This is a genomic window from Blautia sp. OF09-25XD, assembly GCF_003482095.1.
In the GTDB taxonomy this organism is placed as follows: Bacteria; Bacillota; Clostridia; order Lachnospirales; family Lachnospiraceae; genus Fusicatenibacter; species Fusicatenibacter saccharivorans.
Genome location: NZ_QUMG01000004.1, coordinates 1 through 115,343, shown reverse-complemented (window position 1 = coordinate 115,343; position 115,343 = coordinate 1). Strand labels below are relative to the sequence as shown.

The following is a 115,343-nucleotide window of genomic DNA, read 5'->3' as shown; positions in this document are numbered from 1 at the left end:
TGATAATAACTGGTATTACCTGCAGAGCTGGGGCGGCATGTATAAGAGCCAGTGGGTAACGATCAAAGGCGCAACGTATTACTTCCGGAGCTGGGGCGGTATTTACAAGAACGGCTGGCAGGAAGTGGACGGAAAAACGTATTACTTCCGAAGCTGGGGCGGCATCTATAAGGATACCTACATCGACGGCTATTACGTTGATAAAAACGGTGTCCGCCGGAACAGCAAAAATATCTGCGTGGCAATCGACGCAGGACACCAGAGAAGAGGAAACAGCGAGAAAGAGCCGATCGGACCGGGATCATCGACCTATAAGGCGAAGGTTGCTTCCGGAACATGCGGTGTGGCAACCGGCATCAATGAGTATGAGCTGAACCTTGCGGTATCTTTAAAGGTACGCGATATCCTTGAGGAGCGCGGCTACGATGTTTACATGATCCGCGAGACGCACGACGTCAATATCAGCAACTCCGAGCGTGCAAAACTTGCCGCGCAGAACGGAGCAGACATTCTCGTGCGTGTACACGCGAACGGAGATTCGAACCAGTCGGTTTACGGAGCACTCACGATGGCACCGAGCAGCAGAAATACGTATCTTTCCGGTGATGTGGTCAGCAAGAGCCAGAAGCTCTCCCAGAAGATGATCGCAGCATTCTGCAAAGACACCGGTGCGAAGAACCGCGATGTGATTTACACCGATTCCATGAGCGGCATCAACTGGAGTACCATTCCGGTCACGATCATTGAGCTTGGCTTCATGAGCAATCCTTCCGAGGACCGTTTGATGGCAACCGAGGATTACCGAAACAAGATGGCACAGGGAATTGCGGACGGAATCGACGCATATTACGAATAAACAAAGGGACCTGCCTGAAATGGGCGGGTCCTTTTTGCATGCAAAAAAAGAAAGCGGAGCGAGTCCGCTTTCTTTTGGGAATCCATAGGATCAGATCTTATTTGTTGTTGTTTTTCTCCAGCTCCTGCATTTTCATCGCACGAACCTTCAGCGGCAGACCGAACAGTGTGATGAATCCGTCTGCATCGTGGTGATCGTAGAGATCGCCGGTGGTGAAGGAAGCAAGAGACTCATTGTACAGGCTGTACGGAGAAGACTCGCCGGCTTTGATGATGTTGCCTTTGAACAGTTTGAATTTTACTTCGCCTGTTACGTATTTCTGGGTTACATCAACGAATGCCTGGATTGCCTCGCGCAGAGGAGTGTACCATTTTCCTTCGTAAACAACCTCAGCAAGCAGGTTTCCGAGATCTTTCTTTGTTTTCAGGGTCTCACGGTCGAGAATCAGCTCCTCTAACTGCTCATGTGCAGCCATCAGGATGGTTCCGCCAGGAGTCTCATAAACACCGCGGGATTTCATGCCGACAACACGGTTCTCAACGATATCAACAATACCGATGCCGTGTTTTCCGCCCAGCTTGTTCAGCTCGGTGATGATTTCAGAAACTTTCATTTCTTTTCCGTTTAAGGTCTTCGGAACGCCGGCCTCAAAGGTCATGGTTACGTACTCGCCTTCGTCCGGAGCTTTTTCCGGAGGAGTGGTCAGTACGAGAAGATCGTCGTAGTTCGGCTCGTTGGACGGATCCTCAAGCTCAAGTCCCTCATGGCTGATGTGCCACAGGTTACGGTCACGGCTGTAGCTGTGGTTTGCATCAAACGGAAGGTCGATGCCGTGTGCTTTACAGTAAGCCAGCTCGTCTTCACGGGACTGCATGGTCCATACATCGGTCATTCTCCAAGGAGCGATTACTTTGATATCCGGAGCAAGGGCTTTGATGCCGAGCTCGAAACGGATCTGGTCATTTCCTTTACCGGTAGCGCCGTGGCAGATGGCAACAGCACCTTCTTTTCTTGCGATCTCAACGAGTTTCTTTGCGATAACCGGACGTGCCATGGAAGTACCGAGCAGGTATTTGTTCTCATAAACAGCGCCTGCTTTTACGCACGGCATGATGAAGTCTTCACTGAACTCGTCGATAACGTTTTCGATATATAATTTGGAAGCGCCGGAAAGTTTTGCTCTCTCATCGAGGCCAACCAGCTCGTTTCCCTGGCCGCAGTCGATGCAGCAGCAGATTACTTCGTAGTCAAAGGTCTCTTTCAGCCACGGAATAATGGCAGTAGTATCAAGTCCGCCGGAATAGGCAAGTACAACTTTTTCTTTCATAATGTAAGATCCTCCTTGGATTTCTCGTGCACCTATATGCGCGGTGCATCGTCAATGACTAAAATATACATCATACGACAGGATTATGCAAGCTTTTTTTCAGAAATTCAAAAAAAACTTGCATAATATACATTTGAGGTGTATACTTATGCAGTCGACGGTATATGACAGCAGAAAACAAAGATTTTTCATTGAAAAAAGAAAATAATTGAGCTATCATAAAGAGAAAAGAAAAAATGTCCGGCAAGACAAGAAAACGGGCGAAAGAAAAAAGGAGAAAAAGGTATGATCAGAGCAGGAATTATCGGTTCTACAGGATATGCAGGAGGCGAGCTGGTGCGTATTCTCCTGGGACACAAAGATGTGGAGATTAAATGGTATGGTTCCAGAAGCTATATCGATAAGAAATATGCGTCGGTTTACCAGAATATGTTTCAGTTAGTAGACGATGTCTGCAAGGACGACAACATGGAGCAGCTTGCAAAGGAAGTAGACGTCATTTTTACAGCAACTCCGCAGGGCCTCTGTGCTTCCCTGGTAAATGATGAAATTCTTTCGAAAGTAAAGGTCATCGACCTGAGCGCCGATTTCCGTATTAAAGATGTAAAAACGTATGAAGAGTGGTACAAGATCGAGCATAAATCCCCGCAGTATATCGACGAGGCGGTTTACGGACTGTGCGAGATCAACCGTGAGAAAGTAAAACAAGCGCGCATCGTGGCAAACCCGGGATGCTATCCGACCTGCTCAACTCTTTCGATTTATCCTTTATTAAAGGAAGATCTGATTGATGGAAACACCATCATTATTGATGCAAAATCAGGAACTTCCGGAGCAGGAAGAGGAGCGAAAGTGGACAACCTCTACTGCGAGGTTAATGAAAACATCAAGGCATACGGCGTTGCCGGCCACCGCCACACACCGGAGATCGAGGAGCAGCTTTCCTATGCAGCTGGCTACCCGATCACCCTGAACTTCACCCCGCATCTTGTTCCGATGAACCGCGGCATTCTCGTAACGGCATATGCATCCCTGAAAAAAGATGTGACTTACGAAGAGGTTAAAGCCGTTTATGATAAGTATTATGCCAACGAGCAGTTTGTACGTGTTCTCGATAAGGATGTCTGCCCGCAGACGAAATGGGTCGAGGGAAGCAACTATGTGGATGTCAACTTCAAGATTGATCCGAGAACGAAACGAATCATCATGATGGGTGCGATGGACAACCTGGTCAAAGGCGCAGCAGGACAGGCGGTACAGAATATGAACCTGATGTTCGGCCTGCCGGAAAACGAAGGCCTGTGCATGCCGCCGATGTTCCCGTAAAAAAGACAGAAGCAGACAACAGACGGAATTTACGAAAAGTGAGGATAAAAGAATGAAAAAGATTGAAGGAGGCATCACTGCTGCAAAAGGTTTTCAGGCAGCAGGCGGCGCAGCAGGAATTAAAAAACAGGGCGTAAAGGATATGGCACTTGTCTACAGCGAGGTACCGTGCGTAGCAGCAGGAACCTTTACTACAAACATCGTAAAAGCAGCTCCGGTCAAATGGGACCAGGAGATTGTATACAACCATCCAACCGCACAGGCAATCGTCTGCAACAGCGGAATCGCCAATGCATGCACCGGCGAGGAGGGCTATGGCTACTGCAGAAAAACCGCAGAGGCAGCATCGGCTGCACTTTCCATTCCAGAGGACTCCGTTCTCGTTGCATCGACCGGTGTTATCGGAAAACAGATTCCGATCGATAAGATCGCAGCCGGCGTGGAAATGCTGAAACCGCAGCTTGCAGCTACAAGAGAAGCCGCAGCTACAGCAGCACAGGCGATCATGACAACCGACACCGAGCCGAAGGAAGTTGCTGTTCAGATCGAAATCGGCGGAAAAACCGTAACGATCGGCAGCATGTGCAAGGGCTCCGGCATGATCCATCCGAATATGTGCACCATGCTGAGCTTTGTGGCAACCGATGCCAATATTTCGAAAGAGATGCTGCAGAAAGCACTGAGCGAAGTCGTACCGGACACCTACAACATGGTTTCCGTAGACGGTGATACTTCCACAAACGATACCGTTCTCCTTCTGGCAAACGGTCTTGCCGGAAACCCGGAAATTACGGAAGAAAACGAGGATTACAAGATTTTCAAAGAAGCACTCTTTGAAGTCAATAAAACACAGGCGATGCACATCGCAGGCGACGGCGAGGGCGCAACCGCACTGTTCGAAGTGACGATTCAGGGAGCCGAGAGCAAAGAGCAGGCCGTGACACTGGCAAAATCCGTCATCACATCGAGTCTGACGAAAGCGGCAATCTTCGGCCATGACGCCAACTGGGGAAGAATCCTCTGCGCGATGGGTTACTCCGGAGCAAAATTCGATCCGGAAAATGTAGATCTCTACTTTGAGAGCGCAGCCGGAAAACTGCAGATTATCACGAAAGGTGTTGCCGTTGACTACAGCGAGGAGGAGGCAACGGAGATCCTCTCCGAGCCGAAAGTAACTGCGATCGCCGACATCCACATGGGAGAGGCGGCAGCAACGGCATGGGGCTGCGACCTGACCTATGACTATGTAAAAATTAATGCGGATTACCGTTCTTAAAAAACATTCGGATGAAATTCTGAGGGAATACAACGAAAACGTGCCGGGAAATCGTGTTTCCGGTACAGCAGAACCAGGAATCAAAAGAGGAGAGCGAGGAAAAAATCATGGTAAATCAGATGTATCTGGACAAAGCAAATGTGCTGATCGAGGCACTTCCTTATATTCAGCGGTTCAACCGCAAAATCATTGTCATCAAATACGGCGGAAGCGCGATGGTGGATGAAGAGCTGAAGAGAAACGTCATTCAGGACGTTGTTCTTCTGAAGCTGGTTGGATTCAAACCAATCATCGTACACGGCGGCGGAAAGGAAATCAGCCGCTGGGTCGGAAAGGTCGGCATGGAACCGAAGTTTGTCAACGGCCTTCGTGTAACGGATGCGGATACGATGGAAGTGGCAGAGATGGTGCTGAATAAGGTCAACAAAGAGCTTGTCACCATGATTCAGTCGCTCGGTGTCAACGCAGTCGGCATCAGCGGAAAAGACGGCGGTCTCTTAAACGTAGAGAAAAAGCTGTCCAAGGGAGAGGACATCGGCTTCGTTGGAAATATCAAAAATGTAAATCCGAAGGTGCTGTACGATCTTCTGGACAACGACTTCCTGCCGGTTGTCTGCCCGGTTGGCATGGACGATGATTTCAACACCTACAACATTAACGCAGACGACGCAGCCTGCGCGATCGCAGAGGCGTTAAATGCAGAAAAACTGGCATTCCTGACCGATATCGAGGGTGTATACAAAGATCCGAAGGACCCGGAGAGCCTGATTTCCGAGCTCCACGTACAGGAAGCAAGAGATCTCATCACCAACGGAAATGTCGGTGGCGGTATGATTCCAAAGCTCCAGGGCTGTATCGACGCGATTGAGAACGGTGTTTCAAGAGTCCACATCATGGACGGAAGAATCCAGCACTGCCTGCTGCTTGAGATCTTTACGAACAAAGGAATTGGTACGGCGATTTTAGGGGAAAACAAGGAGAAATTCAATCATGAAGACGAATGAGTATATGGAACAGACCGAGCAGTACGTGCTCCACACCTATAACCGGTTCCCGCTCGTGATCGACCACGGCGAGGGCGTTCATCTGTATGACACCGACGGAAAAGCATATCTGGACTTTGCAGCAGGTATCGCGGTATATGCGCTCGGCTACAGCAATGACGATTATAAAAAAGCAGTGAAAGACCAGGTGGACAAAGTCATCCATGTTTCCAACCTGTTCTACAATGTGCCGATGGGCTCCGCGGCAGAAAAGCTGGCGAAGGCATCCGGCATGGATAAAGTATTCTTTACGAACAGCGGTACGGAGTCGATCGAGGGAGCCATCAAAGTAGCGAGAAAATACGCTTACTTAAAAGACGGCAGCAACGATCACGAGATCATCGCGATGAACCATTCTTTCCATGGAAGAAGCCTTGGAGCGCTTTCTGTAACAGGAAATACGCATTATCAGGATCCGTTCAAACCGCTGATCGGCGGCATTAAATTTGCGGATTTTAATGATCTGGAGAGCGTAAAGGCACAGATTACCGACAAGACATGTGCGATCATCATGGAGACTGTACAGGGCGAGGGCGGTATCTATCCGGCAACGAAAGAATTTTTACAGGGCGTGCGCGATCTGTGTGACGAGCACGACATTCTGCTGATCCTCGATGAGATCCAGTGCGGCATGGGAAGAACAGGAAAGCTGTTCGCATGGCAGGATTACGGCGTACAGCCGGATGTCATGACGTGTGCAAAAGCACTTGGCTGCGGCGTTCCGGTCGGCGCCTTCGTGCTGAATAAAAAGACGGCAGAGCATTCGCTCATTCCGGGAGACCACGGAACGACATACGGCGGAAACCCGCTGGCCTGCGCGGCTGTCAATGCTGTATTTGAATGCTATGAGAAACAGCATGTCGTAGAGCATGTAGCAGAGACGGCTCCGTATCTGGAGAAAAAGCTGGACGAGCTGGTGGAAAAATATGACTGCCTCGCAGCACGCCGTGGAAAAGGCTTTATGCAGGGCCTTGTCGTAACGGGACGTCCGGTCGGAGAAGTCATCAACCGCGCGATTGAGAACGGACTTCTTGTGATTTCCGCCGGAAGCGACGTTCTTCGTATGGTACCGCCGCTTGTGATTACGAAAGATGACATCGATGAGATGATTGAAAAACTGGAGAAAGCATTACAGTAATGTGAAATAGACAGCCGTCTGGTTTCCTAGGCAGGAGACCGGTCGGCTGTTTTCCTGCTGTCCCTGAGTTCTGTATAAAAACGGGGAAAAAAGGAATAGTATAAAATGTACTCTCGGAGCCTTTCTGCACTTGCTTTTACGGCCGATTTTCCGCCAGCTGCACCCAAATTTCATCAACGTACGCACCGCGTACGCCTCAGAAATTTGGGCACAACTGACAAAAAATCTTCTCGTAAAATCAAGCGCAGAAAGACTCCGAGAGTACATAAAAAAACAGCAGGAGGAAAAATCAATGGCGGGAATTTTAACAGCGCTGCTCTCCGGAGCGCTGATGAGTATTCAGGGTGTATTCAACACGGAGGTGACGAAACAGACGAGTACATGGCTGGCGGCCGGCTGGGTGCAGATCAGTGCGTTTGTCGTCTGTCTTGCGGCATGGTGCATTACCGGGAGGGAGCCGATCGGGGATCTGTTCCGCGTAAAGCCGTGGTATCTGCTGCTCGGCGGTGCAATTGGCGCGTTTATCACGATCACGGTTATCTGGAGTATGGCAGGGCTCGGCCCGGCGAAGGCGGCGATGCTGATCGTCATTTCCCAGCTCGCAGCGGCGTGGCTGATTGAACTGTTCGGCCTTTTCGGTATGGAAAAAACGGATTTCACCGTGCGCAAGCTGCTCGGCATGGCAGTGGCAGTTGTGGGAATTGTAGTGTTTCAGTGGGAATAACGATTAAGATTTCTACTTGTATTTTTATGGTTTCTTCGATACAATAGAAACGTAGTTATGCGTACACAAGGGACCCTTGCGCGTCAGATGCGAAGCGGAAGGGAGTACACAGCATGAAATTGAAAAAACAGCAGGACAGAGGCAGAAAACATGCAAAAATACTGGCGGCGATGCTGGTTTTTTTGCTCTGCGGATGCAACCACAGGGATACAGAATACAAACTGTCAGATAGCACAGGCGGGAGCACGGCGGAAAACGTTTTCGGGAATCAGAAGGAAGTGGATGAGGAGCAGACGGTTTCCGAAAAAAGCGCCGGAGAAACCACAGGCATTCCGGAAAAACGTGAGGCACAGGAGGCAGCACCGGAAGAAACGGTGCAGGTTTATATCTGCGGTGCGGTCGCTTCCCCCGGTGTCTACACGCTGCCGGGCGGAAGCCGCGTAGTGCAGGCTGTGGAAGCGGCAGGCGGATTTCTGCCGGATGCTGAAGAAAAAATCCTCAATCTTGCACGGAAAATCGAAGACGGAGAGCAGATCACCGTCTGGACGCGCGAGGAGGCAGAAAACATGGAAATCACGGAAACGCCGCAGCAGAATACGGGCGGCACGGAGCAGGCTTCCGGTTCCGGCAAAGTCAACCTGAACACGGCCGGAAAAGAAGAACTGATGACACTCTCCGGCATCGGAGAGAGCCGTGCGGATGCCATCATCGCCTACCGCGAAGCAAACGGCCCGTTTGGTTCGATTGAGGAGATTATGAACATTGAGGGCATCAAGGGAAAGATGTTTGAAAAGATAAGGGGTTCTATCGAGGTTTAGAACAAGAAGGAGAAGAAATGGCAAAGAAAGTTCTTGTAGTTGATGATGAAAAACTGATCGTAAAAGGAATCCGCTTCAGCCTGGAGCAGGACGGCATGGAGGTTGACTGCGCATACGACGGCGAGGAAGCACTCTCCATGGCAAAAGAAAAAGAATACGATATGATCCTTCTGGATCTGATGCTGCCAAAGCTGGACGGATTGTCCGTCTGCCAGCAGATCCGTGAATTTTCCAACGTTCCGATCGTCATGCTGACCGCAAAGGGCGAGGACATGGACAAAATCCTGGGACTGGAATACGGCGCAGATGATTACATCACAAAGCCGTTCAACATTCTGGAAGTAAAAGCACGCATCAAGCCATCATGCGCCGTGCGGCCCGCCAGGAGCCAAAAGAAGAGAAAGCAAAAGTCGTACAGGTGAAAGACCTGCGGATCGACTGCGAGAGCAGAAGAGTCTTCATCGGAGACCGCGAGATCAATCTGACTGCGAAGGAGTTCGATGTGCTCGAGCTTCTCGTCTTCAATCCGAACAAGGTGTACAGCAGAGAGAACCTGCTGAACATTGTCTGGGGCTATGAGTACCCGGGCGACGTGCGCACCGTAGATGTACATATCCGCCGTCTGCGCGAAAAGATTGAGAAAAATCCAAGTGAACCGAAGTACGTTCACACAAAGTGGGGAGTTGGTTACTATTTCCAGGCTTAAAAACAAAGAAAAATGGAAGTTTCTGCGGAGTCTGCGCTTCCGCATCACGGTGATTCTTGTGATCATCGGCATTGTACCGTGTGTGATCCTTGAGAAGAGCATCGTAAACAGCTATGAGGACCGTGCGGTATCGGTGCGCAGCATTACCGTAAAAAATCAGTGCGATATTATCTGCAACCAGCTCATCCAGCAGAATTACATGGAAGATCCTGGATCGGATGTCATCAACGGACAGCTCAGTATGCTGACGAATATCTACGGCGGCAGAATCCTGATTATCGACCAGGATTTCCGCGTCATCAAAGATACGTACGATATGGACCGCGGAAAGACGATTATCTCGCAGGAGGTCATCCAGAGCTTTCAGGGCAAGGAGACGAGCCAGTACGACCGGAAAAACAACTATCTGGAAATGACGGTGCGGATTCAGAATACCGAGACGAAGGAGACGCTCGGCGTTATGCTCGTCAGCATTTCGACGGATGAGATCCGTGCGAATATGAAAATTCTGGAGACGAAGGGAATGACGATTCTTTCGATCATTGCGCTTCTCGTGCTGGTTTTTGGCTATCTGCTCGCGGGCATTCTGATGAAGCCGTTCCAGAAGGTCACCCGTTCCATCGAGGACATCACCGACGGCTATCTCGACGAAAGCATTTCTGTTCCGGATTACCTCGAGACAGAGCTGATCACGGACGCATTCAACAAGATGCTGACCCGCGTCCGCACGCTCGACGATTCCCGCCAGGAATTTGTTTCGAACGTCTCGCATGAGTTAAAGACGCCGCTTGCGTCCATGAAGGTTCTGGCGGATTCGCTGAACGGGCAGGAGGGCGTTCCGGTGGAACTTTATCAGGAGTTCATGCAGGATATTACCTCGGAGATCGACCGCGAAAACCAGATTATTACCGACCTTTTGTCGCTGGTCAAGATGGATAAAAAGGTGGCAGACCTCAATATCACCCAGGTCAATATCAACGAGCTGTTAGAGCAGCTGCTGAAGCGGCTTCATCCGATTGCCGCACAGAAAAATGTGGAGCTCATTCTCGACAGCTTCCGCCCGGTCAATGCGGAGGTGGATGCGACGAAGCTCTCGCTGGCGTTCTCGAACCTGATCGAAAACGGCATCAAATACAACAACGAGAATGGATGGGTGCGTGTATCCTTAAATGCGGATCACAAATATTTCTACGTGACGGTGGCAGACTCCGGCATCGGCATCCCGGAGGAGTCGATTGCGCATATCTTCGAGCGTTTCTACCGCGTGGACAAGTCCCACTCGCGGGAAATCGGCGGAACCGGCCTTGGCCTTGCGATTGCGCGGAGCGCGATTGTCATGCACCGGGGAGCGATCCGTGTATACAGCAAAGAAAACGAGGGAACGACATTTTCCGTGCGGATTCCTCTGAATTACGTGATGTAGGAGGTGGCGCACATGAAACGGATACTTGGCGTACTGCTGGCCGGCGTGCTGCTTCTTAGCGGCTGCGGGCAGTGGCAGAAGAGCCAGAAGGAGTCGGCGTATCACCTGTACTGCCTGGACAAAACCGGCACAACACTGGTGCAGGAGCCGTATGAACCAAAAGAAGGAACGGATCAGAAACTGATCAAGGAGCTGGTTGACGCGCTGCAGGAGAAACCTGCCAAGGACGGAAACCAGGCACTTCTTTCCAATGGGATTTCCATCAAGACGTATACGCTGGAGAACGGGCTCCTTACGCTGAACTTAAGTGGAGAGTACGGAGAGCTTGCGCGGCCGCAGGAGGTTTTGGTGCGTGCAGGACTGGTGCGTACCTTTGTGCAGGTTCCGGAGGTGGAGCGCGTGACGCTTCTGATTGACGGGGATCCGTTAAAGGATTCCAAAGGACGCGAGATCGGAACGATGACGGCGGACAGCTTTCTGGAAAATTCCGGAAGGGAAATTTATCAGTATCAGTATGCGACGCTGACACTGTATTTTGCAAATGAAGCAGGCGATCATCTTGTGAAAGAGACGCGGCGGGTGCCGTACAGCACGAACATTCCGCTGGAACGTGTCGTGGTGGAGCAGCTGATGAAGGGACCGAAAGAAGACGGCCACTATGCAGTGCTGCCGGATACGATGAATGTCTTAAGTGTCACGACATCCGATCGGATTGCCTATGTGAATTTTGACAAATCTTTTAAGGATTCTGCGCTTTCGAGTGTGGCGGAGCAGATTCCGATTTACGCGGTGGTGGATTCCATCACGGCGAACTGTAAGGTGGATAAGGTGCAGTTTTCCATCAACGGAGAGAGCGATGTAACCTTCCGTGAAACGATGAAACTCAATCAGTTCTACGAGGAAGACCTGTCTTATCTGGAGGAAAAAGATACATGAGAAAACGGCCCATGTGCCTGGCGTGTCTTGGATTCATGCTGGTGCTTGTGCTGCTGCGGATTGCGGGCGTGCCTCTTGGCACGCCTTTTTCTGACCCCAAATACGAAAACAAAGCGCAGCAGGGCAGGAAGGTGTGGATTGCAGGGACAATTGAAACGTATGAGAAAAAGAGCAGCAACAACGGGTATGTGCTGCGTGGGGAGGGAAGCAAAGGGAAAATTTATCTGCTCGCAAAGCGGGGAGATCTGCCGGTCGGAGCCGCTGTGCGGGTGTACGGAACTGTAAAAAAGCCGGAAAGCCCGCGCAATCCGGGGATGTTTGATGAGAAAACATATTATGAGGGAAAAGGCTGTGCGTTCTACGTGATTTCGGAACGGGAGGAAGTTGTGGATGTCGGGCGGTGGAATCTCGGCGAAGCGCTCCGGCTGGAGCGGGAGCGGTGCTGTGCCGTTTTAAAAGAAATGATGCCGGAGGAGGAGGCAGGTGTGCTTTCTGCGATGCTGCTCGGGGAACGGTCGGAACTCACGGAGGAGACGTATCTGGCGTATCAGCAGAGCGGTCTGCTGCACCTGATTTCCGTTTCCGGCATGCATCTGATGCTGCTCGGCATGGCACTCCGACGGCTGCTGATGGCGCTGCATCTGCCGAAAACTCCCGCATCTCTGGCAGCGGCCGCCGGTATGGTGCTGTATGGCATGTTTACCGGCAGCGGAACGGCGACCGTGCGTGCAGTGGTGATGTTTGCGGTGCGGATGGGAGCTGTCGCAGTGGGAAGGACGTATGATTCCTTAAGTGCGCTCTCTCTTGCGGCAATTCTGATGCTGGCGGAAAACCCCTCGTATCTGGAGCAGAGCGGGTTCTGGCTTTCGTTTGGAGCAGTAACAGCCATTTCCGGGGTTTATCCGGTTCTGGCGGGGGAGAAGGCGGAACGGAAGAGACGCGGGGAAAAAACGGGGTTGGAAAAGCTTGCGGCGAAAGGAAAAGAGGCTGCGATGGTGTACCTTTCCCTGCAGCTTGTCATGATCCCGCTGCAGGCGTGGTATTTTTATGAGATTCCGCTCTTTGCGTTTCTGCCGAATCTGTTTGCAGGAGCTGTCATGACGGCGGTGCTGCTGACGGGTGCTGCGGGGCTTCTGGCGGGACTGGCAAGCGTGAAAGCGGGAAGTGTTGTTCTGCTTCCGACGCGGTTCCTGCTCACACTTCTGCGGCAGATGACAGCGGCGGTCGCACAGATTCCGGGAAATGTGTGGATCTGCGGTCAGCCGGAAAAATGGCAGATGGCAGGATATGGAATCATTCTGACCGGTCTGCTGGTGATACTGTATGTGCGAAAACGAAAACGGGAGATGAATCCGGATGGGGCAAAACGAAAAGGTGCGCAGGCACGAAAGCGGGAGCGGATGCTCTTTGGTATTACCATGTTTTTTGCCTGTGTTCTGCTTTTTTACCGTCCCCGGGAAACGTTTTCCATTACAGCGCTGGACGTCGGCCAGGGCGATTCGCTGGTGGTGGAGAGCGGCCGTTTTGTGATGCTGAATGACGGCGGGAGCAGCAGTGCGTCTGCGGTCGGGGAAAAAAGGATTCTCCCATATCTGAAACAGCGCGGCATTGCCGCTCTTGATGCCGTTGTTGTCACGCACCCGGACGCAGATCACACGAACGGAATCCTCGAACTGCTGGAGCTGATCGGGGAGCAGAAAACGGCGCTTCGCATCCGCCATCTGTTCCTGCCTGTGTGGATGAAAGGAAGCGAAAAAGAAAATCCTTTTATTTTAGCCGCACAAAAAGCGGGAATTATGGTAGAATATCTAAAAAAGGGAGACGAGATCCGTGCAGGAGAACTCACCGTATCGGTACTTCATCCGGGAGCGGGCGAAGACTATACGGGAGAGGAAAACGCCGGAAGTGTTGTATTACAGCTTTCCTGCGGTGCCTGCCGCGCACTTCTGACGGGAGATCTGGAGGGAAGCGGAGAAGAAGAGGTCCTGGGGGCGGCAGAGCGGTGCCAGATTTTAAAGGTGGCGCACCACGGCTCGAGAAATTCAACGAGCGAGGCATTTCTGAACCGCATACAGCCGCAGATCAGCCTGATTTCCTGCGCGTGGCCGGGACGGTACGGCCATCCGCACCGGGAGCTGCTGGAGCGGCTTCGTGCCTGCAAAAGCCATATCTACGGAACACCGGTGGATGGAGCCGTGACAGTACAGCTGAAGCGTGACCGCCTGGCGGTTCACGGATACCGGTCGGATGTGGAATTTCCCGTCTCCTGAATGGTCAAAAGCTCCGGCTGCTGCGGCACTGCGCAAACGTGCTTCTGCCGGAACAAAAGAAAGAGGATGGAATGAAAAGCATTTTAGAAGATATCAAAACGCAGAATTTTAAGCAGGCCTACCTGCTCTACGGAGAAGAAGCCTATCTGAAGCATCAGTATAAAAACAAGCTGAAAAACGCACTGCTGCCGGAGGACGACACGATGAATTTCTCCCGCTTTGAGGGAAGAGGAACCGAGATTCCCAAAGTGATTGACCTTGCGGAGACGATGCCGTTTTTTGCGGACCGCCGTGTGATTCTGCTGGAAAATACAGGATTTTTCAAAAACAAAGCCGACGCGCTGGCAGACTACATGGGATCCCTGCCGGATTATCTGGTGCTGATCTTCGTGGAGGAGGAAGTCGATAAGCGGAACCGTATGTACAAGGCGGTGCAGAAGCAGGGAAGAGCAGTGGAATTTGCTCGTCAGGACGAAAAGACGCTGATGACCTGGGTACTCGGCATGATGAAAAAAGAGGGAAAAAAGATCACGCGCCAGGATATGGAAGATTTTCTGGAAAAGACGGGCACGGATATGGGAAATATCTCGCAGGAGCTGGAAAAACTGCTCAGCTATACGATGGGAAGAGATGTGATCACGCGGGCGGATATCGAGGCAGTCTGCACAACGCAGATTACGAACCGGATTTTCGAGATGATCCGCGCGGTAACGGAGAAGAAGCAGCGGAAAGCGCTCGATCTGTATCAGGATCTGCTGGCTTTAAAGGAGCCGCCGATGCGGATTCTCTTTCTGCTGGCACGCCAGTTCAATCTGCTGCTGCAGGTCAAAGAGCTGCTGGCAGAGCACTGCGATCAGGCGACGATCGCAAAACGGACGGGACTGCAGAGCTTCGTTGTGCGGAACTATATTCCCATGTCGCGCCAGTATGCGGCGGAGGAATTAAAAGCGGCGGTCAATGACTGCGTGCAGATGGAAGAGGACGTGAAGACGGGAAAAATTTCCGATCTGCTGAGCGTGGAACTGCTGATTACGAAATACAGCAGGGCGGCGTAAGAGCAGAGTTTTCTATAGCAAGACCCGAAAATAATGCAAAAAAGGCAGTGCTGCTGAGCGCGAATTGCAAGGAACAGATTTGAAGGCGTACCGGGGTACGACGAAAATCTGTGACGCAGTAATTCACGCTCTGCGGTGCTGAATTTTTTGCATTATTTTCGGGTCTTGCTATAAAAAGAACAAGGCGTACCGGTACAGGAAAACTGGCCGATACGCCTTGTTCTGTGTTTATCAAAAGATCTGTCGCGGCGCACTCTTTTGGTAAGCATAAAAAAAGAACCCAGCCACATGACGGTATGACTAAGTTCTCTTTGTTTTATATCTTGATTATGCGATTGAGTTTACAGCTTTGCTCAGATTGGATACTTTTCTGGCAGCGTTGTTTTTATGATAAACGCCTTTAGAAGCAGCCTTGTCGATGGTAGAGATCGCATTTACTAATGCAGCAGCAGCAGCCTCTTTATCGTTTGCAGCAACAGCAGCATCTACTTTTTTCATAGAAGTCTTAACTGCAGAACGGATTGCTTTGTTGCGGTCTGCCTTTGTCTGATTTACCAGGATTCTTTTCTTTGCGGATTTAATGTTAGCCAAACTGTACACCTCCAATATTTTTAAAATTAATGTGATTTAAGGGATGTTATTCAATGGAACAGACACGGGCGCTCCACTGAAACATGCTTTATTATCCTATAATATTTCGCATGGTTTGTCAATACATATTTTTGGAAAAATTGCAAAAACTACAACAAAAATACAGGAGAAGGAGAAAAGTATGATAGGAAAGTATAGGATGCGGACAGACCTGGCGATGGAGAATCAGGAAAAATTTGAGAGGGACCATGTGGAGATCTCCGGGGTCGAGATTGAGAAGAAGAAAAGAAAGGCGGAAATTCAGACAACCATTGTGAAAATCACATCGGAGCAGGGTGCAAAAATGATGGGAAAGCCGAAAGGGACGTATGTGACGATCGAAGCGCCGCTGCTTTTGACGGCAGACGAGGAGGAGAGCCGGAAAGCGGCGGAGGAGTTTTCCCACTGTCTGATGGAAATGGTGCCGGAAGCGTGCGGATCCGTTCTTGTGGCCGGCTCGGCAACCGCGGCATCACGCCGGATGCGCTCGGGCCGGAGACGGTGGAGCAGCTTAACGTTACGCGCCATCTGGTGCGCACCTACGGAAAGAAGGGCCGGGAAGTGAGTGCCCTTGCTCCCGGCGTTATGGCACAGACGGGCATGGAGGCAGTGGAAATCCTGCGCGGAACGGCAGAACAGACCCATCCAGATGTGATTCTCGCCGTGGATGCCCTTGCCGCATGCAGTATTCACCGGCTGAACTGTACGATCCAGCTTGCCGACACCGGAATCTGGCCGGGCTCGGGCGTCGGAAACCACCGCAATGCCTTAAATCAGGAGACGCTCGGCGTGCCGGTCATCGGAATCGGTGTGCCGACCGTTGTAGGGGCAGGAACGATCGTCCACGATGCCGTCGCAGGCGTTCTGGAATCGCTGGAGGAGTCCGAGATGGATGAATTTCTGGGAGAAGTCATTTCACCGGCGCTCGAAAGCCTTTACGTGACGACAAAAGAGATCGACGAGATGGTCCGCCGCCTGGCCGGGGTTCTTGCGGCAGGTATGAATCAGGCATTTTCCGGGGAACTGTAACATATCATGAATATGGTGATAATATGTGGAATGCCAGGCGAAATGGACGATGGTTCGGATGGGGATGTCTTTTCCTGTCCTGCAGTATACTGCTGTTCCGCAGTGCAGCGGTTCTCCGGAAAAATCATTTCTCAGAGGGGAAAGTTCTGCTGCAGCGGGCGGCAGCACAGGCGGAGCAGTTATCCGTGGATGTGATGATGCCGCTTCTTTTTTATGACGGAAAAGAGGACGGAAGGGGATGGATGGAAAATCTCCTCGCGGCAGTGCGGGATCAGATACCGGCGCTTCGGGAGGGAAGCACGGCAGAAAATAAGCTGTCTGCCGGGACAGAAGCAGCGGAAACGGATACGGCGAAGCAGGATTCGAATCCGGGACCGGGAGCAGAAAGAGGGCAGACAGAATCGAAGGAGCAGGGAACTGAGGAAGATCAAAAGGATGGAACTCAAAAAGATGAAACTCAAAAAGATGGAATGGAAATCACGGAGCCGGAGCAGACGGAAACAGGAATCACAGAACCGGCAGCCGGAGAGTCGGCATCAACGGCAGAACCCGAAGCGCCACAGTCTGTCCCGGAGGAGACCATCGAAACCGGCGGCGCACCGCGTGAGATTCTCTACCCGGAGGCCGACACGATTCAGGAGACAATTTCCCCTGACCTTCTTGCTGACCCGCAGGCGCTCCTGAACCGCTTCTTCGTTGTCGATCCCAACACTTCGGTCCTGCCGGGCGAGATCGACGGCAGCACCCTGCTCGGAAAAGACCTGACCCTGCCGGAAAATGCCGAAGGCCCGCAGATTCTGATCTATCATACCCATTCGCAGGAAACCTTCGCCGATTCCCGTCCGGGAGAAAGAGCGGACACGGTAATCGGCCTCGGTGATGATCTGCAGGAGCTTCTGGAAAAGCAGTACGGATACGAAGTGCTTCATATTACAGAGGCATTTGACATGAAAGAAGGCTGTCTCGAGCGGAGCCGCGCCTACAACTACGCGGAGCCGGTCATCGCAGCGGCGCTGGAAGAACACCCGTCCATTCAGGTCGTGATCGACCTGCACCGGGACGGGGTCAATGGTTCAAAACGTCTTGTGACAGAAATCAACGGAAAGCCGACCGCGCAGATCATGTTTTTCAACGGCCTTTCCCGCACGAAAGAAAGCGGCGAACTGACAAGCCTGCCCAATCCGTATCAGGCGGAAAACCTTGCATTTTCCTTTCAGATGGAGTATGAGGCAAAACAGTATTATCCCGGCTTTTCGCGCTGTATCTATTTAAAAGGCTACCGCTACAACCTCCATCTCCGCCCGAGATCTGTTCTTCTCGAGGTTGGTGCGCAGACGAATACGGTCGAGGAGGTGAAAAATGCAATGGGGCCGTTTGCGGATATCCTGCATAAGGTTCTGTCGGGCAAAAGTCCGGCATCAGGCGGATAAATTTATCTTGCTTTTTTGAGTGGAATTTCGTATCATACAAAATAGACATGAGATAAAATTGATATTTAACCCGTGAAAAAGCAGGAGGAAAAAACTTGTCAGGAATAGATCAGAGTAAAATTCGTAATTTTTGTATTATTGCCCATATCGACCATGGAAAATCAACCCTTGCGGACCGTATTATTCAGAAAACAGGCCTTTTGACCGAGCGTGAGATGCAGGATCAGGTGCTGGACAATATGGATCTGGAGCGTGAGCGCGGCATCACGATCAAGGCACAGGCGGTCCGTACCGTATACAAAGCGGCCGACGGCGAGGAGTACATTTTAAACATGATTGACACCCCGGGCCATGTTGACTTCAACTATGAGGTTTCCAGAAGCCTTGCCGCATGCGACGGCGCGCTGCTCGTTGTCGATGCATCGCAGGGTATCGAGGCGCAGACCCTTGCCAACGTCTATCTCGCCCTTGACCATGACCTGGATGTGTTCCCGGTCATCAACAAAGTAGACCTTCCAAGCGCCGAGCCGGACCGTGTAATTGCAGAGATCGAGGATGTCATCGGACTGGAAGCGCAGGATGCTCCGCGGATTTCCGCAAAAACCGGCCTGAACGTGGACGAGGTGCTCGAACAGATCGTACAGAAAATTCCGGCACCGGAAGGTGATCCGACGGAACCGTTAAAAGCACTGATTTTCGACTCTGTTTACGATGCATACCGCGGCGTCATCATTTCCTGCCGTGTAATGGAAGGAAGCGTGAAAAAAGGAACGAGAATCAGCATGATGGCGACAGGCGCTGTCGAGGAAGTTGTCGAGGTCGGCTACTTCGGCGCAGGCCGTCTGATCCCGTGCGACGAGCTCTCCGCCGGAATGGTAGGCTATATCACCGCCAGCATCAAAAACGTGCGCGACACCCGCGTGGGTGATACCGTGACCGATGCCGACCGTCCGTGTGCAGAAGCACTGCCGGGCTACAAAAAAGTCAACCCGATGGTATACTGCGGCATGTACCCGGCCGACGGCGCACAGTACGGCGATCTGCGCGACGCGCTGGAAAAACTGCAGTTAAACGATGCATCCCTCTTCTACGAGCCGGAGACATCGGCAGCACTGGGCTTTGGCTTCCGCTGCGGTTTCCTTGGACTGCTTCACCTGGAAATTATTCAGGAGCGCCTGGAGCGTGAGTACAATCTGGATCTCGTGACGACCGCACCGAGCGTTATCTATAAGGTTCACAAAACCGACGGAACCGTCATTGACCTGACCAACCCGTCGAATCTGCCGGACCCGTCCGAGATTGATTATATGGAAGAGCCGCTGGTAAAAGCAGAGATTATGGTGACGACCGACTACATCGGACCGATCATGGAGCTCTGCCAGCAGAGACGAGGCCAGTATCAGGGAATGGAATACATGGAGACGACGCGTGCGATGCTTCATTACCATCTCCCGCTGAATGAGATTATCTACGATTTCTTTGATGCCTTAAAATCCCGCTCCAAAGGTTATGCGTCATTCGACTACGAGCTGCTCGGCTATGAGAGAAGCGAGCTTGTAAAACTCGATATCCTCGTCAATAAAGAAGAAGTGGATGCGCTGTCCTTCATCGTATTCGAGGGATCTGCCTACGAGCGCGGAAGAAAGATGTGCGAGAAGCTCAAAGAAGAGATTCCGCGGCAGCTCTTCGAAATCCCGATCCAGGCGGCTGTCGGATCGAAGATTATCGCCAGAGAAACCGTCCGCGCGATGCGCAAAGACGTCCTTGCCAAGTGCTACGGCGGCGATATTTCCCGAAAGAAGAAGCTGCTGGAGAAGCAGAAGGAAGGTAAGAAGCGGATGCGCCAGGTAGGAAACGTGGAGATTCCGCAGAAAGCCTTTATGAGCGTGCTGAAACTGGATGAAAATTAAGAAATAAAAATGAGACCGGCCTGTCGGCGCCGCCTGCTGTTGCGGGAGCGCAGGGGCCGGTCTTTCGATCGTACGGAGGAAAAGCAGAATGAATAAAAAAAGAAAACCACTGGAACTCTATGTGCATATCCCGTTCTGCATCCGGAAATGCGCCTACTGTGATTTTGTCTCGGGACCGGGCACGAAAGCAATGCAGAAGGAGTATGAAGAGGCTCTGCTGGCAGAAATCGATGCAGCGGAAGAGACGGCAGAAAGTGAAGTGATTTCCGCCTTTTTCGGCGGCGGAACACCATCCGCAGTGGATGCCGGAATGCTCGCCCGTGTGATGGAAAAACTGCGGAGCAAGTACGTTTTTTCAGAGGATGCTGAGATTACGCTGGAGGCCAATCCGGGAACGCTGGATGCGGAAAAACTGAAATGTTACAGGAAGAGCGGCTTCAACCGGATCAGTATCGGCTGTCAGTCGGTTCACGATGAGGAGCTGAAACGGCTGGGAAGAATCCACACGTTTGCGGAATTTCAGGAGAGTTTTGCACTGGCACGGGATGCCGGGTTTGCGAATATCAACGTGGATCTGATGTCAGGTCTGCCAGAGCAGAGTGAAAAGAAATGGGAAGAGAGTCTTCGGACGATCGCGGAGCTTTCTCCGGAGCACATTTCCGCCTACAGCCTGATCGTGGAGCCGGGAACCCCGTTTGCGGAGCAGAAACTGGATCTGCCGGATGAGGACACAGAACGCGAAATGTATGCCAGAACGGCGGAAATCCTCGCAGAATACGGCTTTTTCCAGTATGAGATTTCCAATTATGCAAAGCCGGGCTTCGCATGCCGCCACAATATCGGCTACTGGAAAAGGACGGATTATCTGGGGTTCGGGCCTTCCGCGGCATCGTTATTCGGAAACCGCCGGTGGACGAACACGGCAGATCGATCTTTGTATCTGAAAGCGTGCGGAGCACTGGAAAAGATCCGTGAGGATGAGGAAATTCTTTCCCGGCAGGATGCCATGGAAGAATTTATGTTTCTCGGCCTTCGAATGACACAAGGGATCTCGACGGCGGAGTTTGAGGAGCAGTTTGGAAAGGAGATCCATGCCGTATACGGCGGGGTTCTGAAGAAATACGAAGCGGTGCATCTTTTACGGGAACACAGCGGGCGCCTGGCTCTGACACGCGATGGGATTTCCGTCAGCAATGTGATTCTGGCAGATTTTCTGCTGTAAAAAGATGATAAAGAAATAGAACAAATGTTTGCATAACGCACGGCGGTGTGCTATAATGGGAGAAAACGAGACAAGATTCCTGTCCCTGTCCGGACAGGATTCCAATTAATAAGAGGAACAGTTATGGCAGAGAAAAAAGAGTTTATCAGAATACGGGGAGCCAGGGAGAACAACCTGAAAGCACTGAATGTCGATATCCCCAGAAACCAGTTTGTTGTATTTACGGGCCTCAGCGGTTCAGGAAAGAGTTCGCTTGCGTTTGACACGATCTATGCGGAGGGCCAGCGGCGGTACATGGAGAGCCTTTCCTCCTACGCGCGCCAGTTCTTAGGACAGATGGAAAAACCGAATGTGGACAGCATCGAAGGCCTGCCGCCTGCTATTTCGATCGATCAGAAATCGACGAACCGGAACCCGCGTTCCACCGTCGGAACCGTGACGGAGATTTACGATTACTTCCGTCTTCTGTACGCGAGAATCGGTATTCCGCACTGCCCGAAGTGCGGAAAAGTCATCAGCCGCCAGTCGGTGGACCAGATGGTCGATCAGATCATGGCACTCCCGGAGCGGACGAAAATCCAGCTTCTCGCGCCGGTTGTGCGCGGCCGCAAGGGAAGACACGAAAAGGTGCTCGAACAGGCAAAACGCAGCGGCTATGTCCGCGTGATGATCGACGGCAGCCAGTATGAGCTGTCCGAGGAGATTACGCTGGATAAGAACCTGAAACACAACATTTCCATTATTGTGGACCGTCTTGTAGTCAAACCGGACATTGAAAAACGTCTGACGGATTCCGTCGAGAATGTACTGGATCTGGCGGACGGCCTTCTGGTGGTCGACACGATGGACGGAAATCAGCTCAACTTCAGCCAGAGCTTTTCCTGCCCGGACTGCGGCATCAGCATGGAGGAGATTGAGCCGAGAAGCTTTTCCTTCAACAACCCGTTCGGCGCCTGCCCGAGCTGTGCCGGCCTTGGCTACAAGATGGAGTTCGACGAGGATCTGATGATTCCGGACAAGACCGTATCCATCGCAGACGGAGCCATCACCGTGCTCGGCTGGCAGTCCTGCACGGACAAATCGAGCTATACGAGAGCCATTCTCGATGCGCTCGCAGAGGAGTACGATTTTTCCCTTTCCACTCCGTTCTGTGAATATCCGAAAAAAATCCACGATATCCTGATTTACGGAACGAACGGAAAATCCGTCAAGGTGCATTACCGCGGTCAGCGCGGCGTCGGTGTGTACGATGTGGCTTTTGAGGGGCTGATCAAAAATGTAGAGCGCCGCTACCGTGAGACCGGATCGGATTCTACAAAACAGGAATACGAAACCTTCATGCGTGTGACCCCGTGCCAGGCGTGCCATGGCCAGCGTCTGAAACCGACGTCGCTTGGTGTGACGGTCGGAGATAAAAATATTTTTGAAGTAACATCCCTTTCCATCGACAATCTGCAGAAGTTTATGCAGAACCTCGAACTCTCCGAACAGCAGCTGCTGATCGGAAAGCAGATTTTAAAAGAGATCCGTGCGCGTGTGAGCTTCCTTGCGGATGTCGGATTAAACTATCTGACCCTGGCGCGCGGAACGGCATCGCTGTCCGGCGGTGAGGCGCAGAGAATCCGTCTGGCAACGCAGATCGGCTCCGGCCTTGTCGGTGTCGCCTATATTCTCGACGAGCCGAGCATCGGTCTTCACCAGAGAGACAACGACAAACTTCTCGCGACGCTGAAACATCTGCGTGACCTCGGAAACAGCCTGATCGTCGTGGAGCACGACGAGGATACGATGCGCGCCGCTGACTGCGTTGTCGATATCGGCCCGGGAGCCGGTGAGCACGGCGGAGAGCTGGTGGCGATCGGAACAGCGGAAGATCTGATGAAAAATCCGAATTCCATCACCGGAAAATACTTAAGCGGAGAGCTGAAAATTCCGGTTCCGTCCGAGCGCAGAAAGCCGACGGGCTGGCTGAAGGTAGTCGGAGCAAAAGAGCACAATCTGAAAAATATCAACGTGAATTTCCCGCTTGGTGTCATGACCTGCGTGACCGGAGTCTCCGGATCGGGAAAGAGTTCCCTTGTCAATGAAATTCTGTACAAACGGCTGGCAAGAGATCTGAACCGTGCGCGGACGATTCCGGGTGCACACAAAGACATCATCGGTATGGAACAGCTCGATAAGGTCATCGACATCGACCAGTCCCCGATCGGAAGAACACCGCGTTCCAATCCGGCAACGTACACAGGTCTGTTCGATCAGATCCGCGACCTGTTTGCGGCAACGCAGGATGCCAAGGCGCGCGGCTACAAGAAGGGAAGATTCAGCTTTAATGTGAAGGGCGGCCGATGCGAGGCCTGCGGCGGCGACGGTATCCTGAAGATCGAAATGCACTTCCTGCCGGATGTCTATGTGCCATGTGAGGTCTGCCATGGAAAACGGTACAACCGTGAGACACTGGAAGTCAAATACAAAGGAAAGAGCATCTACGATGTGCTGAATATGACGGTCGAGGAGGCACTGGAATTCTTCAGGCCGGTACCGTCGATTTTCCGGAAATTACAGACCCTGTACGATGTCGGCCTTTCCTACATCCGCCTCGGCCAGCCGTCCACCACGCTGTCCGGCGGAGAAGCGCAGCGTATCAAGCTCGCAGCAGAGCTGAGCCGCCGCGGCACGGGAAAAACAATCTACATTCTCGACGAGCCGACGACGGGACTTCATTTTGCGGATGTCCACAAACTGGTGGAGATTCTGCACCGCCTGTCCGAGGGCGGAAATACCGTCGTTGTTATCGAACACAATCTGGATGTCATCAAGACGGCGGACTATATTATTGATATCGGACCGGAGGGCGGAGACGGCGGCGGAACCGTGATTGCGTGCGGAACGCCGGAGGAAGTGGCCAAGAGCCCGGTATCCTACACCGGAAAATATGTCGAAAAATATCTCTAAAAAATCCTTTCCATTTTAAAAGGGATTGTATATAATAAGAAGCGGGTTGGGTTCAGAACACATTCGATCCTTTTGTGTTTCGGGTGTTTTGAACCCGAACTTATTCTATACAAATTTCAAACAGATTAAAATAAAGAAAAATAAAAGAGAACAGGAAAGGGGATTACTATGGCTGCAACGACCGATATCGGAATTGATCTGGGGACGTCCAGCATCCTGGTCTATGCCAAGGGAAAAGGCATTGTATTAAAGGAGCCGTCCGTAGTTGCGTATGATAAAGATGCAGATAAAGTACGGGCAATTGGAGAAGAAGCGCGTCAGATGATTGGACGGACACCGGGCAATATTATGGCGGTCCGGCCCATGCGGCAGGGCGTGATCACGGACTTTCTGATCACCGAGCGCATGCTGCGCTACTTTATCCAGAAGGCAATGGGAAGAAGAGCATTCCGGAAACCGAGAATCAGCATCTGTGTGCCGTCCGGTGTGACGGAAGTAGAGCGGAAGGCTGTGGAGGAGGCAACGTACCAGGCGGGAGCCCGGGAAGTGCTGATCGTGCCGGAGCCGGTGGCAGCGGCAATCGGATCCGGAATTGACATTACGAAACCATGCGGAAATATGATCGTGGACATCGGCGGAGGCACGACGGATATCGCTGTGATCTCGCTTGCGGGAACCGTTGTTTCTAATTCGGTCAAGATTTCCAGTGAGACATTTGACCAGGATATCATCCGCTATGTACGGAAAACATACAACGTATTTATCGGAGAACAGACCGCAGAGGCAGTGAAAATCCGGATTGGTTCCGCTTATCCGCGGGCCGAGGAGAAAACGATGGAGATCAAGGGAAGAAACGTCATCACCGGACTTCCGGCGACGATTACGGTTTCCTCCGACGAAATCCGAGGTGCCCTTGTCCAGACGACAAACCAGATTGCGGACGCGATCTGTGCCGTGCTGGAAAAAACGCCGCCGGAACTGGCATCCGATGTTTCCGACCGCGGCATTATCCTGACCGGAGGCGGCAGTCTCCTTGCCGGAATGGACGAGCTGATCCAGGAGCGGACCGGCATCAATACCGTGACAGCAGAAAATCCGGCGAGCGTCGTTGCGCTTGGAACCGGCCAGTACCGCGAAGTGATGAATGAATTTGAAAGCCAATTTTGATAAAAGATGAGTGAAAAAGAAAAAGTAGAAGGCTACGTAGAACACATTATTTTCCGAAATGAGGAGAACGGCTATACCGTCCTGAATCTGAGCATGAAGGGGCGCGAGCTGACATGCGTCGGCACGCTTCCGATGATCGGAGAGGGCGAGCTGATCGAGGCTTCCGGAGATTATATTGAACATGCTGCCTATGGAAAGCAGTTCCGCATTGAATCCTATGAGACGAAAGTTCCACAGGATTCTGTTGCATTGGAGCGGTATCTCGGTTCCGGTGCGATCAAAGGAGTCGGTGCGGCGCTGGCGGCAAGAATTGTGCGCCGCTTTGGTGACGATACGCTTCGGATCATCGAGGAAGAGCCGGAGCGCCTCGCGGAGGTAAAGGGAATCAGCGAGCGGAAAGCGCGTGAAATTGCACAGCAGGTGGCAGAAAAAGCCGAAATGCAGAATGCGATGATTTTCCTCTCGGGATATGGCATTGCGCTGAATCTCGGTGCAAAGATTTATCAGCAGTACGGGGACAATGTGTACCGGATTTTAAAGGAAAACCCGTATAAAATGGCGGAAGATATCGCAGGCGTGGGATTTCGGACGGCGGATGAGATTGCCGGAAAAATCGGGATTGCCGTGGACAGCGAATTCCGCATCAAGAGCGGTCTTTCGTATGTGCTGAATCAGGCGACGGCAGAAGGCCATGTCTATCTGCCGGAACCGGTGCTGCTTCGGAGAGGGCAGGAACTTCTCGGCGTAGAACCGGAGCGGATGCAGAAATCTCTGCAGGATATGGCAATCGACAAAAAAGCGGTCATCCGCGAGCTCCCGGCCGAACGGGAAGGGGATGAGCCGCTGCGGATTGTGTACGCCAGCCAGTATTATTATCTGGAACTGAGTACGGCGCGCATGCTGCATGAGCTGAATATTACATGCGAGGAAGACCGTGAGGCAATCGAAAAGCGGATCGGAAAGATCGAGAAAAAATATCAGATCGAGCTGGATGAGATGCAGAAGACGGCAGTCGTTGAGGCGGCATACAGCGGTCTTATGATCCTGACCGGAGGTCCCGGAACCGGAAAAACGACGACCATCAATGCGATGATCCATTATTTTGAGGCAGAAGGCCTCGACATTTTCCTGGCAGCGCCGACCGGAAGAGCGGCGAAACGAATGACAGAGGCAACTGGCTGTGAGGCTTGCACGATCCATCGTCTTCTGGAACTGACGGGAAATGTGGATGACTCCTCGGCAAATGTGCATTTTGAGCGGAACGCAGATAATCCGCTCGACGCGGATGTCATCATCATTGATGAGATGTCGATGGTTGATATCCACCTGATGCATGCCCTTCTTTCCGCGATTGTGCCGGGAACAAGGCTGATCCTGGTGGGAGACCAGAACCAGCTTCCAAGTGTCGGCCCGGGCAGTGTCCTCCGGGATCTGATCCGTTCGGAATGCTTTCCGATTGTCTGCCTGACGCACATTTTCCGGCAGGCATCCCAGAGCGATATTGTTGTCAATGCACATAAGATCCATAATGGGGAAGAGGTTATACTGGACAATAAGAGCAAAGATTTCTTCTTTTTGAAACGGTACGATGTCAACGTGATCTGGAAAGTGCTGGTGACGCTGGTGTCCCAGAAACTGCCGCGTTATGTGGATGCCCGCCCGCAGGATATCCAGATTCTGACTCCGATGCGGAAAGGTGCACTCGGCGTGGAAAATCTGAATCAGATTCTGCAGAAATACCTGAACCCGCCCGCACCGGACAAAGCCGAGCGGGAAAATGGAGGTAATATCCTCCGCGAGGGCGACAAGGTCATGCAGATCCGCAACAATTACCAGATGGAGTGGGAAATCCGCGGCATCAACGGAATCGTGGCGGAGCGCGGTATGGGTGTATTCAACGGAGACCTCGGCATGATCCGGAGCATCAACCCGTATACCGAGGTGATCACCGTGGAGTTTGAGGAAGGAAAATTCGCAGACTATACGTTCAAACAGGCGGACGAGCTGGAGCTCGCCTACGCCACAACGATACATAAAGCGCAGGGAAGCGAGTACCCGGCGGTTGTGATTCCGCTGCTCGGCGGCCCGCGCATGCTGATGACGCGGAATCTTCTGTATACGGCCGTGACGAGAGCCAGAAAGTGCGTCACCATCGTCGGAAGTGATGTGACATTCCAGGCAATGATCGGAAATCATATCGAGGCGAACCGGTATACAACGCTCGCCAGAAGAATCCGGGAAATGCAGGAAGAAAACGCATAAACACGTTTTTCCGGGGCATGGATGCGGCTGCATCCGGCAGAGTGGATAAGGGAAAGCGCAGGTTACATGAAAGAAAAAAATAAAACAGGAAACTGGCTTTTAAACGCAGTTTATCCGAGACGATGTCCCATCTGTGACGGACTGCTGTCACGTGAGGAGCTGTATCTATGCCGGAATTGTGTGGAAAAGATCCATCCGATTCTGGGCGCGCGGTGCAAAAAATGCGGGAAACCCGTGGGCAGTGAGGAAGAGTTCTGCCGGGACTGCAGCAGAACGAGGCACAGCTTCGACCGCGGTTTTGCGCCGTACGGTTACCACGGGGAACTTGAGGCTTCCCTGATGCGGTTCAAATATCATGAACGGCAGGAATACGCCGGATTTTATGCTCACGCGGCGTTTTTCTATGTGGGAAAGCAGATCCAGAGAAGAAATCCGGAGGTGCTCGTTCCGGTGCCGCTTCATCCGGCGAGACAGCGGAAGCGCGGCTACAATCAGGCGGAGGTATTTGCAGAAAAGCTGGCAGAAGAAATGGAACTTCCCGTGAATGCCCGCCTGATCCGCCGTGTGAAAAAAACAAAACGCCAGAAAGAGCTTGGTCCCGCCGAGCGGCGGAAAAACCTGGAGGGAGCTTTTGCATTGGCAAAGCCGGGACAGATGAAATACTGCCGGATTCTTCTGGTAGATGACATTTACACAACGGGAAGCACGGTTGATGCCATTGCGTCACTGTTGAAAGTGAATGGAGCAGAACAGGTGGATTTTGTTTGTGCGGCAATTGTAAAATAGTGTGTGAATATTTTGAGAATAGCTTTCCAATATCGGAAACATATGGTAAAATAAACATAATTTAGAACGGGAAGAGGAGACCAAGAGGCATGTTGGACGAAAAAAGGATTCGTCAGATGACAAAACTGGCTTTTTCGAAAAAAAAGAAGAAAAAAATGCCTTACGAATCGGCCGCTATTTTCGGAGTGATTACATCGGAAAAGAGCTTCTGAAAAATTTTTTTCTGGCTTCCATCGGATACATTCTGGTACTTGCGGTTGCAGTCTTATATCATATTGAATGGTTGGTGGACGAGATAGACACAATCGACCTGCAGTTTGCAGCAGGGTGTCTGATCGCGTCCTATCTGTGTTTTCTGGCAGTCTATTCCATTGCCGTGTATGTGATCAGCACGATCCGTTACCAGGGAGCACAGAAAAAGCTGAAATGGTATGGAAAAGAGCTGGATGACCTGCAGAACATGTATGAGGAACAGGAAAAAAGCGGGAAGAAATCCGGGCGCAGGAGGAAGGAAACATGACAGTATTGATTGAACTGAAAGAAAAATTAAAAGAGTTTTACGGCTCCTGCAGCGGAATCGTACTTCCGATTGTGAAATTTCTGCTCGCTCTTGCTGTATTTCGTGGTATTAATTCCAATCTCGGCTATCTGAAGATGCTGGACAGCATGTATGTGGTATTGATTCTGTCACTGATCTGCGCTATCTTGCCATTGAATGGAATGGTTTTCCTTGCAATGCTGGTGATCATCGGCCACTGCTTTGCACTTCACATGGTAATCGCGGGTCTTGCGGCGCTGGTTCTGCTGGTGCTCTGGTTTCTATATCTTCGCTTTGTGCCGAAGGATGCGCCGGCACTCCTTTTGACACCGCTCGCATTCTGGCTTCACGTGCCATCTGCCGTTCCGGTTGCCTATGGTCTTGCCGGCACGCCGCTCTCTGCATTTTCAGCAGCCTGCGGTGTCGTTGTCTACTATATGTGCGACATGATTCACGGAAAAATGGAGCCGCTGCTTCATGCGGCGGAAGCACCGGAGATCACGGCAGTCGTACAGGAATTTTTCAACGGCCTCTTCCGCAATGAGGAAATGCTGCTGGTTCTGATCGCCTGCGCACTGACCGTACTTCTTGTCAATGCAATCCGCCACAGCAGTGCGGACTATGCATGGCAGATTTCCATTGTGGCAGGTTCGGTTGCCTATGCGGTTATTATGATTGCCGGAAGCCTGGCACTGGATGTACAGATTGCACTCCCGATGGTTCTGATCGGGGCGGCGGCCGGCTGTCTGGTTGGATTTGTTCTGGAGTTTTTCCTGTTCGGTGCAGACTACACCCGGACAGAATACCTGGAATATGATGACGACGATTATTATTACTACGTAAAAGCCGTTCCAAAATTAAATGTGACAAAGGCACAGCGCCGTGTGACTTATATTCGGAATGAAAAGAAAAAAGAACCGGATCTGACAGACGAGGAACTCGATGTTCTGGCAAATCTTGGACATACAGAAGAATCCGGGAACAGCAGGGATCTTGATGAGATCGAGGAAAAAGAAGAAATAGAAGAAATAAACGAAACAGAAGAAATTCAGGAAGAAGAAATTCCGCCGCTGGACGAGGGCGATTATCAGGATGTGGATTATAAGAGCATGCTGGAGGACACCTTAAAGGATCTTTAAAAGAATTTTGAAAATCAGAAGAAAACCGGCTGGGGGAAAAGAAAGGAAGTGACAGTGTGCGTGGCGTGTGGAACTGGATTGTCACAAGAACGGCAGACTACGGGCTGCCAAAACAAATTGAACTGATTGATATTGTGCAGATTCTGCTCATTGCATTTTTCGTCTATCACCTGATCCGCTGGCTGCAGAATACAAAGGCCTATACGCTGATGAAAGGTATTTTTCTGATTGGTGTCTTTGTCATCATTGCAAACGTGCTGAAAATGCAGACGATTCTGTGGCTGTTCGGAAACATCGGCGGGGCGGCGATCACAGCGGTTGTAATTATCTTTCAGCCGGAGCTTCGAAGAGTGGTCGAGCAGATTGGAGAAAAGAATCCGCTGTCTGCCATTTCTTTTGCGAGCGGCCAGGAGGAAAATGAACGGTTCAGTGACAAAACCATCAATGAACTGGTAAGGGCCAGTTTTGAAATGGGAGAAGTAAAGACCGGAGCGCTGATCGTCATCGAAAAGACCATCACCCTGGAGGAATATGAAAAGACCGGAATCCCGATTGACGGCGTTCTGACCAGCCAGCTGCTGATCAATATTTTCGAACACAATACGCCGCTGCACGACGGAGCCGTGATTGTACGGAACAACCGTGTCACGGCAGCAACATGTTACCTGCCGCTGTCCGACAACATGGATCTGAACAAGAATCTTGGAACACGCCACCGTGCAGGTGTCGGCATCAGTGAGGTGACGGATTCCTTTACGATTATTGTCTCCGAGGAAACCGGAAATGTGTCGTATGCTTCCGGCGGAGAACTCCACACGGCAGTAACACCGAGCGACCTTCGGGAGCAGCTTCACAAAATCCAGAAGCTCGCGAAAAAACCGGAAGAGAAGAAAGGATGGCATATCCGTGGAATGCGTCAGAAAGTGGAGGGAGAGAAGAAATGAAAAAGAAAATTCTGAAAAAGCTTCTGAACAATCTCCCTTTGAAAATTCTTTCTATCCTGATTGCCATTGTAATCTGGTACGTTGTGGTCAGTGTGAATGACCCGATTGTGAAAGAGCGCTTTGATGTCCCCGTGCAGGTGACCAATGAAGCCTACATCGCAGCCGGAAAGAAAACATACCAGATTGCGGAGGAATACCAGACGGTCACGGTTACTGTCACGGACAACAACTCGGTTGTCAGCCGGCTGAAGGCATCGGATATCACCGTCACGGCCGATCTGACCCAGATTGTGACGATGGATACAAACCCGGTTTATGTGCCGATCAAGGCAGCGTGCTCCATGGTAAAACAGGAAAAACTGAGCACAGTGACAGCAACGATCCCTGTGGAAATCGAGGATGTGGACAGCGAAAAATTCCCGATCACAATTGACGCAGGAAATACGAAACCGGCAAAAGATTACGAAGTGGGAACGATGACTTCCGATCCGGAGAGCATCACCATTTCCGGCCCGACGTCCCTGATCAATAAGATCAGCAGTGTGGTGGCAAAAGTAGATGTAACCAATATGCGGAATTCCGGAACCGTCACGGCGGATCTGATGATTATTGATAAAAACCAGGATGAGATGCCGGAATCCCAGATGGAATTTTTGAATTTCGACAGCGGCTCCCCGCAGGTGGATGTGGATATTGAACTGTGGCACCGTGTATCCGGTATTAAGCTGAGTGCACTGTACAGCGGAATTCCGGCAGACGGCTATCAGATTAAAAATATCTATACCACACCGGAGGAAATCACCGTTGCCGGATCCGAGGAGGCACTTGCAAAGCTGGCGGATGAAGGCAATACGATTGAAATTCCGGAAGACTATACCTCCGTTGCAGGACAGCGCTCCGATGTGGAGACGACGGTTGACTTAAGCGATGTTCTCGCCGATGTGACAGATCTGAAAGTATCTTCCAGTTCGTCTGCATCCGTTACCGTTCACGTAACGGTTATGCCGAATGAGAGCAGGGAATTTGAACTTGATGTCGATCAGATCGAGACGGGCAATCTTCAGTCCACTTATACCGTTCTGTATGATCAGACACAGCTTGCAATCCGCATTAAAGCATCGGACAAAAATCTGGCCAAATTAGATACTTCCCAGATCAACGCATCCATAGATCTGAATGGAATGGGTGTCGGGGATTACGAGGTACCGGTAAAAATCACACTGCCGGATGGCTATGAGCTCGTAGACAGTGTCAAGACAACGATTCATATCAAAGAAAAAGCAGTAGCAAATAAAACGACAGGAACAAATTAGGAGGGAAACCAATGGTAAGCGGAAAAGTGACCGTGAAAAATCCAACCGGCCTTCATCTTCGCCCGGCCGGAACCCTGTGCAAACAGGCAATGCAGTTTAAATCATCTATTACATTCCACTACGGAGATGGAAATACAGCAAATGCAAAGAGCGTCTTAAGCGTCCTTGGCGCATGCGTCAAATGCGGAGACGAAATTGAGCTGTTCTGCGAGGGAGAGGACGAGGAGGAAGCTCTGCAGTTCCTTGTCAATTCCATCCGGACGGGACTTGGGGAAGAACTGTAAGGAGAAAGAACAATGAAGAAATATGATTATGTTCTGGTTGGCGCCGGTCTGTATTCCGGAGTGATCGCTTATCTTGCCGGTCAGGCAGGGAAAAACTGTCTTGTACTGGAACGAAGAGATCATACAGGCGGAAATATTTACTGTGAAGAAATCGAGGGAATTCATGTACACAAGTATGGAGCGCATATTTTCCATACTTCGAATAAAGAGGTGTGGCAGTTTGTCAATTCGCTGGCAGAATTCAACCGTTATACAAACTCGCCGATTGCCAACTACAAAGGCGAAATTTATAATATGCCGTTCAATATGAATACCTTCAGTAAAATGTGGGGAATCCGCACACCGGAAGAGGCGAAAACAATCATCGAAGAGCAGAGAAAAGCTGTTCCGGGAGAGCCGAAAAATCTGGAAGAGCAGGCGATCAAACTGGTTGGAAAAGATATTTATGAAAAGCTGGTTAAGGGTTATACAGAAAAGCAGTGGGGAAGAGACTGCAGTGAGCTGCCGAGCTTTATCATCAAACGGCTTCCGGTGCGCTTTACGTATGACAACAACTATTTCAATGACCTTTATCAGGGAATTCCGATTGGCGGCTATAACGTTCTGACAGAGCGGCTTTTTGAAAAAGCGGATGTACAGACAGGTGTTGATTTTCTGGAAGATAAAGAAAAGTACCTGGCGATGGGTGAGACGGTGATTTACACCGGAGCGATTGATGCGTTTTACGATTATGCACTTGGCAAGCTGGAATACCGTACGGTGCGCTTTGAAACAGAAGTGCTGGATACCGACAATTATCAGGGCGTAGCTGTAGTAAACTACACCGATCGGGAGACACCGTATACGCGTGTGATCGAACACAAGCATTTCGAATTCGGAACCCAGAAAAAGACCGTCATTTCCAGAGAGTATTCCACCGACTGGAAAGAGGGGATGGAGCCGTACTACCCGGTGAATGATGCCAGAAACCAGGAACTTTATCAGAAATATGCCGCACTTGCGGAAAAAGAAGAGAAGATTATCTTTGGCGGAAGACTTGGAGAATACAAGTATTACGATATGGACAAAGTCATTGAGGCTGCACTGAACCAGTGGGAGAAAATGCAGCGGTAGGAAAAAGAACTGCAAACGGAAATCAATCAAAACGGACTGCACACTTGACAGCAGTCCGTTTTTTGACTATATTATAAACGATATCCGGCTGGAAAATACCGGAAAATAAGAAAATGAAAGAGGTCGTTATGAGAAAAGAATATGATGACGAGGATGAAATCCCGGAAAGACGCCATTCCTCAGGAAAGAAAAAGAAGAAATTCGGCTGGGTTAATGTGCTCACCATCCTTCTCGTAGTTGTACTGGTTGTGCTCGTCGGTGTCTATGCTGTAATCAATCACTATTACAGCAAGAGTAACTACGTAAGCGACGATAAAATCACGATCAATAAATCCACAGAGGTTGAGACCGAAAGTACCGGGTTGACTGATGAGGAGACGGATGCCCTGCAGTCTGAGATTTTAAATGAGACACAGGACATTGAACTTCCAAACAACAATAACGTGTACAACATTCTGCTGATCGGTGTTGACCGTCGTGACAAAACGTGGTATGGAAACTCCGATTCCATGATTCTGATGTCCATCAATAAAGATACAAAACAGATCCACATGACATCCTTTATGCGTGACCTGTATGCAAATATCCCGGATGTCGGTGTGAAAAAACTGAATGCAGCCTGCGCATATGGCGGCGGTCCGCTGGTTGTACGAACCATCGAGGACAACTACAAACTGCCGATTGACAATTATGCAAGTGTTGACTTCGATTCCATGATTGACATTATCGATGCCATCGGCGGAATCGAGCTTTCGCCGAGCGATGATGAAATCCGTGTAGCGAACCAATATGTTGATGAAATGTGCAGACTCCGTAATGTGGATGCTTCCGCCCACCAGTATACAGCAGGCGGAGAGCAGCATGTGGATGGCTATCAGGCAGTTGCATATGCAAGAATCCGTTACGTTGGAAATTCTGATTATCAGAGAACGGAGCGTCAGCGAGAGGTTTTAAGCAAGATGATGCAGAAAATGAAATCGTCAAGCGTAACAGAACTGAGTGCACTGGCGGATACCATTCTTCCAAGTGTTACCCATAACATTGATCAGTCTACATTGATGACATTGATCGGAGAGCTGCCGACAATTCTGTCCTACGAGATTGTACAGAGCCGTGTACCGTACGACGACTTGTACTCCAGCAAGGGTGAGATGCTTGTTCCGGACTTCGCAGCAACCATCTCGAGACTTCAGACAGAGATCTATGGATCTACCACGGTAAACGAATAAAAGAACAGTAAAAAGCCTTCTGTTTCCGGTCAGAAAACCGGGGTCAGGAGGTTTTTTCTGCCCGAAAAACAGGAAAAAACCATAAGAAATTTGTAAGGTATTTTACCGGCGGATAACTTGAAATAGATGGAAAAATGTAGTAAGCTATAAATTGTATAAGAGTAAAAAAATGGGAGGATGAATAAGAATGAAAAGAAAGTTTCTGGCCGCAGCCGTACTTGGCGTCATGGTAAGTGTTACACCAGCCGGTGCATATGCAGCTTCTACAGAAACCAGTCCATTACCGGTAAATTCGGAAAGTGATACTGTAGCTCAGGCCGAAGACGAAGAAACGACTCCGACTCCGGCGCCAACTGAGACCCCAGAGGTTACACCGAGTGAGACTCCGGCTCCAACCGAAGCACCGACCGCAACACCAACTGAGACCCCTTCCGAGACACCGACGCCGAGCGCAACTCCGGCTCCGGAAGTAAGTAATCTGAAGGAAGGCTGGAACAGCGTTGAAAAAGATGGAAAGAAACAGTTTCAGTACGGAGTTCTGGATGAGAATAATAAGGTGGTAGCTGCTACCGGACCAATAGAAATCGACGGCGTCGATTATGCGTTTGACGAAAATGGCTATATGCTGACCGGTGAAGTAGAGCTGACGGATGAAGATGGAAAAACCGGAATCTACTACTTTGAGACAGAAGGGGAAGATCCTGCAAAAGATGAACTTGGTTCGAGACAGCAGGGTATTTGTGAAGGAAAAGTATTTGCACCGGAACTGAAAAAAAATGAACTTGTTACCATCAAATTTGAGGATGGCAGTGTGGATGATTACTATGCCGATGAAGAAGGCTATGCAGTCTGGAGCACAACTCAGAAAGTAGGAGATGTAACATATCTGTTTGGCAATGATGGAACCCGCGTAAAAGAGGCAGGTTTCCAGACTGTTGTTGATGAAAACAATGTAACGCATACCTATTATCTGAATGCAGAAGACAGCACTGTATCTCTTGGAAATCACAATGCGTATCAGCAGGGAGATCGTACGGTAAGCTGGTTGACGGTTGGCTCTAACTGGTACTTAGTGGATGCGGAAACAGGGGAACTTCTTTCAGGATGGCAAAAGGTAGATACAGCAATCTACTATATGAAACCAGCTTCCTTTGATGCAAACGGAAATTTGAAAGATGGAAGTTTCGAGATGGAAACCGGTAATCAGAAAAATAAATCCGGCTGGGCACAGATTGATGGAAAATGGTACAGCTTCTGCAGCTGGGGCGGCGTACGGACAGGCTGGTTCAATTACGATGGAAATAAATATTATCTCCATGAAGACGGTCATATGGAAGACAACGCGCTGAATGTGAACGGAACCATGTATCTCTTCAAGAGCTGGGGCGGCATGTGTGTCAACGATGTTGGAAGCTATAATGGAAATTATTATTACGTTGGTGCTGACGGAGCCGTTTCGACGACAACAGGATGGAAAAAAATTAAAACCAGCACGCAGACAATCTGGTACTGGGCAACTGCAGACGGCGGAAAACTGCTGACGAATTCCTGGCTGGATTACAATGGAAACAGCTATTATCTGAAAGCCGATGGAAAAATGGCTTTTAATGAGTGGCTGGATAACACCTATTACTTCCGCAGCTGGGGTGCGGCCTACAAAAACGCATGGGCAAAAGTCAACAATGTATGGTATTATTTTGACGGAAATGGAAAGAAATATACCAGCGGCTGGCTGACCTACAAAGGAAATAAGTATTATCTGAAATCCGATGGAACCATGCTTGCCAATGAATGGCTCGATGGAAAATACTACTTCAAGAGCTGGGGTGGTATGTATAAAAACGAATGGGGCAAGTCCGGCGATACCTGGTACTGGTTTAATGCAGATGGAACCAAACGGACGCAAAAAGGCTGGTTCCTCTATGATAAAAATTATTATTATCTGGATAAAGATGGAAAAATGCTGACCGGCTGGGTTTACCATGACGGTAACTATTATTACATGAAGAGCTGGGGCGGCATGGCACATGACGAGTGGATTCTTCATGATAAGAACTGGTACTACTTCAAGAGCTGGGGCGGCATGTACCATGATCAGTGGCTGACACTGAACGGTTCTCAGTATTATTTCCGCAGCTGGGGCGGAAGATATCAGAACTGCACCGCTACGATCAATGGAAAACAGTACAAATTCGATGCTTCCGGACGCAGAATCACGGAAGGATGGGAGTACATCGGAAAATACCGCCGTTACCGCAAAGCAGACGGTTCTTTGATGGAGGATGTGACAAGCATCTTCAATCCGTCATCCAAATACATCACAGTAGACAGAACCCGCGGACGTGTCACCATTTACGGCTATAACAGTGCAACCGGTTCTTACGATACCCCGATCAAATCAATGATCTGCTCCGTAGGAAATCCAATCAGTTACACTGCAGCAGGAACATATAAAATCGGCTGGCAGTTGAAAAAGAAGCAAATGAGAGGTGAAGATTATGTGTGCTGGGCACCATATGTATCACAGATTTATGACGCTGTTTACTTCCATGGCGTAGCAAGCAGCACACCGGATCTGAATATGATCTCTGCCGTAGACTTCAATTCCCTGGGATCACCGATGTCACATGGTTGTGTCAGACTGACTGCAATCGATGCAAAATGGATTTATGATAACGTCAGCAGCGGAACAACGGTCCGCATTGGCGACAATCTGGATTATCCGCTGACAAACCCGACCCGTTATACCTGGACAGGCGGTGCTTTCGGAAGCGATCCGACATATCGATAAAAAATAGAACAGGAATACCTGTATGAGAAAATCCATCGGGGCAGCAGTGCCGCCGATGGATTTTCTGATAAGAAGACATCGGCCATTTTACAGGAAAGGAAGACAGATACGATGGAATTACAGGAAAAGAAAAAGAACCGGACAGAACAGAAAACAGATATGCAGAATAAGGAAAAGGCATTGCTTACCCAACTTGACGAGATTGCAAAACAGGATCTCTGTCTGGCATTCTCCGGCGGTGTGGACAGCAGTCTGCTGCTGAAGCTTGTCATGGATGCATCTGCAAAATATGGAGCAAAGGTTTATGCAGTAACCTTTCAGACACGGCTGCATCCGCCCTGCGACCTGGAGACAGCGACAAGAGTAGCAAAGGAGGTTGGCGCTGTTCATGAGGTCCTTTTTGTTGATGAGCTGGAGCAGGAGGCAATCCGTTACAATCCGGAAAACCGCTGCTATCTCTGTAAGCACTATCTATTTGGGAAACTTCTGGAATTTGCCCGCGATCACGGTGTCACCCAGGTACTCGACGGAACAAATGAGGATGACCTTCATGTCTACCGGCCGGGGCGAAAAGCGCTGAGAGAATATGGTGTCATCAGCCCGCTTGCAGCGTGTCATGTGACAAAAACAGAGGTAAAAGCACTTGCTGCAAAGTACGGCGTTTCCGTAGCACACCGTCCATCCACTCCATGTATGGCGACACGCCTTCCCTACGGGGCAGAAATTAACTATGACGTTCTGGATCGGATTGCGGACGGCGAAGCATGGCTTCATACGCTGTTCGGTGCGGAAGAGAATCTCCGTCTGCGTGTACATGGCGATGTGGTGCGTCTTGAAATCTCACCGGAGCGTATGGGGGAAGTGCTTGAGAAGAGAGAAGAAATGATTGCATATCTGAAAAAGCTCGGCTTTTCTTACCTGACGATGGATCTGGAAGGGTTCCGTTCCGGCAGTATGGATGAGAAAATAACACAGAAAGAGGAAACAAAATGAAAGCAATTTTAAGTGCGGACCGCAAATGGGGTCTGGGATATCAGGGACGGCTGCTGGTAAGTATTCCGTCTGATCTGCGATTCTTCCGTGAAACTACGATGGGACACGTTGTCGTGATGGGAAGAAAGACACTTGCTACACTACCGGCAGGGCAGCCCTTAAAAGGCAGAACGAATATTATTTTAAGCCGTGATCCGGAATGGACTGTCCGCGGCGCAACCGTTGTCCACAGTATCAAAGAGCTGATGGAAGTGTTAAAGCCGTATGAGGACGACGATATTTATGTTGCGGGCGGCGGAGAAATTTACCGTCAGCTTCTCCCATACTGTGATACGGCATACGTCACACGAATTGACATGACGTATCAGGCGGATACTTTCTTTGAGGATCTTGACGAATCACCGGATTGGGAGATGGTAGAAGAGGGCGATGAGCAGACCTGCTTTGATATTGAATTTTATTTCACGGAATACCGAAGAAAGAATGAAAAGGTAGAACGCCCGAGATAAGGGTAAGACAGGACGTAAAAAACGGAGAAACCACAGAAAAAGCGGCTTCTCCGTTTTTTTATATAGGATACAAAAAGTATCAGTGCTGTCCGCCTGCAGAAAGCTCCAGCATTTTTTTCTTAATATCATTTTCGAGCTGTACCAGCTCAACTTCAGCGGCGGCACGTTTCTGGCGGCCGTCCTCCTGAATCTTCATCACTTCATCGAGGGTAGAGATCAGGCTCTGGTTCGTCTGTTTTAAGGTTTCCATATCGACGATACCGCGCTCAGATTCTTTTGCAGTCTCGATTGTTGCCATCTTCAGATTCTCCGCATTCTTTTTCAGAAGCTCATTTGTCATATCCGAAACCTGGCGCTGTGCTTTGGCAGCTCAGTCGAGTGATGAACGCCGAGTGCAATGATCATCTGGTTTTTCCAGAGCGGAATGGTGTTGACGAGTGTGGATTGGATCTTTTCGGCCATTACAGAATCGCTGTTCTGAATCATGCGGATCTGCGGCGCTGTCTGGATCGAAACCATACGGGTCAGTTCCAGATCATACAGTTTCTTCTCAAATCGGTTGCAGAGATCTTCGAGATCCTTGGCAGCCTGTGCATCTTCGGCCTTTCCGGTCATCTGCGCTTTATTCTGCAGATCACGGAGTTCTGTGGAACGTACCAGCTCCAGCTTTTTCTTTCCTGCGAGAATGTACATGGTCAGCTCTTTAAAATAATTCAGGTTCTGTGCATACATCTGATCCAGAATGGCAATGTCTTTCAGAAGCTGCCGCTGGTGGCCGTCGAGCACGTCACAGATTTTATTGACATTCACCTCTGCCTTGTCATACTTCGCTTTCATTGCATTGATTTTGTTCGTGCTTTTCTTAAAGAAAGAGAATGGTCCCTTTTCTTCTTCTGCGTCAAACGTTTTCAGCTCTGTCACAACAGAGGTGAGCAGATCGCCGATTTCCCCGAGATCTTTGCTTCTGACGTTCTCCAGCGTTTTCTCGGAAAAGTCTGCCATTTTCTTCTGTGCACCGGCACCGTACTGCAGAATGCCGTTTGTATTGGCAAGATCAATCTGGGAAACAAAGGCATCCACCATGGCTTTCTGTTCGTCGGACAGAACAGAATCATCCATGACCTCTTTCTTTTCTTCCGGCTGCTGTACCGGAAGTTCCGGTTCCGGCTCCGGAGCGCCGAAACTTAAGCTTGGAATTTCAGTGGTGTCCTTTACAAAATCATTCATGTTTTCTATTCTCCTTTTCTTCGGTACGGAAACGTAACCGGTGATTTGATTTCAATTGTATAGCTTTGAATAGTTACATGTGAAGCGGCTCAATATCCTGCTTTGACGGACCTGCCTGATTTGTCAGTCCCTCCTGCGCCAGCATCGTCTGCAGAACAGAGATATCAGAAGAAATATCCCATGCCGTTGTCTGGAACAGATCGTCAAGCAGCTTTTCGAATGCGGCATTGATGGTATCCAGTGTGTCCTCGATTTCCTTCTTGGTTCGGAGGATATTGTCGCTTTGAATTGGTTCGTTCTCAAAGGAACGGTAAGCGTCGAGCAGCTTCCAGGTTGTCGGCATATAGTAATCCATAAATTTCCGCAGGGCGGCGGCTTCTTTTGGGCGCTTTTTTGCCTCCTCGAGAATCCGGGTAACAACCGTTTCTAGACGGCTCAGCTTGGCTGTGATGACTTCACCCGGCAGATCCAGGTTGCACTGATGGATCTTCTGAATATAAGATTCACATTCTTCCAGCATCTGCTGGTATTCCGGCGTTACACCGGAGGCCTCCAGCTGTTCACGTGCTTTCTGCTCAGCAATCTGCTGTTCCCTCTGGCTGGCGAGCATTGCGCGGTACTGGTCGTAGCAGTCATTTGTCACCATCAGACAGGTACCATTCTCGTCGAGGTGGCCCTGGCGCAGCATGGATTTATCAATCATGGTCGTAATATCGGTCAGAAGCTCACCTTTCTCACAGTGCATACTGTCGCAGAGTTCTTTCGTGGAAATATATTCCTTTGTGCCGATCAGCGTACAGATCTGGCGGAAATGGCGGACCAGACGCCGGTTTTTACTTCCCTTTTTTAGAAGAATGCCGCCGCCGATGGTAAATGCGGCAAAAATAAGAGAAGGAATCAGCGCGCTGTTGTCTGGACCTGCAAATAAGGAATACAGACTAAGCGCTGTGCAGCAGCCGAACAGTCCGGTGACACCCCAGCCGGCGGCCGTCTGAAATCCGCCGACAAGTGCAAGATCGGTGGATGGCATAAAGCGCTCGCGCAGTACACGACGTTCCTGTATGCGGCTGTTCCATTCCGTATTCTGCGGGGTCTGCCAGGTATGGGAAGGTATGGGAACCGGGTTCGCGCTCTTACCCGGCATCGTGCCTCCCGGCCCGTAGGAATAGTGATGCGGTCCGGTCTGCTGCGCTGTATTATTATGGGAAGAATGCTGGCTGCTGTAGGAAGTATCTGCGGAATAGCCGCGGGACGGCTCCTGTGTGCCATTTGCACGGAATGGTCCTTTCCGGTTTGGGTAGACAAACTGGTTGATGGTGTCTGAAATCTTCTGGTTTAATTCCTGAAAATCCTGAGAATTTACAGCGTTATCCACAAGCTTTCCAATACTGTCGCCGACATCCTTTAAATCATCTTCAAAACTCATGACAGTTCCTTTCTGATGAGGTACTTTTTCTGTGTACCGTTTTCCATTTATTATACAATGCGATTGGAAATCTTACAAGCATACAGTGCTTAATTTTCTATGAAGCTGGAGATGACGGGAATGGTTACAGTTCACAGGAAATGATTTTGTTTTTGGATGAGTTGAAAGAAAGCAGTAACTATTATATACTAAAGAATATCGAATGTCAGAAAAAATCAAATCAGAATAAAGGGGCCGCAATACCAAATGAATAAAAACGAAATTATCCAGATACAGGGAATGGAATATAAAGAAATGACAAAACAGCTTTTGAACGAATGTGCCTTAGCTACGCTCATTCCTTCGAAGGTCAGTCTCATCGGTATTAAGCCAAATCTGGTAGCACCTGTCCCGGCGGAGTTTGGAGGGACGACACATCCGGAGGTGGTTGCGGGGATCATCGAATATCTTCAGGAAAACGGATTTACTAACCTTCAAATCATGGAAGGCTCCTGGGTGGGAGATAAGACGGAGGAATCGTTTGAGGTCTGTGGATACCGTATGCTTTCGGAACAGTACGGCGTTCCGCTTATCGATGCGCAGAAGGAAAAAAGCATGCCGGTGCAGTGTGGTGATATGGAACTTCAGATTTGCGAATGTGCGAAAAAGGTGGATTTTATGATCAATGTCCCGGTCATGAAAGGCCATTGCCAGACTAAAATTACCTGCGCACTGAAAAACATGAAAGGTCTCTTGCCGAATAAAGAAAAACGTCATTTTCATGCCATGGGACTTCATCGGCCAATTGCGCATCTGGGGCTTGGGATTCATCAGGATTTTATTTTGGTGGATAATATCTGCGGAGACCTTGACTTTGAGGATGGCGGTAATCCGTTTATTATGAATCGCCTTTTCGCTGGGTTAGATCCGGTGTTGATCGATGCATATGTCTGCGCGGAACTGCATTATAAGCCAGAAGATGTCCCGTATGTCAAAATGGCAGAAGAGTTGGGCGTGGGCAGCGCTGATCTCACACGGCTTTCAATCCGCCAAATTGGCGAAATTGGTGAAAAAAGAGTGATTCCGGAAAAACGGAAGATCGTGGAACTGCAGGATGCCGTAGAGGAAGTTGAGTCCTGCAGTGCCTGCTACGGCTATCTGATCCCGGCGCTCGACCGGCTGAAGGAGGAAGGACTGCTGCAGGAACTCCACGAAAAAATCTGCATCGGGCAGGGATACCGGGGAAAGAGCGGGGCGCTTGGTGTGGGAAGTTGTACTTCAGGGTTTAAATACAATCTGAAAGGCTGCCCACCGACCGATGAGCAGATGTATGAATTTTTGAAGCAGTACATTGCAACTAGACGAAAAACAGAAGCAGAAAAATAGCAACAGAGGAGAGAGTGAATGAAAAAAGCAGTCAAAGCCATTTTAAATGTATTGTCCTACGGCGGAATTGAAGTAGAATCCGCCCGTCGGCTTGCCGATATCAAGAAGCTGGATCCGATCCGTATTTTTCTGCGAAAATTGGATATGGAAATATATAATGGGGACTACAAGGTTCCGATTCGGCTGTTCTTCCAGGATGAAAAAATGGAGGAGCATGGTGCAAAAGAAGCGATTCTGTTCTTCCATGGCGGCGGCTGGACAACCGAGAGTGTGGAGACATACGACCGTGTCTGCGCACGCATGGCGCAGTCGACGGGGCAGATTGTTGTATCGGTAGAATACCGTCTTGCACCGGAGCATCGTTTCCCGACAGGCTTAGAAGACTGCTACGCCGCCGCCCAGGCAATGCTGCGCGGGGAGATTCTGCCGGAGGTAACGCCGGAAAATGTCACGATCATGGGCGACAGCGCAGGAGGAAATCTTGCGGCTGCGGTCTGCCTGATGGCGAGGGACAAAAAAGAACTGCTGCCGGGGAAACAGATTTTGATTTATCCGGCGGTGAATTCCTGTTACACAGAGAAATCACCGTACAAATCCGTGAAAACCAATGGAACCGGATACCTTCTGACCAGTGTCAAAATGGAAGATTATGTAATTCTGTATCAGCGGACCGAAGAAGACCGCAAAAATCCGTACTTTGCACCGGTGCTGGAAGAAAATCTGCAGGGACTGCCGGACACGCTGGTACTGACGGCGCAGTACGATCCGCTGCGCGATGAGGGCGAGGATTATGCGAAAAAGCTGAAAAGGGCTGGCAATCTGGTTGAACATCATCGGATCAAGGGCGCATTGCACGGCTATTTTGCGCTTGGCATTGAACACCTATATGTGCAGGAAAGTTTTCAGTATATGAATGCATTTTTAAGGAAAGAAAAACAGCAGAAAAATGCAGACGAAGAACTGGAAAACATAGCAGCAGTGAAGAAACAATTGACACACGGGAAGGCGTAAGGAGGCATAGAAAATGAAGAAAGAACATTCTTCGCGCTGGAGAAAGCTGGACAACGCGGCACAGGCATTTCCGGCGGCCACCGGAAAAAAGGATACGAGAGTCTTCCGGTTTTACTGCCAGCTGAAAGAGGACATCCAGGCGGATCTGCTGCAGAAAGCGCTGGAGCAGACAATGGAGCATTACCCGGTGTTTTCCATGGTACTGCGGAAAGGTCTTTTCTGGTTTTATCTGGAGCAGCGCGATCTGCCAGCAAAAGTAGAAGAGGAAAAGCGTCCGCCGTGCAGTGAGATTTACGTACCCGACCACAAAACGCTTCTTTTCCAGGTTTCTTACTATAAAACCCGAATCAATTTCGAAGTATTCCATGCCCTGACAGACGGCACCGGTGCGATGCTGTTTCTGAAAGAACTGGTGAGCAATTATCTGATCTTGTGTCATCCCGAGGAAATCTTTTCAAAGGTCAGCGAAGACATGCTGACAGAGACAGATTTCGAGGAGGACAGCTTTTCCCAGTATTACACCGGAAAGAAAAATGAAAAAGAAAAAAGCCGCCCGGCATACCAGATCAAAGGCGAGTATCTGGAGCAGGAGGAGATGGAAATTACTGAGATTCTGCTTTCCGCGGAAGCAGTTCATAAGTGCGCAAAAGCACATGGCGTGTCGGTGACGGCGTACCTTGCGGCGGCGCTGGTATATGCGGTATATGAAGAAATCCCGAAAAGCAGGCTGAAAAAGCCGGTTTCTCTGATGGTTCCAGCCAATCTCCGCAACTTTTTCCCATCCGCATCGATGACGAATTTCTGGAGCTGGATCGAGATTGCCTGTGATCTTGGGCCGGAGGCATCGTTTGAGGATGCCCTGCAGATCACGGGAGCCGCGATGCAGAAAGAGGCGCTGAAGCAGGAGATTTCCACACGTATGAACGATCTGGTGCGGATTGAGCGGAATCCGGTGCTGCGCGCCGTGCCGCTGGAAATCAAAAATCTGGCGCTGATGGCGGGCACGACGCTCGGCGGACGAAGCATTACGACCGTCTATTCCAATATCGGCCGGATTCAGATGCCGCCGGAGTATGAAACATATATTGAGCGGTTCGGATTTTTCACCAGCACCGACAAAGTACAGATGTGTTCCTGTTCCTACGGTGACAGCATGGTGCTTGGAATCACATCTAAAATCGCTGATTCCAATATTGAACGGAACCTGATGCATCTGCTGCAGAAAGAGGGCATCGCCTGTGAACAGGAGGAAAATGATTTTCCGGGACAGAAAGAACAGCCGCACGGGACGGCCAAACTGGGATTGAAAATTTTTTCTTTCACCTGCATCGCGGCTGTCGTACTCTGCTGGATGATGAATTTCCTTGCAACGCCGCAGATGTGGTGGGCAGGTTATGCGACAGCGGGTGTGTTCTGCGCCTGGCTTCTGATCCGGGTGGGATATCAGAAACGGAAAAATCCACTCAAAAACAGTATGTGGCAATTGATCTTTATTATGATCGGTGCGATTCTGTGGGATTATGCGACGGGCTGGATCGGCTGGTCTGTCGATTTCGCAATTCCGCTCGCCGTTCTTATGAATGGCGCGACGATGCAGATTCTGGCAAGAGCGTACAAAATGGAGGTCAGTGAATATCTTTTTTATCTGATGCAGTCCGGAGCAGCAGGAATCGTTCCGGCGATTTTGTGGCTGACGGGAACTGTCCGCATTACCTGGCCGTCCGTGATCTGCGTGGGCCTTAGTGTGCTGTATCTGATCGGGCTGTTTTTTTTCCGCGGAAAAGATTTTATGCGGGAAATGCAGAAAAAATTCCGGGTATGAAGGGAAAAGGTGATAGAAAAAATAAGAAGAGCAGGTAAGAAAAGTGGATGTTGGTCCCTTTTCTTACCTGCTCTTTTGAAACTTGTGTGTGTCTGCGGCGGAAAAGCCTGGAGAGATATCTACTGCGCCTTCTCCTCACAGCCGCAGGAATCCCACGACGGCATTTCATCCCCATTTTTAATCGCATCGCGAACCGCGCTGTAATACCGCACTTTCTGCTGAATATGGTCGAGATCAGATTCCATGCGCTCGATTTTCTCGCGTGTATTCTGCTCATGTTCCTCGAGAATGGCAACCATCTGGTCAATATTTCCCGGGATATCATCCTCAAGCCGGAAAAACTCCTGAATCCCCGCAATCGGAAGACCGGTGCGCTTGAAGCAGAGAATTGCGGTCATGCAGTTAATGTGCTGCTGGGTGTAAATTCGTTTCTTGCTTTCGGTATGAATGACATCTGTCAAAAGCCCGATCTCCTCATAATAACGAAGCGTAGAGGCCGGAAGTCCAAAACGCTCGGACATTTCACGAATGGTGTAGGTCTGCTGTTCCATGGAAAAACCTCCTTGAACGATAGAGTTTGAATAGTAGAATAACTTCTTAAAGTATACTTTAAGAAAGTGAAATTGTAAAGAGAGAATCTTCGTTACGTTTCACTTGGCAGTGCAGCACTTGCTGTTTTGATGCGTAGGAAAGGAATATTTATCAGAAAGTGAGAAGAAAAAGTACATTGCTTATTTGCACTAGAGTGGAATATAATATAAAGCAGAAAAAACGTGAAAAATGTGAGGAATAATCGTGAAACAGGAAATTATAGCAGACCTGTCCCGGATTACGGAGGAGGAACAGGCAATTCTGGACGGCAAAACGGAAGTGGAAAAGGAGCGGTATTCGAGCGGGCAGAAGTTTGTGATGGATGCGGGAAAGCTGCTGGAGCGGGGAAAATTGATTGATATTCGGCCGCACACGCGGTTTATTCGTTTTCCGGCGCACAGCCACAATTATGTCGAGATGATCTACATGTGCCAGGGAAGCACCGTGCACACCATCAATGGGGACCGGATCGAGCTGAAAACGGGTGAGCTGCTGATTCTGAATCAGAATGCAGTGCAGGAAATTGAACCGGCAGGGCGTGACGATATCGCGGTCAACTTTCTGATTCTGCCGGAGTTTTTTGACCAGACGCTGCGAATGATCGGGGCAGAGGAGAATCAGTTAAAGGATTTTATCGTCGGCTGTCTGAAAAGCGGGGAGGTACCGCTCTGTTATCTGCATTACAGAATCGCGGATGTCCTTCCGGTGCAGAATCTGATCGAAAATCTCGTCTGGACGCTCTTACATCACCAGAGCAATAAGCGGAGCATCAATCAGATTACGATGGGCCTTTTATTCCTGCAGCTCATGAACTACACCGACCGTGTGCAGGTGGGAGAGCAGTATTTTGAACAGGAGATGCTGCTCGGCGTATACCGCTATATCGAGGAACATTACCGGGAGGGCAGCCTTTCGGAACTGGCGGAAGAACTGCACTACGATTTTTACACCTTAAGCCGCATGATCCGCCGCCTGACCGGGAAAAACTACACTGAACTTGTCCAGAATAAACGCCTCACCCAGGCCGCGTATCTGCTGGAAACGACAGGACTTTCCGTGGCAGACATCGGCGAGCGGGTCGGGTACGAGAACATGAGTTATTTTCATCGGATTTTTAAAGAGCGCTATGGAATATCGCCGAAGAAGTACCGGGTGGAGAAGAAAATACAATAGGACAAGAAAAACGGATCGAGAATCTGAACTTAAAACCAGATTTTCGATCCGTTTTTGTTTGTAAATTACTTACTGTTCATTTTCATCCTTCGGCAGCCGCACGATCCGTACCTTGTCGACTCTCCGGTCTGCCATTTTCAGTACGGTTACGTCGAGGCCATCCGAGACGAAATGATCGCCTTCCTTTGGCACGCGCTCGAGGATCCCCATGATCCATCCGCTGACCGTAAAGACGTCAAATTCTTTGTCAATATCGAGCTCTTCATACACCTTGTCGATGCTTGCCGTTCCGGTCACGAGGTATTCGTTTTCGGAAACTTTCTGGATTTCCTGTACAACCGCATCATGCTCATCCCAGATTTCGCCGACGAGCTCTTCGAGGATATCTTCCATGGTGATGATACCGTCGGTGCCGCCGAATTCATCAATGATAATGGCAATATGCGATTTCTTCGCCTGCATTTTTTTCAGCAGCGGGCCGACCTTCGTATTCTCGGTTACAAAGAGCGCCGGGCGGATGATGCTGCTTAGCGGTTTGTTGGTGTGGTAAATGTGGTTGTGGAAATCCTTCTGATACACAATTCCCACAATGTGGTCGATATCATCATCATACACCGGCAGCCGGGAAAATCCGGTGTCGGAGAAAGTCTTAGCGATCTCGGATTTCGTCGCATCGAGCGGAATGCCGATGACGTTGACACGCGGAGTAAAGATCTCTGCGGCCTCCATCTCCATGAAGCCGATTGCATTCTGAATCAGATCGCCTTCCTGGTCGTCGATGTCGCCCTCCTGGGTCGCCTCCTCGACGATGGTCATCAGTTCCTCATCGGTGATGCCGTGGTTTTCCGAGGATTTGAAGATGCGGGAGAGCAGCTTCTTCCACTGGGAAAAGAAAAACGTCACCGGGGTCAGCACGATCATCAGAATGTGGAGAAACGGTGCGGAAAATTTGGCGATCGTCTCCGGAGATTCTTTTGCAATGCTTTTCGGGGAAACTTCGCCGAAGATCAGGACCACGATAGTGGTTACGATCGTGGAAACCGTCGCACCGGAGTCGCCGCCGAGAAGCTTGATAAAAAGCACCGTGGCAAGGGAGCTGAGTCCGATGTTGACGATGTTGTTGCCGACGAGAATCGTGGAGAGCAGCTTGTCAAAGTTCTCCAGCAGCTTTAACACCAGTTCCGCCCGCTTGTCGCCTTTTTCTGCCATATTTTTCATGCGGATGCGGTTCAGCGAGGTGAAGGAAGTCTCCGTCGCCGAAAAGTAGGCTGAGAGCATGACGCAGATAAGAATGATGATGAGTGACACAATGTCGCTGTTCATTTGTTTTTCCTTTCTTAGGAAACCGGGACACGATGCAAAAAATGTACAAAAAGACATAACCTATCTTGAATCTGGCGGAATCAAAGATAGATTATGTCTCCGTTTATCAAATGATGAAAATAAAGCATCGTCGAGGCATACTGCCTGAGTCGTCCATGTTTCTGTAATCCTTTCGTTGATCAGTAATCCCTTTTATTGTACGGTATGTGGGAATAATTGTCAATAAGGTATGCGAAAATCACAGGAAATACGAAACCGCATTGTTGTAGCTGATATTTTCCACCATCTCTTTCAGAAACTCCAGGTTCGCCGGGTACTCCCCGTTTTCCACCCAGTTTCCGATTTGATTGCAGAGAATCCGGCGGAAATATTCGTGGCGCGGGAAGGAGAGGAAGCTGCGGGAGTCGGTCAGCATGCCAATGAAGGTGGAGAGCATGCCGATGCTGGAAAGCGTCGCAAGCTGGGATTCCATGCCGTATTTGTGATCGTTGAACCACCATGCGGTACCGAACTGCACTTTCGAGCGGATGCCAGGCGCAGCAAAGTTTCCAGCCATGCTTGCAAGCATCGGGTTGTCGCCCGGGTTCAGAGAGTAGAGCACAGTTTTCGGCAGTGCGTCGTCCTCGTCCATATCGTTTAAGAAAGCGCCGAGCATCGGGGCAAAGGCGAAATCGTTCATGCTGTCAAAGCCGGTATCGGCACCGAGCGCACGGAACATCCGCTTCGAGTTGTTACGGAGTGCTTTGATATGAAGCTGCATGGCGATATTGTGCTTATGATACAGCAGTCCGAGGTTCGTCAGAAGGAAGCCCTTGTACATGCCGAGCTCTTTTTCAGTGAGAGCACCGCCGTTCATGCGATTTTCAAATACATCATTCGCCTCAGCAGCCGTGCATGGCACATAGAAGCAGCCCTCAAGGCTGTGGTCGCTGACAACGCAGCCGGCGGAGAGGAAGAAGTCGAGGCGGCAGGAGAGGGCATGCACCATATCCTCCGCGGATGCAATCGTCCTGCTGGCGGCAGCGGCAAGCTTTTCCACATATTCCGGGAAATCCGGCTTCTCGAGATGAACGGCGCGGTCCGGGCGGAAGGACGGCAGAACGCGGCAGGCAAAGTCTTCCTTCTGTAATGCCAGATGGCAGTGCAGATCATCTGCAGGATCGTCGGTGGTGCACAGATGCGACACATGCTGGTTCAGAATCAGATTGCGCACGGTAAACTCCTTCGTCTGCAGTTTTGCATTCGCCTCATCCCAGAGCTCCTTCGCTGTTGCTCGGGAGAGCGGTGTCGTGATGCCGAAGTACCGCTGCAGCTCCAGATGTGTCCAGTGGTATAAAGGATTGCCGATCGCGTTCTCAATCGTCTCGGCAAACGCCAGATATTTGTCGTAATCATCGGCGTTTCCGGTGATCAGATCCTCCGAAAAGCCCATCGCACGCATGGCACGCCATTTATAATGATCCCCGCCGAGCCAGACGCGTGTCAGATTCTCCATCTGGCGGTCTTCGAGAATCTCCTGTGGATTCAGATGGTTGTGATAGTCAAAAATGGGCATTTTTTCAGCCGCCTCGTGGTACAGTGTTTTCGCCGTATCGGTCTGCAGCAGAAAGTCAGCGTCCATAAAAGGTTTCATATGGAAATACCTCCCCTTTAGAATTGAGCGGTCAGAGCAGCAAGCGTATCTGCCACAGCGCCAGGTCCATGAAGCATCGAGACAAAAGCATCCAGCACACGGTCAGAAAGTCCGGCGGAAATCAGATCCACACCGAAAATCGAAGCATCGGAGAGCAGCGGAGCCAGCGTTTTGGAAAGCGCCTCACGGTCAGCCGGTGCGCCGAGTTTCAGATCCTGCACATACGGGCGGACCGTGGCAAGCAGCGGATCCGGCTCAGATCAAATGCATCGCCGTTGTCATCCACGCCCATCAGATACCGCAGCCATCCCGCAAATACAGCCGGAATTGCCTGAAGATCCGAGAGTGACAGCTCCGGGGAAGCAAGATACGATTTGATCGTCTCACCGAACCGGATCGACAGCTTCTGTGACGTATCGGTTGCAATTCGCTGCGGCGTATCCGGCATAAACGGATTCGGGATGCGGATGTTCAGCACTTCAGCGATAAACTGCTTCGGAGAGAGAATGCCGGGATCGGTGACAACCGGAAGTCCTTCGATATATCCGATGCGCTCCACGAGCTTTTTCAGTACCGGATTTTTCATCTCCTCACTGATCAGTTCATAGTCCAGCAGGCAGCCGAACACAGCGAGTGCGGTGTGCAGCGGGTTCAGGCAGGTGCAGACCTTCATGCGCTCTGTTTTGTTGACAGTTTCCCGGTCGGTAAAGATCCATCCGCTCTTTTCCATCGGCGGCCGTCCGTTCGGGAAATGATCTTCGACTACGAGGTACTGGCATTCCTCTGCATTGACGAACGGAGCAACGTAGGTGTGGCGGGAGGTGACGATCGACTGTGCATCAGCGAGGCCGTTCTCCTCGAGTATCTTTTCGATGGAACCATCCGGCCGCGGGGTGATCTTGTCGATCATGGTCCACGGGAAGCCGACTTTTTCCGGGTTCTGCAGATAGGAGAGGAAGCCTGGCTGTACCAGCTTGTTTTCTTCCCATGCAGAAGCGTAGGCTGTCAGGGCAAGGGAAAGTTTTTCGCCATTGTGGGAGCAGTTGTCGGTGCTGACCATCGCAACCGGTTTTTCGCCTGCAAGAAATCTTTCATATAAAAGAGAAGCAACTTTTCCCATATAGCTGGTAACGGAAGAAGGTCCGGCAGCAAAATCGGCAGCAACAGACGGCAGCAGTTCGCCCGCACCGTTTTTCAGGGAATATCCCTTTTCGGTGATCGTAAACGTCGCCATCTGCAGGGAATCCTTGGTAAAGATTTCTTTTAACCGGGCAAAATCCGGAGAATCCGCCGTATCGGCAGCCAGCGATTCTGCGATGCTTCCAACAACGGTTTTCTCGACAGAACCATCGGCTTTTAAGGTCACCAGAATGCTTAAATTATCGTGCGGCTGGTACATATCACGGATGATTTCTGTATCGAAGCCCTCCGCAACGATGACACCGCGGTCAAAGGTACCGTTGTTCAGCAGTTCCTGTGCTGTATTTGCCTGGAAGGCACGGAAAATATTTCCGGCTCCGAAATGCACCCAGCACGGAGATTCTTTCGTGCGGGTGATCATTGCTTCGCGGTCATAGGATGGAAGCGCATAGCCTGCGGCTTCCCACGCTTTTTGATCTGCCAGTCCGGCAGCTGTTAAGTTAAGAGACATCAGTAAAAACCTCCTTTAAATTCCACGTTTGTGACTCTTGTCAATAGCTTCCCAGAGTCCATTTAAATAAGTCGCGCCGAGTGCGCGGTCATACAGTCCATAGCCCGGCATTGCCTTCTCGCCCCAGATCATACGTCCGTGGTCCGGGCGGATCGGGCCGTCGAAGCCGATGTCGTACAGCGCTTTCATGATCTCATACATATCGAAGCTGCCGTCAGAGGAAAGGTGTGCGGCCTCTTCGAAATCCTGCTGGCTGTGGAATTTCAGATTGCGGACGTGAGCGAAGTGGATGCGGCCCTTTAAGGAACGGATCATATCCGGCAGATCGTTCTCCAGGTTTGTTCCGTAGGAACCTGAGCAGAAGGTCACGCCGTTGTGCGGGTCATCGACCATCTTCATCATGCGCAGAATGTTTTCTTTATTAATGATGATTCTCGGAAGACCGAAGACACTCCATGCCGGGTCGTCCGGGTGAATGGCCATTCTAATGTCGTACTCGTTGCAGACCGGCATGATGCGTTCGAGGAAGTATTTGAGGTTGGCAAACAGTTTCTCATCATCCACATCGCGGTAAGCGTCAAAGAGCTCTTTCACTTTTGCCATGCGCTCCGGCTCCCAGCCAGGAAGAATTGCGCCGTTTGCATCACCTGCGATAGATTCAAACATTTTTTCCGGAACAAGTGCGTCTACGGCGGACTGTTTGTAGGCAAGTACGGTCGAGCCGTCCGGACGGACGCGTGCGAGTTCTGTTCTGGTCCAGTCGAAGACCGGCATGAAGTTATAGCAGACAAGGTGAATGTCTTCCTTGCCGAGGTGCTTTAACGTTTCAATATAATTATCGATGTACTGCTCACGGTCCGGGCTGCCGATTTTGATGGCGTCGTGGATGTTGACGCTCTCGATGCCGGAGATGTGAAGTCCAGAGGCCTCAACCTCTTCTTTTAACGCGTGAATCGCTTCGCGTGTCCACACCTCGCCCGGGGTAGTGTCGTACAGGGTTGTGATGACTCCGGTTACGCCCGGAATCTGGCGGATCTGCTCTAAGGTAACGGTATCAAATTTGGAACCATACCAGCGAAATGTCATTTCCATAAGAAAAACTCTCCTTTATTTTGTAATGTACTCTCGGAATCTTTCTGCACTTGCCTTTGCGGCTGATTTTCCGCCAGCTGCACCCGAATTTCATCAACGTACGCACCGCGTACGCCTCAGAAATTTGGGCACAACTGACAAAAAATCATCTCACAAAAACAAGCACAGAAAGATTCCGAGAGTACATTGTATTTTGCAAGTGGTGTTCTTTGCTTTTTATTGTATCGTTTCTTAAGAAAAAAGCCATGGCAAGAATTGTTGAGCACATTGCAAAAGTTGCGGCGGTTGGCCGGGAAAAAGCAAAATCAGCCTACAGGTGTGATAAGTAATATCTTTCTGGTATGACTAACCAATAGGAAAAACCTATAATCGATTCATCGAAATAACAATTACCAAAAGGCGTTTTAGGGGTTGCACATAGAAAAAATATGCATTATAATATGCCATGTAATCGAGAAACACATTAAACATATCGACTTAGTAGGAAAGGAGAACAGCAAATGAAAAAAAACAGACAACAGACGAATGCAGGAGAACAGAATGATGGAGATGTGTTGTTGCTGTTGCTGCAGCTCCAATCAGAATAAAGAAAAATAAGAAACATTCGCAGGCAGAAAAAGCATAGCAGAAATTGCATGTGCGGGCAGGCCGGAACGAATGCCTGCTATTTTTTTAACCTTTTTTAAAAGAAATGCGAATGAACAACATAAGAATAGATAATAAACAGACATAGAAAACGGAGGACAAAAACATGAGCGGATGCGGATGCAGCTTCACCCCAGTTGAAAATAAAGAAACCGAAGAAATCAAATACACCGATGCACTGGCAGAACAGTTTGCAGCAGAAGTCGGAGTAGACCCAAGACCAAATGAAACCCTTGTAGAGATCGATGAGCGCGGCGCTTTCATCCGTCAGCCAAATGCATTTATCCAGCCATTCGGCGATAAAGAAGGCGGCCTGAAAGCAGAAGCAAACCGCTTCGGGATCTACTGGGCAACCGGATGCAACTGGTCCAACCGTCCGATCATCGTGCGGGAGCTTTTAGGACTGCAGGATGTGATCTCGGAGACGAGAGTTTCTCCATCCGGCGAGACAAACTGTTACGGACATGCATTCGGACAGTATCCGGATTTCAAGGATCCGGCGACAGGCGCTTACTTCTTAAGTGAGTTCTATAAAAGAGCAAACCCGGACTTCAAAGGAAGAGCAACGACACCGACCCTGGTGGATGTCAAAGAGAAAAAGGCTGTGAACAACGATTATCACCGCCTGACGAACTACCTCGAAGTGCAGTTCCGTCCATTCCAGCCAAAAGATGCGCCGGACCTGTACCCGAAAAAATTCCGGAAAGAGATCGATGAGTTTAACGACTGGCTCTTCCCGCATGTCAACAACGGCCATTACCGCATGGCATTCTGCCAGTCACCGGAAGCATACGATGAGGCATACGAAGATTTCTATGAATCCCTCGATAAGCTGGACAAACGGCTGGAGACGAACCGTTTCCTGTTCGGCGACTACATCACCGACAGCGATGTCCGCGCTTACGTCACTCTGATCCGTTGGGATGTCAGCTACTTCCACAACGTAGGACCGGTGAAGAAACCGATTCGTGATTACAAAAATATCTGGGGCTACTTAAAAGAGCTGTATGCGATCCCGGCCTTCCGTCACGGAAGCGATCCGCAGGTGCTGGCACTTTCGAGATCTGGAAAGAAATTAGGCGAGGTTCTCTTCCGCGGATACAACGAACGAATCCTTGCAAAAGTAGATTTCGAGAAGCTGATGGCAGACGATGGATCGAGAAGAACACTCAGCAAAACACCGGATGAAGTATTCCTTCGCCATCCGGAGGGAGAGACCTACGAGGATTATGCAGGAGAAATCTCAAAAACCATCTGGAACAGCCCGAAATGGGAAGACAGAAACCCGAAGAACGGCGTACTTTCCGTGGATGCATCGATTAATCCGCTGAAAGGACTTTTATAAAGAGATAAGACAGAAGAATCCGGAGCGCTCTGGTGGAACACTCTCAGGCAGCCGGGGTGCGGCCGGAACTGAAAAGAACGAGGAAATGAGGAGGATTTTATTATGAAAAAGACAAAGAAATTCTGGGCAGTATTGGCAGCGGCGGGCCTTTTGGCAGCAAGCTTTGCAGGATGCGGAAGCAATGCATCAGCAAATGCAGGAAGCAGCAGCGGTTCCGCAGCATCATCTTCCGCAGAAGGCAGCTCCGCATCGGATTCCGGTGAGAAAAAAGTGATTAAAGCTGTAACAAGCGGCACACTGGCACCGTACTTTTACGTAAATGATGACAACGAGCTGACCGGTGTCGATATCGATATCGTAAAAGAAGTGTTCAACCGCCTTCCGCAGTATGAACTGAAAATTGAGCAGGCAGATGCACTGCAGGGTGTGCTGAGCGGTCAGTACGACATCGCAGTCAACAACTATGGATATACCGATGAGAGAGCAGAATCCTACTACTTCTCTTTACCATATAAAACCAGCTTCAACGAATACATTCAGAGAACCGGCGATGAGCCGCTGACTTCTCTTACCGATCTGGCAGACCGCGGATACAAAATAGAGCTGAGTGCAGGAAGCCTTACCGCAAATGCACTGGAAAAATGGAATACAGACAACCCGGATCACCAGATCAATATCGTATATTCCAATGCAAACTTCCAGGTCCGCTACCAGCACATCGTAGATGGAACCGCTGATGTGGCAATCGACGACGGACCGATCATCGACAACCTGCTTCCGCAGTTCGGACTGGAAGGTCAGCTGGAAGCAAACGAGATCGACGAGGAGACCGAAGATTTCCTGTTCCCGCAGAACAATACCTACTTCCTGTTTGGAAAGAACGAAGAGGGCGCAGCACTCCGCGAGGATGTTGACAAAGTCTTAAAAGAGATGAAAGAAGACGGAACTCTTTCCAAGATCACAACCGAGTATCTCGGCGTGGACACCAGCCCGGACGAGAAATACTTTGATGAGACACCAAACTAGAATATCGTTTTCGAAATAAAAACAGAAGAGATTACAAAACAGACGGGAAGCGGATCGAGAACATCCGTTTCCCGATTCTAAAAGGAGCGAAAAACATGGCAGAAATTTACCGGGTAGAAAAGGGAAGCGAAGAGTGGAAATACAAAGCATATGATTACGTCAGAACCGATGCGTTCTGCTGCGGACAGAACATTCCGATTGAACTGGAATTCGGACAGGACGAGAGCAAAGATGATCTGCAGGCGATTCTGCTGACAGAAGATCACAAGCCGGTAGCCGGCTGCCGCATCGCATTCCCGGCGGAAAAGACAGGAAAAATCGAGCGTGTCTGTGTTGTCAGAGAAAAACAGAAAAGCGGATACGGCCGCGTGCTGATCGAAGCCGCTGAGAAATGGCTGAAAGAATACGGTGTCGATCACATCGTCATCACGAGCCAGGACCGCGCCGCAGGCTTTTATGAGAAATTAGGCTACAAACTGAATCCGGACGCTGACCTGTCGGTATACGACCACCATGCACCGAAGAAAGACGAAGAGCCGAAAAAGCCGAAGAAAAATATTGGCTTTACCTGTGTACTGGTAGAAAAATACGTGTAAGAGAGGACAAAAATCATGGGAAAATTATTTGACGTTTCACTGGTATTTTCATCCATACCAGAATTGCTGACAAAGCTGCCGATCACGCTGGAACTGGCCGTGGTTTCTATGCTGATCGGACTGGGACTGGGACTTGTGATGGCGATCATCAAAATGAAAAAAATCAGAGTGCTGACGCAGATTACGAATCTTCTGATTTCACTGCTCCGCGGCACGCCGGTCATCGTACAGCTGTACGTTGCGTTCTTTGGTATTCCCATGATGTTCAAGGCAATCAACCAGCAGTTCGGAACGAATCTGGCGGTTGCCAATATTTCCGGTTTCGTCTATGCGATGATCGCTCTGGGACTGAACCAGTCGGGCTTTATGGCTGAGATTATCCGTTCAGCCCTGCAGTCCGTTGACCCGGGCCAGATCGAAGCAGCACATGCACTCGGCATGACGTATCCGCAGACACTGCGCCGCATCATTCTGCCGGAGGCCTTTGAGGTTGCGCTTCCGACCCTTGGAAACTCTTTTATCAGTATCATCAAAGGAACGTCTCTTGCCTTTACCTGCGCCGTTGTCGAGATTACCGCACAGGGCCAGATTATTGGAGGAAGAACGTATCGCTACTTTGAAGTTTACGTTTCACTGGCCATCATTTACTGGCTGGTAACGCTGGTGATCGAGCAGATCATCCGCGTAATTGAAAATAAAATCCGGATTCCGGACCAGGTAGAGCTGGCGTCCGCAAACGGGGAGGGTAAGAAAAATGATAAAAATTGATCATTTATCAAAAAAATATAACGACAACGTGGTGCTCGACGACATCAGCCTCGAGATCAAACAGGGCGATGTTGTGGGAATCATCGGTCCTTCCGGAACCGGAAAATCAACGCTTCTGCGCTGCGTCAACCGCCTTGAGACACCGGAGAAGGGAACGGTGACGATCGGGGACAAGGTGATCGGCCTTTCCGAGCGGAAACCGAAAGAGCTTCTGTATTTAAGACAGAACACAGGAATGGTGTTCCAGCGGTTCAATCTGTTTGAGAAGAAAACCGCACTGGAAAATGTGATGGAAGGCCTGATTGTTGTCAAGAAGATGAAAAAAGACGAGGCCAGAGCCATTGCATTAGAAGAACTGAAACTGGTCGGCATGGAGAAATGGGCAAACCATTATCCGAAACATATGTCCGGCGGACAGCAGCAGAGGGTGGCGCTCGCAAGAGCCCTCGCCATGAAACCGCAGATTCTGCTGCTCGACGAGCCGACTTCAGCCCTTGACCCGGAGCTGGTTGGAGAGGTTCTGGATGTTATTAAAAAAGTTGCGGCACAGGGATATACAATGCTTCTGGTTTCCCATGAGATGAACTTTATCCGCCATGTGTCGAACCGTGTGATCTTCCTTGATAAAGGACACGTAGTAGAAGACGGAACACCGAAAGAAGTATTCGAGCATCCGCAGAATCAGAGAACACGGGAGTTCTTCAGCAAGATGCATATTATGGCGCAGCCTGAGTATGTTATTTAAATTGCGGACACAGCCAAAGAGTAGGAGAAAAGATTATGATAGATGAGAAAAGAATTGCTGATTTTTTTGCGGAGCTGGTATCTATCGATTCGCCGTCCTTAGAGGAGCGCGAGATGGCGGACACCTTAAAAATAAAATTCGCCGAAATTGGGGTTACGCTTACAGAAGATCATACGCAGGAGCAGACCGGCTCCAATGCGGGCAATCTGTTCGCGCGCATTCCGGGCAGCCTTGCAGGAGCCCCGGTTCTCTTTGCGGCCCACATGGACACTGTTGAGCCTGCAAAAGGCAAAAAAGCCGTCTCCCATGAGGATGGAACCGTAACGAGCGACGGCACGACAGTTCTTGGCGCCGACGACCTCGCCGGTGTGACAGCCATCTATGAAGCTGTTCGCCACCTCATCGAGAACAAAACACCGCACCGCCCGATCGAAATTCTGATCTCGACTGGTGAGGAGCTGTACTGCAAAGGCGCAAATGCCTTCGACTACAGCCAGGTGCAGGCAAAAGAAGCATACGTTCTGGATTTAAGCGGCGCGATCGGTGCAGCCGCCTACGCGGCACCGACACTCGTTTCCTTCGCGGCGAAAATCCAGGGAAAAGCCGCCCACGCCGGTTTCCACCCGGAGGACGGCATCAACAGCATCCAGGCGGCCGCCCGCGCAATCGCACAGCTTCCGCAGGGCCACGTGGATGAAAGCACCACTGCCAACATCGGAAAAATCGGCGGCGGCTCCGGTACCAACATTGTTTCGGAAAGCTGCGTGATCGAAGGCGAAATTCGAAGCCTGAACCACGAGACGGCCATGGAGCTTCTGGAAACATATCACAGAATCTTCCAGCAGGAAGCAGAGAAGATTGGTGCGAAGCTGGTCTGGGAAGAAAAACTGAATATCCATGCGTATGAGACGCCGCTGACAAGCGATGCCGCAAGGCATTACGAGAGCGCCGTTGCAGAAGAAGGCCTGACCGCTGCATTCGAAAAAACTTTCGGCGGCAGCGACAACAACGTCTTTGCACAGCACGGCATCGAAGGGCTTGTCATCGCAACCTCGATGAATCAGGTACACAGCTGCGCCGAGTACACAAAAATCCCGGAAATAGCGCAGGTGGCGCGGATTGTGGCCAATCTTGCCGCACCGCAGGAAGCCTGAACAGATCCCGGACGAAAAAACAGAATACGTAAAAAATCCCCAAAGCCCGTCGGCAGATGTGAAAACAAAAACCGGCGGACTTTTCCTGTTTCCGGCATGGCTTGCCACGCAGAGAAAAATAGTCTATAATAGGGAAAAGCTTCCGGTACATGCCGGAATTTAACACCAGTAGACAAGAAGTCCCCAGCTTCTAAAGCGGTGGGATGAATTATTAAAAGAAACATAACGGCAGTGGCGGGCGGAGAAAAATCGGTATCCTCCACTGACATGAGGCAAGTCACAGTCGAACTATTTTCGGCATGTCAGACTCCGTGAAAATACCGACTGTGAGTGAAACAAGAATAAAAGAGGAGAAACAATGATACAGACACCAATTCAGAAACTGGAATTTCCAAACGACAGAGGCGTCCGCCTGTACTGCAAGCGGGAGGATCTTCTTCCGTTTTCCTTAGGCGGAAACAAAGTCCGCATCGGACGTGCTTTTTTCCAGGATATGCAGGAGAAAAACAAAGACTGCATGATCATCTACGGAAACAGCAGATCCAACCTCTGCCGCGTGCTGGCCAATCTGTGCTGTGCCGAGAAAATTCCATGCTATATGATCTGTCTTCCGAAGAAAACGAGGAACAACCGATCGAAACCAACAACAGCCGTCTGATGAAATGGCTCGGAGCCGAAGTCATTCCGTGCAGAAAAACAGAGATTGCACAGACCGTCGAGCAGACGATGAACCGTTTGACAGAAGAGGGATATCACCCATATTATATTTTCGGGGATAAATTCGGAACGGGCAATGAAGGCACACCGGTACAGGCCTACGTGGACGGCTACCGCGAGATTCTTGCGTGGGAGAAAGAACAGAACATTTCTTTTTCTCATATCTTTGCGGCATCCGGAACCGGCTCGACCCAGTGCGGCCTGGTAAGCGGAAAACTGCTCGAGCAGGGAGCGGAGCAGATCATCGGCCTTTCGATTTCATCCCGCGAGTACGACCGCGCCACCCGCATTATGGAGAGCGGCATTTCCGATTATTTTGCGAAGAATCATCTCGTGCTGCCGGAAGGATGGGAGAGTGAACTTCATCTGGAAATGGGATACCGCCAGGGCGGATACGGCCAGTACGATGAGCGGATTTTACAGGTGATCCGGGAAGAGTTCTGCCGGAACGGCCTTCCGCTGGATCCGACGTACACCGGAAAGGCATTCTGGGGAATGAAGCAGTACATAGAAGAACATCAGTTACAGGACTGCGATGTGCTTTTTATCCATACCGGAGGCACGCCGCTGTTCTATGACTGCATTCTGAACGATACCGATGGAGGAAAAAAATGAAACTGATTTCAATAGTCATCCCATGCTACAATTCCGAGGCAACGATCCGGAAAGTTGTAGAGATGGTGATGGAAGAATTCAAGAAAATGGACGGATATGACTGCGAATTTGTCCTGGTGAACGATGGTTCCCCGAAAGACAATACGTATGGGGAGATCAAGAAGCTCGGTGAGCAGTATCAGAATGTCAAGGGCATCAACCTGCTGCGCAATTTCGGCCAGCACAATGCGCTGATGGCGGCACTCCACTACACCGAAGGAGATTTTATTCTCGGCATGGACGATGACATGCAGACACATCCGTCCCAGATCAGCAAACTGATCCACAAGATGGAAGAAGGATACGATCTGGTTTACGGCTGCTATCCGAAACGGAAAAATTCGTTCCTGAAAAATGTCACCAGCAAACTGAACGAAGTTTCCTCCCGGATTCTTCTCGGACGGCCAAAAGACATCGTTTCCAGCAATTTCTGGATGATTACCCGCCAGATCAAGGACGAGGTGGTAAAATACGACAGCTTCAATCCCTATATTGACGGCATTTTCTACCGCACGACACACAAAATCGGAAATGTAGAGGTGGAGCATTTCAAACGTGCAGTGGGAACTTCCAACTATACGTTAAAGAAACTGATCAAATTGTGGCTTGCCTACTGGAACTATTCTGTAATTCCGCTTCGCATATCGTCCGTTCTCGGCGGAGTTTCTGCAGCCGGCGGTTTTCTGGCAGCCATCATGATTGCCATCCGAAAGCTCATCAATCCGACCGTGATGGTTGGCTGGTCTTCGACGATCTGCGCCATCGTTGTTTTTTCCGGATTGATTCTGATGGTGCTCGGCATCATCGGAGAATATCTCGGAAAGATGATTCTGATTCTGAACCGCACGCCGCAGTATATTGTGCGGGAAACCATTAACGTATCTGATGAGGAAGAAAAAAAGTGAAAAAAATCATGATTTTAGGTACCGGTATTTACCAGGTGCCGCTGATCCGGACTGCACGCAGAATGGGTCTTTACACGATCGTAGTGAGTATTCCCGGCGATTATCCGGGTTTTGCACTTGCAGATAAAATTTATGAACTGAATACGCGGGATAAAGAAGCGATTCTTGCGGCGGCGGAAAAAGAACAGATCGACGGAATCTGTACATCGGGAACCGATGTGGCCGTCAGCACAATCGGCTATGTCTGTGAAAAGATGCATCTGTCCGGCATTCCGTATGAGGCGGCGGAAATTCTGACCGATAAGGCAAAGATGAAAGACGCATTCCGGCAGGGCGGCGTTTCCGCGGCAGACGGGATGCGGGTAAGAAGCGCAGAGGAGGCACAAAAAACCGCAGAACAGCTTGGATACCCGGTTGTCGTAAAACGGGTGGACAGTTCAGGAAGCCGCGGAATTACCGTGGTGGTGCATTCCGGACAGATCGAAGAAGCGTATGAAAATGCGAGAAACGGTTCGGCAAGAGATTATGTGCTGGTTGAAAAATTCCTCCGCGGAACGGAGATCGGCGTGGATGGATTTGTGCAGAACCACAAACTGGTCTTTCTGGCACCGCACACGAAATTTGTATACCGCGGTGCACACACGACCGTTCCGGTCGGCCACGCATTTCCGTATGGATGCAGCGGGGCACTGCGGGAAGAAATTGCCCGCCAGATGCAGCTGGCCGTCACCGCATCCGGTGCCGATCAGTGCTCCGTCAATGCGGATGTCTTTGTGGACGGAGAGAAGGTCTGGATCATTGAAATGGGCGGAAGAACCGGGGCAACCTGCATTCCGGAACTGATTTCAACGTATTACGGATTTGATTTTTATGAGCAGATGATCAAAAGCGCCTCGGGGAAGAAACGGATTTTCAGCAGACGGAAAGCTGCCCGTGCATGGCAAAACTGCTGCTGAGTCCGGTAAGCGGAACCATCACACAAATCGACCGGGATCAGGTCGAACGTCTGCGTCAGGAAGGGCTGGAGCTTGTCCTGGATTATCCGGAGGGGCATGAAGTTTCTGCCATGGCAGATGGAACTGACCGGATCGGCCATGTGATTGTAAAGACGGACCGGGAAGCGGAACTGGATGAGCAGATGAAGCGGGTGTACCGCTGTATCTGGATTGATGGAAAAAATCTGGAGACAATCTGGGAAGAGAAAACAGCAAAATAAAAAACCCGGAATCTTTTCAAGACCTCAGAAGAGGAGCGAAAGGATTCCGGGTTTTGCGTTGCCAGGCATATCAATATCCGGTGGACCAATTTTGATTACACTGTTTTTACAGGCTTCATCATCATCCGATAGTAGACTGGAATCAGCAGTGCAATTGCACCGAACCAGGCAAGCGGGCTTGCGATGCAGACGGCAGTGTAGCCTAAGAAGCGTGACAGCCAGACGGTAGCAGCAAGACGCATCACAAGCTCGATCATGCATGCGGTAAACGGTGCGCGTCCGTTCTGCATACTCTGAATCGAGGTGCGGTAGACGGCGAGAAGGCCGAGCAGGAAGTAGAACGGAGCTTCGATCGTCAGGAATGCATCGGAGTAATGGTAAGAATCCGTGATTTCGCTCGAAAAGCTTGGTGAGCAGGTGCATCTGTCCCGCGAGGTCTGCTGCCGCCGCTTCCGGAAAATGACGGGAAAGACGGTGACGCAGTATCTCGAGGAATACCGTGCGTCCAAAAGCCTGCCGCTCGTCGAAAGCGGCTTTTTATCACGAAAAATATGTTACATCTGTTTGATTGCCTGCAGCATTTCAAGATCCGAAGCAGTCACCTTGATATTGGAAACCATCGTTCGGCCGTCCGGTTTTTTCACCGTGACTTCGAGAATCGTTCCCTCCTCGATCTGCGAGGATGCGAGATCGCTCATGAATTTTACGAACTTCGGGTGGTTTTGGGCGAAACGGTCTCTCAGATTTTTTAATTCCATTAACTTCATTGGGTTAAATGCCATTCTTTTTTTGTCCTTTCTGTTCGAAACTTCTTTTGAAGCATGAAAGTATTGTAACATGGAAAAGAAAAAATGCAAGCGGATAAAAAGACAAAAGACAGAGATACTGGGAATAAGAGAAAAGATTCTCAATTAGAATGGGAGAAAAACGAATGAAAGCGAAGAAGTATCTGCTGTTTTTCCTTTTGGGCTACTGCATTTATATTGCCATCGAAGTCACCTACCGGGGTTACAGCTTCCGCCTGATGGGTATTGCCGGAGGACTGTCCCTTGCAGGAATCGGAATGCTGGAAGACGCCGGGCTGCGCTGCTTTCCGCTGGCGTTTCAGATGATGGTATCCGCCGTCCTGATTACGGCCATCGAGCTGTATTCGGGAATGTTTTCCCTGAGGGTGCTGCATTACCGCATGTGGGACTATAGTACGCTGCCGTTTTCCCTCTGTGAAGGATTAATCTGCCCGTGTTTTTTCGGGATCTGGTATCTGCTCTCGGCGGTTGGGATTTTTCTTACGGACTATGTGAGCTATTATATCTTCCACGAGGGGACGCACCCGGTGTATCGAAAGAAGAAAAAGGGTTGTGCCGAAGGGGAGTTCGTTATAAAATAAGAAAAAACAACCCAGGCAGGAGGTCCTCATGGAAAACGAAAAAAATTATCTGGAATATCTCGCAGAATTGTACCCGACCATCGAAAAAGCAGCGACAGAAATCATCAATCTGCAGTCCGTTATCAACCTTCCCAAAGGCACGGAGCATTTCCTTTCGGATATTCATGGCGAATACGAAGCCTTTTCTCATGTACTCCGCAACGGTTCCGGTGCCGTGCGAAAGAAGATTGACGATGTCTTCGGCCACACGCTCGGCATTTCGGAAAAACGTGCGCTTGCAACCCTTATCTATTACCCGAGAGAGCGCCTGGAGATGGAGAAAAAGCAGCAGGAGGACATCGATGACTGGTACAAGGTCATGCTGTACCGCCTGATCGACGTCTGCAAAATCGTTTCTTCCAAATACACCCGCGCCAAAGTGCGGAAAGCCCTGCCGGCGGATTATGGCTATATCATCGAGGAGCTGATCACCGAAAAGCCGGAGGTGCTCGACAAAGAAGCATACTACGAGGCGATCATCCAGACTATCCTCGAAATCGGAAGCGCCGAGAACTTCATCATTGCCGTGGCAGAGCTGATTCAGCGGCTCGTTGTTGATCATCTCCACATCATCGGCGACATCTTTGACCGCGGTCCGGAGCCGTATAAAATCATGGACTGCCTGATGAATTACCATTCCCTCGATATCCAGTGGGGCAACCACGATGTGCTCTGGATGGGCGCTGCGACCGGCCAGCCGGCGTGCGTGGCCAGCACGATCCGCATCTGCCTCCACTACGGCAATCTCGATGTGCTGGAGGACGGCTACGGCATCAATATGCTTCCGCTTGCCACCTTTGCTCTCGAGACGTACGGCGATGATCCGTGCGAATGCTTTGCCGCAAAAGGCGGCGAGGACAGCGGAAATTCCCAGCAGATGCTGGAGCGCCGCATGCACAAGGCCATCACCGTAATGCAGTTAAAGCTCGAGAACCGTCTGATCCGTGAGAACCCGGAGTACGGCATGGAAAACCGCCGTCTGCTGGAAAAGATCGATTACCAGAACGGAACGGTGACGATTGGGGAGAAAACGTATGCTCTGCGCGACAAGAGCTTTCCGACGATCGACCCGGCGCATCCGGACGAGCTGACAGAAAAAGAGGCAGAAGTGCTCGATAAGCTGATCTTCGCCTTCCGAAACAGCGAAAAACTGCAGGCGCACGTCGATTTCCTGCTCAAAAAAGGAAGCCTCTACCGCGTCTACAATGGAAATCTGCTGTACCACGGCTGCATGCCGATGAATGAGGACGGCACCTTAAAAGAGGTACAGGTCGACGGAAAGAAATACAAGGGAAAAGCACTGTACGATATCCTCGAGCACAACGTGCGCCGCGCATTTGTAAGCCGCGATCCGAAAAAACGGGAGCAGGGCCGCAATACGCTGTGGTATCTGTGGACCGCGCCGAATTCCCCGCTGTACGGCCGCGACAAGATGACAACATTTGAGCGGTATTTCCTCGCAGAAAAAGAGACCTGGACCGAGGTGAAAAACGCGTATTACCGCCTGATCGAGAAAGAGGAGACGGCGGACCGGATCTTACAGGAGTTCGGGCTTGCCGGTGAAAATGTACATATTATCAACGGCCACGTCCCGGTACACCAGAGTGCCGGTGAAAGCCCGGTCAAATGCGGCGGCAAGGTGCTGATCATCGACGGCGGCTTCTGCAGGGCGTACCACAAAGAAACCGGCATCGCGGGTTACACGCTGATTTACAACTCGTACGGCCTCAGCCTCACCGCGCACGAGCCGTTTGAATCGACGGAAAAAGCAATCCAGGAGGAGAAGGATATTGTCTCCCGCCAGGTGGCGGTGCGGTACAACATGAAGCGCCAGTTAGTCGGCGATACGGATCAGGGACGGCAGATCCGGCAGCGCATCCGTGAATTAAAGGAACTGATCGAGGCGTACCGCACGGCTCAGTTAAAAGAGCTTCTTTAAATCAAGGGTTTTCAACTGCGCCGGAAAATGGTATAATCAAAACAGTGTGCGCAGATGGAAACACTGTGCGCTGGAACAGATGGAAAGAAGGAAGAAACATATGAGGGCATGGATTGCCAGGATGACAGAAGATAACATAGATCAGAGCGCGATCGAAAAAGCAGGAGAGATTCTGAAAAACGGCGGTCTGGCGGCATTCCCGACCGAGACCGTATATGGTCTTGGCGGAAATGCGCTGGATGCCAAAGCTTCCGAGAAAATTTATGCGGCAAAGGGCCGTCCGTCGGACAACCCGCTGATCGTCCACATCGGAAGAATGGAGGACCTCGAAACCGTAGCGGCAAACGTGCCGGAGAGTGCACGCAAACTGGCAGCCGCATGCTGGCCGGGACCGCTGACGATGATTTTTGAGAAAACAAATGCCGTTCCGCTCGAGACGACGGGAGGCCTTACCTCCGTAGCCGTGCGCTATCCGAGCAACAAAGTGGCAAACGCACTGATCTTAGCCGGAGGCGGCTTCATCGCAGCGCCGAGCGCCAATACATCAGGCCGGCCGAGTCCGACGAAAGCCGAGCATGTGATCGAGGACCTTGGGGACAAAATTGACTGTATCATCGACGGAGGAGACGCCGAGATCGGCCTCGAATCCACTATCGTCGATTTTACAGAGGAGATTCCGACGATTCTCCGCCCGGGCTATTACAACAAAGAGATGCTGGAAAAAGTGCTTGGAACCGTGCGTGTCGATCCGGGAATCCTTGCGGAGGACAGCCATGTGCGTCCGAAGGCACCGGGCATGCGCTACAAACATTATGCGCCGAAGGCAGACCTTACGATTATCCAGGGCGAGATGGAACGGGTGATTCCGGAAATCAACCGCCTTGCCGCAGAACAGGAAAAGGCAGGAAAGAAAGTGGGCGTAATCTGCACCGATGAGACACGGGAGCAGTACACCACAGGAGATATCAAGAGCATCGGGCTGCGCGCCGAAGATGAGACGATCGCGCATCACCTGTTTGCGATTCTGCGCGACTTCGATGAGGACGGCGTGGAAGTGATTTATTCCGAGGCTTTCGACACCCCGCGTATGGGGCAGGCGATCATGAACCGCCTGTTAAAAGCCGCAGGCCACAAAGTAGCAGAGGTATAACAGTGAAACATTACAGCAGGATTTTATTTGTGGACGCGGACGATACCGCGCGCGCACCGATGGCGAAGGCGATTCTGCAGAGCAAAGAGCTTCCGTGGCCGATGGAAATTGGTTCCCGCGGGCTTGTCGTTCTGTTTCCGCAGCCGGTCAACCAGAAGGTAGAGGCAGTGCTTGCGCGCAACGGGCTTTCGGCCAAAGACCACACCACCACACCGCTTACCGCGGAGGACATCAACGACGACACGCTGCTTCTTGTGATGGAGGACAGTCAGAGGGAAAAGATCCGTGAGGACTTCCCGGATGCGCCCCATCTGCAAACGATCGCCGGATTTCTGCGGCTGGCAGGAGACATCCCCGCCTTTACGGGGAACCGCTTACCGAATACGGAAAATGTTATGAAGCGCTGGAATTCCTGATTGAAGGTGTTCTTGCGCGGCTGAAAGAGGAGGAAGAACAATGATAGCTTTAGGATGCGACCACGGCGGATATGAGCTGATGCAGGAGGTAAAAGCATATCTGGACAAACAGGGACTGGAATATCAGGACTTCGGATGCTACAGCAACGAGGCAGTTGATTATCCGGTTTACGCCAGAAAAGTAGGCCATGCGATCCAGAACGGAACGTGTGATAAGGGAATCCTGATCTGCGGAACCGGAATCGGCATTTCTATCACGGCAAACAAAATGGAAGGAATCCGTGCAGCACTCTGCACCGACTGCTTCTGCGCAGAGGCAACCCGCCTGCACAACGATGCCAACGTACTGGCGATGGGAGGACGCGTTGTAGGCCCTGGCCTTGCAATCAAAATCGTAGAAACCTTCCTGAACACTCCATTTTCCGGAGAAGAGCGTCACGAACGCCGGATTCACTTGATTGAGCATGAAGGCGAAAATGAATGAATTTTAAACAAAACAAAGGAGAAGGGAAAATGGCAAGAACAGTCATCATGGATCACCCGCTGATCCAGCACAAAATCGGTATTATCAGAAAGAAAGACACAAGCTCCAAGGAGTTCCGCGAGATGATCAGCGAGATTGCAATGCTGATGTGCTACGAGGCAACCAGAGAGCTGCCGCTCACAGACGTTGAAATTGAAACCCCGATCTGCAAAACAACCGTAAAAGAGCTCGAAGGAAAGAAAATGGCAGTTGTGCCGATCCTCCGTGCCGGTCTTGGTATGGTAGAAGGTATGCTGGCTATGATTCCGGCAGCAAAAATCGGACACATTGGTCTGTACCGTGATCCGGAAACCCTGGCACCGGTTGAGTATTACTGCAAACTTCCGTCAGACATCGCAAGCCGTGAAGTATTTGTAACCGACCCGATGCTGGCAACCGGCGGTTCTGCAACGGCAGCCATCACCATGCTGAAAGAAAAAGGCGCAAAGAAGATCCACTTCATGTGCATCATCGCATCTCCGGAAGGAATCGAGAAAATGCATGAGGTTCACCCGGATGTCGATGTTTTCGTCGGAGCACTGGATGACCATCTGAACGAGCACGGCTACATTGTACCAGGCCTTGGCGATGCCGGAGACCGTATCTTCGGTACGAAATAAGAGCGGAAGCAAAGTACGTTAAGAGAACACAGGGGAAATGGGTATGAGCGATAAACGAGAGGATTATATTTCCTGGGATGAATATTTCATGGCAGTTGCCCAGCTTGCCGGTATGCGCTCGAAGGATCCGCACACCCAGGTGGGAGCCTGCATTGTGAGCGAGGACAACAAGATTCTGTCCATGGGATACAACGGTTTCCCGAAAGGCTGCTCGGACGACGAGTTCCCGTGGGGAAAGACAAGTGAAAATCCGCTGGAAAACAAGTATCTTTACACAACGCACAGTGAACTGAACGCCATCCTGAATTACCGCGGCGGAAGCTCGAGGGAGCCAAGCTGTATGTGACATTGTTCCCATGCAACGAGTGCTGCAAGGCGATTATCCAGGCGGGAATCAAAACGGTGATCTACGACTGCGACAAGTACGCGGACACCCCGTCCGTGATCGCATCGAAACGGATGATGAAGGCGTCCGGAGTCACTTTTCAGAAATACCACCGCACAGGGCGGGAAATTACCATGTCCCTGTAGCAGAAAAGATAATAGAAGGAGCGCGCCTGAACGAACAGAAAGTTCAGGCGCGCTTCGTCTGTATACACGAAAAGACAAGAAACGGGAGGGCACCATGGAGAGCAATTTCGAATGGATTACGGCAAACGGGGATATCGGCATCCGCTTTTTCCACAGCATCGATGACGGCGGCTACAGCAACCCGCCGCACTGGCACAACGATCTGGAGATCATTTATCTTCTGGAAGGCCGTCTGAAAGTGCGTTTCGGTGACGGCGGCGAGCGGCAGATCGGGGCAGATGAACTTCTCGTCATCAACTCCGGCACGATCCACGCCGTGACAGCCTATCCGAATCAGGCCATCGTCCTGCAGGTTCCGTACGAGATGCTGCTGCAGTACATGGAGCGTTACGATCAGCTTTACTTTGTTGTGGATGAAAGGCCGGCCAGTGAGGCGGAAAAACAAAAACTCGCAGAATTCAAAGCAGTTCTCCGGGAGATGGACGAGGTGTACGGTGCGCAGAAAGAAGGGTATCAGTTAAAATTCGACAGCCTTCTTCTTGAAGCGCTGTACCGCTTACTGGTGGACTATGCGGTGCAGATCGGAAAAGAACACATTCCGCAGAATCAGAAGGCCGTACAGCAGATCCGCGAGGTCATGCGGTATATTGAGGAGCATTACGCCAAAAAGCTGACGGTGGCGCAGGTCGCGGAGCACTTTGGTTATACGCCGAATTATCTGTCGAAGCTTCTGAAACGGTACCTCGGTCTGACGGTCTACCAGTATCTGTATGAAATCCGGCTCGACCGGATCTGCCGCGACCTGCAGCATCCCGAGGCGCGGATCATGGAACTTCTGCCGAAACACGGCTGCGAAAACTACAAGTCGGTGTCGCGTCTGTTTAAGGAGCGGTACGGCTGCAGCATGAAGGAAATGCAGAAGCGGTATGAAAAGGAAAAAGGAGACCGCCCGATGGGCCAGTGGGTAAGAATCAGAAAAGCGGAAATGCCCTAATTTTCTGCCGAAAAAGGCACTAAACAAGAAGAAGAGAGCATGGTATAGTGGAAGCATGAAACAGCGGATTTTCAGTAAATGCCGCAAAACATGTGAAAAATGGAGTGTGGAAAATGAAAGCAAAACAGATTACAACGTACCATGTAAAAGGGGAAGCAAAAACCTGGGAAAAAGCGCTGGCACCGGAAGACGAGTCCAAGAGCGTAAAAATGATTGAGTCGAACGTCATCAACCTGTATCCGGACTTTGCGTTCCAGACCATCGAGGGCTTCGGCGGCGCCATGACCGAGAGCAGCGCATACCTGCTGTCCCGTATGGATGAGGAAACACAGAATCAGGCATTACAGGATATTTTCGGACCGGACGGCCTTCATGCAAGATTTGTCCGCGTGCCGATCGACAGCTGTGACTATTCCCTTGAGGAGTATCAGGCAGTCGCAGACCCGATCGCAGACCCGGATCTGGCAACCTTCTCGATCGACCGCGACCGCAAATATGTCCTTCCGATGCTGAAAAAAGCCATCGAAATCTCCGCAGAGCCGATCAGTGTTCTGATGAGCCCGTGGTCTCCGCCGTATCAGTGGAAAACTGCACCGAAGATCGCAAAGAATGATGCTGCTGTTTACGGTGCAATGGGAATGCCGGTTCCGGAAGAGATTCCGCAGAGAAACCACGGCGGCAGCCTGAAACCGGAGTATTACGGAAGCTGGGCAAAATACGTCGTAAAATATCTGCAGGCATACCTCGATGAGGGAATCCCGGTGACGATGCTGAGCCTGCAGAACGAAACCGTAGCGGCTACCACCTGGGACAGCTGCGTATGGACACCGGAAGAGTCCAAAACCTACCTGAAAGATTATCTGTATCCGGAGATGAAAAAAGCAGGCCTGACGGACAAGATCGGCATCTTCATCTGGGATCACAACAAAGAGCGTATGATCGAGCACGTTCTGACCGTCCTTGACGAGGAGACCATGGACATGGTAGCCGGTATCGCATTCCATTGGTATTCCGGCGACCACTTCGAGGCTGTTGAGCTGATGAAACAGAAATACCCGGACAAAACCTTCATGCTTTCCGAGTGCTGTGCCCTTCACATGCCGGGCAGAATCGGTTTTGGCGACGGTGGTTTCGGACCGGTGAACTTCCAGACACCAGAGTACGTCGATTACCTTGACGCCGCAGATTATGCACACGATATGATCGGAAACCTGAACGCCGGCATGAACCGCTGGATCGACTGGAACTTCCTCGTAGACAAAGACGGCGGCCCGCGCCACGTACCGATGGGATTCACCTCAGGTCTGATTGTGGATGATGATTTCCATTACCGCAAACCGATCATGTACCACTACATCGGCCATATTTCCAAATATATTGCTCCGGGTGCAAAACGCATCGGCTGGAGCAAATACGGAGCAAACCTGGATGTAACGGCCGCAGTCAATCCGGACGGAAGCTACGTTGTGATCCTGCTGAACCGCACAAAAGAGGATTCCGGCTGCTTCCTGCGTGTCAACGGACATATCATGCGTGTCGATCTTCCGGCAGAGACACTCAGCACGGTTGTAATCGAGAAATAAAAAGCAAAAATAAAAAAATGCCTTCTGTGCAGAATGGAAACAGTCTGCGCAGAAGGCATTTTTGTAAGATACGATTTATTTTTGATCGGAATCGGAAGAATCTGAGTTTTTCTCTTCGGTTGAAGGCTTTGCCGGTGTATACGGCGCATCAACCGGAGACTCTTCCGTGGCCAGCTTTGTCAGCGCTTTGCGCAGCCGGTAGCCCGGGAAGTGGAAGACTTCGGCCTCGTCGATCTTCTTTTTCTGATATGGGATCGCCTGTCTCGTTTCCGGATCAATGTGGTCCATGTGGAAGTAAAACGCATCGTCATCCGGCAGGTGATGTTTTTCAAGACGACGATTGGCGAAGTTGCGGCAGACCGTGCAGATAATGGCACAGACCGGAACGGCGATGATCATGCCAAAGACACCCCAGAAGCCGCCGCCGATCAGAATCGAGATGATGATAAGGAAGCTGGACACGCCGGTCGTCTCGCCGAGGATTTTCGGCCCTAAGAAGTTTCCGTCAAACTGCTGCAGGAGAACGACGAAAATCAGGAAATACAGTGCCTGCAGAGGGTCGATCAGAAGGATCAGCAGAAGACACGGAACGGCGCCGAGGAACGGGCCGAAAAACGGAATGATATTCGTCACACCGATGATTACGCTGACCAGCAGTGCGTACGGGGTGCCGATCAGGCTCGTCACAAGATAGCAGATGGCACCGATGATGATCGAATCGATGACTTTTCCAACGAGGAATCCGCTGAATTCCTGGTTCACATACTGGCAGTCGCGGATCACGGCATTTCCGTGATCCAGACCGAGCAGCGCGTAGACTGCTTTTTTCAGCTTGGCAATGTAGCTTTCCTTGTTGTACAGCATGTAGATCGCAACGATCGCGCCAAGCAGAATGTTTTTGAAAAACGTAACCATGTTGACGAGCTGTCCGGAGAGGTTCAGAAGGAACGTACGGAGCATCGGCATCAGGTCATTGGTCAGCCAGTTGGAAAGCTTTGCGGAGAACATGGAGATGTACTGGTCTGCCGTCTGCTGCATCTCCGGGTAATTCGCCAGCACTTTTGTGGCAAAATCCTGAATGTTGTTTGCGTAGTTGGAGAAGTTGGAGACAATGTTTGTGATACTTGAGAACAGCTCCGGGATCAGGGTCGCAATGAGTCCGTACAGCGCGAAAAGCATGGCGACGTACGTCAGAAGAATCAAAAGCGCCCGTACAAGCTTTTTGCAGCGTACCGACTGTGTTTTTCCGTGGCGGGCGAAGAGTCTGGCGATGATCCGCTGTTCTATGAAGTTAATGATCGGGCTGATCACATAGGCGAGAATCAGGGCTGCAATCAGGGGGGAGAGAATGTCGAGGACATTGTGAAAGGCGGTCCGCACAGAAGTCTGGTGGAAGAGCAGGTAGTAAAAAATCATGGACGCTGCAAGTACCAGAAAGGCAGTAACGCCGGCCCGGACATATTTTCGGTAACGATCCAGTTTCATAAAAATGTAAATCCCCTTTCGAATTTTATTAACCTCTATTATACACATGCAATCCCCAAAATACAACCGCAACCACACTTGCGGGAAAAAAAGGAAACTGCTATACTGGAAAAGCAGATTTAGAAAAAGGAGATAACAAATTTGAAGATAAAAATGCCGCCAAGCGTAAATATGGTAATCGATTCCCTGCATGCGAAAGGCTTCGAGGCGTACGCGGTCGGAGGCTGTGTGCGCGATACGATTCTTGCGCGGGAGCCGGACGACTGGGATATTACAACCTCTGCTTCCCCACAGCAGGTAAAAGAAATTTTTGACCGCACCGTGGATACGGGACTGGAGCACGGAACGGTAACAGTTCTGGCCGGAAGCGGCGCGCACGAGGTCACGACGTACCGCATCGACGGAGAGTATGAGGACGGCCGCCATCCGAAAGAAGTGGTCTTTACCTCCAGCCTCGCCGAGGATCTGCGCCGCCGTGATTTTACGATCAATGCGATGGCATACAACAACGAAGAGGGGCTTGTGGATCTGTTCGATGGAATCAGGGATTTACAGCGCAAAGTCATCCGCTGTGTCGGAAATCCGACCGAGCGGTTCAGTGAGGATGCACTGCGGATCCTGCGCGCCCTCCGCTTTTCCGCACAGCTCGGCTTCAAACTTGATCCGGTAACACTGGATGCCATCATAGCACTCGCGCCGACGCTTGAAAAAATCAGCGCCGAGCGGATCCGTGTGGAACTGAATAAACTGCTGATCTCGAAGCGGCCGGAGTACATGGAGGCCGTCTATGAGGCGGGTATTACAAAGATTGTGCTGCCGGAGTTTGATGAACTGATGAAAACGCCGCAGAACAATCCGCACCACTGCTATAATGTCGGTGAGCACACGATTGCCGCTCTGCAGCACGTTCCGGCAGATCCGATTCTGCGCTGGACGATGCTGCTCCACGATATTGCAAAACCGGCGTGCCGCACAACGGATGAGGCCGGCATCGATCATTTTAAAGGCCACGCACCGGCGGGGGAGAAAATGGTGAAAGCGATTCTGCGCCGTCTGAAATTCGACAACGAAACCATCCGCCAGGTCGCAGCATTGATCCGCTGGCATGACTGCCGCATGGCTCCGGAGAAACCGGTGATCCGCCGTATTCTGAACAAACTCGGCCCGGAGCTGTTCGAAAAACTGATGATCGTGCAGGAAGCCGATACGATGGCCAAAAGCCTGTACCAGCGGGAGAAAACCCTGGAACGGATCGAAAAGGTAAGGGAGTGCGTCAGAGAAATTCTCGATAACGGCGACTGCTTTACGTTGAAAATGCTGGCCGTTTCCGGCAAAGATCTGATGGAACTCGGTGTCCCGAAAGGCCCGAAAATCGGCGAATGCCTGAACGCGGCGCTGGAAGAAGTGATGAAAGATCCGGCGAAGAATACAAAAGAATACCTGACAGAGTACGTAAAAACACTGCTGTAAAGCCAAAACGGCAAACAAGAGAGCCGGGGACAGAACAATCCGTCCCCGGCTCTCTTTTGTTTTTTGCTGGTTTTATGCGTTCAGATCACGCAGCAGATCCGCATACCAGCAGAACACATGGGCAATGCGGTACAGTTCGCTCTCCTTGGAGACGGTGCGCCACAGCTCTTTATAGCTGTGCAGCCACCGTTCGAGATCTCCGGCGAGTGCAAAACAGTCTTCTTTCTCCGGCAGAGTACCTTCGGAAAGAAGGGAAGCGCGCAGGAACGGCAGCAGGCGGTTCAGCACTTTCAGGCCGTCTGCGGCGAGCAGGTACGCATAGATCATCGGACGGTTCTCCGGGCGGACGGTGCCGGCTTTCTCGTACAGAACGGCGCAGAGCGCGTCGATTGAAGCATTTGCTGCATCCGCATCGCCTTCCGCGCAGGAGCGGAGCAGTTCGGCAGCCTCTTCTTTGTCCTGATGCAGTTCGAGTGCTTCCTGTACCATAACGGCAGTGCGCCACGGATACGCATCCTGATGGCAGAGAAGATCGAGCACGGAAACGAGTTTTCCGGAAGCATCACCAAATTCCAGCACGGAAATCTGGCGGTTGATTTCCTCCTCCGGCAGAATGTCTGCATTCCAGGAGAACGCCGCGCCGTAGATCATGCCGATGCGGGAGAAGTCCGGGTGATTGATGTGGCCGTAATCGCCCCAGTCAGTGTTCAGAAGTCCCATCGCATGGCATTCGTGGCCGTAGCGCGCCATTCTGGAAATGTTTTCATACGCCTCATGATACTTGTTGATGAGCTGGTTCCATCCCTGTACGCCCGGGCACACATACAGATGCTCGGCACCGGAATTGGCAAGGCGGGTCAGACGCTCCGATGAAACATTTGACGCATAATCCCAGTGGAGGCAGATCAGGTTCTTCGGCAGGAGATGATAAACTTCCGGCTCCTGGCTGATGACATCACTCCAGAACATCGGCGTGCGGCCGGATTCAGTGATATAGTTGGCAAGCTCTGTCACAAACTCGGTGTAGATGACGGTGGTTCCCTTTTCCTCGGCGAGTGCGCGGGAAGCCCTTTTCCGAGGTCAAACGTTTCATCCGCGCAGAGATTGAAATACTTCGAGGAGAAGAGCTGCATATATTCGGAAAGAATGTGTTTGGCAAGGGAGAGGCTCTCCGGGTTTGTGATATCGAGCGTATGGTGCGCCTGGCGGTCATAGAAGGAGAACGGAGCCGAAGCAGAGCCTTCCAGTTCGCACAGATGTGCATACGATTTCGTGCAGAGCAGCTTGTACAGATGGCCGAAGCTTGCAAGCGACGGAACGAGATCAATGCCAAGTCCCTTGCAGTAGCGGTCCAGCTCGAGGATGTCCTCTGCAGTGAGCGGCGTATCGTCGCGCCACATCTCGGTCAGATCGTCGAAGAGATAGCTGTGCTCGATGTAGAGCTGAAGCTGATTGATTTTATAGAAGCTCAAGGTGTCGGCAAGCTGTTTCAGATAGGAAAGCGTCGGAACACGTCCGCGGGTCGCATCGTGGTAGAAGCCGCGGTTTTCCATGGCCGGTTTGTCGGAGATCAGGACGGTTGGAAGAACAGCACCTGCCTGGCGGATCATCTGACGGAGTGTCTGCACGCCGTAGAGAACGCCGCTTTCCAGAGATCCGCAGATCGTGATGTTTTCCGGTGTGACAGCGAGGGTATAAGCCTCACGGGATAATTCCGGAGAGGCAGTCAGATAGATCAGGTGTGATCCCACCGGCTGATGACGGCGGCAGATGGCAGGACGGAATCCCGTCTGTGTCTCAATCTCCTGCTGCAGAAGCTGTGCGGCAGAAAAAAGCTCAGCCGGGCTCTCGGAATCGAGAAAAATGCGGCTGTCATAGTGAATTGTAAAGGTGCCCTCTCCGTAGGAAGGGAAGATGGCTGTGGTAAGAAAATCATAAAAACCCTCCTTAAAATAAAATGATTTTAGAGAACCCCATAACAGGTGTTTTTCATCCTGTCAAGTTTGGAATATTTTACCATGCGGTGAAATTAAAAACAATAAAATAAGAGAAAAAGAAAACACTTTCAACATTGCTTTTGGGATGAAAGAAAAAACAGAAACCAGTATGCATGGCACAGGGCGGATACGCATACATTGAATCGTGACCCCAAAAACGATCACAACAGGGAAAGGAGTCAGGCTCTTGTATGATTATGGATTGAGTGTGCTGTCCCATTACGGTCTTACGGCTTCCGGCACAATGCGGGTGCGGGGCGCTTTATTGTGCCACACCGAACAGGGGGATAAGCTGATCAGCGAGTTCGGGACGGCGGCAGAAAAACTGGAGCAGCGGTATCTTCTACAGTGCCGCATCACGGAGTCGGGGCTCCTGCGGTGCGATCAGATTCTGCGGAACGAAGAGGGAGCGCTTGCAACGCGCGGGGACGACGGAGGAACGTACATTGTGCGGAACTGGTACCCGGGCCGGGAATGTGAGACGGGAAACAGTGAGGATCTTATCCGCGCCTCGGACGCGCTGGCGCGGCTACATACGGCAGCTCATCTGCCGGTGAAAATGGAATACCGGAGGGAATCCATCGTGGAGGAGTGCATCCGCCACAATGTGGAAATTCGAAAGATCCGAAAGTATTTGCAGACAAAAAAGAAGAAAAATGAGTTTGAAAAACTGCTGCTGGCAAGCGCCGGTCCGTATCTGGAACAGGGAGAGCGGGCGGCCGCGGAAATGAAAGCTTCTTCCTATGAAAAACTGCGGCAGCGGGCGGACGAAGAAGGCGCCGTCTGCCACGGGGAATTCAGCCAGCACAATATTCTGCTGGAAAACGGCAGAGGCGAAACGGCGGTCAATTTCGACAAGTGGAACTTCGATCTCCAGGTGGCAGATCTTGGCTATTTTATGCGGAAAATTCTGGAAAAACACGGCTGGAGCGAGCGCGCGGCAGAACGGATTTTAAACGCCTACAGCGCCAGACGGCCGCTCGATGAGGGGGAAATCGAGACACTCCGCCTCTATCTTTCCTATCCGTGGAAATACTGGAAACTGGCAAACCGCTACTACGGAAGCAGAAAATCGTGGATATCCGGGCGGAATACGGAGAAACTAAAAACACTCAATGCGCAGCAGGCAGACTGGCTGCGGTTTGTTAAGGGATCCTTCTTTTAACCGTGCGGTGGAAAAGAGTCTGTTTTGGGCAGAAATCGCCATAAAACCGCTGGTATGGGGGACTTTTTTCTTGACAAGAGAGACGCATTAGTATATAAATATATACAGCTACGCGAAAAAGCCGGTCAACGTAACAGACTGATCATCCGGAAGAAAAACAGCCGGCAGGGCAGGTCGTGTGTATCAGCGGGCCCGCGTACCATGTAAAAAACAAATGTAAGATACAGGAGGAGTAAAACTCATGAACAAAACAGAATTAGTTGCAGCTATGGCTGAGCAGACAAATTTATCCAAAAAAGATGCAGAGGCTGCTTTAAAAGCATTTATCGATGTAGTATCTGAAGAATTAAAGAAAGGTGAGAAAGTTCAGCTGGTAGGCTTTGGTACCTTCGAAGTATCCGAAAGAGCAGCAAGAGAAGGAAGAAATCCGCAGACTGGCGAGACCATGGAAATCAAAGCTTCCAAAACTCCGAAATTCAAAGCAGGAAAAGCTTTAAAGGACATGATGAACTAAGTAAAAATCTATGCGCTTAGATAAATTTTTAAAAGTATCAAGACTGATCAAGCGGCGTACCGTAGCCAATGAAGCCTGTGATGCAGGCCGTGTCCTCGTCAACGACAGACCGGCAAAAGCATCCGCACAGGTCAAGGCAGGAGATGTACTGGAAATTCAGTTCGGAAGTAAATCCGTCAGGGTAGAAGTGCTGAATGTGCAGGAAACCGTGAAAAAAGAAGAAGCACAGGAGCTTTACCGCTACTTATAAGAAGTGCGGCAGGATTCATGTGCAGCGAATAAAAAGAGAAAACCTTCATATAATGGGTGTATAGACCATTGTATGGAGGTTTTTTGCATGGGAGAGATGAACGAACAGGCGCACCGCCTTTTACTGGAACAGCGGAAAACACTTTCTCTTGGCGGCGTGCAGGATGTGAAAAGCTTTGATGAGAACGAAGTTCTGCTCGTGACCGTCTGCGGTGTTCTTACCATCCGCGGAAAAGAGCTGCATGTGGGCCGCCTGGAGCTGGAAAAGGGAGAGGCGGATATCGAAGGCAGCATCGACAGCCTGGTCTATACGGAACATGGGCCGCTGCAGAAGAAGGGGTCTGCGCTTGCGCGGCTGTTCCGGTAAAAATGAGTGCGTATGTCACCCGGGAGCTGATTCTGCTCGCCTGTTCCATCTGGCAGGGGGCAGTCCTGGGGTTCTGGTACGATCTGATCAAGACAGCGCGGAAACTGATCCGCCACAGCCATGCGGCGGTATCAGCAGAGGACCTCTGCTACTGGATTGCGGCAGCGCTGTATCTGTTTGTACGGATTTACGGAGAGAACAGCGGCATTCTCCGTGGGTATCTGTTTGGCGGCATCCTTGGGGGCGCTGCGTTGTACCACGCATCGTTTGGACGCTTTCTTCCGGAACTTCTGGCAAAGGGAATCAAAAAAGCAGGGCGAATCCTCGCTTTTCCAGGAAAATGGCTGGTAAAAAGTATGAAAAAACGGAGAAAAAGGTTGAAATTTCATGGGAAGAACGGTAAGATGTAACTACACATGTAAGAACAAAAGAAACAAGTCTGCGGACGAAAAACAACAGATAGTTTGGCTGCAGACGGTTGGAAAATAGAAAGCAAGGGTAAAGAAAAGAATGAAAGAAAGGGAAGAAAAGAATTCTGGCCGAAAGAAAAAAGTCAGAAAGAAGAGCCGTACAACAGAGTTCTCAATTACCGTAGTCCTGTGCTGCCTGGTTGCAGTCCTTACCGTAAAGGGAATCAGCCTTCAGCAGAAGGTCAATGCAAATGCATCCCGTCTTTCCAGTCTGGACAGCCAGATTGAAGAGGAGAAGCAGCGCACCGATGATATTACCGCCTTGAAAGAATACATGCAGACCGATGAGTACATAGAAAAAACGGCAAGAGAAAAACTTGGCATGGTAAAGGATAATGAGATTTTATTTAAAGAATCCCAGTCGAAATAAACAAAACAGATAAAGAAAGGGCATGATTTCGCAGTCCCCTTTGAAGTCCAGAACAAAGAGAGGAGGAGCGGAACATGCCGGAGTGGATCATTGCCATGTTCCTGATCGGCGCATTGCTGTCAGCAGGGGACATGGCTAAAATTTTTTTGGAAGCCAGAAGAAGCCGCCGGGAAGCGGCCGTCTATGACAATCATCCGCAGAAACTGCAGATGGAGCACTACGCCGATTCGTTCCGCGTTCTGGCAGAGAGCTTTTACCAGATGCCGTCAAAAAGTGTGATGCCGGAGACGGGCCGGGTGGACAAGATTCTGGAAAAAGAACAGCAGGAAGTCTGTAGCCGCTGTGCGAAGGCGTCGTGGTGCTGGGAGCAGTACGGAAACCTGACGCGCGAGCGGTGCCAGGAACTTCTTCAGACAATCGCCGACGGGGATGAGGACGAGATCAGCCGTGCAAAAGGCGAATGGAACGCCTCCTGCCTGAACGGCTCCCGCTTTCTGGAACTGTTCTGGAACCGCTACCAGCAGGAACGCCAGACGGCGCTCTGGTCGGGGCGTGTGGCGGAGAGCCGCCGCGTGGTGGCAGAACAGTTAAGTGAAGTCGCCTGGATTATGGACCGCGCCGCGTGTGATCTGTACAGCCTCAACAGTCTGCCGGACGAGCTCTCGGAAAAAATCTGCCGCCAGATGAAGAAAAACGGGGCTTTCGTCCAGAAAATCTGGCTCCAGGAGCGGCCGAAAGAGCATTTACAGATCTATATGACGGTCAAAGCGGGCCGTCACTGCCGGATCACGCTTCGCCAGACGGCGGAACTGATCGGTTCCCTGTGCGGAATCCCGATGGTTGCGGTACGCGACGGGGCACAGGTCTTAAGCGGAGAATACCAGACGGTGCTGTTTCAGGAGGATGTGAAATTCCAGGTTCTCTACGGCGTGGGACGCATCACCAAGGAGCAGGAGAGTATCTCCGGGGACAATTACAGTGTGCTCTGCGAAAACGGCCAGTTTGTCCTCTGCCTGTCGGACGGCATGGGTTCCGGGATCGAGGCAAACAGGGAGAGCGAGACGGTGGTGGAGCTGTTTGAACAGTTCCTGCGCGCCGGATTCCCGCGGATCATGGCGGCACGGATGATCAATTCGATGCTTCTGCTGCAGCCAAAGGAAGGGATGTTTTCCACGTTTGATGTTGCTTCGATTAATCTCTACACAGGCGTCTGCAGCTTTTTGAAAGGAGGTGCATCGCCGACGTTCCTTAGGCGGGATACGTGGGTGGAGGTTGTGGAGTCGACCAGTCTTGCCGCAGGTCTCGTTTCCCAGACGGATTTTGATACCACAACGAAAAAGCTGTACGACGGTGATTACCTTGTGATGATGACGGACGGAGTGCTGGACGCGCTGCCCGGGGACAGGACGGAGCAGATGAAGCAGCTTCTTCTCGAAGTGAAAAACAGCGAGCCGCGGGAATTTGCCCGGGAGCTTTTGGAACGCGTGCTGCGCCTCGGCGGCTGCCGCGCACGGGATGATATGACGGTTCTGGTCGCCAGAATCTGGAAAAAATAGGAGTAAAAACGAAGGATGCGAGAGAAAGTAAGAGCCTTTATGGAACAGTATCATATGGTAATGGCAGGCGAACGCGTGCTGCTCGGCCTTTCCGGCGGCGCGGATTCCGTCTGCCTGTTTCATCTGCTGCGGGAACTGCAGGAGCCGCTTGGCTTTTCGCTGCTGGCTGTCCACGTCAACCATAATCTGCGCGGCGCGGAAGCCGGGCGGGATGCGGCATTTGCAGAAAATCTGTGCCGGGAATATGATGTTCCGTTCTATCTCTATTCCTGTCCCGTGGAGAAGATCGCAAAAGAAAAGCATCTCTCGACGGAGGAGGCGGGACGCGCGGCGCGGCAGGAAGTTTTTGCAGCGTGCGCAAAGGAGCAGAGGGCAGTGAAAATTGCGCTCGCCCATCACCAGGATGACGTTGCGGAGACGATGCTGCATCACCTGGCACGGGGAACGTCGCTGGCCGGACTTGCCTCCTTACGCCCCGTGCGGGGGAATGTGATCCGTCCGCTTCTCTGCGTCGGACGAAAAGAGATCCGGCAGGAACTGGAAAGCCGTAAGTGTTCCTGGTGTGAGGACAGCACGAATGCAGAGGATGCTTACACGAGGAACGGAATCCGCCACCATGTGCTGCCGTATCTGACCGAAGAGGTCAATCCGCGTGCCGCCGCGCATATGGCACAGACATCGCTGGACCTGCTGGAAACGGAGGAATATCTGGAGCAGCAGACGGATCAGCTGATGGAGCGGTATGCATCCGCAGAGAAAAATGCGGTTGTGCTGCGTGATGCGGTGAGCAGCGAAGCGCCTCTTCTGCAGCGCTACGTGATCCGGCGCGTTCTGGAACAGCTGGCGGGAAAACGGAAGGATCTTACCAGGGAGCATCTGGAATCTGTGCGGGAACTTTTTGAAAAGCAGGTCGGAAAAAGTGTCTGCCTGCCGTATGGAATCACCGCCGTGCGCGGATACGAGACGCTCCGCCTGGAAAAGCAGGGAGTGCATTTAAAAGAAGAACGGAAAAGGAAAAGCGGCGAAGAAGTTCCAATTCCGGTTCCGGCCGGGTGGGAAGAGGAAAAAAGTCTCGCATTTGCAGAAAATCCAGTCACGATTGTGAAAAAAACATCGGTTTTTCCCGAAAGAATTGAAGAAAAAAAGTATACGAAATGCTTTGACTGTGATAAAATAAAAGACGGTCTTGTCCTCCGCACGAGAAGAAGCGGAGATTATCTGAGAGTAACCGCAAAAGGCGGGAAAAAGAAACTAAAAGATTATATGATTGATGCCAAGATACCGAAAGAGGAGCGGGATTCCATTCTGCTGCTCGCCGACGGACCGGAGATCTGGTGGGTCGTGGGGTATCGCAGAGGAGAGAGCGGCCGTGTCGGGGAAGACACGAAAGCAGTTCTGCAGATACAGATTGGCGTTGGTAAGGAGGAAAACAGATGAAAGAGACAATCAGAGTATTATTAAGCGAAGAAGAAGTAGACAGACGAATTAAAGAAGTAGCAGACCAGATCAACCGCGATTACGCAGGAAAGGAAGTGCACCTGATCTGCGTTTTAAAAGGCGGCGTATTCTTTATGTGCGAGCTGGCAAAACGCATCACAGTGCCGGTAAGCCTTGACTTTATGTCCGTATCAAGTTACGGCGATGACACCAAGTCCAGCGGAGTTGTCCGTATTGTAAAAGACCTGGATCAGCCGCTGGAAGGAAAAGACGTTCTGATCGTGGAGGATATCATCGATTCCGGAAGAACGCTTTACTATCTGATCGACATCCTGAAAAAGAGAAATCCGAAATCCGTACACCTGTGTACTCTGCTCGACAAGCCGGAGCGCAGAGTGCGCGATGTCAAAGTAGATTATACCTGCTTTAATATCCCGGACGAGTTCGTCGTAGGCTACGGTCTGGATTACGCACAGAAATATCGGAATCTTCCATACATCGGAGTAGTGGAGTTTCACGAAGACGAGGAGTAAAAAGCAAATATGAACAGACAGCGCAGTGGATTTGGACTCTACGCGGCGTTTATGGTGATTATCGTGCTTGCCATGTTCTATATCACCGGAAAAATCAGCGCAGGCAGCAGTCCAAGTCAGCAGAAATTTGAAACCGCCGTAAAAGACGGCAAAGTGACATCCGCGCAGATTGTCCAGAACAAAGAAGTGCCGACCGGCTCCGTCGTGGTACAGGAGCAGGGCGGTGACAGTTATACGGTCAATGTGACCGACGTAAACGCAGCTATCAGCCTTCTGGAGGATGCTGATGTAACGTACACCGTACAGAATGTCCAGAGAGACAGCATTTTCATGACGTCCGTCCTGCCGGCCCTGCTGCTCGGTATGATCCTTCTTTTCGGCATGTCGATGATGAACCGCTCCATGGGCGGCGGTGGAGGCGGCGGAAACAAAATGATGAATTTTGGAAAAAGCAACGCCCATATGTCCACCGACAAAGACAAAAAAGTCCTGTTCCGCGATGTTGCGGGCTTAAAAGAGGAAAAAGAAGACCTCGTTGAGGTGGTCGATTTCCTGAAAGCACCGGAGAAATATACACAGGTCGGCGCGAGAATCCCGAAAGGAGTTCTTCTTGTGGGCCCTCCTGGAACCGGTAAAACCCTTCTGGCGAAAGCTGTTGCAGGAGAGGCAGGCGTGCCGTTCTTCAGCATTTCCGGATCCGATTTCGTGGAAATGTTCGTCGGCGTCGGCGCTTCCCGTGTCCGCGACCTGTTTGAGGAAGGAAAAAAACATGCGCCGTGCATCATCTTCATCGATGAGATCGACGCCGTGGCAAGACGAAGAGGCACCGGTATGGGCGGCGGCCACGATGAGAGAGAGCAGACATTAAACCAGCTTCTCGTTGAGATGGATGGTTTCGGCGTCAATGAGGGCATCATCGTGATGGCAGCGACGAACCGTGTCGATATCCTGGATCCGGCGATTCTCCGTCCGGGCCGTTTTGACCGCCGCGTGGTTGTAGGACCGCCGGATGTCATGGGCCGTGAGGAAATCCTGAAAGTCCATGCAAAGAACAAACCGCTGGCCGAGGATGTGGATCTGAAACAGATCGCGCAGACGACCTCAGGCTTCACCGGCGCAGAGCTGGAGAACCTGCTGAACGAGGCAGCAATCATGGCGGCAAAGGACCGCAGAAGATTTGTGCGCCAGGCCGATATCAAGTCTGCTTTCATCAAAGTGGGCATCGGTGCGGAGAAGCGCAGTAAAGTCATTTCGGATAAAGAAAAACGGATCACCGCATACCATGAGACAGGCCATGCGATCCTGTTCCATATGCTGCCGGATATGGAGGCGGTCTATACGATCTCCATTATCCCGACAGGTCCTGGCGCAGCGGGCTACACGATGCCGCAGCCGGAGAATGACGATATGTTCCAGACGAGAGGCAAAATGATGCAGTACATCACCGTATGCCTCGGCGGCCGTGTGGCAGAGGAGCTGATCTTCGACGATATCACAACGGGCGCATCCCAGGATATCAAACAGGCGACGGCTACCGCGCGTTCCATGATTACGAAGTACGGTATGTCTGAGAACCTTGGTCTTGTCGCTTACGATTCCGACTCGGATGAGGTCTTCATCGGCCGCGACTGGGGCCATACGAAGAGCTACAGCGAGAATGTAGCCGCAGCCATCGACGAGGAAGTCCGCCAGATGATCGAGAAATGCCACGATCAGGCGAAACAGATTATTCTGGAGCATTCCTATGTGCTGCATGAGTGTGCAAAGCAGCTGATGGAAAAAGAGAAGCTGAGCCGTGCTGAATTCGAAGCCATTTTTGAGCAGGAAGCACAGATGACAGGAACAGCACCGGAAGTTTCTGGAGAAATCTGATATCTTTTTATTTGCAATAGAAAACCTGCAGAAAACAAAAAAGTTTTTTGCAGGTTTTTTTCTGCGATTTTACGGGCGTTTGTGCAAATTAAAACAGAAAATCCGAAACGCCGGAAAAATTCATCGTTATTTTGAATAAGAATCAAATGAAAAAAAATCGCGATTTGTGCAGACTTTTCGAGGGACGTATGGTACTATAATAACTGTAAAAACCCCCCAATACATTATATAGTTTTTGCTACACCCCATAAGAGAAATACCTTCTCCAAAAGAGCCAGCGTACCCCGCTGGCTCTTTTACTATATAAAAATCCAATAAACACAATCGTTACATGTGTTCAGAAAAAGGTTGTATTACATGGCAGTGTGGGGTAAAATATAAGGAATGAATGATTGAGAAAGACAGAGGCGTTAGTTCATGGATAAAACAAGAATGCAGCAGTATATGTCACAGATGCGGGCGATGTTCAACAAGCATGCGCTCTACAGCGATGAATCCCCGCAGTATCAGATTCCGTTTGAGCCGAACCCGGGCGACACGGTGAAGATCCGGTTCCGTACCCTGAAAAATAATGTAGATGCGGTTTATTTCATCAGCGGTTCCACCCGTGCACAGATGCAGGTCGGTTTGGTCCGGAACGGTTTTGATTATTACGAGATCGAGATTCCGGTCGGAAATGAGCCGATCCGCTATTTTTTTGAGATTCAGGCAGGCCGCGTGGTCTGTTATTACAACAAGCTCGGTGTCACAAGAGAGCTGCAGGAGATGTACTCTTTCGGCATTATCCCGGGCTTCCATACGCCGGACTGGGCGAAGGGCGCTGTCATGTATCAGATTTTTGTGGACCGCTTCTGCAACGGAGATCCGTCCAACGATGTGCTGACGGGAGAGTACAGCTACATCGGTGAGCAGGTCAACAAGGTGGATGACTGGAACCGCTTCCCGGAGCAGATGGATGTCCGCAATTTCTACGGCGGCGATCTGCAGGGCGTCATTGACAAGATGGATTATCTGCAGGATCTCGGTGTGCAGGTCATTTATCTGAATCCGGTGTTTGTTTCGCCGTCGAACCATAAGTATGATATTCAGGATTATGACTATATTGATCCGCATTTCGGAAAGATTGTCTCCGACGAAGGCGATCTGCTCTGGCCGGGCGACAAGGACAATACGCGGGCAACGCGGTATATTGACCGTGTGACGAACAAGGCGAACCTGGAGGCGAGCAATGAACTGTTTATCCACCTGGTGGAGGAGGCGCACAAGCGCGGCATGAAGGTGATTCTGGACGGCGTTTTCAACCACTGTGGTTCGTTTAACAAGTGGCTGGACCGCGAGCGGATTTATGAGGCCGGAAAGGGCTATGAGCCGGGCGCGTATGTGGCGCAGGACAGTCCGTATCACACGTTTTTTAAGTTTTATAATGAGCATAACTGGCCGTACAATGAGTTTTATGACGGCTGGTGGGGCCATGATACGCTGCCGAAGCTGAACTACGAGGGTTCGGAGAAGCTGATGGAGGATATTATGCGCATCGGCGCGAAGTGGGTTTCTCCGCCGTTTAATGCGGACGGCTGGCGGCTGGATGTGGCCGCAGACTTAGGACACAGCCCGGAGTTTAACCACAAGTTCTGGAAGGAGTTCCGGCGCGTTGTGAAGGAGGCGAATCCGGAGGCGATTATTCTGGCGGAGCACTACGGCGATGCGATGAGCTGGCTGCAGGGCGACGAGTGGGATACGGTGATGAACTATGATGCGTTTATGGAGCCGGTTTCCTGGTTCCTCACGGGTATGGAGAAGCACAGTGATGAGTTTAACCAGGGGCTTCTCGGAAACAGTGAGAGTTTTATCGGGGCGATGACGTATCATATGCCGGCGTTTTATGCGCCTTCGCTGTATACGGCGATGAATGAGCTGGATAATCATGATCATTCGCGGTTCCTCACGAGAACGAATCATCGTGTGGGGCGTGTGGCGAATGTTGGGCCGTATGCGGCTGCGGAGAATACGAATAAGGCGGTGCTGCGCGAGGCGGTTGTGATTCAGATGACGTGGCCGGGGGCGCCGACGCTGTATTATGGGGATGAGGCCGGCCAGGTTGGGTTTACGGATCCGGATAACCGGAGGACGTATCCCTGGGGACAGGAGGATCAGGAGCTGATCCGATTCTATAAAGAAATGATTGCGGTGCATCGGAGATTTCCGGTGCTGGCGATGGGATCGCTGAAATTTTTGTACCATGATTATAATGTGCTTTCTTATGGACGGTTTAATCAGGAGGAGCAGGTGATTGTGATAATTAATAACCGGAATGAGAGGGTGCATGTGGAGATTCCGGTGTGGCTTACCGGGATTAACCGGAGTTCGGTGGCGAAGCTGACGCAGGTGTTTGCGACGGATGCGGTGGGATTTTCTTCGGAGGAGAAAGAAATCGAGGCACCGGCGGGCATACTGGAGATGGATTTGCTGCCGTTATCGGGAGTGGTACTGCATAGATGCGAGGAGTGACGGACGCCTCGCCGCCGCATCACGCAAGACCGAACGGGCGGCGGCGAGGCTGGTAGTGGGGACGGGAGATTGAAAAATAGAAATGGAAAAAGAGCTCCGATTCGTATGAATCAGAGCTCTTAATCGTGCCGCAAACCGGGATCGAACCGGTACGGGTATCACTACCCACGGGATTTTAAGTCCCGGGCGTCTGCCAGTTCCGCCACTGCGGCATATGGACGGAGATGGATTCGAACCATCGAAGCAATTTGCAGCAGATTTACAGTCTGTCCCCTTTGGCCACTCGGGAATCCGTCCATGTATTTTGTTTTGTGTCAGAATGACTTCCGACATTGAATGATTATACTGGATGTGGAGGGAAAATGCAAGGGTTTTTTTGAAAAAAATAGAAAAAAGTTGAAAGGGGGGAGCAGGTCGGGTATAATATCAAATATATGGGCTTCTATATTGAGTAAAAATGGAGGATATAGGGTAAGTATGATTAAGATTAAGGATTATGTCCGGGTGGGGTCGCTGGAGGAGGCGTATGAGCTGAATCAGAAGAGAAGCGCCTGTATCCTGGGTGGGATGCTCTGGACGAAGATGGGGCAGAGGCAGGTGCAGACGGCGATTGATTTGTCCGGGCTGGGACTGGATCAGATTGAAGAGTCCGAGGAGGAGTTTTCGATTGGATGTATGGTGACGCTGCGGCAGATGGAGGAGCATGAGGGGCTGAATGCTTATACCGACGGTGCGGCACGGGAGAGTGTGCGGAGTATTGTCGGGGTGCAGTTCCGGAATCTGGCTACGGTGGGAGGCAGTATTTTCGGCAGATTTGGATTTTCGGATGTGCTGACGCTGTTTCTGGCGCTGGATACGGAGGTGGAGCTGGTTCATGCGGGACGGATGCCGCTGGCGGAGTTTGCCTGTTCAAAGAGAGACAGGGATGTGCTGGTAAGGCTGATTGTGAAGAAGCATGAGGGTGTTACGGTTTATCAGAGTCATCGAAATTCCAGAACGGATTTCCCGGTGCTGACGTGTGCGGTGCGGGTGGAAGACGGAAAAGGATGTGCGGTGCTTGGGGCAAGACCGGCGAAGGCGGCACGTGTAGAGCTTCCGGCGGAGCTGGCGGAAAAGCTGGCGGCTGGAAAGGCATCTGCGGAGGAGCTGAAGGCGGCGGCTTCGGAGATTTCTGATCAGTTTACATATGGCAGTAATATGCGCGGAAGTGCAGGGTATCGTCATCATCTGGGACGGGTGCTGCTGCGCAGATGTATGGAAGAAATTCAGAAGAAGGAGGAGCAGTGATGAAGATTTCGATGATCTTAAATGGAAAGAAGACGGAAGCGGAAATTGATGCAGACATGCTCCTGATCGATTTTGTGAGAAGCCAGGGATGCTACAGTGTGAAGCGCGGCTGTGAGACGTCGAACTGCGGGCTGTGTACGGTTTTTCTGGAGGGAAAACCGGTGCTGTCGTGTTCGGTGCTTGCGGCGCGGGCGAATGGATGTAAGGTGGATACGCTGGAAGGCCTGCAGGAGGAAGCAGAAGAATTTGGTTCCTTTATTGCCGGGCAGGGCGCCGAGCAGTGCGGGTTCTGCAATCCGGGGATGATTATGAATGCGATTGCGCTGTTCCGGGAAAATCCGGATCCGAGTGAGGAAGAAATTAAAGAATATCTGGCGGGAAATCTCTGCCGCTGTTCCGGATATGAAGGACAGCTTCGGGGAATTTTGAATTTCCTTGCCTGGAAAAAGCAGCAGGGAGGTGCGTCATGAGCAGAGAAAATCATATCTATGAACCGGACTGGTCGGGAAGAACCGATCAGCTCTGCAGTGTGAATAAGCCGGTGATCAAAAAGGATGCCCTCGCGCTGGTAACCGGAAAGCCGGTTTATGTAGATGATCTGGCGCCGAAGGATTGTCTGATTGTCAAGGTACTGCGGAGTCCGCATGCCAATGCAATCGTAAAATCCGTGAAAAAGACGGCAGCAGAGCGTGTTCCGGGCATTGAGGCGATTTATACCTGGGAGGATGTGCCGAAACAGCGTTTTACAATGGCAGGACAGACCTACCCGGAACCAAGCCCGTATGACCGTCTGATTCTCGATCAGCATGTGCGCTACGTGGGAGATCCGGTGGCGATTATTGCCGGAAAAGATGAAAAATGCGTGGACCGTGCGCGGAAGCTCTTGAAAGTAGAGTACGAAGTGCTTCCGGCCATTCTGGATTTTCATCAGTCCAAGGATAATGAACTGCTGGTGCATCCGGAGGAAAGCTGGAAATCGCTCTGTCCGGTCGGTGCGGACAATCAGAGAAATCTCTGTGCAAGTGCGGAAGATCACAACGGAGATGTGGAAGCCGTGCTCGCAGAGTGCGATGAGGTCGTAGAGCATACGTATCATGTACGCGCAGCCCAGCAGGCGATGATGGAGACGTTCCGGACATACTGCTTTATGGATACCTACGGACGGCTGAATGTGCTGAGCTCGACCCAGATCGTTTACCATGCGCGCCGCATTCTGTCCAATGCACTCGGCATTCCGAAATCGAAGATCCGTGTTTCCAAGCCGAGAATCGGCGGCGGATTCGGAGCGAAGCAGACGGTGGTTGCCGAAATTTTCCCGGCGTTTGTAACCTGGAAAACCGGAAAACCGTCGAAAATGATCTTTACGAGGGAAGAGTCCCAGACAGCATCCACACCGCGCCATGAGATGGAAGTAACGATCCGCCTCGGTGCGATGAAGGACGGAAGAATCCGTGCGATCGATCTGTATACACTTTCCAACACGGGTGCATACGGCGAGCATGGACCGACAACGGTCGGCCTTTCCGGCCACAAATCGATTCCGATGTATGGATCTCTTGAGGCTTACCGGTTTGCGTATGATGTTGTGTATTCCAACGTAATGTCAGCCGGTGCTTACCGCGGATACGGTGCGACGCAGGGTATCTTTGCCGTAGAATCTGCTGTCAGTGAGATGGCAGCGCGTCTTGGCATCGATCCGATCCGGATCCGGGAGCAGAACATGGTCCGTGAGGGACAGTTCATGCCGGCTTACTATGGCGAAACGGCAAACAGCTGTGCGCTTGACCAGTGCGTGGAGCGTGCGAAAGAGATGATCGGCTGGGATGAGAAATATCCGTGCCGTGATATGGGAAATGGAAAGGTGCGCAGCGTCGGCATTGCGATGGCGATGCAGGGCTCCTGTATTTCCAATCTCGATGTCGGATCGGCAACGATCAAAGTCAACGACGACGGCGGTTATACGATGCTGATCGCAGCGGCCGATATGGGAACCGGCTGCGATACGATTCTGTCCCAGATGGCGGCAGAGTGTCTGGAGTGTGATGTGGATGACATTACTGTTGTCGGCGCAGATACCGATACGTCCCCGTATGACTCCGGTTCCTATGCATCGAGTACGACGTATATTACCGGAAAAGCGGTGGAAAAAGCCTGCATGACGCTTCGGAAACGAATCTGTGCCCTGGCGGCAGAGCGGATGAACGTGCCGGAAGATGAGACAGAATTTACCGGTACCGGCGTCGTGCATGAAAAGAGCGGAAGCAGCATGACGATGGAAGAAATCGCAACAGCGGCCATGTGCAATAACGGCATCGCGCTGGAAGCGACGGAAAGCAACTGCTCTCCGGTATCGCCGCCGCCTTATATGGCTGGTGCGGTCGAGATCGAGCTGGATAAAGAGACCGGCGAGGTCAGGATTCTCGATTATGCCGCCGTTGTCGACTGCGGAACCGTCATCAACCCGAACCTTGCGCGCGTACAGGTCGAGGGCGGTCTGGTGCAGGGCATCGGCATGACGCTGTTTGAAAATATCCAGTACACGGACAAGGGTCAGATGATCAATAATTCGTTTATGCAGTATAAAGTGCCGACCCGCCTCGATATGGGCAAGCTGCGCGTCGAGTTTCGGAGCAGCTACGAGCCGACCGGTCCGTTCGGTGCAAAATCGATCGGCGAGATCGTCATCAACACACCGGCTCCGGCGCTGGCACATGCAATCTACAATGCGACGGGTCTGTGGTTCCGCGAACTGCCGATCACGAGCGAGCAGATTGCAATGGGAATTGCGGAAAAAGAATGCGAGTAACGATACTTTATCTGGCAGCCGGGAACAGCAGACGGTTCGGGGAAAATAAGTTGCTCTATCCGCTGGATGGAAAGGCGGTGTACCGCCATCTGCTGGACCGGCTGGCCCAAATTGCCGGAAGGCATGAGAACTGGGAACTGCTGGTTGTGACGCAGTATGAAAGGATTCTGGAGGAGCTTGCGCCGCTGGTAAAAGCCGGGCGTCTGCAGACGGTGTTTTCGCCGGACAGCGAAAAAGGAATTTCCTATACAATCCGCGCGGGAATCGAGGCGGCGGAGAAGCAAAATGCCGATGCCTGTGCGTGTTTTGTGGCGGATCAGCCGTACATGAAGGAAGAGACGGCGGAGCGCTTTCTGGAATCCATGGAGATGCAGAAGGCTCCACTTGGCTGCGTTTTCTGCGGCGGCGAGAGCGGCAATCCGGCGTGGTTCTCAAAACCTTATTTTTCAGAACTAAAAGAACTTTCCGGCGACCGCGGTGGAAAAAAGGTGCTGAAACGGCACTGGGAATCGGTAATTCCGTTCCGGGTCGAAGCCGCGTGGGAATTAAAGGATCTGGACCGGAAAGAGGATCTCTGATGCAGAGACACCGGCGGCTGCCATGAATAAAATTTGAGACAGTGCGAAATTTGATGGATTTGGACTTGCATTTCCAGTGAGAAGTAAGTACAATGGGTATAATAAAAATTCGGGAGGCTTCAAAAAAATGCAGTTATTGGAAGACAGAATCCGCAAAGACGGAAAAGTACGCGAGGGAAATGTCCTGAAGGTGGACAGCTTTTTAAATCATCAGATGGACGTCAATCTGTTCCGGGAAATCGGAAAAGAGTTTCAGCGTCGTTTTGCGGGAGAGGAGATCACGAAAATCCTGACCATCGAGGCATCTGGAATCGGAATTGCCTGTGTTGTGGCTGAAATTTTTAATGTTCCGGTTGTGTTTGCAAAGAAAACACAGACCAAAAATATCGCCGGAGATGTTTATACCACAAAAGTAGAATCTTTCACCCATGGAAGAGTTTATGATATCATTGTTTCCAAAGAATTTCTGGGAAAAGGAGACAAAGTTCTCCTGATCGATGATTTCCTGGCAAACGGAAAAGCGCTGGAAGGACTGGCAACCCTGGTACAGGATTCCGGTGCAGAGCTCGTAGGAGCAGGCGTTGTCATCGAAAAAGGGTTCCAGATCGGAGGAAAACTGCTGCGTGACCGCGGCATTCATCTGGAATCTCTTGCCATCGTCGATGGTATGGATGATAAAACCGGGGAAATTACCTTCCGGAAACAGTAAGGAGGCGTCAAAATGGCAAATCTGATTGCAAGAATTGCCGTTCTTCTGGTTCTGGCGGCCGCAGGAATGGTGCTGGCCGACAGAAAAGAAAAAATTGATCTCAGTGTGTCACTGCTGCTGTTTCTGGCGGCAGTCAATGTGACCTCTTTTTTCAGCCTGAAAGATAACAGGATTGTAGTTGTCATGATTCTGACGGTATATTTTCTGTTGTACGCAGGCGCAAAAGAGCTGCTGCGGAGACGGGCAGAGAAAAAAAGAAAATGAATGCAAACCGAACATCCGGCTGCGAGCACCCATGCAAAAGTGCCGGCCGGATGTTTTTGAATTTTTCTGTAAATTCAAAAAGCCCTCCGGGCAGGATCGCACTGCAGAGCGATATTGCAGAAGAACTCCATATGGAAGGGGATGCCGCAAGAATTCACCAGCTCGTTTCTCTTCTTGTGGATAACGCCGTTAAATACACTCCGGATGGTGGAAAAATCCACATTTTCTGGCGAAGAAACGGCAAAAAAGCAGAATTTTCGGTGCAGAATACCTGCGATACCCTGCCGAAAGGTGATCTCAACCGCCTCTTTGGCCGCTTCTACCGTGCGGATGCGTCGCGGGCCAGGGGAAAGCGGCGGCTATGGAATCGGCCTTTCCGTGGCTGCTGCAATTGTAAAGGCACATAAGGGAAAAATCACCGCAGAGCGGACACGAGATGGCATCTGTTTTAAAGCAGTCTTTCCGGCAAAAGGATGAAAGAAACAAAATTCCGGAAAAACGGAAAAATGACGGCAGGGCAGGAAAGGCAGACACACAAAAAAGCAGAAATCAAAAGCTCCATGAGAGAAAAAACAACAGAAAACAAAAGGAGGAATATATGATGTTTGATTGTGGTTTACAAAACATTTTCCAGCTGAAAAGCGGACAGTCCCGTTCTATTAACTGGGAAAACCGGAATGGAGAAAAAGGAAAAGGCGGCATGGCATCCAGCGATCTTGGTCCGTCCAGAAAAGGTTCCCCGTGTATCCCGAAAATAGAAGCAGGAGAGACCGTAACACTTGGTGAGATCCAGGGAGAAGGCATCATTCAGCACATCTGGATTACCGTCACAGACCGTACCAGTGAACGTAACCGTTATGTTCTGCGGGATCTTGTTCTGCGCATGTACTGGGATGACGAAGAAGATCCATCCGTGGAATGCCCGCTTGGCGATTTCTTCTGCTGCGGCTTCGGTGTTTCCTACCAGGTAAACTCAGTCCCGATTGCTGTCAATCCGACCCGTGGTTTCAACAGCTATTTCCCGATGCCGTTCCGTAAAAACGCCCGTATTACCATTGAAAATCAGTGTGATGAGCCGATTCCGGCCTTCTTTTATCAGATCGACTATTGCCTGACAACGGTTCCGGAGGATGCTGCCTATTTCCATGCCCAGTGGCGTCGTCAGCGCATAACGGAAAAGGCAAAAGACTACGTTGTCCTCGACAACATCAAAGGGAAAGGTCAGTACGTTGGAACGTATCTTGCACTTACCAGCCTCGAACGCTACTGGTACGGAGAAGGTGAGATGAAATTCTACATCGATGGAGACAAGGATTATCCAACCATCTGCGGAACCGGAACAGAAGATTACTTCGGTGGTGCCTGGAGCTTTGCAACACAGCAAAATGGCCAAACCGTTGAAAATCAGTACTGCACTCCGTATCTTGGATATCCTTACTACTCTACCCACGATACCTTCCTTCATAATGATTACCACAATGATGATCAGATGCCACAGCGCAGCTTCTACCGCTGGCATCTTCTTGATCCCATCCTTTTTGAGAAGGATCTTAAGGTAACCTTGCAGCAGATTGGTGTCAGTCACGGAGGCCTCTTTGAACGTCAGGATGATGTCGCTACCACAGCTTACTGGTACCAGACGCATCCTCATGTACCATTCGCGCCACTCATGTCCAGAAAAGAGCGCTGGCCAAGATGATTTTTGACGCTTTTCCTATTTTATATGTTTCATGACGTTGCATATCGGCTGCAAGAGTCCGTTCCGAACAAATCCGCTTCCAACGAATTTGTCCGGAAACGGCTCTTTCTTTTTTTATATGGTATTCAAAAAGCGATCCGGATTACAGAGGTCCGTCTTTTCACAAACCTTTCACATTTTCCGTCCATTCTTTAAGGTTCCTTTAAAGTTTCCTCATTATACTTAAAAGTGTAAAAAACATTTCCGGAAGTAAATCAAACGAAAGGATCAATCGATTATGATGCAAAGCCAACAGATTCCCATGACCTTCCAATGGTATGAAACAAAATACATGCTTTCCCCGATCATGGCTCGCAAGCTTCACAAGAGCCTTCCGGGTCATCTGCAGATGGATGAATACGGCCTTGATACCATCTGCAGCCTCTATTACGATACCCCGGATCACCAGCTCATACGCCGTTCGCTGGAAAAACCCGTCTACAAAGAAAAACTGCGACTCCGCAGTTATGGTCCGGCCAAAGAGACCAGCCCCATATACGTAGAACTAAAGAAAAAATATGAAGGAATCGTTTACAAACGCCGCGAGCGCATGATATTATCAGAAGCGGTTCCCTATCTTGCGGGAAAATCAGAACCGGGCTTCGACAGCCAGATTCTCCACGAAATCACTTGGTTTCGCAACTACTACCGGGGGCTTGCTCCCGCTATGTACATCGCCTACGACCGCATCGCCTGCTTCGGCACGGAAGACAGGAACTTTCGTGTTACCTTCGACACCAATATCCGATGGCGTACCGACAATCTGTGTCCTGACGGTCCAACGGAAGGAACCAGGCTTTTAGAACCAGGCTGGTATCTCATGGAGGTGAAAACACCAGGTGCTGTGCCCCTATGGTTCAGCAAAATTCTGGATGATCTTGCAATCTATCCGGCATCATTTTCTAAATACGGCTTTGCCTATCAGATCGAAAATCAGAAAGAATCAGAAGAAAAAGAAAAAGCTTTCATACCATTCACAGATATCCGGCAAACCGTATCAAAAACAGCATTCCGTTAGCTGAATCAGGTAAGTCCTCTGCGGCCATTGCGAAAAGCAAGAATCAGTGGGTGGACTCACAGCTTGCGAAAAGCCTTTTTCAAACATAATCTGCTTCACAAAAAAAGAAAATGTAACTATTCAGAGCCATGCAAAATAGAAGAAAAATCGCGAATCATGCTTGCATGAATGAGCGGTTTTTCTGGAACTTCATATGGCGAGAAGCAACATCGCGATGTAGCGTAAGCGGAATCGAGATGGGGCTCTGAATAGACAAGAAAATAAAAAATTCTGGGAGGAATTTGCTATGCTTAACACAATATTCAGTTCCGTTTTTACAGAAACAACCGCCGCCTTCACCTTTGGTCAGTTCCTTGCCTGCACAGCAGTGTCTCTGATTCTGGGACTGTTGATCGCTGCTGTTTACAGGTACAAAAGCGAATGCACCAAAAGCTTTGCTGTCACGCTTGTTCTGATGCCTGCGATCGTACAGATGGTGATCATGCTCGTCAATAGAAATCTTGGAACCGGAGTCCCTTGATTATACCAGTGTTTTTGACGATATCTTTGCCAGGTATCTGACCCGTTGCGAGCTTGTACAGGTAAAAACCACGAATATGGGAAGTCTTTTCAAGCTGGAGTATCGCATCGTATTCCGTGAGGAAGGAGAAGAGAAAAACATGATTGACCAGCTCCGCTGCAGAAACGGAAACCTTGAAATCCTGTGCAGTCGTGCACAGACCGGAAGGGAGGAATTATAATGAATCGAAACAGAAATAAAAACAGAAAAAAAAGAGACCGGCGCGGTCGTCAGTCTGTTTCTTGTATCATCGCTGGCCTTCGGCGGATGCGGCACAGCAGTGACATCTTCCAGCTCTGTAAATGCCGAATCTGCCCGTACAGAGTCAACCGGCGAAACATCTGCCGACAACGCGGATACCACATCAGAGAGCACAGATTCGGAAAATGCAATGGAAAGTGCTTCCGATATTAATTTTGACCTGGAACTGACCGAATCCACTATCGACACCGAATTCACAGACCGTGAGAAGAGCGGAAGCTATAAAGCATCAGAAGCCGTAAAAATTACACTTAATAAGACGACAGCCACCGTCTCCGGCAGCGGAGCCAAAGCAGACGGCAGCACAATTACCATCACGGAAGAAGGTGTTTACGTCGTAAGCGGAACACTTGAGGATGGCCAGATTATCGTAGACGCATCCGATTCCGACAAGGTTCAGATCGTACTCGATGGAGTCCATATCAACTGTGAGACAAATGCTGCCATCTACGTTCGCGAAGCGGACAAAGTTTTCATCACGCTTGCTGAAAACAGCAGCAACACGCTTGGCGATGGAAACGAGTACACTCAGATTGACGACAACACGGTAGACGGCGTTATCTTCTCCAAATCAGATCTTGTCTGCAACGGGACAGGAAGTCTGACCATCGAGGCAGACTACAAGCACGGGATTGTATCCAAAGATGACCTTGTGATTACCGGCGGAACCTACAAAATCGCCGCTGCGGACAACGGGATCACAGCCAAAGATCAGATTAAAATTCTGGATGGAAGCTTTGATATTGATGCTGCAAACAGTGCGGTCAAAGCGAAGAATACGGATGACACAGAGCTTGGAAATATCTATATTGCCGGTGGAATTTTTACGATCGAGGCGGAACAGGACGGCTTCCATGCAACCGGCAGCATTGTTGTCGATGACGGAACCATCACCGTAAACTCCGGTGATGACGGTTTCCATGCGGATCTCGACACCGTCATTCATGGCGGAACGATCCTTGTTGAAAAAAGCTACGAAGGACTGGAAGGAAAACGCGTTGTGGTCAATGGTGGTGACATTACCATAAACGCCAGCGACGATGGCATCAATGCCGCAAATTCCGGCGACGATGGCGCCAACGCCATAAATCCTGGCGCCAATGCGGCCGGTTCCGGTGACGATGACAGCAATGCCGCAAGCTCAAACAACGATAGCAGTGCTGCCATAAACTCCGGTGATGATAGCAGCATATCCGGTGCGGCAGACGGAAAGGAACCTCCGCAAATGCCGCCTGATACAGAAAACGGCAGCGATATGCAGCCATCGCAGGACTTCGATCCGGAGAACGCTCCGTCTGGCGGAAATGCGCCGCAGAACTTCGATCCGGGGAATGCTCCGTCTGACGGCGATGCTCCACAGAAGATGCAGGGAGGCCCCGGCGGCGAAGGCAACTCTGAGCTTTACATTAAAATTACCGGCGGAACCCTGACCGTATCCGCCGATGGTGATGGTCTTGATTCCAACGGCAGTCTTCTCGTGACCGGCGGAACTACGATCGTGTACGGGCCGACCAGCGATGGTGACAGTGCCCTCGATTACGACGGAAGTGCAATTGTGACCGGCGGAACCTTAGCTGCTATCGGCAGTGCCGGCATGACGGAAAGCTTCGACGAAGCTTCCACCCAGCCCGTTATCACCTATTACAGTACGGAAACCCAGTCCGCTGACACTACCATCACACTGACAGACAGCGATGGAAGTGCCCTCTTCACGGTTACACCTGAAAAAGCCTACGCCAGCATCGTTTTGACCTGCCCCGAAATGAAACTGGACGCAACGTATACTCTGACTGCCGGTACCGACAACGAAGAGATCACCCTCACGGACATCATCACCACCGCCGGAACCCGGTCTGTTAAAACGATGAGCGATCCCAAAGGTGGAAAAATGCCAAATAACAGCGACAACAAAGGAACTCCGCCTTCAAAACCAAGCGACACGGCTGAGTGAACCGTTATAGTTCATTCAGCACCGGAACATTTGCTGTTCCGGTGCGTAAGAAAGTGATTCTACTCATGATTCTACCGTGGCTGTCTTCCTACTTCCAATTTGCCGTATTCTGTGCTAAAATAACCTCACAAGAAAAGAGGTAGAAAAATCATGTATGATAAACTGACCGAAAACGATATTAAAAAAATGCAGGAAGAAATCGACTACCGAAAACTGGTTGTCCGTCCAAAAGAACTCGAGGCTGTAAAAGAAGCCCGTGCTCAGGGCGATCTCAGCGAAAACTTTGAATACAAAGCTGCCAAACAGGACAAAAATCGCAACGAAAGCCGCATCCGCTATCTGGAAAAAATGATCAAAACCGCCCACGTTATTTCAGATACCTCAAAGGACGACGAAGTCGGCATCAACAATACCGTCCAGGTTTACATCGAAGAAGATGATGAGACAGAAACCTACAAACTTGTCACCACCGTTCGTGGTAATTCTCTCAAAGGATACGTCAGTATCGACTCGCCATTAGGAAAAGCCATTCTGGGTCATAAAGTCGGCGACCGCGTCACTGTAAAAGTAAGCGATGCCTATAGTTATGATCTCATCATCAAATCCATCGAAAACACTGCGGATACCGATGATGAACTCCGCAGCTATTAAAGGACAGAAAGAAAGGAAAATACCAGTCATGGAAAAAATTGCAAGCTTTACGATCGACCATATCAAACTTAAACCAGGCATTTACGTTTCAAGAAAAGATCACGTAGGTGACAGCGTTATCACAACCTTTGACCTGCGTATGACATCTCCAAACGATGAGCCTGTTATGAATACCGCTGAGGTTCACACCATCGAGCATCTTGGCGCAACGTTCCTGCGTAATCACGAAGAGTGGAAAGATAAAACCGTATATTTTGGTCCAATGGGCTGCCGTACAGGATTTTACCTGCTGCTGGCCGGTGATTACAGCTCGAAAGATATCGTTTCACTCGTAATAGAAATGTATGAATTTATCCGCGATTTCAAGGGCGAAGTCCCGGGTGCATCCCCGAAAGACTGCGGAAACTATCTGGATATGAATCTGTCCATGGCAAATTACCTTGGCAAAAAATACCTGGATGAGGTTTTGTACGGAATTGATGAATCCCGTCTCGTCTATCCGGAATAAATTCTAAAAATGGTAACTATTCAGCGCCATGCAATTTCGCATGGCTCTGAATAGTTACAAAAAATGAAAGAAAACAGGGGGAAACAGAGTATGAGAACCATGGAAAACGAAAAACTGCGTGTACAGATCAGCGATCACGGCGCAGAACTTAGCAGCATCTACGACAAAGCGGCTGACCGTGAGGCAGTCTGGATCGGCGATCCGGCCTTCTGGAACCGCCACGCACCGGTCCTGTTCCCGTTCGTCGGAAAAGTAAACGGTGGCTTCTACACCCATAAAGGAGTCAAATACCCGATGGGCCAGCACGGTTTCGCCCGCGACAACGAATTCGGGTGCATCGAAAACACCGCAAACAAAACAGTACACCGCCTGGTATCGACCGAAGAAACAAAAAAAGTTTACCCGTTCGATTTTGCCTTCACCGTAACCCAGGAACTCTCCGGCAGAACCCTGACCATCACCTGGAAAGTAGAAAACACCGGTGATGATGACATGTACTTCTCCGTCGGCGGACATCCTGCATTCATGATTCCGGAACAGTATGACATCGTCTTCAACAAAGGCCTGGAAAACCACACCGAGACCGAACTCGAATACGTCCTGATCGACCCGGAAACAGCAGGCGTCGATGTCGCACATCCGAGAAAACTGAAACTTCAGGACGGCAGAATCCCGTACACCAGAACCCTTTTCGACGAAGACGCCTGATCTTCGACAACACCCAGGTCGAGCGCGTCGGCGTAGAAGTGGATGGAAAACCGTATGTCACTCTCACCTGCAAAGGCTTCCCGAGCGTCGGCGTATGGTCCAAGCCAAAAGCAGATGCCCCGTTCGTGTGCCTCGAGCCATGGATCGGCCGTTGCGACAACGTCGGCTTTGACGGCGAATTAAAAGACAAATACGGCGAACAGCACCTGAAAGCCGGGGAAACCTTCCAGGCAGGCTACACCATCACCATCGGAGAATAAGGACCCGAAAAAAAGAAAAACCTCCGAAGTACAGCGAAAAGAACACGATTCCTGTACTTCAGGGGTTGAAATTTTACGGTTTCTTTACTATAATTAGCATCAAACCCAAAAAACGCATGTAGTTCATCATGCACAGAAGAAAAAACAGGAGGGAACGTTCTTGAAAAGAGAAACGGTTATCGTACTTGATTTTGGCGGTCAGTACAATCAGTTAATTGCAAGACGTGTACGTGAGTGCAACGTTTACTGTGAGATTTATTCTTACAAAACAGACATCGAAAAGATCAAAGAAATTCAGCCGAAAGGTATTATCTTCACCGGCGGCCCGAACAGCGCATATCTGCCGGATTCCCCGACTTATACAAAAGAAATTTTTGAACTTGGAATCCCGATCCTCGGCATCTGCTACGGATCACAGCTGATGATGCATCTGCTCGGCGGAAAAGTAGAAGTAGCACCGGTCAGAGAATATGGAAAAATTGAGGTAACCGTAGATACCAGTTCCGCACTGTTTGAGAACGTATCCGAAAAAACCATCTGCTGGATGAGCCACAACGACTACATCTCCAAAGCAGCTCCGGGATTCGAAATCATCGCCCATACGGATGACTGTCCGGTAGCAGCCGTTGCAAACGTAGAGAAAAACCTCTATGCAACCCAGTTCCATCCAGAAGTTCTGCACACAAAAGAAGGAAAGAAAATGCTTTCCAACTTTGTATACAATGTCTGCCGCTGCGCCGGCGACTGGCACATGGACTCCTTCGTAGAAGAATCCATCAAAGCTATCCGCGAAAAAGTAGGCGACGGAAAAGTCCTCTGCGCACTGTCCGGCGGAGTCGATTCCTCCGTAGCAGCTGTTATGCTTTCCAAAGCAGTCGGAAACCAGCTGACCTGCGTATTCGTAGATCACGGCCTGTTGCGTAAAAACGAGGGCGATGAAGTAGAAGCAGTCTTCGGACCGGACGGCCCATACGACCTGAATTTCATCCGCGTCAACGCACAGGAGCGTTTCTATGCAAAATTAAAAGGCGTAGAAGAGCCGGAGAGAAAACGTAAAATCATCGGCGAAGAGTTCATCCGCGTCTTCGAAGAAGAAGCAAAGAAAATTGGTGCTGTAGACTTCCTGGTACAGGGAACCATCTACCCAGACGTTGTAGAGAGCGGCGTCGGCGGAGAATCCACCGTCATCAAATCCCATCATAACGTCGGAGGACTGCCGGACTACGTAGATTTCAAAGAAATCATCGAGCCGCTGCGCAACCTCTTCAAAGACGAAGTAAGAAAAGCCGGCCTTGAGCTCGGCATCCCGGAATACCTCGTATTCCGTCAGCCATTCCCGGGCCCGGGACTTGGCATCCGTATCATCGGCGAAGTAACCGCCGAGAAAGTCAAAATGGTACAGGACGCCGACGCGATCTGGCGCGAAGAAATCGACAAAGCCGGAATCGCCCACGAAATCGGCCAGTACTTCGCAGCCCTGACCAACATGCGCTCCGTCGGAGTCATGGGAGATGAAAGAACCTACGATTACGCCATCGCCCTCCGCGCCGTCACCACCACCGATTTCATGACCGCCGAAAGCGCCGAAATCCCGTGGGATGTCATCGGAAGAACAACCAGTCGAATCGTAAACGAAGTCAAACACATCAACCGCGTCATGTACGACTGCACCGGAAAACCACCGGCAACAATCGAGTTTGAGTAATTAAAAATTTCTGGAAAGCCTTATAAACAGGGCGTTTCCGAGCAGATAAAGTTCTATTTGATAACAAAATGATAACACTGGATATTTTGATATTATTTATTAGGTATCCTGTGGTTATCGAGTAATATGTGTGAAACCGACAAAAAAAGGTCTTACTGAATTGAGTGAAATCAATTTGGTAAGGCCTTTTTCGTCGGCTTTTATTTTGCGTTTTTTGGATAGTTGTAACGCCACTGGTCATATTCTTCCTGAGTAATCTCGCCGGATTTGAGTTTTTCTGCCTGTTCCTGCCATGCATGGAACATATCAAACATAGAAAGGTAGGTGGTTCCCTTGGACTTGTCCAGCCGGAGGCAGAGTTCTCCGTCAATCTCATCAATGTGAAGTCCGTAAAGGTCTTCTAAGGTAAATAAGGTATGCATCAGTCCAACGTAACTGTCAATATCCGGGATAGCCAGAGCATGAGGGGATACTTCAAAAATATCAGCCAATGCGTTCAGGTATTTTTCCTTTGGACTGCGTGCCCCTTTTTCATACTGTGCAATGCGGACATCAGCCTGTGAATCACTGAATCCCAGCTGTTGCCCCAAATATTTCTGCGTGAAACCACGCAGAAGTCTGAAATGGTGGATTCTTTCGCCTATTGCCATATGCTATATCTCCTGTCTTCTTCTTGATAGGTTGAGTATAGCATATCCAAATGGTAGAGACAAGAAAATCCATACAAAAAAGTATGGGTAAATGTATTGAAAGTACTTGACCCATACAGAATAGTATAGTATAATTCAACCCATACAAAATAGTATAGTAAAGAGAAAGGAGAAATTTTCTATGAGTAAAATGTTTATGAATGTGAAAGAGGTCATGGAAGTCCTGGAAGTATCAGAATCCTACGCATACAAGCTGATGAAAAGGCTAAACAGGGAGTTACAGGCGATGGGATGTCAGACCATTGCAGGAAAGGTTGACCGGAAATATTTCTATGAGCAGTTCTATGGAACAAGATCGAATGATGGGAGGAATTAAGAATGGCAATTTATAAGAATGACAATGGCACCTGGTATGTGATGATCCGGTATCAGGACTGGACAGGTGCAAGAAAACAGAAATGCAAACGAGGATTTTCTACAAGAAAAGAAGCTGCGGACTGGGAATTACAATTCAAATTACAGAAGAAAGCAAGCGTGGATATGACAATGGAAAGCTTTTGCACTATGTATGAAGAAGATATCAGACCTTCTTTGAAGCAGAGTACTTGGCTTACGAAAGAAAATATTATTCAGAAAAAGATTCTTCCGTATCTTGGAAAGCGAAAAGTATCAGAAATTACAGCGAAAGATGTGATGGACTGGCATAACCAGATGAGAAAACTGAAAACGAAGACAGGAAAACCGCTTTCGCCAACGTATCTGAAAACGATACATGGACAGTTAAGCACCATTTTCAATCATGCAGTGAAATATTACGACCTTAGCACTAATCCTGCGAGAAAAGCAGGGGCACCGGGAGAAGAAGAAGGCAAGGAAATGTTGTTCTGGACAAAAGAAGAATATAAGCGGTTTGCAGAAGAAATGATGGACAAACCTCTTTCCTACTATGCTTTTCAACTGCTTTACTGGTGCGGGATTCGTTCCGGTGAGCTGCTTGCTTTAACACCGGCAGATTTTAATTTCAAAAAGAAAACGCTTCGGATCAATAAGTCCTATCAGCGATTGAAGGGAAAAGATGTAATCAGTACGCCAAAGACAAAGAACAGTGTACGGACAGTCATAATGCCACAGTTCCTGTGTGATGAAATGCAGGACTGCCTGAAACTATATTACAGTTTAAAGTCTGACGACCGCATTTTTCCTGTGACAAAATATTACCTGAAACATGAGATGGAAAGAGGCTGCAAAGCGAGTGGTGTAAAGAAAATCCGAGTTCATGATCTCAGGCATAGTCATGTATCCCTGCTGATCAATATGGGATATACCGCATTGGCAATCGGAAAAAGGGTTGGACATTCAGCAGAAAAGATTACTTACCGGTATGCACATCTATTCCCGTCGGTACAGCAGGACATGGCAGAGCAGCTGGATGCAGAAAATATGGAAGAAGAATTAAATGAAGTGGAAGGAGGACTTGCAAATGTCGGCTAAATGTCTGGATCAGCAGGGGCGTTGGAGAAATAAAGTTGTAGCATTTCGGATGTCACCGGAAGAAGATGAACTTCTGGAGACGGCAGTACGGCTATCGGGATTAACCAAACAAGAATATATTATCCGAAGACTGCAGGAAAAAGAAGTTGTGGTTACAGGAAATCCCAGGGTGTATAAAGCTTTGAAGAAGGAACTTGAAAAGGTACTGAGTGAGCTGAAACGTCTGAAAAAGGGAGAAGATGTGCCGGAGGATTTATTGGAAGTGATTCGGCTTATCACAATAACAATGGCTGGAATGAAAGCGGAATAAAAAAGCCTTTAAGTGTCGGCAAACACCTAAAGGCAGGGATTTGGTAGAATACTCTTCCAAAAAACTTCTATGAGTATTCTATCAAAAACCACTCTTTCTTTCAACGGGAAAATAAGGAGGATTTGATGGAAAACAAAAGAACAGAAACAAATAAAACAGTACAGAAAAGGCTGGAACCGGAACTGAAACTCATCAATATGGATACGGTGGAAGTGGAGCAGATTGAATGGCTGCTTTATCCATTTATTCCCTATGGAAAAGTAACAATTATACAGGGAGATCCGGGAGAAGGAAAAACGACAATGGTGCTTCAAATTATTGCAAAACTGACCAAAGGAGAGACTATTCTTCCAGCTGATTCAACAAAAGATAAAAGGATAGATATTGATAGTGAAAGCGATATGGTAGATGCAGAAAATATTGAAAACAATGCGTCAACACAGCATTTGGAGGCACCAGTAAATGTAATCTACCAGACTGCAGAAGATGGTCTTGGAGATACGATAAAACCAAGATTACTTGCTGCAGGTGCAGACTGCACAAAGGTCATGGTTATCGATGACAGTGAGCAACCGCTGACGATGGCAGATGTCCGGTTGGAAGAAGCAATTATGCAGACAAAAGCCAGAATGGTTGTGCTTGACCCGATTCAGGGATTCCTTGGAGCAGAGGTAGATATGCACAGAGCTAATGAAATCCGTCCTTTGATGAAACGCATAGCGGTCCTGGCGGAGAAATATCATTGTGCGATTATCCTGATCGGACATATGAACAAGAACAGCAATGGAAAATCATCTTACCGGGGACTGGGTTCCATCGATTTTCAGGCAGCTGCAAGAAGCGTTTTGATTGTCGGACGTATTAAGGATGAACCAGAAGTAAGAGTTGTGTGCCATACAAAGAGTTCCTTGGCACCGGAAGGTAAAGCTATTGCGTTCCGTCTGGATAAAAACAACGGATTTGAATGGATTGGTGAATATGACATTAGTGCAGATGAATTGCTCAATGGAGAGGGAAAAGGACAGAAAACCCGGAAAGCAAAAGAATTTCTGCTTGAGATACTGGCTGATGGAGGTATGGCACAAAAGAAAATTGAGGAAGAAGCAGAAAAACTGGGAATTAAAAAGAAAACACTGAGAAATGCCAAAATGGAACTGGGAATAGATTCCGTAAAACGTGGAAATCAGTGGTATTGGATGTTGTCAGAGTAGAAAAAGGAAGATGGCAAGATGACCATATCTTAATAATAGGGCATCTTGCCACCTTGAAAGGAGATCAGATGAAAAATAGAAATGTGCAGATACCATATGAGTTATTCTTTCAACTGTTGCAATATTTCCTGATGGAGAATTATGAGGGCGAAGAAATCATAAGGAAAGGGTTAGAAAAGAAATTGAATGCAATGGTAGATCGGGAGTTATACAGCAAGTACAAAACAGCCCCAACAGAGGAAGAGAGAGAAAAGTCCAGGCAGGAATACCTGGAAAGGAAGGGAATACTGGAAACTTTCGTTGGTAGAGATTCTTGCTGATCACTTTATAACAGGAGCGTGTCACGCACCTGTAAATATCAGACAAGGAGAAAGCCGGTAAGATACAGACGAGAGGTTATAGATTACCCGATTATTTATCGGTAAATTATAGGCTGCGAAAGGGAGCCCTGAATCAGGGCGTCCTTACAGTAGGACAATAGAAAGGAGCATACAGCAATGAGAGAAGGAAGATTAGGATATAACAGCAGTAACGATAGATATGGTTTATTGTCATCAGATTTATGGATTGATACAGGATTTCATTGTGGGGAATGCCTGGAAGTACTAATTGATGATCAGTGGGTGCAGACCAGAATGGAGATGAATCCGGCAAGGGAATGGTATCTGGTAGGAACACCGTACTGCGGAGATCTGGAATATATACGGGCGAGAATACAGTAATAGATTAGTTAAGTGAGTAACGCAGAAGCAATCCGACTAGCGGGAGAAATAATGGTCTCCGCTCCGGTCGGTGCAGAACAGACGTCCTCCGGACGTCTTGCCCCCGGCAGGGCGCAAGGGTACTTTTGATAGGCGGCACGGCTGTCGAAAGTGCTTTTGCGTTACTTTTGACAAAAGTAACAAAACCGCCGTATCCGGCGAAGATTTCTTATAATCGCCATAGTTGGCGGAAATACAAATTATGTGCCATATCTGGCACGCTTTTTAGAAGGAGAGGTGAGGAGCATAATGATGAGAAGAACGATTAGCGGCATGATTGGAGCTGGATCGCTGGCTCATAACAGACGGGATTTTGTAGCTGAAAATGTAGACCCAGACAGAGTACACCTGAATATCTGTTACCAGAATGAAAATCTGAAAGAAGTATATAAAGAGTTGTTTGATGATTCTGTGGAACGGTACAATGTGGGAAAAAGAAAGGACCGGCAGATTACAAATTACTATGAAAAAATTCGTCAGGGAAAGCAGGAAAAGCTGTTCCATGAAGTGATTTTCCAGATTGGAAATCGAGAAGATATGGCTGTGGGAACGACAGAAGGAGACCTGGCGGTAAAAGTACTGGATGAGTATGTAAAGAATTTTCAGCAACGAAATCCAACACTTCATGTATTTAGCTGTTATCTGCACCAGGATGAAGCTACACCGCATCTGCATATTGATTTTGTTCCTTATGTAACTGGCTGGAAAGGGAAAGGAATGGATACCAGGGTTTCACTGAAGCAGGCATTAAAAAGCCTGGGATTTCAAGGCGGGAACAAACACGATACAGAGTTGAATCAGTGGATCAACCATGAAAAAGAAGTGCTTGCAGAGGTTGCACGACAGCATGGAATTGAATGGGAGCAGAAAGGGACACATGAGGAGCATCTTGATGTTTATAATTTTAAGAAGAAAGAGCGTAAAAAGGAAGTACAGACACTGGAACAGGAAAAAGAATATCTCACTGCTGAGAATGAAGGACTGATTGCACAGATTGCGGAAGTAAGAGCTGATATCCAGCTTTTAAAAGATGATGAGGAGCAGGCAGTTAAAGATAAAGAGGAGGCTGAGAAGCGTGCGGAAAAAGCTGAGAAAGATCTGCACAGCCTGGAAGAACGCAGAGAACGGTTGCAGCCTGTTATGGATAATGTCAGTAAGGAAATAAAGGAATATGGGACAGTGAAAGCAATTCTACCGGAAGCTGGGACATTAGAACGTGCAACAACTTACCGGGATAAAAAGATAAAACCACTGTTTACCCAGATGAAAAATAAAATTGCTGCAATGGCAGCCCAGGTCAAAGAACTTACCAAAGAAGTAGAAAAATGGAAACACAAATATCAGGAAACAAAGCAGGCATATAACCGAGTGCAGAGACAGCTAGATACAGTATGTGAAGAAAAACAGCAGTTATCTGAGGAAAAGCAACAATTGCAGGGTGTTTCCGACAGATATGAGCGGGTAGTGCGTGTTCTTGGAGAAAATATTGTAGAAAATGCAGTACAACAGGATATACAGGAGCAGAAAGCATTAGAAGAAAAACGGCAAATGGAGCAAATGCCCAAAGGAAGTATTCACGAAAGATTGGCTTGGGGTGCCCGTAAAAGTGAAATGGAGAATCAACAGCGTAAGAAAAATAAAACAAAAAATAGAGGAATGGAGAGATAAGACGATGAAAAAGCACATTTATGATGAAAGCAATGGATTAAGCTACACATTGCATGGAGATTATTATCTGCCGGATTTGGCAATGAATGAGGAAGAACCGACATATGGTAAATACGGAATGTTGCGAAAACAGTTTCTGAAAATGCATAGACCGGCACGATATCAGTATTTATTGATGACGGGGGAACTAACAGCACATCTGAACCGAGTCGATCAGGAGACCAGAGAGCAGGTGGAAACCTTGGTAAAGCAGATGGTGGGAAAACAGGGTGTAGACGAAAACTTAAAGAGGCAGGATCAGATGAGGTGGGTTAGATTGATGAATAATATCAAAGTTAGTGCAGAAGAAATTGTACTGAAAGAGATAATATATGTTTAAAACCATTATGCTGTATCAAAAAAGATACAGCCATAAATTTTATACTATTCGTCAGAGGAATCGAAAGAAGAATCTGAAAAGGTGCTGTCCCATATAGCTTCTTCAATAGCTTGAATACATTCGTCGGTATGTTTTTTGATATCTTGACCCCAGAAATGTATAACTGTATAACCCAGAAACAAGAGCTTTTTATCAGTTTCAAAATCACGGGAACGATTACGTTCAATTTTTTTAATCCAGTAATCTGGATTTTTACCTTTTTCAAGACGGAGTTTTAAGATTTCCCAGTCCTTTCCATGAAAAAATTCACTGTCGCAAAAAATAGCAATTTTGTATTTGGTCAGAACAATATCAGGAGAGCCGGGCAAGGCTTTATAATTTTTTCGATATCGGTATCCTTTGTGCCATAGAGCTTTTCTGAGTTGAAGTTCTATGGATGTGTCTTTGCTATGAATGCTACGCATATTTTTAGAGACAGTTTCAGAATCACGAGACATAAACGGGTCACCACCTTTGGGAATATTAATTATTCTAACAAGTTAAAGGAAAAGATACAAGTACCATTGGCTGTTGGACATGAATTATTTGATTGACGGTATAAAGGCTATGATTTATACTTGTAAAGTAAGAGTTGATTAAATGACGAGGTACCCGAAATGACGATTTCTGAACAAATCAAGGTACTGTGTGTGCGGTCAGATATTAGCGTAGCTGAGCTTGCACGGCGAATAGGGACAACACCACAGAATTTTAATGGAAAAATGAAAAGGGAGAGTTTTACCATAGCTGAATTAGAAGATATAGCAGGTGCGGTAAACAGTTCTTTTGAAAGAAAATTCGTATTAAAAAACGGAGAGAAAGTTTAATGCATAAAAATATAAAACAAAATAATTATAGTAGATATGCTACCAATAGAGATGTTATTTCTTTATTTTCTGGAGCAATGGGATTAGACATTGGATTGGGAAAAGCAGGTTTAAATGTAGCAATTGGACAGGATTTTGATGCAGCCTGTGTAAAAACTATGCAGGCCAATGGCCATAGAGTATTGGGCGGAGATATTAGGGAAATACAGCCCCAGCAATTATTAGATATGACAGGCTTATCTGTAGGAGAGCCATTTTTGATTTGCGGAGGACCGCCGTGCCAGCCTTTTTCTACAGCAGGAAAAAGATTGGGTATAAATGATCCGAGAGGCAGTTTGTTTATGGATTTCATTCGTATGATTGATTATATACGGCCTCGCTTTTTCGTGATGGAAAATGTAAAAGGAATTATGTCGTCGCCATTGAAACATGTGCCTTTGTCTGAAAGAGATGAAAGCGATCCTGATCAGAAATTAGGAACAGTGCTTGATGTGATTTTAGCAGAATTTGATAAACTGGGATATAAAACTGTATATGGCGTACTTGATGCTGTAAATTATGGCGTTCCACAATTCAGAGAGAGGTTTGTGTTAATTGGTAGTCGGGATAATGAAGATATTTTCTTACCAATTCCTACACATTTTCAGATGCATCAAAGCAAGGAGTATCAGTGGCAGACAGTTAGAAGTGTGATTGAAGATTTGGAATCTGACCATGGAGAATGTGCAACGTTAAGTGAAGAAAGATTGAAATTCTTGAAAATGGTTCCGGAAGGTGGAAATTGGAGAGATTTACCAGAGAATATTATTCCTATTGCTATGGGAGGTGCATATAAATCCGGAGGTGGAAAAGTTGGATTTTATAGAAGGTTATCATATGATCAGCCTTCACCAACTGTAGTTACTTCTCCAGTACAGAAAGCAACAATGATGTGTCATCCTACACAAGATAGACCATTAAGCGTAAAAGAATATGCAAGAATTCAGCAATTTCCGGATGATTGGGTATTTACTGGAACGACAGCAGCAAAATATCGACAGATAGGGAATGCTGTTCCGGTGGGATTAGCAGAAGCTATTGGAAAGGCTGTGCTTTCTGTGGCTAATAAGACAGCTTTAGTTCAGACAAAACGTTTTAGAGGTACAAATGTACATAATAAGATTAGAAATGCAATAGAATTGGGAGGAAATTTATATGCCGTTAAATAATGCATATGATGAACAGGCTGTAATCCAGGCGATTGCTTCTGCCTTAGAAACATTTTATGGAACACTAATTGAGAAGATAGATGGATTAAACATACAGAAGGTAATGAAACGTAAAAATCCGTATTTATACCGTGCAAAGGCTATGCAGAGTGCAACTGAAATTGTAGATTCGGTTCTTACTGCATTTGTAAGTTCCAGTGAAGAAACTATTTTTGGTAATTGCTTTTTTGAACCGATTGCTATTGCTGCAAGTGGTGGAAATAAAGCCCTGGCAGAAGGTATTGATATTATGATCCAGAACAATGAAACAAATACAATTTCTGCAATAGCTGTTAAAAGTGGGCCGTCCGTATTTAATGCAGACAGTAAGAAACGACAGGAACAGAATTTTACAGCTGCTTCTAAGTTGGCACAGCAAGCAAAGGCAAGGTATGAAGCGTATATCGGTTATTGTTATGGGAAAAAGAAAGAATCTGGTAGAGGAAAGCCCAAAATGTATCAGGAATTGGCTGGAAAACGATTCTGGGCAGAATTAACAGGAGACGAGGACTTTTACATAAAGATTATCGGATACATGGGAACTATGCCGGAGAAATATGTGGCTGATTATAAAGAAAGTTATAACAGAGCAGCTAATAGACTTGTTAGGGAGTTTTCTAATAGTTTCTGCAGAGAAGATGGAAGTATTGACTGGGAAAAGCTGGTAGAATTTAATTCGGGAGATTGAAAACTAAACAAAATCAAAGGGGGATAGATGATGCAATTAAAGATAAAAAATTGTAATAACATTGAAAATGGAGAATTTGATATTACTGAGGGGAGGCTTAATATAAAATATGCGATTAATGGAACAGGAAAATCAACAATATCAAAAGCAATAGAGGCTTTTGTCACAAATGATCAAGAAAAAAAGAATTTATTATTGCCATTCAAATATTATGGTGTGGAGGAAGAAAATTCACCAGAATTTAATAGGGTATGATCAATTTAAAAAGGTTTCAGTTTTTTAATGAGAAGTATATTGCCATTCAAATATTATGGTGTGGAGGAAGAAAATTCACCAGAATTTAATAGGGTATGATCAATTTAAAAAGGTTTCAGTTTTTTAATGAGAAGTATATTGAAGACTATGTATATCAGCAAAATGAATTGATTAAGAATAGCTTTGAAATATTTGTAAAATCTCCGGATTATGATACACATATAAAAGAAATAGAAAAACTGTTGGAAAGTATAAATATTACTTTTCAAAATCATCCGGAATTGGAGGAATTGATAAAAGTTTTCCAACAATTCATCGATGGATTTGGAAAGGCAAAGAGTGGATATTCTGCAGCTGGTGCCATAGGAAAGGGAATTGGAAAAGGTAATAAACTTGATAATATTCCTGTTGGTTTGGAAGTTTATGAGCCATATTTGAAGAATAATGATAATGTCAAGTGGATTAAATGGCAATTAGAAGGAAAACATTATTTAGATATGGCAGAACAGTGTCCGTACTGTTCTGGATCTATAAAAGAAACCAAAGAAACAATCTTAAAAGTAAGTGAAGAGTATGATGCAAAAGCGGTAGAACAGTTAACTAAAATGTTAGAAGTTTTTAAAGAGCTGATGCCGTATTTTACAAATGAAACAGCAGTTAAGATGGAAGAAATAACAAAAAATGTGTCAGGAATCACAAATACACAAAAGAATTACTTATTGGAAATAAAAGCTCAAGCAGACAGTTTTATGCAACAGTTGTATGGATTGAAAAAAATGGGATTTCATTCATTAAAAAATGCTGAAAAAATAGCAGATGAGCTGAAAAAATATAAAATAGATTTATCATATTATTCGCATTTGAATTCAGAACTGTCGAATGAAAAAGTGGAGTTAATAAACAAAACCTTAGATGAGGTTTTGGAAAAAGCTGGCAAATTACAAGGAGAAATTGCACAACAGAAAAAACTTATTAAAAAGACTATTGAAATGTATAGTTCGGAAATAAATGAATTTCTATATTATGCAGGATATAAATATCAAGTTGCAATAGAGGAAGAAAATACAACAGATTATCATTTAGTATTAAAACATATTGAGGGAACTGATAATGTTCAAACAGTAAATGAACATTTAAGTTATGGGGAAAGGAATGCATTTGCATTAGTGCTATTCATGTATAGTGTTTTGAAAGAGAATCCGGATCTGGTTGTTTTAGATGATCCGATTTCTTCATTTGATGGAAATAAAAAATTCGCTATTATTAATATGCTTTTTATGGGAAAGCATAGTTTGAAAAATCGAACAGTATTGCTTTTGACCCATGAATTTAATACTGTTATTGATGCAATCTATAATATGCCGTATAATTTTAATCCAACCCCAACAGCTGCATTTTTAACAACGAAACAAGGTATATTGCAAGAAAAAGAAATTACAAAAGCAGATATAAAATCTTTTGGCGAGATTGCTCATGCAAATATATCATCGGATATGGATTCTCTTAATAAATTGGTATATTTGAGAAGATTATTGGAAATAGAAAATGCAAGTGGTTTAGCATGGCAATTATTATCCAATATTTTTCATAAAAGAGAAAAGCCAGAGTATCATTTCTCGAACGGAACACCGAACCGATTGATGACGCCAGAAGAAATACAGGATGCGACTAATGAAATCAAAACAAACTATATTTCAGATTTTGATTACGATACGGAATACCAAAAAACGCAAGATATAACGGTATTGAAAGAATTATATCAAAATAGTGGAAGTAATTATGAAAAATTGCAAATATATCGTATCATGTTTAATGAAAATAGTTCCAACAGTGTGATTAAAAAATTTGTGAATGAAGCGTTTCATATTGAAAATGATTATTTATTCCAGTTGAATCCATGTGAATACGATACTGTACCCCAATATATCATTGATGAATGTGATAAAGATATTTTGGAAATTTGTCCGCAAGGCTAACGTGAGTGGCTTAGTTGGGTTAACCTGGCTGCAGGTAATAAAAGACAATTACTTTTAAAATATGATAAATTCAAAAATGAACTAAAGTGGAAGGAAATGTAAATGGATAAATTAGTATCAAAGATTGCTGCTTTAGGAATACCAGGTCTAGTATTGGTAACAGCTATTGGCGCAACTGGACTTGCTGGAGGGGCAGCAATTACAACAGCATTGGCAGCTTTAGGGCCAGGAGGAATATTAGGTGGAATAGCTACATTAGGTATAATTGGTCTTATTTCAGAAGGCATAGCTCAATATGGAGTGGATGCTATATTTTCTGCTGTTATAAAAGAATTATATCGAAAAGGCGAAACAAAGGAAGAAATATTGCGGAAGATAAAAAAAATATCCTATTTCCAAAGAATTAAAACGAAAAATTTCCAAAGAATTAAAACGAAAA

110 protein-coding genes, 2 tRNA genes and 4 pseudogenes (1 of these 116 running past the window's edge) are annotated in these 115,343 nt (G+C 49.3%); 98 read left to right on the top strand and 18 right to left on the bottom strand.

Translation table 11 applies throughout. The features are described 5' to 3' along the window. A protein-coding gene (locus DXA93_RS05060; RefSeq protein ID WP_117804118.1) for an N-acetylmuramoyl-L-alanine amidase crosses the window boundary here: on the top strand, nt 1-856 show its end. Its footprint begins 962 nt before the window's first position; 856 of the gene's 1,818 nt are visible here — the last part of the coding sequence; its start codon lies off the left edge, out of view; it ends in the stop codon at nt 854-856. A gap of 97 nt (nt 857-953) precedes the next feature. Here the strand turns inward: DXA93_RS05060 and DXA93_RS05055 are convergent, their stop codons facing one another. Further along, nucleotides 954-2,186 (bottom strand): argininosuccinate synthase, encoded by a 1,233-nt coding sequence (locus tag DXA93_RS05055; protein ID WP_055218598.1) that lies wholly within the window; start codon nt 2,184-2,186, stop codon nt 954-956. Between the two features lie 282 nt (nt 2,187-2,468). Between DXA93_RS05055 and argC the strand changes: the two genes are divergently transcribed. From argC to holA, 11 genes and pseudogenes are all read left to right on the top strand, one after another. Continuing rightward, nucleotides 2,469-3,509: an N-acetyl-gamma-glutamyl-phosphate reductase gene (gene argC, locus DXA93_RS05050; protein WP_022462202.1), complete on the top strand. Its 1,041-nt coding sequence runs from the start codon at nt 2,469-2,471 to the stop codon at nt 3,507-3,509. Between the two features lie 52 nt (nt 3,510-3,561). Further along, entirely contained in the window at nt 3,562-4,785 is a 1,224-nt protein-coding gene (argJ, locus tag DXA93_RS05045; RefSeq protein WP_117813622.1) for a bifunctional glutamate N-acetyltransferase/amino-acid acetyltransferase ArgJ, read from the top strand. Nucleotides 4,786-4,892: 107 nt separating this feature from the next. Further along, entirely contained in the window at nt 4,893-5,789 is an 897-nt protein-coding gene (gene argB, locus DXA93_RS05040) for an acetylglutamate kinase (protein WP_117813717.1), read from the top strand. Beyond that, complete coding sequence (locus DXA93_RS05035; protein ID WP_117801489.1) at nt 5,776-6,966, top strand: aspartate aminotransferase family protein; 1,191 nt, start codon at nt 5,776-5,778, stop codon at nt 6,964-6,966. Before argB ends, DXA93_RS05035 begins: the two co-directional genes overlap by 14 nt. Nucleotides 6,967-7,258: 292 nt before the next feature. Continuing rightward, nucleotides 7,259-7,690, top strand: a complete 432-nt coding sequence (locus tag DXA93_RS05030; RefSeq protein ID WP_022462206.1) for a DMT family transporter — start codon at nt 7,259-7,261, stop codon at nt 7,688-7,690. Between the two features lie 113 nt (nt 7,691-7,803). Then, entirely contained in the window at nt 7,804-8,508 is a 705-nt protein-coding gene (locus tag DXA93_RS05025) for a helix-hairpin-helix domain-containing protein (RefSeq protein WP_117813624.1), read from the top strand. A 17-nt stretch (nt 8,509-8,525) separates the two neighbouring features. Then, a pseudogene (locus DXA93_RS20495) lies at nt 8,526-9,214 on the top strand (response regulator transcription factor). After that, a complete protein-coding gene (locus DXA93_RS05015; RefSeq protein WP_243109152.1) occupies nt 9,159-10,637 on the top strand; it encodes a sensor histidine kinase in 1,479 nt (492 codons plus the stop codon). The pseudogene DXA93_RS20495 and the gene DXA93_RS05015 overlap by 56 nt, the downstream one beginning before the upstream one ends. A gap of 12 nt (nt 10,638-10,649) precedes the next feature. Then, the gene (locus tag DXA93_RS05010) at nt 10,650-11,573 is read left to right on the top strand and encodes a GerMN domain-containing protein (RefSeq protein WP_055227346.1); all 924 of its coding nucleotides are present in this window, start codon (nt 10,650-10,652) and stop codon (nt 11,571-11,573) included. Next, complete coding sequence (locus DXA93_RS05005) at nt 11,570-13,843, top strand: DNA internalization-related competence protein ComEC/Rec2 (RefSeq protein ID WP_117804122.1); 2,274 nt, start codon at nt 11,570-11,572, stop codon at nt 13,841-13,843. Before DXA93_RS05010 ends, DXA93_RS05005 begins: the two co-directional genes overlap by 4 nt. Nucleotides 13,844-13,914: 71 nt before the next feature. Continuing rightward, the gene (holA, locus tag DXA93_RS05000) at nt 13,915-14,898 is read left to right on the top strand and encodes a DNA polymerase III subunit delta (protein ID WP_118595083.1); all 984 of its coding nucleotides are present in this window, start codon (nt 13,915-13,917) and stop codon (nt 14,896-14,898) included. Between the two features lie 327 nt (nt 14,899-15,225). On the opposite strand, the gene rpsT is transcribed toward holA, so the two are convergent. After that, complete coding sequence (rpsT, locus tag DXA93_RS04995) at nt 15,226-15,489, bottom strand: 30S ribosomal protein S20 (protein WP_022462214.1); 264 nt, start codon at nt 15,487-15,489, stop codon at nt 15,226-15,228. A 181-nt stretch (nt 15,490-15,670) separates the two neighbouring features. On the opposite strand from rpsT, the gene DXA93_RS19495 reads away from it, so the two are divergent. The 19 genes from DXA93_RS19495 to DXA93_RS04905 all read left to right on the top strand — a co-directional run bounded on the left by DXA93_RS19495 (nt 15,671) and on the right by DXA93_RS04905 (nt 39,139). Then, nucleotides 15,671-16,093 carry a GPR endopeptidase gene (locus tag DXA93_RS19495; RefSeq protein ID WP_330422066.1) on the top strand — a complete coding sequence of 141 codons (423 nt, stop codon included), beginning with the start codon at nt 15,671-15,673 and terminating at the stop codon, nt 16,091-16,093. After that, complete coding sequence (gene gpr / locus DXA93_RS19490) at nt 16,030-16,557, top strand: GPR endopeptidase (protein WP_330426894.1); 528 nt, start codon at nt 16,030-16,032, stop codon at nt 16,555-16,557. The genes DXA93_RS19495 and gpr overlap by 64 nt, the downstream gene beginning before the upstream one ends. Nucleotides 16,558-16,580: 23 nt before the next feature. Beyond that, nucleotides 16,581-17,987: a stage II sporulation protein P gene (locus DXA93_RS04985; RefSeq protein WP_226906319.1), complete on the top strand. Its 1,407-nt coding sequence runs from the start codon at nt 16,581-16,583 to the stop codon at nt 17,985-17,987. A 95-nt stretch (nt 17,988-18,082) separates the two neighbouring features. Continuing rightward, a complete protein-coding gene (gene lepA / locus DXA93_RS04980) occupies nt 18,083-19,897 on the top strand; it encodes a translation elongation factor 4 (RefSeq protein ID WP_117813627.1) in 1,815 nt (604 codons plus the stop codon). Between the two features lie 88 nt (nt 19,898-19,985). After that, on the top strand, nt 19,986-21,119 hold the full coding sequence (gene hemW / locus DXA93_RS04975) for a radical SAM family heme chaperone HemW (RefSeq protein ID WP_117813629.1): 1,134 nt from the start codon (nt 19,986-19,988) through the stop codon (nt 21,117-21,119). A 123-nt stretch (nt 21,120-21,242) separates the two neighbouring features. Next, nucleotides 21,243-24,071: an excinuclease ABC subunit UvrA gene (gene uvrA, locus DXA93_RS04970; RefSeq protein ID WP_117509506.1), complete on the top strand. Its 2,829-nt coding sequence runs from the start codon at nt 21,243-21,245 to the stop codon at nt 24,069-24,071. A gap of 168 nt (nt 24,072-24,239) precedes the next feature. Continuing rightward, nucleotides 24,240-25,238 carry a rod shape-determining protein gene (locus DXA93_RS04965; protein WP_117509505.1) on the top strand — a complete coding sequence of 333 codons (999 nt, stop codon included), beginning with the start codon at nt 24,240-24,242 and terminating at the stop codon, nt 25,236-25,238. A 6-nt stretch (nt 25,239-25,244) separates the two neighbouring features. Beyond that, nucleotides 25,245-27,500 carry an SF1B family DNA helicase RecD2 gene (gene recD2, locus DXA93_RS04960; protein ID WP_055264890.1) on the top strand — a complete coding sequence of 752 codons (2,256 nt, stop codon included), beginning with the start codon at nt 25,245-25,247 and terminating at the stop codon, nt 27,498-27,500. 66 nt (nt 27,501-27,566) lie between these two features. Further along, nucleotides 27,567-28,286, top strand: a complete 720-nt coding sequence (locus DXA93_RS04955; protein ID WP_070100796.1) for a ComF family protein — start codon at nt 27,567-27,569, stop codon at nt 28,284-28,286. Nucleotides 28,287-28,572: 286 nt separating this feature from the next. After that, nucleotides 28,573-28,806: a hypothetical protein gene (locus DXA93_RS04950; RefSeq protein ID WP_119188535.1), complete on the top strand. Its 234-nt coding sequence runs from the start codon at nt 28,573-28,575 to the stop codon at nt 28,804-28,806. Further along, on the top strand, nt 28,803-29,963 hold the full coding sequence (locus DXA93_RS04945) for a hypothetical protein (RefSeq protein WP_119207812.1): 1,161 nt from the start codon (nt 28,803-28,805) through the stop codon (nt 29,961-29,963). The genes DXA93_RS04950 and DXA93_RS04945 overlap by 4 nt, the downstream gene beginning before the upstream one ends. A gap of 56 nt (nt 29,964-30,019) precedes the next feature. Further along, the gene (cdaA, locus tag DXA93_RS04940; protein WP_330410111.1) at nt 30,020-30,907 is read left to right on the top strand and encodes a diadenylate cyclase CdaA; all 888 of its coding nucleotides are present in this window, start codon (nt 30,020-30,022) and stop codon (nt 30,905-30,907) included. Further along, nucleotides 30,904-32,220 (top strand): CdaR family protein, encoded by a 1,317-nt coding sequence (locus DXA93_RS04935; RefSeq protein WP_158565058.1) that lies wholly within the window; start codon nt 30,904-30,906, stop codon nt 32,218-32,220. Before cdaA ends, DXA93_RS04935 begins: the two co-directional genes overlap by 4 nt. An 11-nt stretch (nt 32,221-32,231) precedes the next feature. Continuing rightward, nucleotides 32,232-32,504: an HPr family phosphocarrier protein gene (locus tag DXA93_RS04930; protein ID WP_022462230.1), complete on the top strand. Its 273-nt coding sequence runs from the start codon at nt 32,232-32,234 to the stop codon at nt 32,502-32,504. Between the two features lie 12 nt (nt 32,505-32,516). Continuing rightward, nucleotides 32,517-33,617, top strand: coding sequence for a UDP-galactopyranose mutase (glf, locus tag DXA93_RS04925; protein WP_119207811.1), 1,101 nt, complete (start codon nt 32,517-32,519; stop codon nt 33,615-33,617). Between the two features lie 128 nt (nt 33,618-33,745). Next, nucleotides 33,746-34,846: an LCP family protein gene (locus DXA93_RS04920; protein ID WP_158565815.1), complete on the top strand. Its 1,101-nt coding sequence runs from the start codon at nt 33,746-33,748 to the stop codon at nt 34,844-34,846. 187 nt (nt 34,847-35,033) lie between these two features. Then, the gene (locus DXA93_RS04915; RefSeq protein ID WP_117509497.1) at nt 35,034-37,637 is read left to right on the top strand and encodes a L,D-transpeptidase family protein; all 2,604 of its coding nucleotides are present in this window, start codon (nt 35,034-35,036) and stop codon (nt 37,635-37,637) included. Nucleotides 37,638-37,748: 111 nt separating this feature from the next. After that, the gene (gene larE / locus DXA93_RS04910) at nt 37,749-38,630 is read left to right on the top strand and encodes an ATP-dependent sacrificial sulfur transferase LarE (RefSeq protein WP_330427261.1); all 882 of its coding nucleotides are present in this window, start codon (nt 37,749-37,751) and stop codon (nt 38,628-38,630) included. Beyond that, entirely contained in the window at nt 38,627-39,139 is a 513-nt protein-coding gene (locus DXA93_RS04905; protein WP_119207810.1) for a dihydrofolate reductase, read from the top strand. Before larE ends, DXA93_RS04905 begins: the two co-directional genes overlap by 4 nt. A 79-nt stretch (nt 39,140-39,218) precedes the next feature. Here DXA93_RS04905 and DXA93_RS04900 read toward each other — a convergent pair. Both DXA93_RS04900 and DXA93_RS04895 read right to left on the bottom strand, forming a co-directional pair. After that, nucleotides 39,219-40,366, bottom strand: a pseudogene (locus tag DXA93_RS04900) (toxic anion resistance protein). A 73-nt stretch (nt 40,367-40,439) separates the two neighbouring features. Then, nucleotides 40,440-41,792 carry a 5-bromo-4-chloroindolyl phosphate hydrolysis family protein gene (locus tag DXA93_RS04895; RefSeq protein WP_119207809.1) on the bottom strand — a complete coding sequence of 451 codons (1,353 nt, stop codon included), beginning with the start codon at nt 41,790-41,792 and terminating at the stop codon, nt 40,440-40,442. Nucleotides 41,793-42,038: 246 nt separating this feature from the next. Between DXA93_RS04895 and DXA93_RS04890 the strand changes: the two genes are divergently transcribed. The 3 genes from DXA93_RS04890 to DXA93_RS04880 are packed head-to-tail and all read left to right on the top strand — an operon-like array spanning nt 42,039 to nt 45,990. Further along, nucleotides 42,039-43,157 (top strand): DUF362 domain-containing protein, encoded by a 1,119-nt coding sequence (locus DXA93_RS04890; protein WP_119207808.1) that lies wholly within the window; start codon nt 42,039-42,041, stop codon nt 43,155-43,157. 18 nt (nt 43,158-43,175) lie between these two features. Then, entirely contained in the window at nt 43,176-44,168 is a 993-nt protein-coding gene (locus DXA93_RS04885) for an alpha/beta hydrolase (protein WP_119207807.1), read from the top strand. 13 nt (nt 44,169-44,181) lie between these two features. After that, entirely contained in the window at nt 44,182-45,990 is a 1,809-nt protein-coding gene (locus DXA93_RS04880; RefSeq protein WP_055227317.1) for a DUF6320 domain-containing protein, read from the top strand. A 119-nt stretch (nt 45,991-46,109) separates the two neighbouring features. Here DXA93_RS04880 and DXA93_RS04875 read toward each other — a convergent pair whose 3' ends face one another. Beyond that, the gene (locus DXA93_RS04875; protein WP_119207806.1) at nt 46,110-46,541 is read right to left on the bottom strand and encodes a MerR family transcriptional regulator; all 432 of its coding nucleotides are present in this window, start codon (nt 46,539-46,541) and stop codon (nt 46,110-46,112) included. Between the two features lie 244 nt (nt 46,542-46,785). Between DXA93_RS04875 and DXA93_RS04870 the strand changes: the two genes are divergently transcribed. Further along, nucleotides 46,786-47,754, top strand: coding sequence for an AraC family transcriptional regulator (locus tag DXA93_RS04870; RefSeq protein ID WP_119207805.1), 969 nt, complete (start codon nt 46,786-46,788; stop codon nt 47,752-47,754). 69 nt (nt 47,755-47,823) lie between these two features. Here the strand turns inward: DXA93_RS04870 and DXA93_RS04865 are convergent, their stop codons facing one another. The 4 genes and pseudogenes from DXA93_RS04865 to uxuA all read right to left on the bottom strand — a co-directional run bounded on the left by DXA93_RS04865 (nt 47,824) and on the right by uxuA (nt 53,453). Next, nucleotides 47,824-49,077 (bottom strand): HlyC/CorC family transporter, encoded by a 1,254-nt coding sequence (locus tag DXA93_RS04865; protein ID WP_117509487.1) that lies wholly within the window; start codon nt 49,075-49,077, stop codon nt 47,824-47,826. A gap of 238 nt (nt 49,078-49,315) precedes the next feature. Beyond that, entirely contained in the window at nt 49,316-50,710 is a 1,395-nt protein-coding gene (gene uxaC, locus DXA93_RS04860; protein WP_119207804.1) for a glucuronate isomerase, read from the bottom strand. Between the two features lie 17 nt (nt 50,711-50,727). Continuing rightward, nucleotides 50,728-52,361, bottom strand: a pseudogene (locus DXA93_RS04855) (mannitol dehydrogenase family protein). 15 nt (nt 52,362-52,376) lie between these two features. Further along, on the bottom strand, nt 52,377-53,453 hold the full coding sequence (gene uxuA, locus DXA93_RS04850) for a mannonate dehydratase (RefSeq protein WP_119207803.1): 1,077 nt from the start codon (nt 53,451-53,453) through the stop codon (nt 52,377-52,379). Nucleotides 53,454-54,204: 751 nt separating this feature from the next. Here uxuA and DXA93_RS04840 point away from each other — a divergent pair. From DXA93_RS04840 to DXA93_RS04785, 11 genes are all read left to right on the top strand, one after another. Beyond that, complete coding sequence (locus DXA93_RS04840) at nt 54,205-55,443, top strand: glutathione S-transferase C-terminal domain-containing protein (protein ID WP_119207802.1); 1,239 nt, start codon at nt 54,205-54,207, stop codon at nt 55,441-55,443. A 102-nt stretch (nt 55,444-55,545) separates the two neighbouring features. After that, on the top strand, nt 55,546-56,469 hold the full coding sequence (locus DXA93_RS04835) for a transporter substrate-binding domain-containing protein (protein WP_119207801.1): 924 nt from the start codon (nt 55,546-55,548) through the stop codon (nt 56,467-56,469). A 95-nt stretch (nt 56,470-56,564) separates the two neighbouring features. After that, a complete protein-coding gene (locus DXA93_RS04830) occupies nt 56,565-57,065 on the top strand; it encodes a GNAT family N-acetyltransferase (protein ID WP_119207800.1) in 501 nt (166 codons plus the stop codon). Nucleotides 57,066-57,080: 15 nt separating this feature from the next. Next, a complete protein-coding gene (locus DXA93_RS04825) occupies nt 57,081-57,833 on the top strand; it encodes an amino acid ABC transporter permease (RefSeq protein WP_022462083.1) in 753 nt (250 codons plus the stop codon). Beyond that, entirely contained in the window at nt 57,820-58,578 is a 759-nt protein-coding gene (locus DXA93_RS04820) for an amino acid ABC transporter ATP-binding protein (RefSeq protein WP_022462084.1), read from the top strand. The genes DXA93_RS04825 and DXA93_RS04820 overlap by 14 nt, the downstream gene beginning before the upstream one ends. A 35-nt stretch (nt 58,579-58,613) precedes the next feature. Further along, entirely contained in the window at nt 58,614-59,732 is a 1,119-nt protein-coding gene (locus DXA93_RS04815) for a M20/M25/M40 family metallo-hydrolase (RefSeq protein WP_243109151.1), read from the top strand. 358 nt (nt 59,733-60,090) lie between these two features. Next, nucleotides 60,091-60,390 (top strand): pyridoxal-phosphate dependent enzyme, encoded by a 300-nt coding sequence (locus DXA93_RS04805; protein ID WP_119207799.1) that lies wholly within the window; start codon nt 60,091-60,093, stop codon nt 60,388-60,390. Next, a complete protein-coding gene (locus tag DXA93_RS04800; RefSeq protein WP_119207798.1) occupies nt 60,324-61,064 on the top strand; it encodes a pyridoxal-phosphate dependent enzyme in 741 nt (246 codons plus the stop codon). The genes DXA93_RS04805 and DXA93_RS04800 overlap by 67 nt, the downstream gene beginning before the upstream one ends. Further along, entirely contained in the window at nt 61,061-62,008 is a 948-nt protein-coding gene (locus tag DXA93_RS04795; protein ID WP_117509476.1) for a glycosyltransferase family 2 protein, read from the top strand. The genes DXA93_RS04800 and DXA93_RS04795 overlap by 4 nt, the downstream gene beginning before the upstream one ends. Next, nucleotides 62,005-62,964: an ATP-grasp domain-containing protein gene (locus DXA93_RS04790; RefSeq protein WP_119207797.1), complete on the top strand. Its 960-nt coding sequence runs from the start codon at nt 62,005-62,007 to the stop codon at nt 62,962-62,964. The genes DXA93_RS04795 and DXA93_RS04790 overlap by 4 nt, the downstream gene beginning before the upstream one ends. Next, nucleotides 62,946-63,224 carry a hypothetical protein gene (locus DXA93_RS04785; protein WP_117813669.1) on the top strand — a complete coding sequence of 93 codons (279 nt, stop codon included), beginning with the start codon at nt 62,946-62,948 and terminating at the stop codon, nt 63,222-63,224. Before DXA93_RS04790 ends, DXA93_RS04785 begins: the two co-directional genes overlap by 19 nt. 95 nt (nt 63,225-63,319) lie before the next feature. On the opposite strand, the gene DXA93_RS04780 is transcribed toward DXA93_RS04785, so the two are convergent. Then, the gene (locus DXA93_RS04780; RefSeq protein ID WP_238061814.1) at nt 63,320-63,733 is read right to left on the bottom strand and encodes a hypothetical protein; all 414 of its coding nucleotides are present in this window, start codon (nt 63,731-63,733) and stop codon (nt 63,320-63,322) included. Between the two features lie 45 nt (nt 63,734-63,778). Beyond that, nucleotides 63,779-64,006 (bottom strand): hypothetical protein, encoded by a 228-nt coding sequence (locus DXA93_RS04775; protein ID WP_118697467.1) that lies wholly within the window; start codon nt 64,004-64,006, stop codon nt 63,779-63,781. Between the two features lie 149 nt (nt 64,007-64,155). On the opposite strand from DXA93_RS04775, the gene DXA93_RS04770 reads away from it, so the two are divergent. The 9 genes and pseudogenes from DXA93_RS04770 (at nt 64,156) to DXA93_RS04730 (ending at nt 72,406) form a co-directional block, all read left to right on the top strand. Continuing rightward, nucleotides 64,156-64,611, top strand: coding sequence for a putative ABC transporter permease (locus DXA93_RS04770; RefSeq protein ID WP_158583262.1), 456 nt, complete (start codon nt 64,156-64,158; stop codon nt 64,609-64,611). A 28-nt stretch (nt 64,612-64,639) separates the two neighbouring features. Further along, nucleotides 64,640-66,589, top strand: coding sequence for a fructose-1,6-bisphosphatase (locus tag DXA93_RS04765; RefSeq protein WP_117509472.1), 1,950 nt, complete (start codon nt 64,640-64,642; stop codon nt 66,587-66,589). 100 nt (nt 66,590-66,689) lie between these two features. Continuing rightward, nucleotides 66,690-67,739, top strand: coding sequence for an L-threonylcarbamoyladenylate synthase (locus tag DXA93_RS04760; RefSeq protein ID WP_022462093.1), 1,050 nt, complete (start codon nt 66,690-66,692; stop codon nt 67,737-67,739). 2 nt (nt 67,740-67,741) lie between these two features. Further along, nucleotides 67,742-68,155 carry an arsenate reductase/protein-tyrosine-phosphatase family protein gene (locus tag DXA93_RS04755; RefSeq protein WP_119188521.1) on the top strand — a complete coding sequence of 138 codons (414 nt, stop codon included), beginning with the start codon at nt 67,742-67,744 and terminating at the stop codon, nt 68,153-68,155. A 40-nt stretch (nt 68,156-68,195) separates the two neighbouring features. Beyond that, nucleotides 68,196-68,639 (top strand): ribose 5-phosphate isomerase B, encoded by a 444-nt coding sequence (rpiB, locus tag DXA93_RS04750; protein WP_055218692.1) that lies wholly within the window; start codon nt 68,196-68,198, stop codon nt 68,637-68,639. A 29-nt stretch (nt 68,640-68,668) separates the two neighbouring features. Beyond that, nucleotides 68,669-69,298 carry a uracil phosphoribosyltransferase gene (gene upp, locus DXA93_RS04745; RefSeq protein WP_022462095.1) on the top strand — a complete coding sequence of 210 codons (630 nt, stop codon included), beginning with the start codon at nt 68,669-68,671 and terminating at the stop codon, nt 69,296-69,298. Nucleotides 69,299-69,341: 43 nt separating this feature from the next. Beyond that, nucleotides 69,342-69,829, top strand: a pseudogene (locus DXA93_RS20490) (deoxycytidylate deaminase). Nucleotides 69,830-69,923: 94 nt separating this feature from the next. Then, nucleotides 69,924-70,823, top strand: coding sequence for an AraC family transcriptional regulator (locus DXA93_RS04735; RefSeq protein WP_119207795.1), 900 nt, complete (start codon nt 69,924-69,926; stop codon nt 70,821-70,823). A 113-nt stretch (nt 70,824-70,936) separates the two neighbouring features. Then, entirely contained in the window at nt 70,937-72,406 is a 1,470-nt protein-coding gene (locus DXA93_RS04730; protein ID WP_022462098.1) for a glycoside hydrolase family 30 protein, read from the top strand. A gap of 75 nt (nt 72,407-72,481) precedes the next feature. On the opposite strand, the gene DXA93_RS04725 is transcribed toward DXA93_RS04730, so the two are convergent. Further along, the gene (locus DXA93_RS04725; RefSeq protein WP_158554975.1) at nt 72,482-73,891 is read right to left on the bottom strand and encodes an AI-2E family transporter; all 1,410 of its coding nucleotides are present in this window, start codon (nt 73,889-73,891) and stop codon (nt 72,482-72,484) included. 141 nt (nt 73,892-74,032) lie between these two features. Between DXA93_RS04725 and DXA93_RS04720 the strand changes: the two genes are divergently transcribed. Next, on the top strand, nt 74,033-75,361 hold the full coding sequence (locus DXA93_RS04720; protein WP_243109150.1) for a CCA tRNA nucleotidyltransferase: 1,329 nt from the start codon (nt 74,033-74,035) through the stop codon (nt 75,359-75,361). A gap of 72 nt (nt 75,362-75,433) precedes the next feature. Here DXA93_RS04720 and DXA93_RS04715 read toward each other — a convergent pair whose 3' ends face one another. Both DXA93_RS04715 and DXA93_RS04710 read right to left on the bottom strand, forming a co-directional pair. Continuing rightward, a complete protein-coding gene (locus DXA93_RS04715; RefSeq protein WP_119198189.1) occupies nt 75,434-76,375 on the bottom strand; it encodes a hypothetical protein in 942 nt (313 codons plus the stop codon). After that, on the bottom strand, nt 76,372-77,277 hold the full coding sequence (locus DXA93_RS04710) for a glycoside hydrolase family 20 zincin-like fold domain-containing protein (RefSeq protein WP_330426893.1): 906 nt from the start codon (nt 77,275-77,277) through the stop codon (nt 76,372-76,374). The genes DXA93_RS04715 and DXA93_RS04710 overlap by 4 nt, the downstream gene beginning before the upstream one ends. A 268-nt stretch (nt 77,278-77,545) precedes the next feature. Here DXA93_RS04710 and DXA93_RS04705 point away from each other — a divergent pair, with 268 nt between their 5' ends. The 11 genes from DXA93_RS04705 to DXA93_RS04655 all read left to right on the top strand — a co-directional run bounded on the left by DXA93_RS04705 (nt 77,546) and on the right by DXA93_RS04655 (nt 88,399). Continuing rightward, nucleotides 77,546-78,523: a phosphotransferase gene (locus DXA93_RS04705; protein WP_117509466.1), complete on the top strand. Its 978-nt coding sequence runs from the start codon at nt 77,546-77,548 to the stop codon at nt 78,521-78,523. 241 nt (nt 78,524-78,764) lie between these two features. Next, the gene (locus DXA93_RS04700; RefSeq protein ID WP_022462103.1) at nt 78,765-79,037 is read left to right on the top strand and encodes an HU family DNA-binding protein; all 273 of its coding nucleotides are present in this window, start codon (nt 78,765-78,767) and stop codon (nt 79,035-79,037) included. Nucleotides 79,038-79,047: 10 nt separating this feature from the next. After that, on the top strand, nt 79,048-79,287 hold the full coding sequence (locus tag DXA93_RS04695; protein ID WP_022462104.1) for an RNA-binding S4 domain-containing protein: 240 nt from the start codon (nt 79,048-79,050) through the stop codon (nt 79,285-79,287). Between the two features lie 87 nt (nt 79,288-79,374). Further along, nucleotides 79,375-79,653 carry a sporulation protein YabP gene (yabP, locus tag DXA93_RS04690; protein ID WP_330410109.1) on the top strand — a complete coding sequence of 93 codons (279 nt, stop codon included), beginning with the start codon at nt 79,375-79,377 and terminating at the stop codon, nt 79,651-79,653. Nucleotides 79,654-79,655: 2 nt separating this feature from the next. After that, complete coding sequence (gene yabQ, locus DXA93_RS04685) at nt 79,656-80,063, top strand: spore cortex biosynthesis protein YabQ (protein WP_022462106.1); 408 nt, start codon at nt 79,656-79,658, stop codon at nt 80,061-80,063. A gap of 100 nt (nt 80,064-80,163) precedes the next feature. Further along, nucleotides 80,164-80,493 carry an FtsB family cell division protein gene (locus tag DXA93_RS04680; RefSeq protein WP_022462107.1) on the top strand — a complete coding sequence of 110 codons (330 nt, stop codon included), beginning with the start codon at nt 80,164-80,166 and terminating at the stop codon, nt 80,491-80,493. A gap of 74 nt (nt 80,494-80,567) precedes the next feature. Then, complete coding sequence (locus DXA93_RS04675; RefSeq protein ID WP_119207793.1) at nt 80,568-82,049, top strand: SpoIIE family protein phosphatase; 1,482 nt, start codon at nt 80,568-80,570, stop codon at nt 82,047-82,049. Between the two features lie 15 nt (nt 82,050-82,064). Continuing rightward, complete coding sequence (gene tilS, locus DXA93_RS04670) at nt 82,065-83,486, top strand: tRNA lysidine(34) synthetase TilS (RefSeq protein WP_119207792.1); 1,422 nt, start codon at nt 82,065-82,067, stop codon at nt 83,484-83,486. Further along, nucleotides 83,483-84,019: a hypoxanthine phosphoribosyltransferase gene (hpt, locus tag DXA93_RS04665; protein WP_022462110.1), complete on the top strand. Its 537-nt coding sequence runs from the start codon at nt 83,483-83,485 to the stop codon at nt 84,017-84,019. Before tilS ends, hpt begins: the two co-directional genes overlap by 4 nt. Nucleotides 84,020-84,028: 9 nt before the next feature. Beyond that, a complete protein-coding gene (ftsH, locus tag DXA93_RS04660; protein WP_119207791.1) occupies nt 84,029-85,891 on the top strand; it encodes an ATP-dependent zinc metalloprotease FtsH in 1,863 nt (620 codons plus the stop codon). A 417-nt stretch (nt 85,892-86,308) separates the two neighbouring features. After that, a complete protein-coding gene (locus DXA93_RS04655) occupies nt 86,309-88,399 on the top strand; it encodes a glycoside hydrolase family 13 protein (protein WP_117813691.1) in 2,091 nt (696 codons plus the stop codon). Nucleotides 88,400-88,525: 126 nt separating this feature from the next. Here the strand turns inward: DXA93_RS04655 and DXA93_RS04650 are convergent. Together DXA93_RS04650 and DXA93_RS04645 are read right to left on the bottom strand one after the other, a co-directional pair. Further along, nucleotides 88,526-88,611: transfer RNA gene (locus tag DXA93_RS04650), tRNA-Leu, on the bottom strand. A 3-nt stretch (nt 88,612-88,614) separates the two neighbouring features. Next, nucleotides 88,615-88,696: transfer RNA gene (locus DXA93_RS04645), tRNA-Tyr, on the bottom strand. A 180-nt stretch (nt 88,697-88,876) separates the two neighbouring features. Here DXA93_RS04645 and DXA93_RS04640 point away from each other — a divergent pair. From DXA93_RS04640 to guaA, 17 genes are all read left to right on the top strand, one after another. After that, entirely contained in the window at nt 88,877-89,686 is an 810-nt protein-coding gene (locus DXA93_RS04640; protein ID WP_117813693.1) for an FAD binding domain-containing protein, read from the top strand. Next, nucleotides 89,686-90,156 (top strand): (2Fe-2S)-binding protein, encoded by a 471-nt coding sequence (locus DXA93_RS04635; protein ID WP_022462114.1) that lies wholly within the window; start codon nt 89,686-89,688, stop codon nt 90,154-90,156. Before DXA93_RS04640 ends, DXA93_RS04635 begins: the two co-directional genes overlap by 1 nt. Further along, nucleotides 90,153-92,492 (top strand): xanthine dehydrogenase family protein molybdopterin-binding subunit, encoded by a 2,340-nt coding sequence (locus DXA93_RS04630; RefSeq protein WP_082424482.1) that lies wholly within the window; start codon nt 90,153-90,155, stop codon nt 92,490-92,492. Before DXA93_RS04635 ends, DXA93_RS04630 begins: the two co-directional genes overlap by 4 nt. Next, nucleotides 92,483-93,070, top strand: coding sequence for a nucleotidyltransferase family protein (locus tag DXA93_RS04625; RefSeq protein WP_119207790.1), 588 nt, complete (start codon nt 92,483-92,485; stop codon nt 93,068-93,070). Before DXA93_RS04630 ends, DXA93_RS04625 begins: the two co-directional genes overlap by 10 nt. A gap of 127 nt (nt 93,071-93,197) precedes the next feature. Next, a complete protein-coding gene (locus tag DXA93_RS04620; protein WP_055218716.1) occupies nt 93,198-93,779 on the top strand; it encodes a xanthine phosphoribosyltransferase in 582 nt (193 codons plus the stop codon). Nucleotides 93,780-93,791: 12 nt separating this feature from the next. Then, nucleotides 93,792-94,043 (top strand): hypothetical protein, encoded by a 252-nt coding sequence (locus DXA93_RS04615; RefSeq protein ID WP_022462118.1) that lies wholly within the window; start codon nt 93,792-93,794, stop codon nt 94,041-94,043. Next, the gene (locus DXA93_RS04610) at nt 94,040-94,450 is read left to right on the top strand and encodes an ATP-binding protein (protein WP_119207789.1); all 411 of its coding nucleotides are present in this window, start codon (nt 94,040-94,042) and stop codon (nt 94,448-94,450) included. The genes DXA93_RS04615 and DXA93_RS04610 overlap by 4 nt, the downstream gene beginning before the upstream one ends. A 194-nt stretch (nt 94,451-94,644) precedes the next feature. Continuing rightward, nucleotides 94,645-95,742, top strand: coding sequence for a glycoside hydrolase family 172 protein (locus DXA93_RS04605; RefSeq protein WP_055227238.1), 1,098 nt, complete (start codon nt 94,645-94,647; stop codon nt 95,740-95,742). A gap of 277 nt (nt 95,743-96,019) precedes the next feature. Then, complete coding sequence (locus DXA93_RS04600) at nt 96,020-96,799, top strand: polyphosphate polymerase domain-containing protein (RefSeq protein ID WP_119207788.1); 780 nt, start codon at nt 96,020-96,022, stop codon at nt 96,797-96,799. A 286-nt stretch (nt 96,800-97,085) separates the two neighbouring features. After that, entirely contained in the window at nt 97,086-97,319 is a 234-nt protein-coding gene (locus tag DXA93_RS20835) for a hypothetical protein (RefSeq protein WP_330427259.1), read from the top strand. After that, a complete protein-coding gene (locus DXA93_RS20830) occupies nt 97,300-97,539 on the top strand; it encodes a hypothetical protein (RefSeq protein WP_330427258.1) in 240 nt (79 codons plus the stop codon). The genes DXA93_RS20835 and DXA93_RS20830 overlap by 20 nt, the downstream gene beginning before the upstream one ends. A gap of 99 nt (nt 97,540-97,638) precedes the next feature. Then, nucleotides 97,639-99,570 carry a carbohydrate-binding domain-containing protein gene (locus DXA93_RS04590; protein ID WP_243109149.1) on the top strand — a complete coding sequence of 644 codons (1,932 nt, stop codon included), beginning with the start codon at nt 97,639-97,641 and terminating at the stop codon, nt 99,568-99,570. A gap of 150 nt (nt 99,571-99,720) precedes the next feature. Continuing rightward, complete coding sequence (locus DXA93_RS04585; RefSeq protein WP_022462124.1) at nt 99,721-100,221, top strand: GreA/GreB family elongation factor; 501 nt, start codon at nt 99,721-99,723, stop codon at nt 100,219-100,221. 28 nt (nt 100,222-100,249) lie between these two features. Continuing rightward, nucleotides 100,250-100,729 (top strand): S-ribosylhomocysteine lyase, encoded by a 480-nt coding sequence (locus tag DXA93_RS04580; protein WP_022462125.1) that lies wholly within the window; start codon nt 100,250-100,252, stop codon nt 100,727-100,729. Between the two features lie 90 nt (nt 100,730-100,819). Further along, nucleotides 100,820-101,437 carry an aldose epimerase family protein gene (locus DXA93_RS04575; RefSeq protein WP_243109148.1) on the top strand — a complete coding sequence of 206 codons (618 nt, stop codon included), beginning with the start codon at nt 100,820-100,822 and terminating at the stop codon, nt 101,435-101,437. Nucleotides 101,438-101,475: 38 nt separating this feature from the next. Beyond that, entirely contained in the window at nt 101,476-101,697 is a 222-nt protein-coding gene (locus DXA93_RS18310) for a hypothetical protein (protein ID WP_243109147.1), read from the top strand. A 160-nt stretch (nt 101,698-101,857) separates the two neighbouring features. After that, nucleotides 101,858-103,402, top strand: a complete 1,545-nt coding sequence (gene guaA, locus DXA93_RS04570) for a glutamine-hydrolyzing GMP synthase (RefSeq protein ID WP_055218727.1) — start codon at nt 101,858-101,860, stop codon at nt 103,400-103,402. Between the two features lie 200 nt (nt 103,403-103,602). Here guaA and DXA93_RS04565 read toward each other — a convergent pair whose 3' ends face one another. After that, nucleotides 103,603-104,052, bottom strand: a complete 450-nt coding sequence (locus tag DXA93_RS04565; RefSeq protein ID WP_072522727.1) for a helix-turn-helix domain-containing protein — start codon at nt 104,050-104,052, stop codon at nt 103,603-103,605. Between the two features lie 181 nt (nt 104,053-104,233). Between DXA93_RS04565 and DXA93_RS04560 the strand changes: the two genes are divergently transcribed. The 8 genes from DXA93_RS04560 to DXA93_RS04520 all read left to right on the top strand — a co-directional run bounded on the left by DXA93_RS04560 (nt 104,234) and on the right by DXA93_RS04520 (nt 109,872). After that, nucleotides 104,234-104,428, top strand: coding sequence for a hypothetical protein (locus DXA93_RS04560; RefSeq protein WP_005611072.1), 195 nt, complete (start codon nt 104,234-104,236; stop codon nt 104,426-104,428). Between the two features lie 2 nt (nt 104,429-104,430). Beyond that, nucleotides 104,431-105,543: a site-specific integrase gene (locus DXA93_RS04555; RefSeq protein WP_072522728.1), complete on the top strand. Its 1,113-nt coding sequence runs from the start codon at nt 104,431-104,433 to the stop codon at nt 105,541-105,543. Beyond that, entirely contained in the window at nt 105,533-105,853 is a 321-nt protein-coding gene (locus DXA93_RS04550; RefSeq protein WP_072522729.1) for a plasmid mobilization protein, read from the top strand. The genes DXA93_RS04555 and DXA93_RS04550 overlap by 11 nt, the downstream gene beginning before the upstream one ends. Nucleotides 105,854-105,978: 125 nt before the next feature. Then, entirely contained in the window at nt 105,979-107,064 is a 1,086-nt protein-coding gene (locus DXA93_RS04545) for an AAA family ATPase (protein ID WP_117835394.1), read from the top strand. Continuing rightward, entirely contained in the window at nt 107,046-107,384 is a 339-nt protein-coding gene (locus DXA93_RS04540) for a hypothetical protein (RefSeq protein WP_330427257.1), read from the top strand. Before DXA93_RS04545 ends, DXA93_RS04540 begins: the two co-directional genes overlap by 19 nt. 177 nt (nt 107,385-107,561) lie before the next feature. Next, nucleotides 107,562-107,786, top strand: coding sequence for a DUF5348 domain-containing protein (locus DXA93_RS04535; RefSeq protein WP_072446749.1), 225 nt, complete (start codon nt 107,562-107,564; stop codon nt 107,784-107,786). A gap of 288 nt (nt 107,787-108,074) precedes the next feature. Continuing rightward, complete coding sequence (locus DXA93_RS04525) at nt 108,075-109,493, top strand: plasmid recombination protein (protein WP_182420306.1); 1,419 nt, start codon at nt 108,075-108,077, stop codon at nt 109,491-109,493. Nucleotides 109,494-109,497: 4 nt separating this feature from the next. After that, nucleotides 109,498-109,872 carry a TnpV protein gene (locus DXA93_RS04520; RefSeq protein ID WP_117835398.1) on the top strand — a complete coding sequence of 125 codons (375 nt, stop codon included), beginning with the start codon at nt 109,498-109,500 and terminating at the stop codon, nt 109,870-109,872. A gap of 44 nt (nt 109,873-109,916) precedes the next feature. On the opposite strand, the gene DXA93_RS04515 is transcribed toward DXA93_RS04520, so the two are convergent. Continuing rightward, nucleotides 109,917-110,369, bottom strand: a complete 453-nt coding sequence (locus DXA93_RS04515; RefSeq protein ID WP_055153492.1) for a very short patch repair endonuclease — start codon at nt 110,367-110,369, stop codon at nt 109,917-109,919. 159 nt (nt 110,370-110,528) lie between these two features. Between DXA93_RS04515 and DXA93_RS04510 the strand changes: the two genes are divergently transcribed. From DXA93_RS04510 to DXA93_RS04485, 6 genes are all read left to right on the top strand, one after another. Next, nucleotides 110,529-110,738: a helix-turn-helix domain-containing protein gene (locus DXA93_RS04510; RefSeq protein WP_022140546.1), complete on the top strand. Its 210-nt coding sequence runs from the start codon at nt 110,529-110,531 to the stop codon at nt 110,736-110,738. Further along, a complete protein-coding gene (locus DXA93_RS04505) occupies nt 110,738-111,946 on the top strand; it encodes a DNA cytosine methyltransferase (RefSeq protein ID WP_117835400.1) in 1,209 nt (402 codons plus the stop codon). Before DXA93_RS04510 ends, DXA93_RS04505 begins: the two co-directional genes overlap by 1 nt. Then, complete coding sequence (locus DXA93_RS04500) at nt 111,933-112,673, top strand: PmeII family type II restriction endonuclease (RefSeq protein ID WP_072522734.1); 741 nt, start codon at nt 111,933-111,935, stop codon at nt 112,671-112,673. The genes DXA93_RS04505 and DXA93_RS04500 overlap by 14 nt, the downstream gene beginning before the upstream one ends. 27 nt (nt 112,674-112,700) lie before the next feature. Further along, nucleotides 112,701-112,928 carry a hypothetical protein gene (locus DXA93_RS04495; RefSeq protein ID WP_147399518.1) on the top strand — a complete coding sequence of 76 codons (228 nt, stop codon included), beginning with the start codon at nt 112,701-112,703 and terminating at the stop codon, nt 112,926-112,928. Nucleotides 112,929-113,023: 95 nt separating this feature from the next. Next, complete coding sequence (locus DXA93_RS04490; protein WP_119207786.1) at nt 113,024-114,904, top strand: AAA family ATPase; 1,881 nt, start codon at nt 113,024-113,026, stop codon at nt 114,902-114,904. Nucleotides 114,905-115,006: 102 nt separating this feature from the next. Next, a partial coding sequence (locus tag DXA93_RS04485; protein ID WP_119207785.1) for a hypothetical protein occupies nt 115,007-115,343 on the top strand: 337 nt, incomplete at its 3' end.

Bases quoted from the DNA above. Each gene is read 5' to 3' on its own strand.
- DXA93_RS05010 (WP_055227346.1), top strand. From the start codon at position 10,650: ATGAAACGGATACTTGGCGTACTGCTGGCCGGCGTGCTGCTTCTTAGC.
- argJ (WP_117813622.1), top strand. From the start codon at position 3,562: ATGAAAAAGATTGAAGGAGGCATCACTGCTGCAAAAGGTTTTCAGGCA.
- DXA93_RS04725 (WP_158554975.1), bottom strand. From the start codon at position 73,891: ATGAAACTGGATCGTTACCGAAAATATGTCCGGGCCGGCGTTACTGCC.
- uxuA (WP_119207803.1), bottom strand. From the start codon at position 53,453: ATGGAAATGACATTTCGCTGGTATGGTTCCAAATTTGATACCGTTACC.
- uvrA (WP_117509506.1), top strand. From the start codon at position 21,243: ATGGCAGAGAAAAAAGAGTTTATCAGAATACGGGGAGCCAGGGAGAAC.
- DXA93_RS04515 (WP_055153492.1), bottom strand. From the start codon at position 110,369: ATGTCTCGTGATTCTGAAACTGTCTCTAAAAATATGCGTAGCATTCAT.
- holA (WP_118595083.1), top strand. From the start codon at position 13,915: ATGAAAAGCATTTTAGAAGATATCAAAACGCAGAATTTTAAGCAGGCC.
- DXA93_RS04635 (WP_022462114.1), top strand. From the start codon at position 89,686: ATGAAGATTTCGATGATCTTAAATGGAAAGAAGACGGAAGCGGAAATT.
- DXA93_RS04785 (WP_117813669.1), top strand. From the start codon at position 62,946: ATGGCAAAACTGCTGCTGAGTCCGGTAAGCGGAACCATCACACAAATC.
- DXA93_RS04510 (WP_022140546.1), top strand. From the start codon at position 110,529: ATGACGATTTCTGAACAAATCAAGGTACTGTGTGTGCGGTCAGATATT.
- DXA93_RS04655 (WP_117813691.1), top strand. From the start codon at position 86,309: ATGGATAAAACAAGAATGCAGCAGTATATGTCACAGATGCGGGCGATG.
- DXA93_RS04875 (WP_119207806.1), bottom strand. From the start codon at position 46,541: ATGGAACAGCAGACCTACACCATTCGTGAAATGTCCGAGCGTTTTGGA.
- rpiB (WP_055218692.1), top strand. From the start codon at position 68,196: ATGATAGCTTTAGGATGCGACCACGGCGGATATGAGCTGATGCAGGAG.
- hpt (WP_022462110.1), top strand. From the start codon at position 83,483: ATGAAAGAGACAATCAGAGTATTATTAAGCGAAGAAGAAGTAGACAGA.
- DXA93_RS04735 (WP_119207795.1), top strand. From the start codon at position 69,924: ATGGAGAGCAATTTCGAATGGATTACGGCAAACGGGGATATCGGCATC.
- DXA93_RS04775 (WP_118697467.1), bottom strand. From the start codon at position 64,006: ATGGCATTTAACCCAATGAAGTTAATGGAATTAAAAAATCTGAGAGAC.
- DXA93_RS04965 (WP_117509505.1), top strand. From the start codon at position 24,240: ATGGCTGCAACGACCGATATCGGAATTGATCTGGGGACGTCCAGCATC.
- argC (WP_022462202.1), top strand. From the start codon at position 2,469: ATGATCAGAGCAGGAATTATCGGTTCTACAGGATATGCAGGAGGCGAG.
- DXA93_RS04700 (WP_022462103.1), top strand. From the start codon at position 78,765: ATGAACAAAACAGAATTAGTTGCAGCTATGGCTGAGCAGACAAATTTA.
- DXA93_RS04545 (WP_117835394.1), top strand. From the start codon at position 105,979: ATGGAAAACAAAAGAACAGAAACAAATAAAACAGTACAGAAAAGGCTG.
- DXA93_RS04770 (WP_158583262.1), top strand. From the start codon at position 64,156: ATGAAAGCGAAGAAGTATCTGCTGTTTTTCCTTTTGGGCTACTGCATT.
- DXA93_RS04905 (WP_119207810.1), top strand. From the start codon at position 38,627: ATGAAAGCAATTTTAAGTGCGGACCGCAAATGGGGTCTGGGATATCAG.
- DXA93_RS04880 (WP_055227317.1), top strand. From the start codon at position 44,182: ATGAAGAAAGAACATTCTTCGCGCTGGAGAAAGCTGGACAACGCGGCA.
- DXA93_RS20835 (WP_330427259.1), top strand. From the start codon at position 97,086: ATGCTTAACACAATATTCAGTTCCGTTTTTACAGAAACAACCGCCGCC.
- ftsH (WP_119207791.1), top strand. From the start codon at position 84,029: ATGAACAGACAGCGCAGTGGATTTGGACTCTACGCGGCGTTTATGGTG.
- DXA93_RS04945 (WP_119207812.1), top strand. From the start codon at position 28,803: ATGACAGTATTGATTGAACTGAAAGAAAAATTAAAAGAGTTTTACGGC.
- DXA93_RS05035 (WP_117801489.1), top strand. From the start codon at position 5,776: ATGAAGACGAATGAGTATATGGAACAGACCGAGCAGTACGTGCTCCAC.
- DXA93_RS04730 (WP_022462098.1), top strand. From the start codon at position 70,937: ATGAAAGCAAAACAGATTACAACGTACCATGTAAAAGGGGAAGCAAAA.
- glf (WP_119207811.1), top strand. From the start codon at position 32,517: ATGAAGAAATATGATTATGTTCTGGTTGGCGCCGGTCTGTATTCCGGA.
- DXA93_RS04890 (WP_119207808.1), top strand. From the start codon at position 42,039: ATGAATAAAAACGAAATTATCCAGATACAGGGAATGGAATATAAAGAA.
- DXA93_RS04580 (WP_022462125.1), top strand. From the start codon at position 100,250: ATGGAAAAAATTGCAAGCTTTACGATCGACCATATCAAACTTAAACCA.
- DXA93_RS04795 (WP_117509476.1), top strand. From the start codon at position 61,061: ATGAAACTGATTTCAATAGTCATCCCATGCTACAATTCCGAGGCAACG.
- DXA93_RS04805 (WP_119207799.1), top strand. From the start codon at position 60,091: ATGATACAGACACCAATTCAGAAACTGGAATTTCCAAACGACAGAGGC.
- DXA93_RS04525 (WP_182420306.1), top strand. From the start codon at position 108,075: ATGATGAGAAGAACGATTAGCGGCATGATTGGAGCTGGATCGCTGGCT.
- DXA93_RS04615 (WP_022462118.1), top strand. From the start codon at position 93,792: ATGGCAAATCTGATTGCAAGAATTGCCGTTCTTCTGGTTCTGGCGGCC.
- DXA93_RS04800 (WP_119207798.1), top strand. From the start codon at position 60,324: ATGCTATATGATCTGTCTTCCGAAGAAAACGAGGAACAACCGATCGAA.
- DXA93_RS04550 (WP_072522729.1), top strand. From the start codon at position 105,533: ATGTCGGCTAAATGTCTGGATCAGCAGGGGCGTTGGAGAAATAAAGTT.
- uxaC (WP_119207804.1), bottom strand. From the start codon at position 50,710: ATGAAACCTTTTATGGACGCTGACTTTCTGCTGCAGACCGATACGGCG.
- DXA93_RS04490 (WP_119207786.1), top strand. From the start codon at position 113,024: ATGATCAATTTAAAAAGGTTTCAGTTTTTTAATGAGAAGTATATTGAA.
- DXA93_RS04620 (WP_055218716.1), top strand. From the start codon at position 93,198: ATGCAGTTATTGGAAGACAGAATCCGCAAAGACGGAAAAGTACGCGAG.
- DXA93_RS04825 (WP_022462083.1), top strand. From the start codon at position 57,081: ATGGGAAAATTATTTGACGTTTCACTGGTATTTTCATCCATACCAGAA.
- DXA93_RS04820 (WP_022462084.1), top strand. From the start codon at position 57,820: ATGATAAAAATTGATCATTTATCAAAAAAATATAACGACAACGTGGTG.
- DXA93_RS04760 (WP_022462093.1), top strand. From the start codon at position 66,690: ATGAGGGCATGGATTGCCAGGATGACAGAAGATAACATAGATCAGAGC.
- DXA93_RS04985 (WP_226906319.1), top strand. From the start codon at position 16,581: ATGTGGAATGCCAGGCGAAATGGACGATGGTTCGGATGGGGATGTCTT.
- DXA93_RS04835 (WP_119207801.1), top strand. From the start codon at position 55,546: ATGAAAAAGACAAAGAAATTCTGGGCAGTATTGGCAGCGGCGGGCCTT.
- DXA93_RS04765 (WP_117509472.1), top strand. From the start codon at position 64,640: ATGGAAAACGAAAAAAATTATCTGGAATATCTCGCAGAATTGTACCCG.
- DXA93_RS04895 (WP_119207809.1), bottom strand. From the start codon at position 41,792: ATGAGTTTTGAAGATGATTTAAAGGATGTCGGCGACAGTATTGGAAAG.
- hemW (WP_117813629.1), top strand. From the start codon at position 19,986: ATGAATAAAAAAAGAAAACCACTGGAACTCTATGTGCATATCCCGTTC.
- DXA93_RS04560 (WP_005611072.1), top strand. From the start codon at position 104,234: ATGAGTAAAATGTTTATGAATGTGAAAGAGGTCATGGAAGTCCTGGAA.
- DXA93_RS04830 (WP_119207800.1), top strand. From the start codon at position 56,565: ATGGCAGAAATTTACCGGGTAGAAAAGGGAAGCGAAGAGTGGAAATAC.
- yabP (WP_330410109.1), top strand. From the start codon at position 79,375: ATGGGAGAGATGAACGAACAGGCGCACCGCCTTTTACTGGAACAGCGG.
- DXA93_RS04915 (WP_117509497.1), top strand. From the start codon at position 35,034: ATGAAAAGAAAGTTTCTGGCCGCAGCCGTACTTGGCGTCATGGTAAGT.
- DXA93_RS04695 (WP_022462104.1), top strand. From the start codon at position 79,048: ATGCGCTTAGATAAATTTTTAAAAGTATCAAGACTGATCAAGCGGCGT.
- DXA93_RS04865 (WP_117509487.1), bottom strand. From the start codon at position 49,077: ATGAACAGCGACATTGTGTCACTCATCATCATTCTTATCTGCGTCATG.
- DXA93_RS05030 (WP_022462206.1), top strand. From the start codon at position 7,259: ATGGCGGGAATTTTAACAGCGCTGCTCTCCGGAGCGCTGATGAGTATT.
- DXA93_RS04575 (WP_243109148.1), top strand. From the start codon at position 100,820: ATGAGAACCATGGAAAACGAAAAACTGCGTGTACAGATCAGCGATCAC.
- DXA93_RS04920 (WP_158565815.1), top strand. From the start codon at position 33,746: ATGAGAAAAGAATATGATGACGAGGATGAAATCCCGGAAAGACGCCAT.
- DXA93_RS04625 (WP_119207790.1), top strand. From the start codon at position 92,483: ATGCGAGTAACGATACTTTATCTGGCAGCCGGGAACAGCAGACGGTTC.
- DXA93_RS04505 (WP_117835400.1), top strand. From the start codon at position 110,738: ATGCATAAAAATATAAAACAAAATAATTATAGTAGATATGCTACCAAT.
- DXA93_RS04630 (WP_082424482.1), top strand. From the start codon at position 90,153: ATGAGCAGAGAAAATCATATCTATGAACCGGACTGGTCGGGAAGAACC.
- DXA93_RS04930 (WP_022462230.1), top strand. From the start codon at position 32,232: ATGGTAAGCGGAAAAGTGACCGTGAAAAATCCAACCGGCCTTCATCTT.
- argB (WP_117813717.1), top strand. From the start codon at position 4,893: ATGGTAAATCAGATGTATCTGGACAAAGCAAATGTGCTGATCGAGGCA.
- DXA93_RS05005 (WP_117804122.1), top strand. From the start codon at position 11,570: ATGAGAAAACGGCCCATGTGCCTGGCGTGTCTTGGATTCATGCTGGTG.
- DXA93_RS04840 (WP_119207802.1), top strand. From the start codon at position 54,205: ATGAGCGGATGCGGATGCAGCTTCACCCCAGTTGAAAATAAAGAAACC.
- DXA93_RS04815 (WP_243109151.1), top strand. From the start codon at position 58,614: ATGATAGATGAGAAAAGAATTGCTGATTTTTTTGCGGAGCTGGTATCT.
- DXA93_RS04500 (WP_072522734.1), top strand. From the start codon at position 111,933: ATGCCGTTAAATAATGCATATGATGAACAGGCTGTAATCCAGGCGATT.
- DXA93_RS04885 (WP_119207807.1), top strand. From the start codon at position 43,176: ATGAAAAAAGCAGTCAAAGCCATTTTAAATGTATTGTCCTACGGCGGA.
- DXA93_RS04535 (WP_072446749.1), top strand. From the start codon at position 107,562: ATGAGAGAAGGAAGATTAGGATATAACAGCAGTAACGATAGATATGGT.
- DXA93_RS04680 (WP_022462107.1), top strand. From the start codon at position 80,164: ATGAAAGAAAGGGAAGAAAAGAATTCTGGCCGAAAGAAAAAAGTCAGA.
- DXA93_RS04955 (WP_070100796.1), top strand. From the start codon at position 27,567: ATGAAAGAAAAAAATAAAACAGGAAACTGGCTTTTAAACGCAGTTTAT.
- larE (WP_330427261.1), top strand. From the start codon at position 37,749: ATGGAATTACAGGAAAAGAAAAAGAACCGGACAGAACAGAAAACAGAT.
- yabQ (WP_022462106.1), top strand. From the start codon at position 79,656: ATGAGTGCGTATGTCACCCGGGAGCTGATTCTGCTCGCCTGTTCCATC.
- DXA93_RS04935 (WP_158565058.1), top strand. From the start codon at position 30,904: ATGAAAAAGAAAATTCTGAAAAAGCTTCTGAACAATCTCCCTTTGAAA.
- DXA93_RS19495 (WP_330422066.1), top strand. From the start codon at position 15,671: ATGATAGGAAAGTATAGGATGCGGACAGACCTGGCGATGGAGAATCAG.
- DXA93_RS04565 (WP_072522727.1), bottom strand. From the start codon at position 104,052: ATGGCAATAGGCGAAAGAATCCACCATTTCAGACTTCTGCGTGGTTTC.
- DXA93_RS04640 (WP_117813693.1), top strand. From the start codon at position 88,877: ATGATTAAGATTAAGGATTATGTCCGGGTGGGGTCGCTGGAGGAGGCG.
- upp (WP_022462095.1), top strand. From the start codon at position 68,669: ATGGCAAGAACAGTCATCATGGATCACCCGCTGATCCAGCACAAAATC.
- DXA93_RS04600 (WP_119207788.1), top strand. From the start codon at position 96,020: ATGATGCAAAGCCAACAGATTCCCATGACCTTCCAATGGTATGAAACA.
- recD2 (WP_055264890.1), top strand. From the start codon at position 25,245: ATGAGTGAAAAAGAAAAAGTAGAAGGCTACGTAGAACACATTATTTTC.
- DXA93_RS04605 (WP_055227238.1), top strand. From the start codon at position 94,645: ATGTTTGATTGTGGTTTACAAAACATTTTCCAGCTGAAAAGCGGACAG.
- DXA93_RS04585 (WP_022462124.1), top strand. From the start codon at position 99,721: ATGTATGATAAACTGACCGAAAACGATATTAAAAAAATGCAGGAAGAA.
- DXA93_RS04610 (WP_119207789.1), top strand. From the start codon at position 94,040: ATGAATGCAAACCGAACATCCGGCTGCGAGCACCCATGCAAAAGTGCC.
- DXA93_RS04495 (WP_147399518.1), top strand. From the start codon at position 112,701: ATGATGCAATTAAAGATAAAAAATTGTAATAACATTGAAAATGGAGAA.
- DXA93_RS04555 (WP_072522728.1), top strand. From the start codon at position 104,431: ATGGCAATTTATAAGAATGACAATGGCACCTGGTATGTGATGATCCGG.
- DXA93_RS05025 (WP_117813624.1), top strand. From the start codon at position 7,804: ATGAAATTGAAAAAACAGCAGGACAGAGGCAGAAAACATGCAAAAATA.
- DXA93_RS04520 (WP_117835398.1), top strand. From the start codon at position 109,498: ATGAAAAAGCACATTTATGATGAAAGCAATGGATTAAGCTACACATTG.
- DXA93_RS04675 (WP_119207793.1), top strand. From the start codon at position 80,568: ATGCCGGAGTGGATCATTGCCATGTTCCTGATCGGCGCATTGCTGTCA.
- tilS (WP_119207792.1), top strand. From the start codon at position 82,065: ATGCGAGAGAAAGTAAGAGCCTTTATGGAACAGTATCATATGGTAATG.